103 protein-coding genes and 1 pseudogene (2 of these 104 running past the window's edge) are annotated in these 114,953 nt (G+C 67.7%); 41 read left to right on the top strand and 63 right to left on the bottom strand.

What is annotated here, in order from left to right; translation table 11 throughout:
* A protein-coding gene (locus J8I33_RS12700) for an SDR family oxidoreductase (RefSeq protein WP_209924502.1) crosses the window boundary here: on the top strand, positions 1–396 show its 3' end. It extends 459 nt beyond the left edge of the window; only the last 396 of its 855 coding nucleotides appear in the window; its start codon lies beyond the left edge, outside the window; its stop codon occupies positions 394–396.
* Between the two features lie 128 nt (positions 397–524).
* Here J8I33_RS12700 and J8I33_RS12695 read toward each other — a convergent pair whose 3' ends face one another.
* The 10 genes from J8I33_RS12695 to J8I33_RS12650 all read right to left on the bottom strand — a co-directional run bounded on the left by J8I33_RS12695 (position 525) and on the right by J8I33_RS12650 (position 9,202).
* Entirely contained in the window at positions 525–1,421 is an 897-nt protein-coding gene (locus J8I33_RS12695) for an amidohydrolase family protein (RefSeq protein ID WP_124653412.1), read from the bottom strand.
* 88 nt (positions 1,422–1,509) lie between these two features.
* A complete protein-coding gene (rhaM, locus tag J8I33_RS12690) occupies positions 1,510–1,824 on the bottom strand; it encodes an L-rhamnose mutarotase (RefSeq protein ID WP_069620467.1) in 315 nt (104 codons plus the stop codon).
* Positions 1,825–1,841: 17 nt separating this feature from the next.
* A complete protein-coding gene (locus tag J8I33_RS12685; RefSeq protein ID WP_209936170.1) occupies positions 1,842–2,630 on the bottom strand; it encodes an SDR family NAD(P)-dependent oxidoreductase in 789 nt (262 codons plus the stop codon).
* Positions 2,631–2,647: 17 nt separating this feature from the next.
* Positions 2,648–3,826 (bottom strand): L-rhamnonate dehydratase, encoded by a 1,179-nt coding sequence (gene rhmD / locus J8I33_RS12680; RefSeq protein ID WP_209936164.1) that lies wholly within the window; start codon positions 3,824–3,826, stop codon positions 2,648–2,650.
* A 104-nt stretch (positions 3,827–3,930) separates the two neighbouring features.
* Positions 3,931–4,866: a dihydrodipicolinate synthase family protein gene (locus J8I33_RS12675; RefSeq protein ID WP_209936157.1), complete on the bottom strand. Its 936-nt coding sequence runs from the start codon at positions 4,864–4,866 to the stop codon at positions 3,931–3,933.
* Positions 4,867–4,944: 78 nt separating this feature from the next.
* Entirely contained in the window at positions 4,945–5,829 is an 885-nt protein-coding gene (locus J8I33_RS12670; RefSeq protein ID WP_050016946.1) for a glycosyltransferase family 2 protein, read from the bottom strand.
* A 154-nt stretch (positions 5,830–5,983) separates the two neighbouring features.
* Complete coding sequence (locus tag J8I33_RS12665) at positions 5,984–6,685, bottom strand: GntR family transcriptional regulator (protein WP_050016945.1); 702 nt, start codon at positions 6,683–6,685, stop codon at positions 5,984–5,986.
* A 91-nt stretch (positions 6,686–6,776) separates the two neighbouring features.
* The gene (locus J8I33_RS12660; RefSeq protein ID WP_050016943.1) at positions 6,777–7,592 is read right to left on the bottom strand and encodes an aspartate/glutamate racemase family protein; all 816 of its coding nucleotides are present in this window, start codon (positions 7,590–7,592) and stop codon (positions 6,777–6,779) included.
* Positions 7,589–8,833 (bottom strand): D-amino acid dehydrogenase, encoded by a 1,245-nt coding sequence (locus tag J8I33_RS12655; protein WP_050016941.1) that lies wholly within the window; start codon positions 8,831–8,833, stop codon positions 7,589–7,591. Before J8I33_RS12655 ends, J8I33_RS12660 begins: the two co-directional genes overlap by 4 nt.
* Before the next feature lie 18 nt (positions 8,834–8,851).
* Positions 8,852–9,202, bottom strand: coding sequence for a RidA family protein (locus tag J8I33_RS12650; protein ID WP_176015987.1), 351 nt, complete (start codon positions 9,200–9,202; stop codon positions 8,852–8,854).
* A 318-nt stretch (positions 9,203–9,520) separates the two neighbouring features.
* Here J8I33_RS12650 and J8I33_RS12645 point away from each other — a divergent pair, with 318 nt between their 5' ends.
* From J8I33_RS12645 to J8I33_RS12580, 14 genes are all read left to right on the top strand, one after another.
* Positions 9,521–10,621 carry an ABC transporter substrate-binding protein gene (locus J8I33_RS12645; protein ID WP_089490393.1) on the top strand — a complete coding sequence of 367 codons (1,101 nt, stop codon included), beginning with the start codon at positions 9,521–9,523 and terminating at the stop codon, positions 10,619–10,621.
* Between the two features lie 32 nt (positions 10,622–10,653).
* A complete protein-coding gene (locus tag J8I33_RS12640) occupies positions 10,654–11,547 on the top strand; it encodes a branched-chain amino acid ABC transporter permease (RefSeq protein WP_050016938.1) in 894 nt (297 codons plus the stop codon).
* The gene (locus J8I33_RS12635; RefSeq protein ID WP_080334364.1) at positions 11,540–12,427 is read left to right on the top strand and encodes a branched-chain amino acid ABC transporter permease; all 888 of its coding nucleotides are present in this window, start codon (positions 11,540–11,542) and stop codon (positions 12,425–12,427) included. Before J8I33_RS12640 ends, J8I33_RS12635 begins: the two co-directional genes overlap by 8 nt.
* Entirely contained in the window at positions 12,424–13,209 is a 786-nt protein-coding gene (locus tag J8I33_RS12630; protein ID WP_209936150.1) for an ABC transporter ATP-binding protein, read from the top strand. The genes J8I33_RS12635 and J8I33_RS12630 overlap by 4 nt, the downstream gene beginning before the upstream one ends.
* Positions 13,206–13,925 carry an ABC transporter ATP-binding protein gene (locus J8I33_RS12625; RefSeq protein WP_050016935.1) on the top strand — a complete coding sequence of 240 codons (720 nt, stop codon included), beginning with the start codon at positions 13,206–13,208 and terminating at the stop codon, positions 13,923–13,925. The genes J8I33_RS12630 and J8I33_RS12625 overlap by 4 nt, the downstream gene beginning before the upstream one ends.
* A complete protein-coding gene (locus J8I33_RS12620; RefSeq protein ID WP_209924383.1) occupies positions 13,922–15,319 on the top strand; it encodes an MFS transporter in 1,398 nt (465 codons plus the stop codon). The genes J8I33_RS12625 and J8I33_RS12620 overlap by 4 nt, the downstream gene beginning before the upstream one ends.
* Before the next feature lie 90 nt (positions 15,320–15,409).
* The gene (rfbA, locus tag J8I33_RS12615; protein WP_050016931.1) at positions 15,410–16,306 is read left to right on the top strand and encodes a glucose-1-phosphate thymidylyltransferase RfbA; all 897 of its coding nucleotides are present in this window, start codon (positions 15,410–15,412) and stop codon (positions 16,304–16,306) included.
* Complete coding sequence (gene rfbC, locus J8I33_RS12610; RefSeq protein ID WP_209936143.1) at positions 16,303–16,884, top strand: dTDP-4-dehydrorhamnose 3,5-epimerase; 582 nt, start codon at positions 16,303–16,305, stop codon at positions 16,882–16,884. Before rfbA ends, rfbC begins: the two co-directional genes overlap by 4 nt.
* Complete coding sequence (gene rfbD / locus J8I33_RS12605; RefSeq protein ID WP_124679675.1) at positions 16,881–17,765, top strand: dTDP-4-dehydrorhamnose reductase; 885 nt, start codon at positions 16,881–16,883, stop codon at positions 17,763–17,765. Before rfbC ends, rfbD begins: the two co-directional genes overlap by 4 nt.
* Positions 17,762–18,778, top strand: coding sequence for a dTDP-glucose 4,6-dehydratase (gene rfbB / locus J8I33_RS12600; RefSeq protein WP_209924382.1), 1,017 nt, complete (start codon positions 17,762–17,764; stop codon positions 18,776–18,778). The genes rfbD and rfbB overlap by 4 nt, the downstream gene beginning before the upstream one ends.
* A 172-nt stretch (positions 18,779–18,950) precedes the next feature.
* Positions 18,951–19,142, top strand: coding sequence for a hypothetical protein (locus J8I33_RS12595; RefSeq protein ID WP_209924381.1), 192 nt, complete (start codon positions 18,951–18,953; stop codon positions 19,140–19,142).
* Between the two features lie 364 nt (positions 19,143–19,506).
* Complete coding sequence (locus tag J8I33_RS12590; RefSeq protein WP_209924380.1) at positions 19,507–19,950, top strand: Hsp20/alpha crystallin family protein; 444 nt, start codon at positions 19,507–19,509, stop codon at positions 19,948–19,950.
* Between the two features lie 36 nt (positions 19,951–19,986).
* Complete coding sequence (locus J8I33_RS12585) at positions 19,987–20,412, top strand: Hsp20/alpha crystallin family protein (protein ID WP_209924379.1); 426 nt, start codon at positions 19,987–19,989, stop codon at positions 20,410–20,412.
* A 67-nt stretch (positions 20,413–20,479) separates the two neighbouring features.
* A complete protein-coding gene (locus J8I33_RS12580) occupies positions 20,480–20,671 on the top strand; it encodes a hypothetical protein (RefSeq protein WP_124592782.1) in 192 nt (63 codons plus the stop codon).
* A 15-nt stretch (positions 20,672–20,686) separates the two neighbouring features.
* Here the strand turns inward: J8I33_RS12580 and J8I33_RS12575 are convergent, their stop codons facing one another.
* The 4 genes from J8I33_RS12575 to J8I33_RS12560 form a co-directional block, all read right to left on the bottom strand.
* Positions 20,687–21,118, bottom strand: a complete 432-nt coding sequence (locus tag J8I33_RS12575; protein ID WP_209924378.1) for a hypothetical protein — start codon at positions 21,116–21,118, stop codon at positions 20,687–20,689.
* Entirely contained in the window at positions 21,094–22,377 is a 1,284-nt protein-coding gene (locus J8I33_RS12570; protein WP_245171929.1) for a DUF6402 family protein, read from the bottom strand. Before J8I33_RS12570 ends, J8I33_RS12575 begins: the two co-directional genes overlap by 25 nt.
* An 87-nt stretch (positions 22,378–22,464) precedes the next feature.
* Positions 22,465–23,013 (bottom strand): hypothetical protein, encoded by a 549-nt coding sequence (locus J8I33_RS12565; RefSeq protein ID WP_209924377.1) that lies wholly within the window; start codon positions 23,011–23,013, stop codon positions 22,465–22,467.
* A 51-nt stretch (positions 23,014–23,064) separates the two neighbouring features.
* Entirely contained in the window at positions 23,065–24,132 is a 1,068-nt protein-coding gene (locus J8I33_RS12560) for a hypothetical protein (RefSeq protein WP_209936136.1), read from the bottom strand.
* 264 nt (positions 24,133–24,396) lie between these two features.
* Here J8I33_RS12560 and J8I33_RS12555 point away from each other — a divergent pair, with 264 nt between their 5' ends.
* On the top strand, positions 24,397–24,696 hold the full coding sequence (locus J8I33_RS12555) for an H-NS histone family protein (RefSeq protein WP_209924375.1): 300 nt from the start codon (positions 24,397–24,399) through the stop codon (positions 24,694–24,696).
* A gap of 415 nt (positions 24,697–25,111) precedes the next feature.
* On the top strand, positions 25,112–25,537 hold the full coding sequence (locus J8I33_RS12550; protein WP_209924374.1) for an Hsp20/alpha crystallin family protein: 426 nt from the start codon (positions 25,112–25,114) through the stop codon (positions 25,535–25,537).
* Between the two features lie 144 nt (positions 25,538–25,681).
* Here the strand turns inward: J8I33_RS12550 and J8I33_RS12545 are convergent, their stop codons facing one another.
* The 5 genes from J8I33_RS12545 to J8I33_RS12525 form a co-directional block, all read right to left on the bottom strand.
* The gene (locus tag J8I33_RS12545) at positions 25,682–26,680 is read right to left on the bottom strand and encodes a transketolase family protein (RefSeq protein WP_089490399.1); all 999 of its coding nucleotides are present in this window, start codon (positions 26,678–26,680) and stop codon (positions 25,682–25,684) included.
* Entirely contained in the window at positions 26,677–27,522 is an 846-nt protein-coding gene (locus J8I33_RS12540; protein WP_209924372.1) for a transketolase, read from the bottom strand. The genes J8I33_RS12545 and J8I33_RS12540 overlap by 4 nt, the downstream gene beginning before the upstream one ends.
* A gap of 49 nt (positions 27,523–27,571) precedes the next feature.
* A complete protein-coding gene (locus J8I33_RS12535) occupies positions 27,572–28,897 on the bottom strand; it encodes an MFS transporter (RefSeq protein ID WP_209924371.1) in 1,326 nt (441 codons plus the stop codon).
* 74 nt (positions 28,898–28,971) lie between these two features.
* Positions 28,972–29,721 (bottom strand): glucose 1-dehydrogenase, encoded by a 750-nt coding sequence (locus tag J8I33_RS12530; protein ID WP_124557460.1) that lies wholly within the window; start codon positions 29,719–29,721, stop codon positions 28,972–28,974.
* A gap of 148 nt (positions 29,722–29,869) precedes the next feature.
* On the bottom strand, positions 29,870–30,769 hold the full coding sequence (locus tag J8I33_RS12525) for a LysR substrate-binding domain-containing protein (protein WP_089490401.1): 900 nt from the start codon (positions 30,767–30,769) through the stop codon (positions 29,870–29,872).
* Between J8I33_RS12525 and J8I33_RS12520 the strand changes: the two genes are divergently transcribed.
* The 3 genes from J8I33_RS12520 to dctA are packed head-to-tail and all read left to right on the top strand — an operon-like array spanning position 30,768 to position 33,299.
* Positions 30,768–30,995: a hypothetical protein gene (locus tag J8I33_RS12520; protein WP_209924369.1), complete on the top strand. Its 228-nt coding sequence runs from the start codon at positions 30,768–30,770 to the stop codon at positions 30,993–30,995. The genes J8I33_RS12525 and J8I33_RS12520 overlap by 2 nt on opposite strands.
* 17 nt (positions 30,996–31,012) lie before the next feature.
* Positions 31,013–31,933, top strand: coding sequence for a LysR family transcriptional regulator (locus J8I33_RS12515; RefSeq protein WP_050016900.1), 921 nt, complete (start codon positions 31,013–31,015; stop codon positions 31,931–31,933).
* 34 nt (positions 31,934–31,967) lie between these two features.
* Complete coding sequence (dctA, locus tag J8I33_RS12510; protein ID WP_209936130.1) at positions 31,968–33,299, top strand: C4-dicarboxylate transporter DctA; 1,332 nt, start codon at positions 31,968–31,970, stop codon at positions 33,297–33,299.
* A gap of 24 nt (positions 33,300–33,323) precedes the next feature.
* Here dctA and J8I33_RS12505 read toward each other — a convergent pair whose 3' ends face one another.
* On the bottom strand, positions 33,324–34,106 hold the full coding sequence (locus J8I33_RS12505) for a substrate-binding domain-containing protein (RefSeq protein WP_209936124.1): 783 nt from the start codon (positions 34,104–34,106) through the stop codon (positions 33,324–33,326).
* Between the two features lie 61 nt (positions 34,107–34,167).
* Positions 34,168–35,463, bottom strand: a complete 1,296-nt coding sequence (locus tag J8I33_RS12500) for an MFS transporter (RefSeq protein ID WP_089490404.1) — start codon at positions 35,461–35,463, stop codon at positions 34,168–34,170.
* 345 nt (positions 35,464–35,808) lie between these two features.
* On the opposite strand from J8I33_RS12500, the gene J8I33_RS12495 reads away from it, so the two are divergent.
* The gene (locus tag J8I33_RS12495) at positions 35,809–37,317 is read left to right on the top strand and encodes a GGDEF domain-containing protein (protein WP_209924366.1); all 1,509 of its coding nucleotides are present in this window, start codon (positions 35,809–35,811) and stop codon (positions 37,315–37,317) included.
* A gap of 110 nt (positions 37,318–37,427) precedes the next feature.
* On the opposite strand, the gene J8I33_RS12490 is transcribed toward J8I33_RS12495, so the two are convergent.
* A complete protein-coding gene (locus J8I33_RS12490) occupies positions 37,428–38,333 on the bottom strand; it encodes a LysR family transcriptional regulator (protein ID WP_209936117.1) in 906 nt (301 codons plus the stop codon).
* A 110-nt stretch (positions 38,334–38,443) separates the two neighbouring features.
* On the opposite strand from J8I33_RS12490, the gene J8I33_RS12485 reads away from it, so the two are divergent.
* Together J8I33_RS12485 and J8I33_RS12480 are read left to right on the top strand one after the other, a co-directional pair.
* Positions 38,444–39,307 carry an NmrA/HSCARG family protein gene (locus J8I33_RS12485; protein WP_089490487.1) on the top strand — a complete coding sequence of 288 codons (864 nt, stop codon included), beginning with the start codon at positions 38,444–38,446 and terminating at the stop codon, positions 39,305–39,307.
* A 43-nt stretch (positions 39,308–39,350) separates the two neighbouring features.
* A pseudogene (locus J8I33_RS12480) lies at positions 39,351–39,503 on the top strand (cupin domain-containing protein); the annotation flags it as partial.
* Between the two features lie 43 nt (positions 39,504–39,546).
* On the opposite strand, the gene J8I33_RS12475 reads toward J8I33_RS12480, so the two are convergent.
* The 14 genes from J8I33_RS12475 to J8I33_RS12410 form a co-directional block, all read right to left on the bottom strand.
* Positions 39,547–40,431, bottom strand: coding sequence for a GNAT family N-acetyltransferase (locus J8I33_RS12475; RefSeq protein ID WP_209936111.1), 885 nt, complete (start codon positions 40,429–40,431; stop codon positions 39,547–39,549).
* 81 nt (positions 40,432–40,512) lie between these two features.
* Complete coding sequence (locus J8I33_RS12470; protein ID WP_124637581.1) at positions 40,513–41,700, bottom strand: M20 aminoacylase family protein; 1,188 nt, start codon at positions 41,698–41,700, stop codon at positions 40,513–40,515.
* Between the two features lie 69 nt (positions 41,701–41,769).
* Positions 41,770–43,227 (bottom strand): aldehyde dehydrogenase family protein, encoded by a 1,458-nt coding sequence (locus J8I33_RS12465; protein WP_209936108.1) that lies wholly within the window; start codon positions 43,225–43,227, stop codon positions 41,770–41,772.
* A complete protein-coding gene (locus J8I33_RS12460; protein ID WP_124637579.1) occupies positions 43,224–44,501 on the bottom strand; it encodes an FAD-binding oxidoreductase in 1,278 nt (425 codons plus the stop codon). Before J8I33_RS12460 ends, J8I33_RS12465 begins: the two co-directional genes overlap by 4 nt.
* Before the next feature lie 133 nt (positions 44,502–44,634).
* Positions 44,635–45,960, bottom strand: coding sequence for an FAD-binding oxidoreductase (locus J8I33_RS12455; RefSeq protein WP_050016878.1), 1,326 nt, complete (start codon positions 45,958–45,960; stop codon positions 44,635–44,637).
* Positions 45,961–45,962: 2 nt separating this feature from the next.
* Positions 45,963–46,697, bottom strand: coding sequence for a cupin domain-containing protein (locus J8I33_RS12450; protein ID WP_089490408.1), 735 nt, complete (start codon positions 46,695–46,697; stop codon positions 45,963–45,965).
* A 121-nt stretch (positions 46,698–46,818) separates the two neighbouring features.
* Positions 46,819–47,250 (bottom strand): AraC family transcriptional regulator, encoded by a 432-nt coding sequence (locus J8I33_RS12445; protein WP_050016963.1) that lies wholly within the window; start codon positions 47,248–47,250, stop codon positions 46,819–46,821.
* 23 nt (positions 47,251–47,273) lie between these two features.
* Complete coding sequence (locus J8I33_RS12440; RefSeq protein WP_089490409.1) at positions 47,274–48,608, bottom strand: FAD-binding oxidoreductase; 1,335 nt, start codon at positions 48,606–48,608, stop codon at positions 47,274–47,276.
* Positions 48,609–48,747: 139 nt separating this feature from the next.
* Positions 48,748–50,616, bottom strand: a complete 1,869-nt coding sequence (locus J8I33_RS12435) for an ABC transporter ATP-binding protein (protein ID WP_209936102.1) — start codon at positions 50,614–50,616, stop codon at positions 48,748–48,750.
* Entirely contained in the window at positions 50,616–51,572 is a 957-nt protein-coding gene (locus J8I33_RS12430; RefSeq protein WP_209936095.1) for an ABC transporter permease, read from the bottom strand. The genes J8I33_RS12435 and J8I33_RS12430 overlap by 1 nt, the downstream gene beginning before the upstream one ends.
* 30 nt (positions 51,573–51,602) lie before the next feature.
* Positions 51,603–52,556, bottom strand: coding sequence for an ABC transporter permease (locus J8I33_RS12425; RefSeq protein ID WP_089490411.1), 954 nt, complete (start codon positions 52,554–52,556; stop codon positions 51,603–51,605).
* 79 nt (positions 52,557–52,635) lie between these two features.
* Complete coding sequence (locus tag J8I33_RS12420) at positions 52,636–54,219, bottom strand: ABC transporter substrate-binding protein (protein ID WP_050016869.1); 1,584 nt, start codon at positions 54,217–54,219, stop codon at positions 52,636–52,638.
* 692 nt (positions 54,220–54,911) lie between these two features.
* Complete coding sequence (locus tag J8I33_RS12415; RefSeq protein WP_050016867.1) at positions 54,912–56,450, bottom strand: methyl-accepting chemotaxis protein; 1,539 nt, start codon at positions 56,448–56,450, stop codon at positions 54,912–54,914.
* Between the two features lie 178 nt (positions 56,451–56,628).
* The gene (locus tag J8I33_RS12410; protein ID WP_050016866.1) at positions 56,629–57,297 is read right to left on the bottom strand and encodes a haloacid dehalogenase type II; all 669 of its coding nucleotides are present in this window, start codon (positions 57,295–57,297) and stop codon (positions 56,629–56,631) included.
* Between the two features lie 463 nt (positions 57,298–57,760).
* On the opposite strand from J8I33_RS12410, the gene J8I33_RS12405 reads away from it, so the two are divergent.
* From J8I33_RS12405 to J8I33_RS12375, 7 genes are all read left to right on the top strand, one after another.
* Positions 57,761–58,621, top strand: a complete 861-nt coding sequence (locus J8I33_RS12405; RefSeq protein ID WP_050016861.1) for a GNAT family N-acetyltransferase — start codon at positions 57,761–57,763, stop codon at positions 58,619–58,621.
* A gap of 12 nt (positions 58,622–58,633) precedes the next feature.
* Entirely contained in the window at positions 58,634–59,614 is a 981-nt protein-coding gene (locus J8I33_RS12400; RefSeq protein WP_245171911.1) for a glyoxylate/hydroxypyruvate reductase A, read from the top strand.
* A gap of 70 nt (positions 59,615–59,684) precedes the next feature.
* The gene (locus J8I33_RS12395) at positions 59,685–61,085 is read left to right on the top strand and encodes an aspartate aminotransferase family protein (protein ID WP_050016857.1); all 1,401 of its coding nucleotides are present in this window, start codon (positions 59,685–59,687) and stop codon (positions 61,083–61,085) included.
* A gap of 85 nt (positions 61,086–61,170) precedes the next feature.
* Positions 61,171–61,662 (top strand): winged helix-turn-helix transcriptional regulator, encoded by a 492-nt coding sequence (locus tag J8I33_RS12390; RefSeq protein ID WP_006749694.1) that lies wholly within the window; start codon positions 61,171–61,173, stop codon positions 61,660–61,662.
* Between the two features lie 111 nt (positions 61,663–61,773).
* Positions 61,774–63,246, top strand: a complete 1,473-nt coding sequence (locus J8I33_RS12385) for an NAD-dependent succinate-semialdehyde dehydrogenase (RefSeq protein WP_209936090.1) — start codon at positions 61,774–61,776, stop codon at positions 63,244–63,246.
* Positions 63,247–63,376: 130 nt separating this feature from the next.
* Complete coding sequence (locus J8I33_RS12380) at positions 63,377–63,973, top strand: TetR family transcriptional regulator (RefSeq protein WP_209924355.1); 597 nt, start codon at positions 63,377–63,379, stop codon at positions 63,971–63,973.
* Between the two features lie 50 nt (positions 63,974–64,023).
* Positions 64,024–65,505 carry an MFS transporter gene (locus J8I33_RS12375; protein WP_209936085.1) on the top strand — a complete coding sequence of 494 codons (1,482 nt, stop codon included), beginning with the start codon at positions 64,024–64,026 and terminating at the stop codon, positions 65,503–65,505.
* 43 nt (positions 65,506–65,548) lie between these two features.
* Here J8I33_RS12375 and J8I33_RS12370 read toward each other — a convergent pair whose 3' ends face one another.
* The gene (locus J8I33_RS12370) at positions 65,549–67,024 is read right to left on the bottom strand and encodes an HD domain-containing phosphohydrolase (RefSeq protein ID WP_209936077.1); all 1,476 of its coding nucleotides are present in this window, start codon (positions 67,022–67,024) and stop codon (positions 65,549–65,551) included.
* Between the two features lie 289 nt (positions 67,025–67,313).
* Here J8I33_RS12370 and J8I33_RS12365 point away from each other — a divergent pair, with 289 nt between their 5' ends.
* Positions 67,314–67,889: a DUF308 domain-containing protein gene (locus J8I33_RS12365; protein WP_209924352.1), complete on the top strand. Its 576-nt coding sequence runs from the start codon at positions 67,314–67,316 to the stop codon at positions 67,887–67,889.
* Positions 67,890–68,059: 170 nt separating this feature from the next.
* On the opposite strand, the gene J8I33_RS12360 is transcribed toward J8I33_RS12365, so the two are convergent.
* Both J8I33_RS12360 and J8I33_RS12355 read right to left on the bottom strand, forming a co-directional pair.
* Positions 68,060–69,034 carry a LysR family transcriptional regulator gene (locus tag J8I33_RS12360; RefSeq protein WP_209936203.1) on the bottom strand — a complete coding sequence of 325 codons (975 nt, stop codon included), beginning with the start codon at positions 69,032–69,034 and terminating at the stop codon, positions 68,060–68,062.
* A gap of 596 nt (positions 69,035–69,630) precedes the next feature.
* Positions 69,631–70,281: a GntR family transcriptional regulator gene (locus J8I33_RS12355; protein ID WP_245170048.1), complete on the bottom strand. Its 651-nt coding sequence runs from the start codon at positions 70,279–70,281 to the stop codon at positions 69,631–69,633.
* 53 nt (positions 70,282–70,334) lie between these two features.
* Between J8I33_RS12355 and J8I33_RS12350 the strand changes: the two genes are divergently transcribed.
* Complete coding sequence (locus J8I33_RS12350) at positions 70,335–71,501, top strand: pyridoxal phosphate-dependent aminotransferase (RefSeq protein ID WP_209936071.1); 1,167 nt, start codon at positions 70,335–70,337, stop codon at positions 71,499–71,501.
* A 178-nt stretch (positions 71,502–71,679) separates the two neighbouring features.
* Here J8I33_RS12350 and J8I33_RS12345 read toward each other — a convergent pair whose 3' ends face one another.
* Positions 71,680–73,026, bottom strand: coding sequence for an MFS transporter (locus J8I33_RS12345; RefSeq protein ID WP_209924345.1), 1,347 nt, complete (start codon positions 73,024–73,026; stop codon positions 71,680–71,682).
* Between the two features lie 298 nt (positions 73,027–73,324).
* On the opposite strand from J8I33_RS12345, the gene J8I33_RS12340 reads away from it, so the two are divergent.
* The 3 genes from J8I33_RS12340 (at position 73,325) to J8I33_RS12330 (ending at position 77,544) form a co-directional block, all read left to right on the top strand.
* Positions 73,325–74,362, top strand: coding sequence for a LacI family DNA-binding transcriptional regulator (locus J8I33_RS12340; protein ID WP_209936065.1), 1,038 nt, complete (start codon positions 73,325–73,327; stop codon positions 74,360–74,362).
* 189 nt (positions 74,363–74,551) lie between these two features.
* Positions 74,552–76,333: an IlvD/Edd family dehydratase gene (locus J8I33_RS12335; RefSeq protein WP_209936060.1), complete on the top strand. Its 1,782-nt coding sequence runs from the start codon at positions 74,552–74,554 to the stop codon at positions 76,331–76,333.
* Positions 76,334–76,365: 32 nt separating this feature from the next.
* Positions 76,366–77,544 carry a fumarylacetoacetate hydrolase family protein gene (locus tag J8I33_RS12330; protein ID WP_209936054.1) on the top strand — a complete coding sequence of 393 codons (1,179 nt, stop codon included), beginning with the start codon at positions 76,366–76,368 and terminating at the stop codon, positions 77,542–77,544.
* Positions 77,545–77,730: 186 nt separating this feature from the next.
* Here the strand turns inward: J8I33_RS12330 and J8I33_RS12325 are convergent, their stop codons facing one another.
* Positions 77,731–79,548 (bottom strand): methyl-accepting chemotaxis protein, encoded by a 1,818-nt coding sequence (locus J8I33_RS12325; RefSeq protein ID WP_209936048.1) that lies wholly within the window; start codon positions 79,546–79,548, stop codon positions 77,731–77,733.
* Positions 79,549–79,576: 28 nt separating this feature from the next.
* Between J8I33_RS12325 and J8I33_RS12320 the strand changes: the two genes are divergently transcribed.
* From J8I33_RS12320 to J8I33_RS12310, 3 genes are all read left to right on the top strand, one after another.
* Positions 79,577–79,873, top strand: a complete 297-nt coding sequence (locus J8I33_RS12320; protein ID WP_209936034.1) for a hypothetical protein — start codon at positions 79,577–79,579, stop codon at positions 79,871–79,873.
* Complete coding sequence (locus J8I33_RS12315) at positions 79,870–81,456, top strand: methyl-accepting chemotaxis protein (protein ID WP_209936028.1); 1,587 nt, start codon at positions 79,870–79,872, stop codon at positions 81,454–81,456. The genes J8I33_RS12320 and J8I33_RS12315 overlap by 4 nt, the downstream gene beginning before the upstream one ends.
* A gap of 184 nt (positions 81,457–81,640) precedes the next feature.
* A complete protein-coding gene (locus tag J8I33_RS12310) occupies positions 81,641–83,602 on the top strand; it encodes a phosphatase PAP2 family protein (RefSeq protein WP_209936020.1) in 1,962 nt (653 codons plus the stop codon).
* A gap of 34 nt (positions 83,603–83,636) precedes the next feature.
* Here J8I33_RS12310 and J8I33_RS12305 read toward each other — a convergent pair whose 3' ends face one another.
* The 9 genes from J8I33_RS12305 to J8I33_RS12265 are packed head-to-tail and all read right to left on the bottom strand — an operon-like array spanning position 83,637 to position 93,157.
* Positions 83,637–83,879: a hypothetical protein gene (locus J8I33_RS12305; RefSeq protein ID WP_089490489.1), complete on the bottom strand. Its 243-nt coding sequence runs from the start codon at positions 83,877–83,879 to the stop codon at positions 83,637–83,639.
* A 53-nt stretch (positions 83,880–83,932) separates the two neighbouring features.
* Complete coding sequence (locus tag J8I33_RS12300) at positions 83,933–85,456, bottom strand: altronate dehydratase family protein (RefSeq protein WP_209936000.1); 1,524 nt, start codon at positions 85,454–85,456, stop codon at positions 83,933–83,935.
* Complete coding sequence (locus J8I33_RS12295; protein ID WP_089490425.1) at positions 85,453–86,616, bottom strand: D-mannonate oxidoreductase; 1,164 nt, start codon at positions 86,614–86,616, stop codon at positions 85,453–85,455. The genes J8I33_RS12300 and J8I33_RS12295 overlap by 4 nt, the downstream gene beginning before the upstream one ends.
* A 31-nt stretch (positions 86,617–86,647) precedes the next feature.
* Complete coding sequence (locus J8I33_RS12290) at positions 86,648–87,658, bottom strand: zinc-binding alcohol dehydrogenase family protein (protein ID WP_089490426.1); 1,011 nt, start codon at positions 87,656–87,658, stop codon at positions 86,648–86,650.
* A 22-nt stretch (positions 87,659–87,680) separates the two neighbouring features.
* Entirely contained in the window at positions 87,681–88,556 is an 876-nt protein-coding gene (locus J8I33_RS12285) for an amidohydrolase family protein (protein ID WP_209935993.1), read from the bottom strand.
* The gene (locus tag J8I33_RS12280; protein WP_124555364.1) at positions 88,553–89,569 is read right to left on the bottom strand and encodes an aldo/keto reductase; all 1,017 of its coding nucleotides are present in this window, start codon (positions 89,567–89,569) and stop codon (positions 88,553–88,555) included. Before J8I33_RS12280 ends, J8I33_RS12285 begins: the two co-directional genes overlap by 4 nt.
* Before the next feature lie 29 nt (positions 89,570–89,598).
* Positions 89,599–90,546: an ABC transporter substrate-binding protein gene (locus J8I33_RS12275; protein ID WP_050016802.1), complete on the bottom strand. Its 948-nt coding sequence runs from the start codon at positions 90,544–90,546 to the stop codon at positions 89,599–89,601.
* A 42-nt stretch (positions 90,547–90,588) separates the two neighbouring features.
* Positions 90,589–91,620: an ABC transporter permease gene (locus tag J8I33_RS12270; RefSeq protein WP_050016800.1), complete on the bottom strand. Its 1,032-nt coding sequence runs from the start codon at positions 91,618–91,620 to the stop codon at positions 90,589–90,591.
* Positions 91,613–93,157: a sugar ABC transporter ATP-binding protein gene (locus tag J8I33_RS12265; protein WP_209935987.1), complete on the bottom strand. Its 1,545-nt coding sequence runs from the start codon at positions 93,155–93,157 to the stop codon at positions 91,613–91,615. Before J8I33_RS12265 ends, J8I33_RS12270 begins: the two co-directional genes overlap by 8 nt.
* A 233-nt stretch (positions 93,158–93,390) precedes the next feature.
* Here J8I33_RS12265 and J8I33_RS12260 point away from each other — a divergent pair, with 233 nt between their 5' ends.
* Both J8I33_RS12260 and J8I33_RS12255 read left to right on the top strand, forming a co-directional pair.
* Positions 93,391–94,092 (top strand): FadR/GntR family transcriptional regulator, encoded by a 702-nt coding sequence (locus J8I33_RS12260; RefSeq protein ID WP_050016796.1) that lies wholly within the window; start codon positions 93,391–93,393, stop codon positions 94,090–94,092.
* Positions 94,093–94,356: 264 nt separating this feature from the next.
* Positions 94,357–96,462, top strand: coding sequence for a TonB-dependent receptor (locus tag J8I33_RS12255; protein WP_209935980.1), 2,106 nt, complete (start codon positions 94,357–94,359; stop codon positions 96,460–96,462).
* Positions 96,463–96,503: 41 nt separating this feature from the next.
* On the opposite strand, the gene J8I33_RS12250 is transcribed toward J8I33_RS12255, so the two are convergent.
* The 13 genes from J8I33_RS12250 to xylA form a co-directional block, all read right to left on the bottom strand.
* Complete coding sequence (locus tag J8I33_RS12250; RefSeq protein WP_124630160.1) at positions 96,504–97,757, bottom strand: arsenic transporter; 1,254 nt, start codon at positions 97,755–97,757, stop codon at positions 96,504–96,506.
* Positions 97,758–97,794: 37 nt separating this feature from the next.
* Complete coding sequence (locus J8I33_RS12245) at positions 97,795–99,060, bottom strand: MFS transporter (protein ID WP_209935973.1); 1,266 nt, start codon at positions 99,058–99,060, stop codon at positions 97,795–97,797.
* 21 nt (positions 99,061–99,081) lie between these two features.
* Positions 99,082–99,627: a hypothetical protein gene (locus tag J8I33_RS12240; protein WP_089490443.1), complete on the bottom strand. Its 546-nt coding sequence runs from the start codon at positions 99,625–99,627 to the stop codon at positions 99,082–99,084.
* Positions 99,628–99,669: 42 nt separating this feature from the next.
* Positions 99,670–100,251 carry a hypothetical protein gene (locus tag J8I33_RS12235; RefSeq protein WP_348636011.1) on the bottom strand — a complete coding sequence of 194 codons (582 nt, stop codon included), beginning with the start codon at positions 100,249–100,251 and terminating at the stop codon, positions 99,670–99,672.
* A gap of 369 nt (positions 100,252–100,620) precedes the next feature.
* Positions 100,621–101,997: a sigma-54 dependent transcriptional regulator gene (locus J8I33_RS12230; RefSeq protein ID WP_209935960.1), complete on the bottom strand. Its 1,377-nt coding sequence runs from the start codon at positions 101,995–101,997 to the stop codon at positions 100,621–100,623.
* Positions 101,979–103,469, bottom strand: coding sequence for a HAMP domain-containing sensor histidine kinase (locus J8I33_RS12225; RefSeq protein ID WP_209935954.1), 1,491 nt, complete (start codon positions 103,467–103,469; stop codon positions 101,979–101,981). Before J8I33_RS12225 ends, J8I33_RS12230 begins: the two co-directional genes overlap by 19 nt.
* Before the next feature lie 371 nt (positions 103,470–103,840).
* Positions 103,841–105,979 (bottom strand): LamG-like jellyroll fold domain-containing protein, encoded by a 2,139-nt coding sequence (locus tag J8I33_RS12220; protein ID WP_209924498.1) that lies wholly within the window; start codon positions 105,977–105,979, stop codon positions 103,841–103,843.
* A gap of 491 nt (positions 105,980–106,470) precedes the next feature.
* Complete coding sequence (locus tag J8I33_RS12215) at positions 106,471–106,788, bottom strand: hypothetical protein (protein WP_209935948.1); 318 nt, start codon at positions 106,786–106,788, stop codon at positions 106,471–106,473.
* Between the two features lie 47 nt (positions 106,789–106,835).
* Positions 106,836–108,035 (bottom strand): sugar ABC transporter permease, encoded by a 1,200-nt coding sequence (locus J8I33_RS12210; protein ID WP_089490446.1) that lies wholly within the window; start codon positions 108,033–108,035, stop codon positions 106,836–106,838.
* The gene (gene xylG, locus J8I33_RS12205; protein WP_050016753.1) at positions 108,032–109,591 is read right to left on the bottom strand and encodes a D-xylose ABC transporter ATP-binding protein; all 1,560 of its coding nucleotides are present in this window, start codon (positions 109,589–109,591) and stop codon (positions 108,032–108,034) included. Before xylG ends, J8I33_RS12210 begins: the two co-directional genes overlap by 4 nt.
* A 64-nt stretch (positions 109,592–109,655) precedes the next feature.
* Positions 109,656–110,684, bottom strand: a complete 1,029-nt coding sequence (gene xylF, locus J8I33_RS12200; protein WP_050016752.1) for a D-xylose ABC transporter substrate-binding protein — start codon at positions 110,682–110,684, stop codon at positions 109,656–109,658.
* An 87-nt stretch (positions 110,685–110,771) separates the two neighbouring features.
* The gene (gene xylB, locus J8I33_RS12195; protein WP_209935942.1) at positions 110,772–112,250 is read right to left on the bottom strand and encodes a xylulokinase; all 1,479 of its coding nucleotides are present in this window, start codon (positions 112,248–112,250) and stop codon (positions 110,772–110,774) included.
* A 4-nt stretch (positions 112,251–112,254) separates the two neighbouring features.
* On the bottom strand, positions 112,255–113,577 hold the full coding sequence (xylA, locus tag J8I33_RS12190; RefSeq protein ID WP_124555388.1) for a xylose isomerase: 1,323 nt from the start codon (positions 113,575–113,577) through the stop codon (positions 112,255–112,257).
* 263 nt (positions 113,578–113,840) lie between these two features.
* Here xylA and J8I33_RS12185 point away from each other — a divergent pair, with 263 nt between their 5' ends.
* Positions 113,841–114,953 carry the 5' portion of a DNA-binding transcriptional regulator gene (locus J8I33_RS12185; RefSeq protein ID WP_124652464.1) on the top strand. 81 nt of this gene lie beyond the right edge of the window, so only the first 1,113 of its 1,194 coding nucleotides appear in the window; its start codon is at positions 113,841–113,843; its stop codon lies off the right edge, out of view.

The raw sequence follows: 114,953 nt of genomic DNA, 5'->3' as shown, positions 1-114,953 counted from the left end.
CATGGCGCGTTCATCGGGGCCGCGAAGGACGGGCGCTTCTCTGCCGCCGCGCGGAAGGACTATGCGGCGGCCGCGGCCGTGGTATTGACGACGGACGGCCACGCAGGAAAAACCTATGAACTGGCGGCAGACGATGCGTACACGCTGACGCAGCTAGCCGCGGAGGTTTCGCGGCAGTCCGGCAAGACCGTCGTCTACAACGATCTCGCCGAGGACGCTTATGCCGACGTGCTGACGAGCGCCGGGTTGCCGCCCGAGTTTGCCAGCGTCCTCGCGGATGCCGACGTGGCCGCGTCGCGCGGTGCGCTGTTCGACGACGGCGGCGTCCTCGCGCGACTGATCGGTCGGCCCACGACGCCGTTGGCGAGCGTCGTCGCGACCGCGTTGCGCGATTAGGGCGAACAAGCCCCGATGAAGCATCAGCCAGCGCCGCTGCAGCGTGCGGGTTCGGCTGATGCTGCCGGGGCGCCCGCCCGGCACGTGCTTCGGTGACAACGCTCGCCACCCGATGGCGGGCACGTGGCTCACAGTCGGTAAGTTCGCAGCGCATTGTGGACGAACAGCGCCTCGCGCTCATCGTCGCGGGCGCCCGCGACGATCGCCGCATAAGCGTGCCAGAGCGCCTGATAGCCGGCATGGAGCCGATCGACCGGGAAGTTCGACGCGAACATGCAGCGCGCCGCGCCGAACGCGTCGATCGCCTCCAGCACGTACGGGCGGAAACTTTCGACCGTCCAGCGATGGTCGAACATCGCGAGCCCGGACAGCTTCATCGTCACGTTCGCCCGCCGCGCGAGCCCGCGCAATCCGTCGCGCCACTCGCGCCAGCCGTGCACGCTGGTCCGGTCGACGAACATGCCCGTGTGATTGACGATCACGGACGTGTCGGGATGCGCATCGAGGACGGCGAGCGCGGCGCCGACCTGGGCCGGGTACAACTGCAGGTCGAACGACAAACCGAACTCGCTCAGCATCCCGAAGTTCTCTCGCCAGCGCGGTTCGGTCAGATAGTCCACGTCGACGTAGTTGTACCAGGGGTCCGGATGCCGGTTCAACACCTGCCGGATACCGCGCACGTTCGGATGCGCCGCCGCGCCGGCGAGCCGGATGCGTGCGTCCGGCGCGAACAGGTCGACGCCCGCGACGATGCCGTCCGGCATCCCGCCGCTCGCCGGCGCATCGGCCAGCGCCTGCAGCCAGTCGACTTCGCTCGGCGTCGTCCACGCATCGTGGATCGCCTCGACATGCACGACCTTCAGCACGTCGATATCCGCGCCGGCGTCCGCGCGCAGGTCCGCGGGCAGGTAGCGGCGCGGCAAGTCCGCCACCGCGCCCGAGAACGCCGGCTGAGCGCGATCGAGCCAGCTGTAGCTCAACGCGTCGGCGTCCCAGAAATGGACATGGGGATCGACAACCTGCATGTGGGCTCCGTGAGTTCATGCGACACGATGATCCGCTGCAATGGTTCGGCACACGCCGAGCGCTGCCGATCCGTTGAACGGGCCGGCGTCATTCCAGATGGAACATCGGCTCCAGCGATTTCTCGACCGGACGTCCGTCCGGCCCGGTCGCCATCAGGTCGGCCATGTACGCCCACCAGCGACGCATCACGTCCGTTTCGGCGAGTTGCGCGATCCGGTGATCGGCCGGCCGTTTGAGCACGGCGAACAGGTGATGGGTGTCGTCGTCGAGAAAGATCCAGTAGTCCGAAATGCCCGCTGCACGAAGCGCGTCGGCGAGTTCCGGCCAGATCGCATCGTGCCGGCGCCGGTATTCGTCCCGCTTGCCGGGGTGCAGGCGCATCCTGAAGGCGATCGTTTCCATGGTCATGCCTCGCGGTTTCATTGCAGGTTCACGTACATGCCGCCGTCGACGAGCAGCGCGGCGCCGTTCACGTAGCGCGCCATGTCGGACGCGAGAAACACGACGCAGTCGGCGACGTCGTCCGGCTCGCCGAGGCGGCCGAGCGGAATCCGGCGCTCGAAGTACTCGGTCTTGCCGGGCGCGGCGAGATCGTCGTCGTTGATTTCGGTGCGGATCGTGCCCGGCAGCACCGAATTGCAGCGAATCCGATGCGGCGCGAGCGCGACCGCGCACGACTGCATCAGCGCATGGACGCCGGCCTTGGTCGGCGTGTAGTGCGTCTGCATGCCGCCGCCGACCAGCGCGCTGATCGAGCTGGTCGCGACGATCGCGCCGCCGTGCCCTTGCGCGGCCATTTGCCGGGCGACGGCCTGGGTCGTGTAGAACGCACCGTGCAGGTTCACTTCCATCGTCCGTTGCAGCAGCTCGGGCGGCAAGTCCAGGAAGCCGTGGAACGGGCAAATTCCGGCATTGCTCGCCAGTACGTCGATCCGGCCGAATCGTTCGAGCGCGGCCGCGACGAGTGCGCGGGCCGTGTCCGGCTGCGCGACGTCGCCCGGCACGGCCAGCGCGTCGCGCCCCGTCGCGCGGATCGCGTCGACGAGCGCGTCGATCTCGTGATCGGCCTGCGTGGGCAGCAGCGGGTTCGCCCAGTAGTTGACGACGACGTCGGCGCCATGCCGCGCACACGCCAGCGCGATCGCGCGGCCGATCCCGCGCGATCCGCCCGTCACGACGACGATCCTGTCTTCAAGCAATTTCGTCATTGCGCCCCTCCGTACGCTCAGTGTTCATACGGGCGCTGCATGCGCACGTCCGGATTCAGGCGCACGCCGAAACCGGGCGTGTCGGGCACCTTCATCCGCCCGCCGACCGGCACCGGCTCGTCGAGCAGCAGCGGATCGAACATCGGCACGACACGATCGGCCTGCGGCGCCATCATCAGGAATTCGGCGAACGGGCTGTTGTGCCGCGTCGCGACGAAGTGATAGCTGTAGACCGACGAGCCGTGCGGAATCACCAGCACGCCACGCGCATCGGCGAGCGCCGAGATCCGCAGCAACTCGGTGAGCCCGCCGCACCAGCCTACGTCCGGCTGAATGATGTCGCAGCACTCCATCTCCAGCAGCATGCGAAAGCCCCAGCGGGTCGCCTCGTGCTCGCCGGTCGTGACGAGCATGCCGCGCGGCACGTCGCGGCGCAGCTTCGCATAGCCCCAATAGTCGTCGGGCGGCAGGCATTCCTCGATCCATTTCAGGCCGAGCGCATGCGCTTCGTGCGCGAGCCGCGTCGCATACGGCACGTCGAGACTCATCCAGCAGTCGAGCATCAGCCAGAAATCGGCGCCGACGCGCGAACGCATCTCGGCGAGCGCATCGAGATTGCGACGCAGGCCGACCTCGCCCTCGGCCGGGCCGTGATGCAACGGCAGCTTGCCGCCGATGAAACCCATCTCCTTCGCGAGATCGGGTCGCGCACCGGTCGCGTAGAACTCCAGCTCGTCGCGCACCTTGCCGCCGAGCAACTGGTGCACGGGCTCCCGCCTGACCTTCGCGAGCAGGTCCCACAGCGCGAGATCGACGCCGGAAATCGCATTGAGCACGACGCCCTTGCGCCCGTAGTACAGCGTTGCATGGAACATCTGATCCCACATCTTCTCGATGTCGGTCACGCGCTGCCCTTCGATGAAACGCGCGAGATGCCGCTCGACGATGAACGCGCCGATCTCGCCGCCGGTCGTCACCGCAAAGCCGACCGTTCCATCGCTGGCCTCGACTTCGATCACGAGCGTGCCGAGCACGTTGATGCCGAACGACTGGCGGCTCTGCCGGTATTCGGGGTAGCGCGACATCGGCGTCGCAATGTGGTCGTCGATCCAGTGACCGGCATCCTGATCGTGGTAATCGGCACCGCCACCACGCACCGTCAGCGCGCGGACCGCGCGTATCGTCGGCATGCTCATTCTTCGGGTTCCTTGGTTGGGTCATCGAGTGCGGAAGCCGCCCGTACGCGTCGGGCGCACGGATGGCGGCGGAATTCGCAACGTCATGCTGCCAGGCGGTCGCGTCAGCGTGCCCAGCGCAGCACCAGCGCGTCGAGCCGTCGCGCAATTTCGATCAGGCCCGCGCGCGTCGCCGGATGCAGCGGCGCTAGCGGACGGCGCGGCGCGTCCGATGCGATCACGCCGCCCTCCTTCATCAGCGCCTTCGCCGCCAGCAGGCCGGCCTGACGGTTCTCGTAATTGATCAACGGTAGCCATTGCTGGTACTGGGCGACCGCCTCGTCGCGCTGCCCGGCGAGATACGCGGCGAGAATCGGCCGCAGCCCGTCCGGATAGCCGCCGCCGAGGATGCTGCCGGTCGCGCCCGCATCGAGATCGGCAAGCAGCGTGATCGCCTCCTCGCCGTCGAACGGCCCTTCGATCGCGTCGCCGCCAAGCGCGATCAGTTCGCGCAGCTTCGCGGCCGACTGCGGCACCTCGATCTTGAAATAGCGCAGATTCGGAATCGTGTGCGCGAGGCGCGCCAGAAACGCGGCCGATACCTGCGTGCCGCTCATCGGCGCATCCTGGTACATGATCGGAATCGCGATCGCGTTGGAGAGTTCCGCATAGAACTGTTCGATCGCGGCCTCGCCGCAACGAATCGTCGCGCCGTGGTACGGCGGCATCACCATCACCATCGCCGCACCGGCCGCCTGCGCGGCGCGGCTGCGCGCCGCGCAGATCGTCGGATTGAAATGCGTGGTCGTCACGATCACCGGCACGCGTCCCGCCACGTGTTCGAGGATCGCCGCGATGAGCCGCTCGCGCTCGTCGTCGGTCAACGAAAACTGCTCCGAGTAGTTCGCGAGGATGCACAGGCCGTCCGCTCCCGCGTCGATGATGAAGTCGACACAGCGCTTCTGGCCCGGCATATCGATCTCGCCCGACTCCGTGAAGATCGTCGGCGCGACGGAAAACGCGCCCGTATAGCGGCGGTGAATCGGCGTAGACAAGCTCATCTGAAACCCTCTCTTATAATCAGTGATCCGAATTGTATGGCGCGTTTGTCGTGCGCCCATACCGCGATAAATCACGCGTCATACACGCCCGTACCGCCCTCGCAACCCGTCCGTCACGCCGCAATAGATCGCCTTCAGCTTCAGGCGCTTGTTGCGCGCATGCAGCAGCACGAACGCGACGTGCTTGAGCGTGATGAGATTGATCAGCAGCATCGCCGGATAGCGCCGCCAGTAGTCGCGCGCGACGAGGATACAGTTGCGCGCCGCATAGTAGTGGCGCAGCGCGCTCTGATCGAATATCTCGACGCGCGGCCAGTGCTGCTGCGCGGACGGGCTGCCGAGTTCATGGGGCAGCGACACGTCGGCGTTGACGCGCACCGGCACGCCGTGCGCCTGCGCGCGCATGCAGTATTCCGCGTCGACGTGGTCGATGAAGAAGTCCTCGCGGAAGCGGCCGAGCGCGCGATACGCGTCGAGCGAGATTGCGGTGCCCGACGAGATGATGACCGAGCACGACAGCAGGCCGTGCGCGCCGCCGTGGATCGGCGTGATCTGCGCGGACCAGCGGCGCACCGTGAACAACGGCAGGTCGCGCTGGAAATTGCGGTTGAAGATCCGCGGGCCGACCAGGAAGCGGCTGTCGCCCACCCGCGCGCAGCCGGCCAGCATGCGATCGAAATAGTCGTCCGGAACGTGCGAATCCTGATCGAAGATGAAGAAGACGTCGCAGCCGCGGCCGATCAGGAATTCGACGCCGGCGTTGAACGCACCGGCGATGCCGCCGCGATTGTGATTCGCGATCACGTCGACGCCGCCTGCGGCGAGCCGTGCGTACAGCGCACGATCGGCGACGGGCGAATTGTCGACCGCGACGACGACGGGGCTTTTCGCGGGCAAGGTCAGCAAATGCTCGATCTGCGCCGCGGAGGGTTTATACAGCGTGACCAACGTACCGTGTGTCATGACGGCACCTCGTGACGATCAAGTAGCGATGCGCCGCGCCGGTCGATCCGGGCGGCCCGTCCTCCTTTGCACGACTGCTTGTCTCGTCGACCGGCCTGCCCTGCCCGTTCGCGTGCTGTACGCGATCGTCGCAGGCGCCGCGGCCGGTCTTGCTTTATCTTGCGTACAGCTTGACGACGCTCGCCTGGACGACGCGCGTGATCTCTTCCATCCGCCAGCGGATATGCGTGTCGGTCAGCGTCGCGCAACGTTCCGCATCGCGTTCGGCAAGCGCGTCGAGAATCTCGAGATGCTCGGTAAACGCCTCGTTGCGTCGCTGATCGACATCGACCCAGCGCACGTAGTGAATACGCGCGTTGATCCCTTGCAGCACCCGGCCGATCTCGGCATTGCCCGACAACGCGGCCAGCTCCAGGTGAAACTGCTCGTCCTTGACGACCAGCTCGGCCGACGACATCCGCGCCGCATTCTTCATCACCTGCTTCCAGAAGCGACGCAACGCCTTGATGTCGTTGTCCGACCCGCGCTCGCATGCGAGCATCACCGCGGTCGTTTCGATCGAGCGACGCAATTCGAACAGATCGAACACATCCTTCCCCTCCAGTTCCCGAATGAAGAAACCGCGGTTCGGCACGAACACCAGCAGGTTTTCGGCAACGAGCCGATTCAGCGCCTCGCGAATCGGCGTGCGACTCACGTTGAAGCGCTCGGCAAGCTCCAGCTCGTTGAACCGCTCGCCCGGCCGGATCTCGTACAGCACGGCCATCTGTTTCAACTGCTCGTAAATCTCGTTGACCGTGAGGCCCGTGCGCGTCGGCGCCGCGGTCTCCCGGCCAGCCATAACGGAAGTCGACATCTCGTCTCCTGGTTCCACCTGTTGTCACCGCGCGTCATTATCCATCGGCAATTTGCCCGCGCGCGTTCTTTTTACATGCACGAGCCATGCGTCAGCGCATCAGCAAGCTGCCGAAGCCCGGCACGGGATCGTCGATGCCCGCGAGCCGCAGCGCGTGCCAGGCGAGCGCGTGATTGCTCGACAGTACGGGTTTGCCCGCGCGCGCTTCGATATCGGCCAGCGCATCGACGATGCGCAGGCTCGTGCACGACACGAATACGGCATCGACGGCCGGATCGGCGGCGAGCGTCAGCACCGCGTGCTCGATCGACGCGCGCTCGATGCGGGCGACCTCGTTGTCGTCGCGGTGCTCGAACGATCCGACCCGCACGATATCGACGCCGCGCGCGCGCAGGTACGCGGCCATCGCATCGTTGATCGTGCGCTCGTACGGCGTCAGCAGCGCGACCCCGCGCGCGCCGAGCGCCGTCAGCGCGACGCGCGCCGCGGTAATCGGCGTGGTGCACGCGACGCCGGGCCGCGCCTCGCGGATGCGTTCGAACACGCGCTCCTCGCCGAGCACCATCGACGCCGACGTGCAGCCGAACGCGACGACGTCGAGGCGCTCGCCCGGCCGGATCAATTCGACCGCGGCGCAGATCCCGCCGTCCATCCGCGCGAGCGTCTCGGCGGTGATCTCGGCGGAATTCGCGATCCGGCTTTCGTAGAACGCGACGCCATCGATCGCGAGCAGACGTCGCCACTCGTATTCGATCGTATGATCGGTCGCCAGCACGACGAGGCCGATCGCCGCGCGCCGCGCGATGCCGGCGTCGAGCGAGAAATCGAAGCGCGCGTACGCATCGCGCGCCGGGCCGGCGCCGACACCCGGATCGGACGCCTCGGAGGTGGAAAGAAGTTCGCTCATTGCAGGGTCATCCCGGTGATGTCGATGTCGGGCCGCTTGCCGTGGATCAGATCCGCGACGATCTTCGCGGTGCCGCACGACATGGTCCAGCCCATATGGCCGTGGCCGGTATTGAAAAACAGGTTGCGGTGCCGGGATGCGCCGATGATCGGCGTGCCCTCCGGCGTCATCGGCCGCAGCCCGGCCCAGTACGACGGCTTCGCGTAGTCGGCGCCGTTCGGGAACAGCGCCTGCGCGGTCGCGAGCATGTGCGCGAAATCGCCCGGCGAATGCGTGGTGTCGTAGCCGCTGAACTCGGCGGTCGCGGTCAGCCGCAGCCGGTCGCCGAAGCGCGCCCATGCGACGAGCTGGTTCTCCTCGACGCCGCCGAGCGCGGGCGGCTCGTGCGTGTCGTCGATCGGCAGCGTGACCGAGTACCCCTTGACCGGATAGATCGGCAGCCGGTAGCCGAGCGAGCGCGCGACGAACGGCGAGTACGCGCCGAGTGCGAGCACGTATCGATCGCCGGTCACGCGGCCCTGCGACGTCTCGACGTAGTCGATCGCATCGGCGCTCGCGCGCACGCCGTCGATCGACGTGCCGAAGCGGAATTCGACGCCGAGCGCGCGGCAGCGCTCGGCCAGCGCGCGCGTGAACAGATGCGCGTCGCCGCTCTCGTCGCTCGGGCAATGGATCGCGCCCGCGATCCCGGCCGCCGCGTGGCGCAGCGCCGGCTCGCGTTCGACGGTGGCCCGCGCATCGAGGATGTCGAGCGGCAGGCCGTTGTCGGTCAGAATCCGCATGTTCGCGACGCCGCGCTCGAACGATGCAGGGTCGCGATACAGGTACAACAATCCTCCGCTCGTCCGGTCGTACTCGAGCAGTTCATCATTCGTCGCCTGCTGAAGCCGCTGCTGCGCGTAACGACACAGCCTCACCTTGATCGACGTGTTGCGGCGCGAACGCTCGGCCGTGCAGTTCTGCAGGAACAGCGCGCACCAGGCCCACATCCGCCAGTCGGGCGTCCATTTGAGCCGCAGCGCCTGGCCGTCGGCAAACAGGGACTTGAACAGAATCTTCGGCGCGCGCGGCGATGCCCAGGTATACGAATGGCCGGGCGCGATCAACCCCGCATTCGCGAAGCTCGTTTCGAGCGCGACGCCGTCGCGACGTTCGATCACCGTCACCTCGTCGCCGGCCTTCGCGAGAAAATACGCAGTGGTCACGCCGACGATGCCGCCGCCGAGCACGATCGTCTTCATCGTCTGGTTCTCCCTGCGCTAGCTCGCGGCGATCGCCGCGATCTCGACCGTGTACTGCGGAAACGCGAGCTTCGATTCGACGCACGCGCGTGCCGGTGACTCGCCCTGCGGCACCCACGCGTCCCATACGCTGTTCATCTCGGCGAAGCTGCGATAGTCGGCCAGCCAGATGCTCGCGGACACGATCCGGCGCTTGTCGAGCCCCGCGTCTTCGAGCAGCCGGTCGATCTTGTCGAGAATCTGCCGGGTCTGCCCCGCCACGTCGAGCGACGTGTCGTCCGCCACCTGCCCCGCGACGAAGGCCAGCCCGCCCGCGACCACCAGTTGGCTCATCCGTTCACTTACGCCGTATCGCTTGATCTCCACCATCTGACTGCCCTCCGAGGTCGTGTCGAGTTGGGCAGATTTAAGCACTGCAATTCACCTCTGTATACACTTTTTTCAGAAATATTCTCGATTGCGCCGGATTGGCGCGCCCATGCACCATGGCTATCCACGCGCTTTATCCGCGTGCATAAATGCATGAAAACAGGGAAAATTTTCTATCTCAAACAAGACTTTCGCTATTCCTCACAGCGGCTCGAAAATTTATTTGCAAACGATTTTTGTTCTGTGATTCTGTCGACACTTCTGTATATCAAACCATGCCGCCAACCGTGCGGCCGACCATGCGACGGGAGAACGAAGATGAAGGCAAGTCAGTGGAGTGTCGGTGTCTGGATCGCGCTCGGGGCGCTTGCGTCGGGCGCTGCGCACGCCGACGTCAGCGTGGGCGCGGTGCTGCCGCTGACCGGCGCGAGTGCGTCGATCGGCGAAGACCAGCGCCGCGGCATCGAGCTGGCCGTCGCGCAGATCAATGCGAAAGGCGGCGTGCTGGGCCAGAAGCTCGCCGTGCGCATCGAGGATTCGGGCGGCTCGGCCAATACCGCGCTCGACGCCGCGCGCAAGCTCGCGACCGTCGAACACGTGCCGGTCGTGCTCGGCGAATTCTCGTCGTCGGTCACGATACCGGTCGGACAGTTCCTGGTGCGCCAGGGCGACGTGCACATCAACATCGGCTCGTCGAGCCAGCAGGTGCGCAAGATCGGCGCGGGCTCGTTCAGCGTGATCGGGCTGGACGACCTGTCCGCGCGCTTCGCCGCGCAGGACGTGTACGCCCGCAAGCTGCGTCGCATCGCGCTGATCGCGCCGAACAACGGCTACGGCCAGGGGATTGCCGGCGAATTCAGGAAGCGTTTCGAGGCGCTCGGCGGCACGGTGGTGTCGACGGTGCTCTACACGGAAGGACAATCGACCTATCGCCGCGAACTGGAGCAGGCATCGCGTGCGCAGCCCGACGCGTATGTCTACAGCGCCTATGGCCAGGAAGCCGCGACGCTGAACCGGCAGGCATTCGAGATGCGGCTCAACCAGCATCCGTGGTACGGCATCTACCTGACGATGTGCACGAGCGACACGCCCGCGCAGATCGCGCAAGGCCAGATCGGCCTCGAAGTCGCCGCGCTCGGCGCGGGCGCGAAAGCGTATGCGAGCGCCTATCAGGCCGCGTACAACGAGGCCCCGCGCTCGGCGTTCGGCAGCTATGCGTATGACGCGACGCTGTTGTCCGCCGCGGCGATCGGCCGCGCGCAATCCATCGACCCGGCGAAGATTCGCACGGCGCTCGCGGCATTGGGCAAGTCGTATACCGGCGTGACCGGCGCGATCGCGTTCGATGCCGACGGCCAGCGGGAAGTCCAGCCGTACGAGAAGGTGGTCTACCGCCAATCGGTCGTCGCGCAGCAGTAAGCGCCCGCCGGGATGAACCAGAGGATCTCGCCATGCTGTCATTCATTGTCGACGTATTGATCCGCACCGCCGATCTGCTGCTGGTATCGGTCGGTCTGTCGACGCTCTATTCGCTGATCCGCTTTCCCAACATCGCGCATGTCCAGTACGCGATGCTCGGCGCATTCGCGACGCTCTGGCTGGAACGCGCGGGGCTGCCGTTCGCGCTCGCGACGGCCGTGTCCTGCGCGCTGGTCGGCACCGCCGCGACGCTGCTGAACCTGTTCGTGTTCGCGAGACTGCTGCGCTCCGGCAGCGCGGTGGCGATGATCGGCTCGCTTGCGATCTCGATGCTCGCGGTCGCGCTGGTGCTCGGCGTCGCCGGCTCGCGGCCGCAGCAGTATGCGCAGGACGTGCATCCGCCGATGGTGATCGCCGGCGTCGCGCTGTCCGTGCCGCAACTGGGCTCGATCGCATGCGGCGCCGGCGCGCTCGCGATATTCGCGGCGCTGCTGTACCGCACCGGCCTCGGGCGGGCGATGCGTGCGCTCGCGTCGAATCGCGCGCTGGCGCTCGCGACCGGCATCGACGCGACGCGCGTGACCAACGTGATCACGTTCGCGAGCGGCGTGCTGGCGGCGCTCGGCGGCACGATGCTCGGCGCCACCGAGAGCGTGCATGTGAATCTCGGCTATGGACTGCTGATCCCGGTGTTTTCCGCGGCGATCCTGGGCGGCCTCGGCAATCCGCTCGGCGCCGCGGCCGGTGCGCTGCTGATCGCGGTGGCCGAAACCGTCGCGCTGAACGTCGATTTCGGCGGGCTCGTCGATCGGCCGATGCAATTCTTTCCGGTCGAGTACGTCGGCGCGGTGTCGTTCGCGATCCTGCTCGTCGCACTGATCTTCCGGCCTTACGGCATCTTCGATCGGGAGGTACGGCGTGTCTAGCTTCGTCATCCATCTGCTGACCGTCGGCTGCCTGTACGCGACGATGGCGCTCGGGTTGAACCTGCAGGCCGGCTATGCGGGACTCGTCAATTTCGGCTTCATTGCGTTCAGCGGGCTCGGCGCGTACGCGGCCGGCATCGCGTCTCGGCTCGGCTGGCCATTGCCTTCGGCGCTCGCGCTCGCGCTGGCCGCGGCGGGTGCGCTGGCGATCGTCGTCGCGCGGCTCGGGCGGCAGCTCTCCGCCGACTACTGGGGGATCGCGACGCTCGCGATCGCCGAGATCCTGCGCACGATCGCGCTCAACGAAAGCGGGTTGACCGGTGGCGCGCAAGGCATCGGCGGCATCGCGCCGCTATTCCCCGGGCTGCGCGCGCCGTGGGCCGAACTCGCGTTCCTCGCGGTCACGGCCGGCTGCCTCGCGCTCACCTACGCGACGTACCGGCGCCTGACCGCGAGCCGCTTCGGCCGGGCGCTGAAGGTGATGCGCGAAGAACCCGCGCTCGCGGTCTGCTTCGGCTACGATCCGCTCGCGCTGAAAACGCGCGCATGCATCGCGGGCGCGCTGCCCGCCGCGCTCGCCGGGGCGCTCGCCGCGTGGTACATCGGCTATGTCGGGCCGGACGCGATGATCGCGTCCGAGACCTTCGCGCTGTGGACCGTCGTGATGGTCGGCGGCCTCGGCAGCCACCTGGGTGTGCTGGTCGGCACGCTGATCGTGCAGGCCGTCTACGCGCTGGCGCCGTTTCTCAAGGACTGGCTCGATGTCGGCAGCGACCTGACCGGCGCGGTGCGGCTGGGCCTGGTCGGCCTGATGCTGCTCGCGTGCGTGCTCTGGCGTCCGCACGGGCTCGTACCCGAGCGCCTGGAGGTGCGGCCATGAGCACGCTGCTCGATCTCGACGGCGTGACGATCCGCTACGGCGAGAACGTCGTCTTGTCCGGGGTCACGCTGTCGGTCGACGGCGGCGAAATCGTCGGCCTGCTCGGCCCGAACGGCTCCGGCAAGAGCACCGCGCTCAACGCGATCACCGGCTTCGCGCCGCTCGCGGCGGGCGCGATCCGCTTCGACGGTCGGCGGATCGACGCGCTGTCGCCGCACAAGATTGCGCGGCTGGGCGTGCGCCGCACGTTCCAGTTGCCGTCGATGCCCGCACGCATGTCGGTGCTCGAACTCGCGATGGCGGCTTCGTCCGCGCGCCACGGCATCGCCGCCGCCCTCTGGCCCGGCCGTGCGACGCGCGCGCTCGATGCCGATACGCGTGCACGCGCTGCCGCGCTGCTGGACGAGCTGAAACTGTCCGGCGTCGCGCACCTGTCCGCCGCGTCGATTTCCGGCGGCCAGAAGAAGCTGCTGGGCATCGCGTGCGCGATGATGACCGCGCCCAAGCTGCTGCTGCTCGACGAGCCGACCGCCGGCGTGCACCCGAACCTGCGCGGCGAGCTGATCGACGAACTGCGACGGATTCGCAAGCAAGGCGTCACGCTGGTCGTCATCGAGCACGACATGCATTTCATCCGCGAGCTGTGCGACCGCTGCGTCGTGCTGGACCGCGGCGTGACGATCGCGAACTGCCGGCCGGCCGAGCTGGAGCGCAACCGTCGCGTACTCGACGCGTATCTCGGGCGCGCCCATGCCGCCCCTCGTCCGCTGGAGGCGTCATGATCGACGTGCGCGAACTCGTCGCCGGCTACACGCCCGAAGTCGACATCCTGCATGGCGTGTCGCTCACGGTCGGGGCCATCGACATCGTGACGATCCTCGGCCCGAACGGCTGCGGAAAATCGACGCTGCTGAAGGCGATCGCAGGCTTCGTGCTGCCGCGGGCCGGCAGCGTGACGATCCAGGGCACGGACGTGGCGCGCGTGCCGGTTCATCGCAAGATCCGCGAGTACGGGATCGGCTTCGTGCCGCAGACCGACAACGTGTTCGCGTCGCTGACCGTGCGCGAAAACCTGATGCTCGGCGGCCAGTCGATGTCGGCGTTTCCGCGCGAGGCGCGGATCGACGAGCTGTGCGAGCAGTATCCGGTGCTGCGGCGTCGCTACCGGTCGCTGGCGGGCGCATTGTCCGGCGGCGAGCGGCAAATCGTGTCGCTCGCACGCGCACTGATGCCGCGCCCGGTGTTGCTGCTGCTCGACGAGCCGTCGGCCGGCCTGTCGCCGAAGATGGTCGACGAGGTGTTCGACGCGATCGTCCGGATGCGCGACACCGAGCATATCGGCGTGCTGATGGTCGAGCAGAATGCGATCGAGGCGCTGCGCATCGCGGATCGCGGCATCGTGCTGACGATGGGGCGCGTCGCGCTCGAAGGCGCCGCGGCCGAGCTGCTCGACAGCGACGAGATGCGACGCCTGTACCTCGGCGGGAGGGCCGCATGAACGGCGGGCGCGCCACGCCGGTCGCCGGCGCGTACGCCGCCGCGGCCGCGCGTCCCGTGCTCGTGATGGTCGCGCTCGCGTGCGGTTTCGTGATGGCCATGCTCGACGTGACGATCGTCAACGTCGCGCTGAAGGCGATGGAAACCAGCCTGTCGATGTCGCTGACCGCGCTGGTGTGGGTCGTCGATGCGTACACGCTCAGCTTCGCCGCGCTGCTGCTGCTCGGCGGCGCGCTCGCGAACCGCTACGGATCGAAAGCCGTCTACGTCGCGGGGCTCGCGCTGTTCGTCGGCGCGTCGGTGCTGTGCGCGGCCGCGCAGTCCAGCGGCGCACTGGTCGCAGCGCGCCTTGCACAAGGTGTCGGCGCGGCGCTGTTCATGCCGAGTTCGCTGAGCCTGCTCACGCTCGCGTTCCCGCCAGGGCCGATGCGCACGCGGATGATCGGCATCTGGGGCGCGCTGGTGTCGGCCGCGATGGCGCTCGGGCCCTGCGTCGGCGGCGTGCTGGTCGACGCGATCGGCTGGCGCGGCATCTTCTGGGTGAATTTGCCGGTCGGTGCGGCCGGCCTGTGGCTCACGTACCGGCATATCGCGCGGGCGCCGCGTCATCCCGGCCCGTTGAATGCGCTCGGCCATCTGTTCGGCGCGCTCGCGCTCGCCGCGCTGAGCTTCACGCTGATCGAAGGGCCCGGCGCCGGCTGGCGCTCGCCGTCGATCCTCGCCGGCGTCGCCACGACGTTGGCCGCCACCGCGGCATTTGCGTTACGCGAGCGCTACGCGCACTCGCGCATCCTGTCGCCGGCGCTGCTCGCGAATCGGCGTTTCGTCGCGGGCAGCACGCTGGGTCTCGCGATCAACTTCGGCATTCTCGCCGAGATCTTTCTGTTGAGCCTCTATTTGCAGAACGTCCGCGGCGCGAGCGCGCTCGTGGCCGGGTTCGAATTGTTTCCGCTGATGGCGATGTTCGGCATCGGCAATCTCGCGTCCGCGAAAGTCAGCGCCCGGTTCGGCGCGCGCCGCACGCTGCTCTCGGGGCTCGCGCTCGCCGCGCTCGGCAGCGTGGCGCTCGTCGGCGTCGCGGCGATGCCGTATCCGGTGCTGGCCGTCGCGATCGGCTTGGCCAACTTCGGCGCCGGCCAGGCCATTCCGGCGATGAATCTCGTCGTGATGCAGTCGGCCGATGCGGCGGACACGAACCTCGCCGCCGCGTCGCTGAACGCGAGCCGGCAGATCGGTTCGCTGGTCGGCATCGCGATCGCATCGGTGATCCTGCACGTGATCGACGATCCGGACCGCGCGACGGCCGTCGGCTTCGCGGTGATCGCCGCGCTGTACGCGCTCGGCTTCGCGATCGTATTCCGTGCGATTCACGTTGGCGGTGCCGAGCAGCCGTAGCGAGGCGCGCACGGGTATCGACGTTCGTCGACGCATTCGGTGTATTCCGCGTATCACGCACGCACTTTTCCTCTTGCAGCGAGGGACCTCATGCAAACAGCGATTGGCCGTAAAGGACTGATTCTGGCGGGCGGCTCGGGCACCCGGCTCCACCCGCTCACGCATTCGGTATCGAAGCAATTGATGCCGGTGTACGACAAGCCGATGATCTATTACCCGCTCAGCACGATCATGCTGTCCGGCATCCGCGACGTGCTGATCATCTCGACGCCGCGCGATCTCGACGCGTTCCAGCAACTGCTCGGCGACGGCAGCCAGTGGGGCATGAGCTTTTCGTATGCGACGCAGCCAAGCCCCGACGGTCTTGCGCAGGCGTTCGTGATCGGCGCGCCGTTCATCGGTCGCGACGCGGCGACGCTCGTGCTCGGCGACAACATCTATCACGGGCCCGCGCTGTCGTCGCTGCTGCAGCAGGCCGCCGCGCGGACCGCCGGCGCGACCGTGTTCGGCTACTACGTGCGCGATCCGGAGCGCTACGGCGTCGTGTCGTTCGACGCGGACGGCCGCGCGATCGACCTCGAGGAGAAACCGCGCGAGCCGAAGTCGAATTACGCGGTCACCGGCCTCTATTTCTACGACAACGACGTCGTCGAACTGGCGAAGGCCGTGCGCCCGTCCGCGCGCGGCGAACTGGAGATCACCGACCTGAATCTCGCGTATCTCGCGCGCGGCGCGCTGAACGTCGAGATACTCGGGCGCGGCTACGCATGGCTCGACACCGGCACGCACGAATCGCTGCTCGACGCGGCCAATTTCATCCAGGTGATGCAGGCGCGGCAGGGCCTGCAAATCGCGTGTCCCGAGGAAATCGCGTACCGGCTCGGCTGGATCGATGCGGAGCAGCTCGAAACGCTGGCCCACAAACTCGCGAAAAGCGGTTACGGCCGCTATCTGCTCGATCTGCTGAGCAAGGAGGTCGCGGCATGACACGGGTGATCGAAACGCCGTTGCCCGGCGTGCTGCTGATCGAGCCCGGCGTGTTCGGCGATGCGCGCGGCTTTTTCGTCGAAAGCTTCCGGGCAAGCTGGCTGCGCGACGCCGGCGTCGACGCGACCTTCGTCCAGGACAACCAGTCGCGCTCGCGGCGCGGCGTGCTGCGCGGGCTGCACTACCAGCGCGTGAATCCGCAAGGCAAATTGGTGCACGCGGCGCGCGGCGCGGTCTACGACGTCGCCGTCGACATCCGGCGCGGCTCGCCGTGCTTCGGCTGCTGGTTCGGGGCGCAGCTCGACGACGTATCGCACCGGATGCTGTGGATTCCGCCCGGCTTCGCGCACGGCTTTTGCGTGTTGTCCGACGAGGCCGACTTCGCGTACAAGTGCACGCAGTACTACGATCCCGATTCGGACGCCGGCGTGCGTTGGGACGATCCGGATATCGGCATCGACTGGCTGGACGCCGGCGCGCCGTATCAGTTGTCGGACAAGGATCGGCGGCAGCCTCCGCTCGCCGAACTGGCAGCCGGCGCGCCGGCGCTGCTGCCCGCATACGGGAGTGCGCGATGACGATCGTCGTGACCGGCGCGCTCGGCCAGGTCGGCCGCGAACTGGTGTTGCGCGCGGGCGGGCAGCCGCTCGTCGGGCTGTCGCGCGCCGCGCTCGACATCGCCGATGCAGGCGCGGTGCGCCGTGCGTTCGACGAACACCGGGCCGCGCTCGTGATCAATGCCGCCGGATGGACCGCCGTCGACCGCGCGGAGGCCGAGCCCGATGCCGCGTGGCGGGCGAACCGCGACGGGCCGGCCGTGCTGGCCGACGCGTGCGCCGCGCTCGGGATTCCGTTGATTCATCTGTCGACCGACTACGTGTTCGACGGCCGCATGCCCGGCCCGTACGCGGAAACCGCCGCCGTCGCGCCGCTCGGCGTGTACGGCCGGAGCAAACTCGCGGGCGAGGAAGCGGTGCGCGAGCGACTGCCCGACCGTCACCTGATTCTGCGCGTCGCATGGGTGTTCGGCGCGCACGGCGGCAATTTCGTGCGCACCATGCTGCGGCTGGCGCGCGAGCGCGAGGTCGTCGGCGTCGTCGCCGATCAGTACGGCGGCCCGACGCATGCCGGTGCGATCGCCGACGCGCTGCTGACGATCGCGGCGCGATACCGGGCCGGTGAAGCGCTGCGCTGGGGCACCTATCACCTGTGCGGCACGCCCGTGACGACATGGCACGGCTTCGCCGAAACGATCTTCACCGAGGCGCGGCGCGCCGGCCTGATCGACCGTGTGCCGCTGGTCCGGCCGATCCGGACCGACGCCTATCCGTTGCCTGCGCCGAGACCGGCGAATTCCGCGCTCGACTGCAGCCTCCTGCGAGAACACTTCGGGGTCGAATCGCCTTCGTGGATCGCGGGTCTCACCGACGTGTTTGCCACCTGGAAGCGAACCTCATGAGCTATCGACCGAAACATGTTCTCGTGACGGGCGGCGCCGGTTTCATCGGCGCCAATTTTGTCCGGCATCTGCTCGAAAGCGATCCGCAGGTCAGCGTCGTCACGCTGGATCTGCTGACCTATGCGGGCAGCCTCGACAATCTCGGCGACGACCTGCCGGGCGCCGATCGTCATCGCTTCGTCCTCGGCGACATCTGCGACCGACCGCTCGTCGAGTCGCTGCTACGCGACCATGCGATCGACACCGTCGTCCACTTCGCGGCCGAAAGCCACGTCGACCGCTCGATCGACGGCCCCGGCGAATTCGTTCGCACGAACGTGCTCGGCACGTGGACGCTGCTCGACGCGTGCCGCCAGCTGTGGCTGAACGATCAAAAACTGGGCAGGGCCGACGCCCTCGCGCGCCGCCGCTTTCACCATATCGGCACCGACGAGGTGTACGGCTCGCTGGGTCCCGACGACCCGCCTTTTTCCGAAACGACACCGTATGCGCCGAACTCCCCGTACTCCGCCACCAAGGCAAGCTCGGACCATCTCGTCCGCGCCTATTTCCATACGTACGGATTGCCCGTCACCACGACGAACTGCTCGAACAATTACGGGCCGCGCCAGCACGGCGAGAAGTTCATTCCGACCGTGATCCGTCATTGCCTCGAAGGCACCGACATCCCCGTGTACGGCGACGGCGCGAACGTGCGCGACTGGCTGTACGTCGACGACCATTGCCGTGCGATCGACGCGGTCATCCGGCGCGGGACGGTCGGCGAGACGTACACCGTCGGCGGCTGCAACGAATGGCGCAACGTCGACATCGTCGCGCTGATCTGTACGCTGCTCGACGCGCGACGGCCCGAACACGCACCGCATGCTCGCCTCGTCCGGTTCGTCACCGATCGCGCCGGTCACGACCGGCGCTATGCGATCGATGCGGGGAAGCTCGCCCGCGAATTGCAATGGCGGCCGGCGGAGAGCTTCGAAACGGGGATCGTGAAGACGCTGGATTGGTATGTATAGAGCGGTGGCGCTCGGCACGTCGATGTCGCGCCGTGCCGAGGGTCGAGGTCAATCGCCGGGCCATGGTTGCTGACGGTATCGCGCGAACCTTTCTATTTGAAAGCTTGGCGCGGCCCGCGCCTTGCTCACCTGCAACGTGCGCAACATCCCAGGTTGCGACCAGGAGAGCGAGATGACACGTCAACAGCCACAGGCAGACAAGCAGACAGGTAGCGAGAAGCCCGCGGAGAAACGCGACGATGGGCAGCAGACCTTCGAAACCGATATTTCGGAAACCGGCGAGGACGGCACCACGGTGCGTCAGGCCGAGGTTCGCGAGGACGACCTGTCCGAAGTGAAGCCGCCGTCCGGGCCGTCGCGCTGAACAGATGGACGCGACGGCGCAGGTACGCCGCCGCGTCATTTCCAGCGTGCCGTTGCAAATTCCGCCCTCTATCGCCGTGCCCGATCCGCGCAACGTCGGACATATCGGACCCCGTCATCGCGACGCCGATCATGCCGGCGCCCCGACGATGAGTCTCCTGCAGGGCACACGCACGTAGCGACGGAATGCCGTCGCCCTCCCCCTTGAAATTCGCGCGCCGTATCCTATTTTAGGTATCGCTCAAGGCAGTCGCGGTTGACGCGCTGCGTGTTTCGATTTGTTAGTCAGCGACCCTGTCGCGGATGGACGAACTGGAGCGCGTGGTCCGGTTCGTCCCTTCGCACGGGGACAACAGGAGCCAGTCATGAGCGATGTCTTCTTTCCCACCGATCTGCTGGCGGAACTCGACCGCCTGCAACGGCAGATGGCCAGCGTGTTCACGGGTTTTCCGGCCAGTCTGCGCGCCCCGCGGCCCGGTGCGTTTCCACCGGTCAATATCGGCAGCACCGACGACACGATCGAGATCGTCGCGTTCGCGCCGGGTCTCGACCCCGCCGAGATCGACATCTCCGTCGATCGCGGGCTGCTGACGATCAGCGGCGAGCGTACGCCCCCGGACGATGGCGCGACCGACGACGAGCGACGCATCTACGCGAACGAGCGGTTCATGGGCGCGTTCCGCCGCGTGGTCGAACTGCCGCAGCATGCGGACCCCGACAAGATCGAGGCGCGCTATACGAACGGCTGCCTGACGATCAGCGTCGGCAAGTCGGAAGCCTCGAAGCCGCGGGCGATTGCCGTCCAGTAAACAGCACGACGTCACGAACGCATGACGGAGGACATCATGAGTGACACGAACACCACTGAACTGACGACTCATCCGGCCGATACGCGAACGGCCGTGACGAACCGTGAAGCGGCTCAGCGCGACACGCCGCGCACGCGGATTGCGCCAGCCGTCGACATCGTCGAGGATGCGCACGGCATCACGTTGTACGCGGACCTGCCGGGTGTGCCGCGCGACAAGCTCGACGTCCGCGTGCACGACGGCAGCCTGGCCATCGAAGCGGAAGCCGTCGTCCCGACGCCGGCGGGATTGCGTCTGCAGCACGGCGAAGTGCAGCATCCGCACTTCTCGCGCGCATTCACGCTCAGCCCGGATTTCGACGTGTCGCGCATCGACGCGCAACTGCGCGACGGCGTGCTGAAACTGAGCATCCCGCGTCGCGAAGAAGCGAAGCCGCGGCGAATCCAGGTGACGGCGGGGTGAGGAGGTTCGCCGCAAGCGCTACATGAAGCGGCGCAAGCCGCGAGGCTTGCGCCGCTTCATGCGCAGAATGCGAGCGTCCCGCGTCGGCGCAGGCGGCCCGGGCGTTGCGCGTCGACACGCGGCTGTCGAACGGCCGACCGATCATCCGAGCCACGACCGGATGTCGCTCGGCACCACGTCGATCTACGTGTCGCCGGAAGAGGCGCGGATGCGCCGCGAGGCGGCGAAGTACCATGCCCGGCTAACACGCGACGTCTGAGTGCGTCTCCCGATCTTATGAAAAGAACGCGAGCAGTCGTTGCAGCAACGGTATGCGTGCCGTCCACCAGTCCGTTCGGGACGGCGGCATGGCAATGAAGCGCAACGGAGACGACTTCGATTGGTCGTAGTAGAAAATGTTGTCGTCGCTGTACCGCAGTTCCGTGGGTGCTGCATCGTTGAGCGTGCGCACCGCAAAATAACGCTCCGCCAGCACGTCTCCTGCCGGACCCATCACCCGGAGTCGAATTTCGTCACCATCGGCAAAAGAGCGGGGCGCCCCACATAGCTCGATCTTGTACTTCTTGCCACCGAACTCTTTCGTTCCCCCGTTAAGATCCTGCGTATAGCTCTCGCAACCTTCGTATGACTTCCGTAACGCAAGAGACGGAATCGCTAGTACCAAGACAAGCGCGATCGCGATTACATGTTTTCCGGTGATCTGCATATTTCGCCGAGATTGATCTTAATGGGATTGGTCAGCTTGAGATATTGCAGATTTGAATATATCACGAAATCCTCTCCGCGATTATGCTTGTTTCTCCAATCGTTGTACGTTCGGTTGAAAACAGGATAGTGCACGTCGCACGCTCTAAATTTTTTGACGATGCCTTTACGGATATCGATCGGTTTATCTAGAAAGTCATCAATCAGATACTTCCATTTGATCTTGGACTCGACGTCGGGCGAATTTCCGAGGTTCGAGTTCACGCCGCTCCGGTACAGAAGCTCCCGAATTCTCCCACCATTCGTGATCACCATGCCGCTTTTATTCCAGTGTCCCAAATACTGACTACTCGATCCCGGCTTCCCGTCATTGAAGGAGTAGCTGTCTTTTATGTAGGCGTAGATATGGGTTATGGATGCAGTCAGGTCAGCGCAGTACGATTTCGTCTTCTCCTGGTTGTTGTATTTGTAATATCTGTCTCCGGAAAACTCGACGCGCCCGATCGCAGCATAGATGTTGAAGTTGGCCAGGGCAGCGGTCAAATCGGTCGGCGCATAAGGAAGGCCGCCCGTCGTGTCAAAGCTGGACACTTTCACCCACTGGAATTGCCACTTCCTGCAAAACTCGACGAGATTGCCCTTGTCGCCAACCGTCTGGAAATCAAAATCCACCGACGAGCCGAATTTTTCCTTCACCACATCCCGCAGCAGATCTCTCAACAGCACTCTGGCATTCTCGTTGTAGATGCTTTTCGAGATAAGCTCGTCATAACGCTCGCGGACCTTCCCGAACTTTAGCGCCCATTCAAGCGTCACGATCGTGTTATCAAAGGGTTGGTCCGTTTTGAAACTGTTATCCCAAACGTGTTTCGGGCCGCTGAACCATCGCCTGGCAAGCTTGGCTGCAACAGGCCATTTCATCCGCTCCATCGCAGTGGGAACGTCCAGTAAATCGAAGGGTGGGGGATTCTCGCAATCCTCCGCGTCGGCTGGCTCTGTCGGCTTGGGAGGTGGAACCTGCTTGGCGGGTGGCGCCTTTGCCGGCTCCAACGCTTTCGTCGTCTCGGGCTTCGTCGGCATGGGCTCCGGAAGCTTGAACGGCTTGGGTTGGCCAGGAGCAAGCCGATCCATGCAGATGCCTTGCGTTGTATTCAAAGGAACGCATCCATCGGCCCCGGCGTATTCCTTCCACTTCGGCAGTGAAAATGGAATGGACGACGACTTAATTTCATAATACGGCACTTTCTTGACGTCTGGCATAGGGCCTTGGATATCGACTTTTCAAACGGACAGGCATCAGATTAATCGATGCATCTGAAAATCGAACGGCAATAATGAAAACAACTGTCAGATCAAGCCGCGATCGCGCAGGATGAAACGGTAGGGGCAATCCGCCGGCGGCACGATCGACACGGAAGGCTTGGTCGCCAGTCGAGCCAACATTGCGCTTTCGAGTTCGGCCGCCTGGTTGTCCAACCACCCTGGCTGCCAGGTTCGGGCCCACGCGAGCCAGGCCGCTGGCGACAGGCTGGCGGCCGCGGTCGGCCTCGATGGCACGTAAACCGCGTCACGCCACGAGAGGCCCGAATGGAACCGCACGCCAGTGACTCGAAGATGCTTGCGTGTGCAAACGAAGATGAACGCGCGGTGTGGCCGCTCGTCATACAGCACATCCGGCTCATGCACACCTCTCGCCGGCGCAGCGGAAACCGGTCCAGTCCATTCGAATTCCAGGGTAGCGCCGGTTCGCTCGGCCTGGTCGCGGTTGTAGAGGCCACCATCAATGTAAGCGTTCATGCCTGCGTCACCGAGGATCGGGCCGCCGATAAACGAGCCGGATTCTACGATGTCGCGCGCAATGTACGGCGCTGTTTCATGCGTCAATTTGATCGGCATAGCTCGACACTGTGTTAGAAAAGTGGCCGGCCATGCCGGCTTGGTTGTACGTCACCGGATCCCCGCTGCCTTACGCTCGAGCGGCGAGAATTTGCGTAGCGACGCGTAGGGATCGACGAGCCGTCGCGGCGCACGAAGCAGCTTGACGCCAGGTGTTAGCAAGCCGCCAAAGCCCAAGCCGGCGACGACTCCGGCCGCGATGCGAAGATTCGACCAGTCTGCTGGCATGATGCAAATCAACATGATCGCGATGATGCTGACGCCGAACATTACCTTCAGAAAGAACCATGGTGCTGAGAGCGCGTCGATGTCGAGGATCGAGCACGGAATCTCTTCCGATTCGTATTCCTCTTTCTCGCGGATCAACTCCAAGTCGAGCGGTGCCGGCCGACTGGAGACCGGATTGACCAGGCGTTCGGTAAGCGCTGCAGTGACTACTTCGACCGCAGGGAACTCGTGCGGCCACCGATGATGTTCCGCCACACCGTAGGCCCGCAGGATCGGCAGCACCCAGGCAGGATGGTTGATCGGTTCTAGCAGTTGGCCGTCTAGCACGGCCCAATACATGGCCTGCTGCGCGTGCTTCGCCGCGTAGACCGCGAGGCGATCGGCGGCCGGGTAATCGTACGGCGCAACGTGCGCCGGGATCCATTGCGCACCCATATCGCGGAAGAATCCCACGCGATTCTTGCCCTCGTGCGCCAGAAATAGACCGAGCGGTTTGATCCAGATGAACTCGGCTCGATCGTAGCCTTCTGCCGTCGCGCGAGCCGGGTCTTGCAACCTGGCCAGCAGAGCCGGTCGCTCGTTCTCAGGAACAGAGGAGGTAGTCCATCGCCAGCTCGCGCCGATCGTCTGCGAAACAGGCGCAAGCGCGCTAAACGAATCGCCGCACGGTTCGAGATTGCTGAACGGAAAGACGGTTCTGAAAAAAGATGCTCCGATCCGTGGGCCGTAGGCACCGTCGTGGAACGGTTCAATGAGACGCCGACCGGCCGCACTGCGGCATGCGAGCTCGTCGACTTCGTATTTTGCGTCGACGAGCAGCTTGATCTCGTCGCGCAGCTTCGAGGAAATGTTGTCCACGACGGCTTCGAGTGAGGTGGTAGTTGCGCTCATCGCTTGTTCCATTTTCAAGTCGCTCTCAACCGACTGACCGGGTATATGTGCGCCTCGTGCGAGCGTAGCTCTACATTGAAATCAAAATCTAGAGACGTATGAAATGCAACATTTGCACATGGACGTCGCATACCCGTCTTCGAACCTTGTGCCGCGAAAAACGGAAACCGACCGTATTTGTGGTTATGCCGGAACCGTGTCGACGAGACCGAGTTTTCCGACTAGGCTACTCATTCGCTGTTTAACTGATTATCCTCTATCTCCATGGCAACTTATCTTGAATTGAAAGCGCAGGCTGATGCATTGGCACAGCAAGCAGAAGAAGCACGTCTCGCTGAGCTGGACAACGTCATTGCAACGATGCGCGAGCAGATCGCTGAGTACGGCATCACGGCAGAGCAGCTGTTTGGTCGCCGACGTGCCGTAGCGGCAGTAGCGCGCGCGCCGCTGGCACCTAAGTATCGTGATCCGAAAACGGGTGCGACCTGGGGTGGCCGCGGTAAGGCGCCGCGATGGATTGCAGGGAAGAATCGTGCCCGCTTTCGGATTCAGGAAGCCGAATAACTCGAAAGTTTGCCTAACGGAGTTGCGGTGATCGGGTAGACAGACTGGGTTCGGACGTGACGGCTTCGAGCTCGGATCTCGTCACGACACCGGGGAGGACAGTTGCCGCAGCAGGCGAACTCGTTCTGGCTCGATAGCCGGCAACGGACATGGTTGCACCGTTTGCGCGCGGCGTGGGGCGAAGACGTCGTCGTTCAGATATACGGCGGGTGGGTACGATTGCGCGGCGATGACGGCGACTGGCGCTTCGCCAGCAAGGCGGAACTCCATTTCGCGACGCTGCGCAGACGGCGTCAAAGCCAATCAGCAACTCTTTGATTAATAAGTACCTTATTTAAAGGGCGGACCGGAGAGCCTTGTCGCAGCTAGATCGGCCTACACCGGTAAACTGCACCGAAATCCAGGGGACCTCATCATGAGTGACACGAACACCACTGAACTGACGACCCGTTCGACCGATACGCGAACGGCCGTGACGAACCGTGAAGCGGCTCAGCGCGACACGCCGCGCACGCGGATCGCGCCCGCCGTCGACATCGTCGAGGATGCGCACGGCATCACGCTGTACGCGGACCTGCCGGGCGTGCCGCGCGACAAGCTCGACGTCCGCGTGCACGACGGCAGCCTCGCCATCGAAGCGGAGGCCGTCGTCCCGACGCCGCCGGGATTGCGTCTGCAGCACGGCGAAGTGCAGCATCCGCACTTCTCGCGCGCATTCACGCTCAGCCCGGATTTCGACGTGTCGCGCATCGACGCGCAACTGCGCGACGGCGTGCTGAAACTGAGCATCCCGCGGCGCGAAGAAGCGAAGCCGCGGCGGATCCCGGTGACGGCGGGGTAAGCGAATACGCCGCAAGCGTTGCATGAGGCGGCGCAAACCCGAGGCTTGCGCCGCTTCATGCGCAGAATGCGAGCGAGCGTCCCGCGTCCGCGCAGACAGCCTGAGCGTTGCGCGTCGCCCCGCGAGTGTCGAACGATCGACCGATCACCCGAGCCACGACCGGATATTCACGCGCATCGCGCCAGCCGAGATTCCGTAGCGCTCATGCAACGTCGGCAGCGCGCCCGCGGCGAGATACGCATCCGGCAGCGCGATCTGCCGGAACGGCACCGCCACGCCCGCCGCAAGCAACGCGGTCGCGACCGCTTCGCCGAGCCCGCCGATCGTCGTATGGTTCTCCGCGACGATGACCATGCGCCCTTTTCGCGCAGCCTCGCGGACGATGGTCGCCGTGTCGAGCGGCTTGATCGTCGGCACGTGCAGCACGGCGACATCGACGCGATCGGCTTCGAGCGCCTTCGCCACCTCGAGCGCACGCATCGTCATGATCCCGGACGAGATCAGCAGCACGTCGTTGCCGTCGCGCAGCAGCTTGGCCTTGCCGAGTTCGAAGCGGTAATCGTATTCGTCGAGCACGGCCGGCACGTTGCCGCGCAGCAGGCGCGCATACACCGGCCCCTTGTGCGCGGCGATGGCCGGCACCATCTGTTCGATGTCCAGCGCGTCGCACGGATCGATCACGGTCATGTTCGGCATCGCACGCATCAGCGCCAGATCCTCGGCGGCCTGGTGGCTCGGCCCGTAGCCGGTCGTGAGCCCAGGCAACGCGCAGATCAGCTTCACGTCTAGATCGTCTTCGGCGATCGCCTGATGAATGAAGTCGTACGCGCGGCGAGTCGCAAACACCGCATAGGTCGTGACGAACGGCTGCGCGCCTTCGTGCGCGAACCCGGCGGCGGCCCCCATCAGCAACTGCTCGGCCATGCCCATCTGGTAGTACCGCTCGGGGAAGGCCTTCGCGAAGAGGTGCAGGTCGGTGTATTTGCCGAGATCGGCCGTCATGCCGATCACGTTGCCGTTCGTGCGGGCGAGTTCGGTCAGCGCATGGCCGAACGGCGCGGAGCGGGTCGCCTGCCCTTCGGCCGCGATGGAGGCGATCATCGCCGACGTCTTCAGGCGCGGCTTGTTGTCGACGGTGCTCATGCGTGTCTCCCTGCTTCGAGTGCGTCGAGCGCGAGTTGCCATTCGTGCGCATCGACCCGGATGAAATGGCTTTTCTCGCGTGCTTCGAGGAACGGCACGCCGCACCCCATCTTCGTGTCGCAGACGATGATGCGTGGCTGCGGTGCGTCATGCTGGCGCGCGTGGTCGAACGCGCGTTTCACCGCGTCGATGTCGTTGCCGTCCACGCGTTGCACGTACCAGCCAAAGGCCTCGAGCTTGTCGACCAGCGGCTCGAACGCCATGACCTGCGTCGACGGGCCGTCGGCCTGCTGGTTGTTCACGTCGACGATCGCGATCAGGTTGTCGAGCTTCCAGTGCGCGGCCGACATCAGCCCTTCCCAGATCGCACCTTCGTCGAGTTCGCCGTCGGAAAACAGCGTGTAGACGAACGCATCCGAGCCCTTGCGCTTCAGCCCCAGACACCGGCCGACCGCGATCGTCAGGCCCTGCCCGAGCGAGCCGCCGGACATTTCCATGCCGGGCGTGTAGCTCGCCATGCCGGACATCGGCAAGCGGCTGTCGTCGCTGCCGTAGGTGTCGAGTTCCGCGGCCGGCAGGATGCCGGCTTCGAACAGCGCCGCGTACAGCGCGATCGCATAGTGCCCGTTCGACAGCAGGAAGCGGTCGCGCCTTTCCCAGTCGGGATCGTCGGCGCGATAGCGCATCGCGCCGAAATACGCGACGGCCAGCACGTCGGCGATGTCGAGCGCCTGGCCGACATAGCCCTGCCCCTGCACTTCGCCCATCAGCACGGCGTTTCGTCGGATGCGGTACGCGCGCTCGGCGAGCGGGACCGCGTCATGGATGGTTTCGGTAGCCATCGATTACTCCAGTATCAGGTCGGAAGGAATGCAAATGAATCGGCGGTTGTCAGCGGTTCACGGACCGGGGCACGACGAACACCAGCAGCGCACCGGCCGCGATCGCGACCGAGATGAACACGAGCCCCGCGGTGGACTTGCCGGTCAGGTCGTTCAGCCAGCCGACGATCGCCGGCGAGAAGAAACCCGCTAGATTTGCGAAGCAGTTGACCGCGGCGATGCCCGCCGCCGCCGACATCCCGCCCAGCAACGCGGTCGGCAGCGACCAGAACTGCGACGACGACGCGAGGATGCCGGCCGACGCGATGCTCAGGCACACGATCGACGCGCCGACGCTGCCGAGCATCGGCAACGTGGCGAAGCCCGCCGCCGCGACCAGCATCGGCACCGCGAGATGGAAGCGGCGCTCGCGGCGACGATCCGCGCTGATGCCGATCAGCGGCAGCGCGACGATTGCACAGGCATACGGAATCGCGGTGAACAGGCCGACCCACAGCGGATCGGCGACGCCGGCCTTGCGAATGATCGTCGGCAGCCAGAACGTGAGGCCGTACTGCCCGAGCACCACGCAGAAGTAAATCGCGGCCATCACCCACAAGCGGCGATCCGCGACGAACGTTCGAATCGACACATGGGCGGTGGTGTGCGCGGCGTCGGCCGACACGTTGCGCGCGAGCAAGACTTTTTCCGCGTCGGTCAGCCACTTCGCGCCGGCGATGCCGTCGTCGAGATACAGCAGGATCGCGAAGCCCAGCACGAACGAAGGCAGCGCCTCGAGCAGGAACAGCCACTTCCAGCCGGCCATCGACATCGCGCCGTGCAGCGAGTGCATGATCGCGCCCGACAGCGGCCCGCCGATGATCCCGGCGAGCGGAATCGCCATGAAGAACAGCGACAGCGCCTTCGCGCGCCGCGCCGACGGGAACCAGTACGTGAGGTACAGGATCACGCCCGGCGCGAAGCCGGCTTCGGCGACGCCGAGCAGGAACCGCAGCGCGTAGAACGCAGCGGGCGATTTGACGAACACGAAGCTCGCCGAAATCACGGCCCAGGTCAGCATGATGCGCGCGAGCCAGCGGCGCGCGCCGACGCGATGCAGGATCAGATTGCTCGGCACCTCGAACAGGAAATAGCCGAGGAAGAAGATGCCTGCGCCCATCCCGTAGACCGTCTCGCTGAAGCGCAGGTCGTTGAGCATCTGCAGTTTCGCGAAGCCGACGTTGACGCGGTCGAGATACGCGCCGAGGTAGCACAACATCAGAAACGGGATCAGCCGGCGCGCGACCTTCGCGTAGGTCGCCGCTTCGAACGTCTGCGCGTCGTTCCGTTGCAGAGGCTCGCCCTGGACCGGCGATGCGGGGTACTTTGCTCTCATCCTTGTCTCCTGCCATGGCCCCGGGTTGTCCCGGGTGCATGATGGTCGGCGCCGCGCATCGGGCGGCGCCGTTCTCAGTGAATCAGCATCCCGCCGTTGACGTCGAGCGTGATGCCCGTCAGGTAGCTCGACAGGTCGCTCAGCAGGAACAGGCACGCATGGGCGACGTCGGCGGCATCGCCGAGCCGGCCGAGCGGAATGCCCTTGACGATGTCCTCGCGCATGTCGGGCGTCAGCTTGTCGCCGGTGATGTCGGTCTGGATCAGGCCGGGCGTGATCGAATTGACGCGGATGCGGTCGGCGCCGAATTCGCGCGCCATCGCCTTCGCGAGGCCGAGCACGCCGGCCTTGGCGGCGCTGTAGTGCGGGCCGCCGAAGATGCCGCCGCCGCGTTGCGCGGACACCGACGACATGCAGACGATGCTGCCGCCGCGCTGCGTCTGCATCGCGGGCAGCACGGCTTGCGACATGTACAGCGTGCCGCGCAGGTTCACGTCGACGATCGCATCGAAATCACGCGCCGAGATATCGAGCGTGCGCACGGGCTGCGTGATGCCGGCGTTGTTGACGAGACCGTCGATGCGGCCGAAGTGCTCCAGCGTCGCGCGAGCGGCCGCCGCGCACGCGTCGCGGTCGGTCACGTCGCACGCGAGGCCGAGATGGCCGGCGCCGAGTTCGGCGGCGGCCGTTTCCGCATCCTCGCGGCGAAGGTCGAGGATCGCCACGCGTGCGCCCTGCGCGGCCAGCGCGCGGGCCGTGGCCTTGCCGATCCCGCGCGGCGACGCGGCGCCGGTGACGATGATGGTCCGGTTGTCGAGCAACATCGCTTGTCTCCTGTGTTGATGTGTTGTCCGGAGTGTCGGCTCACCGGACACCCGCATCAACGCGGAAACGCTCAGCCATAGTTGAGAAAAATTCAGATGACGGCGCGCGGCCCGCCGATGCTGCAACGCAAAATCACGGATGCGCCGCTCAGCCCGCCCCGCCGTGCGCCGCGACCTCCCGCTCGATCCACGCCAGAAAGCGCTTCACGCGCGGCAGTTCCGCGTTCTGCCGCGGGTAAACGAGATGATGCGCGCCGACTTCGACCGCATGGGCGTCGCCGAACACCGGCACCAGCAGCCCTTCGCGGATCCTCACCGACGCGAGCATCAGGCTTTCGAGCGCGATACCGAGGCCGAGCGCGGCGGTCTCGAGCGACATGTACGAACGGTCGAACGAAAAATCGAAGGTCTTCTGCGCCGCCAACGGCACGCCGGTCCGGCCGAACCACTGCTTCCACTGGACCAGCGGCGTTTCGGAATAGATCAGCCGGTGCGCGAGCAGGTCTTCCGGCGCGTTCACCGGATGCCGTTCGAGATAGCGCGGCGACGCGAGCGGCGCGATGAACTCGCCGCGCACGGTCCGGACCTCGAGGTTGTCCCAGTTGCCGTAGCCGTGCCGGACGTCGATATCGTAGAAGCCGTTCGAGAACGACACGTTTTCGTACGAGCACGCGAGGTTCAGCTGGATATCGCCGTTCGCCTCCTGAAACGACGACAGGCGCGGCAGCAGCCACATCAGCCCGAAGCTCGGGCTCGAATGCACGCGCAGGATATCGACCTCGGTTCGGCTCGACGCGCGCTCGGTCGCGCGGCTCAGATCGGCCAGCGAGCCGGTGACATCGGCCAGGTAGCGTTCGCCGGTCGGCGTGAGGACGAGGCCGCGCCCCGAACGCTGAAACAGCGGCTGCCCGATCTGCGATTCAAGATTGCTGAGCTGATGACTGACGGCGGATGCGGTCAGGCCGAGCTCTTCCGCCGCGCGGTTCACGCTTTTGGTCCGGGCGACGCTTTCGAACGCGATGATGGCCTTGAGCGGCGGAATGCGCATGCTGGAATCCGTTGAAGAGAGCGGCCCGGCGCTGCGCCAGCGCTGGCGCATTACCCGCCCAAAAGCGATACGGTACATCAGGAAGCGGCGTCGGGCGGCCCGATTCGCGGCTCGGCCCGCGCGATTCCGGCCGGCCGTGCCGCACACCGCGCCGCGCCAACGCGGCCGCATCGACGACGCCACACGCCTGACGCCCACGGAATCATGCAAAATGCTGCGCATCTGAGTGGCGGAGTTCGACCGGTGGGCATCAATTTCGATTTGACGGACTTGCAGGCGTTTCGCGCGGTCGTGGAAACCGGCAGTTTCCGCAAGGCCGCCGAAGCGGTCAGCCTGTCCCAGCCTGCGTTGAGCCGCCGGATCGACAAGCTCGAAGACGCGCTCGGCGTGCGGCTCTTCGAGCGCACCACGCGCCGTGTCGCGCTCACCACCGTCGGCCGCGTGTTCGCGCAGAGCGCCGAACAACTGCTCGACGATCTCGACGCCGCGCTGCTCGGCATCCGCGACGTGTCGTCGAGCCGCCTGGGCCATGTGACGATCGCGTGCGTGCCGTCGGTCGCCTACTATTTCCTGCCGCCGATCATCGCCCGCTATCATCAGCGCTTTCCGCGCATCCGGGTGAAGCTGCTCGACGCCAGCGCCAACGAAGTGCTGGGCGCCGTCATCAGCGGCGAGGCGGATTTCGGCGTGAGCTTCATCGGCAGCCAGGAGGCGGAGGTCGAGTTCAAGGTGCTGCTCCAGGAGCGGTTCGTCGCCGCCTGTCGCCGCGACCACCCGCTCGCGCGCAAGAAGCGCGTGACCTGGAACGAGCTTTACGAGCACGATTACGTGTCGGTGGACAAGACGTCCGGTAATCGCCTGCTGCTCGACCAGGCATTGGCGGCGGTCGCGCCGCGCAAGCCGAGCGTCTGCGAGGCGCGCCACGTCACGACCCTGCTCGGGCTGATCGAGGCGGGGCTCGGCGTCGCCGCGGTGCCGTCGATGGCGATGCCGGGGCATGACCATCCTGTCCTCACGAGCGTGCCGCTCGTCGAGCCGGCCGTGAAGCGGCGCGTGGGTATCGTCAAGCGGCGCGGGCGCTCGCTGACGCCGGCCGCCGAGGCGTTCCACCGGATGATCGTCGACGCGAAGCGCGGCGACGCCGGCGGCGGCACATCGGCATGACGACGACGGAACGGAAACGAAGGAAGGCTGCATCGTGAGGTGGACCCGGCTGTTCAAATCGCTGTACGTGCAGGTCCTGCTCGCGATGATGCTCGGCATCGGCATCGGTCACGTGTGGCCGGCGGCGGGCGCGATGCTCAAGCCGCTCAGCGACGCGTTCGTCGCGCTCGTGAAGATGACCATCGCGCCGATCGTCTTTTGCACGATCGTGTCCGGCATCACGTCGCTGTCGAATGGGCGGGCCATCGGCCGCACGATCGTGCGCGCACTGGCGCTTTTCTATCTGTTGACGGCCGCCGCGCTCGCGTTCGGGCTCGCCACCGCCTACGTGCTGCAACCGGGCGCCGGCATGCACATCGACGTCCGTCATCTGGATGCGAGCATCCTCGCGCCGTATGCGAAGCATGCGGAGCCGCGCAGCCTGGTGGCGTTCGCGCTCGGCGTGATTCCGGACACGATGCTCGGCGCATTCGCGACCGGCGAAGTGTTGCCGGTGCTGCTGCTGTCGCTGTTGTTCGGCTTCTCGCTGAATGCGCATCCGCGCGCCGCCCGGCCCGTGCTGGCGCTGATCGACGGCATCGCGCAGGTTGTGTTTCGCGTGCTCGCGATGATCATGCGGCTCGCGCCGCTCGGCGCATTCGGTGCGATGGCGTTCACGGTGGGCCGCTTCGGGATCGGCTCGGTCGGCTCGCTCGCGAAGCTGATGGTGTGCTTCTACGTGGCCTGCGCGCTGTTCGTCGCGCTGGTGCTCGCCCCGCTCGCGCGACTGCACGGATTCGCGCTGTGGCGGCTCCTGCGCTACCTGCGCGAGGAGTTGCTGATCGTCCTCGCGACCTCGTCCACCGAGCCGGTCCTGCCGCGCCTGATCGTCAAGCTGGAAGCGCTCGGCTGCGACAAGGGCGTCGTGGGGCTCGTGCTGCCGGCCGGCTATTCGTTCAATCTGGACGGCACCGCGATCTATCTGACGCTCGCGGCGTTGTTCATCGCGCAAGCTTGCGACGTCCCGCTTTCCGCGCCGCAGGTCGCGACGATGCTCGCGATCATGCTGGTCACGTCGAAAGGGGCGGCCGGCGTGTCCGGCAGCGGGCTTGTCGCGCTGGTCGCGACGCTCGCCGTGATGCCCGACCTGCCGGTCGCCGGGGTCGCGCTGCTGGTCGGCATCGACCGCTTCATGTCGGAGGCGCGCGCGCTGACCAGCGTGATCAGCAACGCGTGCGCGGTGATTTTCGTGTCGGTGTGGGAAGGTGCGTGCGACCGCGCGCGTCTGGTGCAGCGGCTCGCGGCGGCCGGGCCGGCGTTGCCGGACGCGGCCGATGAAGACAGTGCCGCGGCAGACGGCGGCGGGAGTGACGGGAAGACGGTCTGATCGGCGCCTTCCCGTCGATCGGGTTCAATGCGCGGAAACGGAATCCAGGCCGGTCGACTTCACGTCGGCCTGCACGTCGGGCGACGCAAGATAGTCGAGCAGCGCCTTCGCTTCCTTGGGGTGCTGCGCGCCGACCGGGATGCCGGCGGCGAAGCGCGTGACGGACTGCAGCGATTCGGGGATCTTGCCGACGAAGGTCGCGCCCTTGACGGGCAGCAGCTCGCTGACCTGCTGGAAGCCGATTTCGTAGTCGCCGTTCGCGACGACCGACGCCACCGGAATCCGCGGGATCATCTTCGCCTTCGACTTCACCTGTTCCTCGATCCCGAGCTTCTTGAACAGTTCGCGTTCGATATACACGCCGCTCGCGCTGTCCGAATAGGCGATCGATTTCGCGTGCAGCAGCACCTGCTTGAGGCCGTCGGCGGTGCTGATGTCGGGCTTGGCCGCGCCGTCGCGCACGACCATGCCGATGCGCGAGTCGGCCAGATCGACGCGCGAGTCGGGGATGACCTTGCCCTGCTTGATCAGATCGTCGAGCGCGTAGCCGACCATGATCACGGCGTCGGCCGGCTCGCCGCGCGCGAGCCGGTTCGGAATCGCTTCGGGCGACTTGCCCATCGACGGGCCGAGCGCGGTCGCGAGCGTATTGCCCGTCTTGGACGCGAACCGCGGGCCGAGCACCTTGTAGGCGGCGGTGAAGCCGCCCGAGCTCATCACGTGCAGTTCGGCGGCCTGGACGTTGGCCGCGACCGCCGCGGTGGCGACGAGCGCGGTCGCGCAGTATTTCAGGAACAGGTTTCTCATGGTCGTGGTCGTGGTCGTGCGGATGCGTGGGTGTGAATGAACGTTCCGGATCGGCCGGACATCAATGCGCGGGCGTCAACGTCGCCGTGCGGTGACGATACAGCGCGAACGTCGCGAGCAGCGCGCACACGGCGGCGAAGCTCATCCAGTAGCCCGGTGCGGCCTTGTCGCCCGTCGCGTGAATGAGCGCGGTCGAGATGGCCGGCGTGAAGCCGCCGAACACGGCCGTCGCGAGGCTGTACGCGAGCGAGAAGCCCGCGACGCGCACCTGCACCGGCATCACTTCGGTGAGCGCGACGATCATCGCGCCGTTGTAGATCCCGTACATGAACGACAGCCAGAGCAGCACGAGCAGCATGTTGACGAACGATGGCGCGTGAGCGAGGAACGACAGCGCCGGATACGCGGTCACGACGGTGAGCATCGTCATGCCGACCAGCAGCGGCCGCCGGCCGATCCGGTCGGACAGCGCCCCGCCGATCGGCAGCCATACGAAGTTCGACACGCCGACGCACAGCGTCACGAGCAGGCTGTCGGCGGTGCTCAGATGCAGCACGGTCTTGCCGAAGGTCGGCGCGTAGACGGTGATCAGATAGAAGCTCGTGGTGGTCATCGCGACCAGCATCATGCCGGCGATCACGACGCCCCAGTTCTGGACCAGCGTACCGAACACTTCCTTCATGCCCGGACGATGCTTGCGGGCCTTGAACTCCTGGGTTTCCTCCAGGTTGCGGCGCAGCATGAAGATGAACGGCACGATCATGCAGCCGACGAAGAACGGCACGCGCCATCCCCAGGCGCCGATCTGCGATGCGCTCAGCCACTGATTGAGCGCGAAGCCGAGGCCCGCCGCGATGACGATCGCCACCTGCTGGCTGGCCGATTGCCAGCTCGTGAAGAAGCCCTTGCGGCCCGGCGTCGCGAGCTCGGCCAGATAGACCGACACGCCGCCCAGTTCCGCGCCCGCGGAAAAGCCCTGCAGCAGCCGGCCGATCAGCACGAGCACGGGCGCGAGCAGCCCGATCGTCGCGTAGCCCGGCACGAACGCGATCAGGATGGTGCCGCTCGCCATGATCGACAGCGTGACGATCAGCCCCTTGCGGCGGCCGACCTCGTCGATGTACGCACCCAGCACGATCGCGCCCAGCGGGCGCATCAGGAAGCCGGCGCCGAACACGGCGAAGGTCATCATCAACGATGCGAACTCGCTTTGCGCGGGGAAGAAGACGTTGGCGATCTGCGTGGCGTAGAAGCCGAACAGGAAGAAGTCGAACTGCTCGAGAAAGTTGCCGGCCGTGACGCGAAAGATCGCGGCGGCCTTCGAGCGTTCGGCCGGAAGGCTGGACGAGGGGTGCATCTGGGTGTCTCCTGAAAATCCTGGAATACGCGGGAGGGGCTGGTCGATTGTCGTTTTCCGGCATGTTGGCGCGGTATCGATCAAACGATAAGTGCGATTTTTGGAAGGATTGATGCAGTGTGGTTATCAATCGACGTGATTTGCACGGGTCCGGGGCCGCGCCCGGGCCGTCTCGCCGCATGGCCGCGTGGCCGCACACGTTTGCGTCGTCGCGTCGGGCCGTGGTCGTCGACGGGCTGTCGACGGGCAGCCATGCCGGCCTCGATTTTTTGTTAACCGTGCCGTTAACGGGAATTGGACCCGCGCCGGCGCTAGTGCAGCCGGCATCTCAACACGAGCGCGAGCATGCCCGCATTCACTTCGATCGAGAAAATCGCCGACTGGGCCGGACGCCACCCGTTCGTCGTCGGCGCGTTGGGCACGCTGATGTCGCTTGCGGCGCTCGCGATCAGCGCGGTGACGCTGTGGGTCGCGCGCAGCGAAGTCGTCGAGCATGCGCACGAGACGTCGCGCAACGTCGCGGCCGTGCTCGCGAGCCAGATCGCGAGGACGGTCGAAACGTCGAACAACGCGCTGATTGCGCTGGCGGCCGACCTCGGCAAGCCGGCCGTGCAGCGCATGGACGCCGGATTGCGGCACGACCTGCTGTTCGAGCGCACCGCCGCGCAATACGTGACCGGCATGGGCGTGACCGACAGTCGCGGCCGGCTGATCGACGGGTGCTGCAGCACGACCCACCGCTGGGACTTCGCCGATCGCGACTACTTCAAGGTCCATCGCGATGCGGACAACATCGGGCTCTACGTCTCCCAGCCCTATCGCGCACGCTCGCGCGGCGGCAAGGAATCCATCGCGCTGTCGCGACGCATCGAGCGGCCGGATCATGCGTTCGACGGGATCGCGGTCGTCGCCGTCGATCTCGCCTACTTCGAGCAATTGCTGTCCCGCCTCGATGTCGGGCCGAACGGCGTCAGCGCGATCGTGCGCGCGGACGGCACGATCCTCGCGAGAAACCCGTCGTTGAACGAAGGCCAGATGAACCTCCTGCGTCGCTCGACCTCCTTCAAGCGGATGGTAAACAGCGAATCCGGCTTCTATCCCGCGCGTTCGAGCATCGACGGCATCGTGCGGTTGTATACCTACCAGCGGATACCGGGCACCCCGCTGATCGCGGTCGTCGCGCCGGCCGAACACGACGTGCTGGCCGGCATCCGGCGCCTGTCGTGGACGGTCGGCGTGTCGGCATCCGTGATCTGCGCATTGTTCGGTGCGGTGGTCTGGCTGCTGGCCTTCGCGTTGCGCGACAATTTCCGCAAGCAGACGCTGCTGACCGATCTCACGCGTACCGATCCGTTGACCGGATTGCGCAATCGTCGCGCGCTCGATACCGCGCTGGCCGACGAATGGGAGCGGTTGCAGCGCGGCAGCGGCGGCACCCTGTCGGTGCTGTTCATCGACGCCGATCACTTCAAGCAGTACAACGACCGGCACGGGCATGCGCAGGGCGACACCGCGCTGCGCTTTCTCGCCGAATGCATCCGCGCGCATACGCGGCGGCGCGGTGACCTCGCCGCGCGCTACGGCGGCGAGGAATTCGTCGCGGTGTTGCCCGATACGGATGAAAGCGGCGCCGCGCGGGTCGCCGAAGCGATTCGCCGCGAGGTGGAACGCAACCGGCTCGACGGGTTTGCGGAAACCGTTCCGCCTTTCACCGTCAGCATCGGCTGTGCGACCGGCCGGCGCGCGCGGCACGCTTCCATGCACGCGCTGTCGCACCAGGCGGACATGGCGCTCTACCGCGCGAAGCGCGAAGGCCGGAACCGCGTGTGTTGCGCGCAGCCCGAGCCGGCATGAACGCGGCGGTCCGAATCGGGACGGGCGGCGGCACCCGCGCTGCCGATCGCGACGGCATTCCGCTCAGGACGTCGCGGCGACGCGCGTGCGCGGCCTCGACCGTGGCCGTTTCACTGCCCGGGTTCGATATACGCGGCCAGTTCTTCCGGCTCACCTGACGGAAACGCGTCCTTCAGGTGATCGAGAAACGCGGACACGCGCGTGCTCAGTAACCGCCTGGACGGATACAGCGCCCACAGCGCGATATCGGAACCCGGCACGTCGCCCCAACTGACGAGCGTGCCGGCGGCCAGGTCGCGGCTCACCAGTGACGCCGGCAGGCACGCGGCGCCCAGGCCGAGGCGGACCGTATCGCGCACCATGCTCAGCGACGACAGCCGTGCCACGGGGTCGATCGGGATGCGCGCCGTCCCGGCCGGCCCGGCGACCTCCCAGGCAGTGTGCGTGTCGTTCGCGCCGCGCACCACGGCCGGTGCCGGTGCGGGCGCGTCGTCGCCCGGCCGCGGCAATTCGGGCCGCGCGACGACCACCAGCCGGTCGCGCAAGAACACGCGCCCGATCAGGCTCTCGTCGGGGTCCGGGTTCACGCGAATCACGAGGTCGTACCCTTCCTCGATCATGTCGACGGGCCGGTCTTCGGTCGTCACCTCCAGCCGGACGTCCGGGTATTTCAGCGCGAACGTCGCCACCAGCTTGCCCATCGCGAACTGGGAAAACAGCATCGGCGCGCTGATGCGCAGCCGGCCGCGCGGCCGCTCGCTCCCCGCTGCGATCGCCGACGCGCTGTCGGCCAGCTCCGCGAGCAGCGCGCCCGTCCGCTCGTAGAGCGCGCGCCCTTCCTGCGTGAGCTTCACGCCGCGCGAGCCGCGCTCGAACAGACGCAGCGACAGGCTGTTCTCCAGTTCCGCGACGCGGCGCGACAGCGTCGCCTTCGGGCGATCCGCGACCCGCGCAGCCTCCCCGAAGCTGCCATGGCGGGCGACGAGATTGAAATCGGCGAGAGCGAGCAGGTCCATGTGTTCCACCAGTGAGACGACATGTCTATTTATCACATCTTCCGGATCATAGGTGGATCACATAACTTACGTGGGCAGTCAATCCCATCGTTATCTCAGGAGTGAACATCATGACCATTCTCGTTACCGGCGCCACCGGCCGTGTGGGCCGCCAGGTCGTCCGTCAACTCGTCGATCGCGGCGCCGACGTGCGCGTGCTGGTGCGCGATCCGGCCAAGGCCGATTTTCCGGCGGCCGTGACCGTCGTGCAGGGCGACATGCTCGACGTCGACGCGCTGCGGGCGGCCTTCTCCGGCGTGCGCACGCTGTTCCTGCTCAACGGCGTGGCGGGCGACGAATTCACGCAGGCGCTGATCGCGCTGAACCTGGCCCGCGAAGCGGGCATCGAGCGCGTCGTCTATCTGTCGGTCCTGCATGCCGACCGCTTCGTGAACGTGCCACACTTCGCGGTGAAATTCGGCGCCGAGCGGATGATCGAGCAGATGGGCTTCGGCGCGACGATCCTGCGGCCCGCGTATTTCATGGACAACGAATCGATGGTGAAGGACGTGATCGTCGGGCACGGCGTGTACCCGATGCCGATCGGCGGCAAGGGCGTCGCGATGGTCGACGTGCGCGACATCGCGGAAGTCGCGGCGATCGAGTTGATCCGCCGCAACGATGCGCCGGGCAAGCTGCCGGTCGACACCATCAACCTGGTGGGCCCCGACACGCTGACCGGCACGCAACTGGCGTCGATCTGGTCGGACACGCTTGGCCGCCCCGTTGCGTATGGCGGCGACGATCCCACGCCGTTCGAAGACAATCTGGCGACGTTCATGCCGAAATGGATGGCGTACGAAATGCGGCTCATGGCCGAGCGCTACGTCAGCGACGGGATGGTGCCGGAGGCCGGCGACGTCGAGCGGCTGACCGCGATCCTCGGCCGCCCGCTGCGGACGTATCGCGACTTCGTGGCCGCGCTGGCGCGTTGAGCGGCGTCCCGGGCGATGCCGAGCGCTTACACCCGTCTACTGGATGCACGTCGTGCCGCGCGGCACGCGGCACAACCCGGTCGCCGACGATGAATGCTGGATCGTGCTGATCGAGCCCGTGCCGACGCGGCACACCGGAGACGTGCAGTCGCCGTTGACCCGCGCGATCGACGAGCAACTGGGCCGGACGCGCTGACGTCACCGCACGCGCGAGGCAAGCCCGCGCGTGCGGCCGAGGGCTACAGCATCGCCTGACTGACGAGTGCGTACTGTCCGCAGACGGGGTCGGCCGGCCCTTCGTGCGCCGAGGCCGGCGCGTTGCGCACCATCTTCGAACACGTATCGACCCGCGCCAAACCCTGTTCGGCCAGCCAGTCCGGCAAGCCGGTCCCGTCCGGCACGTCGATGCGGACGAATTCGCCTTCCCGTTGCGTCAGCCAATGGCTGACGAGCGCCTTCGCATACGCATCGTCGCTCGCGCGCGGCGCCGCCACCGGACCGATCACGTCGCCGCGACCGAAGCGCCGCAGCACCGAAAACGCGACCACCTCGCCATCGCGTTCGAGCACGACGCTTTCACCGCGCTGGAACAGCGCGGCCATCAGCGCATCACGCTGGAGCCCGGACGCGCGCGCGTCCAGCTCGACGAGGCGCGGCCAGTCGGCCGGCGATCCTGCCCGCAGCCGCACGCCTTCGGGCAGGACCACGTCGGCCGGCTGCACCACGTTCCCCTGATACTGGCTCAACGATCCGCACACGTTGAAGCCGAGCTTTTCATAGAGCGGCCGACCGGCCGGCGTCGCATGCAGAAACGTGATGCGTGGCCCAAGTTCGTCGATGAGTATCTCCATCAGCTTGCGGCCGATGCCGCGCCCTTGGTGCGCGTCGGACACGATCACATGCCCGATCGCCGCGCGGTCGGCACCGTACTCCCAGCACATCGCCGTGCCGATCACCACGCCATTTTCCTCGGCCGCGAACGCGATCGACGTGTCGGCGGAAAACTGCCAGTCTTCCGCCCTGAACGGCCAGCGAAGCGCCACCGAGAGCGCGTGGGCCGCGGGGACGTCTGCGGCGGTGAAGCGCCGGTAGCGAAGCGCCGGCATCGTGTCGGAATCGTTCATCTCGTTTTCCTGTTTCATCAAGCAATCGTTACAAAAGTGTCGTCGTGCGCCACGGCCCGACTTCAATGCCGGCTTCGCGCATCATCGCGATCGCGCGAAGTAATGCTGCGCCAACGCGACCCAGTACCGGACGCCGGCCGGAATGATGTCGTCGTTGAAGTCGTATTTCGGGTGATGCAGCGCCGGTGAGGCCGCGCCGTCCTGCGCATTGCCGATCAGCACGTACGCACCCGGCCGTTCCTCCAGCATGAAGCCGAAGTCCTCGGACGTCATGTTCGGCGGCACGTCGCGCTCGACGCGCGCGTCGCCGAACGTATCGCGAATCACCGCTTCGCACAGCGCCGTCTCGGCCGGCGTGTTGACCGTCGCCGGGTAGTACTGAAAAAACTCCACGTCGACCTGCGCGCCATAGGCCGCCGCGAGCCCTTCGCACGCGAGCCGCACGTCGCGCTGCAGCTTCTGCTGCAACGCCGACGACAGCGTGCGGATCGTGCCGCGCAGCTCGGCGGTGTCCGGAATCACGTTGTCCGTCGTGCCCGCATGGAACATGCAGACGGAAATGACCGCCGGGTCGACAGGGTCCTTGTGCCGCGCGGCGATGGTTTGGCACTGCAGCACCATCGAGCACGCAAGCGGCACCGGATCGATGCCCAGATGCGGCTGCGCCGCGTGCGCGCCCTTGCCCGTCACCGTGATCCTGAAGCGCGAGCCCGCGGCCATGATCGGGCCGGTGCGCAACCCGAAATGCCCGGCCGGCAGACCGGGCCAGTTGTGCATGCCGAATACCGCTTCCGTCGGGTATTGCTCGAACAGCCCGTCGTCGATCATCTTGCGCGCACCCGCGCCGCCCTCTTCACCCGGCTGAAACACGAAATGGACGGTACCAGGCAACTGCGGCAGCGCCTTCAGCACGCGCGCGGCGCCGAGCAACATCACGGTATGGCCGTCATGGCCGCACGCATGCATGATCCCGTGCGTGCACGACGCGTGCGCGAAGTCGTTGGCTTCGTGGATCGGCAACGCGTCCAGATCGGCGCGCAGCACGATGCCGCGGCGCGGATCCGCGCCGGGCAGGCTCGCGACGACGCCCGTGCCGCCGAGCCCGCGCGACACCGCATAGCCGAGCGCCTCGAGCTCGCGGGCGACGACGTCCGCCGTCCGGTGTTCTTCGAATCGCAACTCGGGATGCGCATGCAGATCGCGGCGCAGCTTCGCCCAGTGCGCGTGATGCGTTTGCAGCGATGTGTCGGGAATCACGGGGTTGTCCAATTTCGGCACCTTCGGAATGTAGCGGGCTTCGAACTGTACTGCCGGCGCGAATCGCGCGCAGCGACTGCGTCAGTCGTAAAAGCCGACGATCGACTTGATCTCCATGTACTCCTCCATCCCTTCGATCCCGTACTCGCGGCCGTTGCCCGACTGCTTGTACCCGCCGAACGGCGCCTGAGGGTCCCATGCCGGGTAGTTCAGATGCACCTGCCCCGCGCGGATGCGGGCGGCCACCGCGCGTACGCGGTCCTTGTCGGTGCCCTGCACGTGCGCGCCGAGCCCGTAGACCGTATCGTTCGCGATCGCGATCGCTTCGTCGACGGTGTCGTAAGGCAGGATCGCGAGCACCGGGCCGAAGATTTCCTGCTGCGCGATCGCCATGTCGGTGCGCACCTCGGAGAAAATCGTCGGCCGCGCATAAAAGCCGCGCTCGAGACCCGCGGGCCGGCCGGGGCCGCCGGCGATCAGCTTCGCGCGTTCGTCGATGCCCACGTCGATCATCTGCGCAACCCGCCCGAACTGTGCGCGATTGGCCAGCGGCCCGTGCGTCGTGGCCTCGTCGAACGGATCGCCGACGACGAGCGTTTGCATCGCCGCGACGGCCAGTGCCTCGACCTCGCCGAGCACGGCGCGCGGCACGATCATGCGGGTCGGCGCGCTGCACGACTGCCCCATGTTGCGGAACGCGGCGGCCACGCCGGGCGGGACCGCACGCGACAGGTCCGCGTCCGGCAACACGATATTCGGCGACTTGCCGCCCAGTTCCTGCGCGACGCGCTTGACGGTCGGCGCGGCCGCCTGCGCGACGAGCACGCCGGCGCGCGTCGAGCCGGTGATCGACACCATGTCGACCTCCGGGTGCGACGAAAGCGCCGCGCCCACCGTTTCGCCGCTGCCGCTCACGAGGTTGAATACGCCGGCAGGCACACCCGCATCGGCGATCACTTCCGCGAACAGCAGCGCGCTGAGCGGCGACAGCTCGCTCGGCTTCAGCACGACCGTGCAGCCGGCCGCGAGCGCCGGCCCGACCTTCGCGGTGATCTGGTAGATCGGCCAGTTCCACGGCGTGATCAGCGCGCACACGCCGATCGGCTCGCGCGCGACCGCGGTCGTTCCGCGCCGCTCGATGAACGGGTAGCGCGCGAGGTTGTCGCGTGCGACGCGGATATGTTCGGCCGCGAGCGGCACGTGCGCGGCACGCGCATAGCCGATCGGTGCGCCCATTTCCATCGCGAGCGCGGCGGCGAACAGTTCGGCGCGCTCCAGCATCAGCGCATGCACGCGGTCGAGCAGCGCCGCGCGTTCCTGCGGCGACGTCGCGGACCAGCGTTCGAACGCGCGGCGCGCGGCCTGCACCGCGCGGTCGGCGTCGCGCGCGCTGCCGAGCGGGATCTCGCACAGCGTGTCTTCCGTGGACGGGCTGACGACCGCGAACCGGTCGCCGCCTTCGGGCAGCACCCAGTCGCCGTCGATGAAGAAGCGATCGAGCCTTCCGGCTTGCATCAGGTGAACAACGGGTGAATTCATTGGAGAGTGTCCTTGAGTCGATACCAGGCGCCGACGAACGGCAAAAACCAGGGTTTGCCGAAGTGGCCCGGAATCGCGGGCCAGTCGAATCCTTTCCACGGGTTGAGGTCGGCGCGTCCGTCCATGATCTCGGCCATCAACGTGCCCATCAGCGTGGCCATGTGCGTGCCGTGGCCGCTATAGCCCATCGAGTAGTAAACGCCGTCGCGCTCGCCCGCGCGCGGCAGCCGGTTGGCCGTCATGTCGACCATCCCGCCCCAGCAGTAGTCGATGCGTACGCTGGCCAGCCCGGGAAACACGGCGGCCAGTTGACGCCGCAGGATCGCGCCGCTCTTTTCGTCCGAACGCGGATTCGACGTCGCGAACCGCGCGCGGCCGCCGAACAGCAGACGGCCGTCGGGCGTCGTCCGGAAGAAGTTGACGAAGTTCTTCGTGTCGGTGGCCATCCGGCGTGTCGGCAGCAGGCGATCGAGCAGCTCGCGCGGCAACGGCTCGGTGACGATGATGAAGGCGCCCACGGGCACGACCCTGCGGCGAATCCAGCCGAACGGCCCGACGTGCGAAATGCCGCTCGCGAGCAGCACCTGGCGCGCACGGATTTCACCGAGCGGGGTGCGCGCCGCATAGGTGCCGCGCGTGTCCCGCTTCAATTCCAGCACCGGCGCCTGCTCGACGATGTGCGCGCCGCGCGCCTGCGCAGCGCGCGCCAGGCCGCGTACGTAACGGCCGACATGCATCCCCGCGCTCTTGCCGAACAGCAGCCCGCCGTGATAACGATCCGAGCCGATCTCGTCGCGCAGCTCGGCCTTCGTCACCAGGCGCGTGTCGGGGTCCACGCTCGCCGCGAGCAATGCCTGGCTGCGCGCGAGCTTGTCGTAGTGCTCGGGCTTCGCCGCGAGCTTCAGCTTGCCGGTGCGGGCGAAATGGCAATCGATCGACTCTTCTTTCACGAGCCGCTCGACCGTGTCGACGCCCGCGTCGAACGCCAGATAGAGCCGGTTCGCCAGTTCCGTACCGAGACGTTGCGACAGCGACGCGTAATCCTGCGCGAAGCCGTTGTTGCACATGCCGCCGTTGCGGCCCGACGCCGCCTGGCCGACGGTGCCCGCCTCGCAGACGATCACGCGCGCGCCCTTCTTGGCCAGCGCCAGCGCGGCGGCCGAACCGGTGATCCCGCCGCCCACCACCAGCACGTCGCAGCTGCCGTCGGGCAATTCCGGCGAGTGGCTCACGAATGGCTCCGACGTATCGAGCCAGTACGAACTGAAACGCATCACGCACTCCCAAGCTGTCGCATCGCACTGACGGACCGGCGAACGTTCGCCGCACCGATCCGGCCGCTCGTGGGCGGTCCGGCTCGATGCGCGTCGTACTCAGGCGACCGCTCATCCATGTAACGGCGTTGCATCAAAAATCGGCGACCTTGCCCCATGCGGACTCGCTGAACCGGCCGGGCCGGTACGGCGCCGGGTCCACGAAAGGTTGCGCACCGGATGCGAGATCGGCGATCAGGTGCCCGGCGCCCGGGCCGATCCCGAAGCCGTGACCCGAAAACCCCGCCGCGAGGATGAGCCCCGGCACGCCCGGCACTTCGCCGATGCCCGGCACGCCGTCCGGCGTGCTGTCGACGAACCCGGCCCACGCGTGCGTGATCTTCGCTTCGCGCAGTTCGGGCAGCAGTTCGGACGCGCGTCGGTACGTTTCGGTGATCGTCGGCATGTCGGGCTTCGGATCGAGAATGCGTACGGCTTCCATCGGCGTCGGCGCGTCGAGGCGCCAGCGCTTCAACGTTTCATGGCCGCCACGCACGCCTTCGAGGCCGCCCGGCAGCAGATTGCGCCAGCGTTTCGCGAACATCGGCACGAATTGCGGCGCGAAGCGCAGGAACTGCGGCGTCAGGTCCACGCGCGCGCGGCCGCTGATCGCCAATGCGTAGCGTCCGTCGCTGCGGCGCGTGATGGACACGCCGGACGTGTACATCGCATCCGGCAACGGCGTGTCGACGGGCGACACGCTCAGGATCGACTGACGGATCGACGCTTGCGGAAAGCGAATGCCGAGCTGGCGGCAGAACGACGACGCCCATGCGCCGCCGGCCATCACGGCCGTTCGCGTCTTGATGACGCCCGCCTCGGTGACGACGCCCGCGACACGGCCGCCTTCGAGCTCGATGCCGCGCGCCGCGCAGTGCTGGTGAACACTGCCGCCCAGCTTGATCAGCGCGGCGGCCACGGCCGGCGCGGCCTTGCCCGGATCGGCCGTGCCGTCGGTCGGCGAGAACACGCCGCCCTTCCACTGCTGCCCGGTCGCCCGTCCGCGCTCGGCGGCCTGCTTGCTGTCGAGCATGTATGTGGTCACACCGGCGGTCTTCGCGAATTCGCCCCAGCTGGCCCAGCGGGACAGCTCGGCCTCGTCGTTGCTGAGATACAGCAGCCCGCAGCGATGAAAGCCGGTGTCTTCTCCGGATTCGGCGGCGAATCGTTCCCACAGATCGATGCTCTTGCTCGCCATCGGCAACTCGCGCGCATCGCGGTTCTGCTGGCGGCACCAGCCCCAGTTGCGGCTCGACTGTTCGGCGCCGATGCGCCCTTTCTCGACGAGCGCGACCGATATGCCGCGGCGGGCCAGATAGTAGGCGGTGAAGACGCCGATGATGCCGCCGCCGATCACGACGACGTCGGCCGCGGCCGGCGGCGTGGACAAGGTTTCGATATGGCGCAGCGGAGGGGACATGCTCAGTCTCGTTCGGTGGAGGGTTTGACGTTCTGCATCACGTAGAACTTCGCGACGCGTTCGCTGCTTTCCCACCCGATCGACGCGCCGCGCGGCACGAACAGCGCGTCGCCGGTGCCCAGCGACTGCACGCTGCCGTCGGGCGCCGCGAACCGGACGCCGCCGTCCAGCAGGAACATGAACTCGTTCGCGCGATGCGGCCGGACGATCCGGTGATACGGCGTCGAATCCCACGTGCCCGCGCAGTACCCGGCGCCGTCGTCGGTGAACACGTTGTCGCTGCGGCATTGCGGCGCGGGGCCGAGCAGCACCTCGGCCGGCAGCGTGGCGGACGGTTTGAAGTTCGCGTCGGCGTGCAGCGCGAAGATGCCGCGTTTCGTCGGTGTCTCGCACGTTGCCGCGCAGAACATCAGCAGTACCGGCGATGCCGCGGCGATACGCAGCGCGGTGCCGCAGCCGATCACGGCGCCTTGCCCAGGGCCGACCACCAGCGGTGCGGCCCCGGGCGCTTCGAGCGTCAACTCGCCCTGGACGACGACGAGGGTTTCGATGTGCGGAAAGCTCGGCACATCCAGTTCGCCCACGAAGCCGATGCGCCCCGCGGCCATCGCGTCGGGGCCTTCCCACGCGATCTCGCGATGCGACGCGAACGGATCGCTCGCGCCGAGCGCCTGCTTGCTGAATGCGGTGGAAGACGGTGCGCCGTCGGCCCGGTGCAACACGAAAACTGCGGTCATTTCTGCTCCTGTGCAGTGCGTGACGGATTCGTTCGAAAGCGGTCACGCGATATCGGAAATCGTCGTTCGCCGGCTCGCCTGCCGGAAAATCCTCAGCGGGGCATGTCGTCCATACGTGTGCTTACGCCGCGTGACACGATGCATCGCGGCGTTCGGCGCGCATGCGCGTCGATGGCGCTCGCACCGGTGCGCCGCCCGTACGGGCGACCATGTAATCGCGCGGCGTGATCCCGAGCACGCGCCGGAAATGCCGGCACAGATGGCTCTGATCGAAGAAGCCGACGTCGGTCGCGACGACCGACGGCGCGAGACCGGCGCGCAACAGGTCCTGCGCCCGCCGTATCCGCACGAGACACAGATACCGGTGCGGCGACAGCCCGGTTTCGCTGCGAAAGCGCGCGGTGAAGCGCGACACGCTCAACCCGGCCACCGCCGCGAGCGTGTCGAGGTTCAGCGGCTGCGCGAACGACGCGTCGATCGTGCGCAGCACGTCGCCGATCGCCGGCGACACGGGCCGCGCGACACGCGGCGAGCCAACGAATTGCACTGTCATGTCGAATTCTCCCGGCGCGCGCTTCAATGCAGGAAATCCTGCATCCGGTAATACGCGCCGACGAGCGGCAAAAACCACGCGTGCCCGAAATGGCCGGGTATCGCCGGCCAGTCGAGCTCGCGCCACGGGTTCGACGCGGCCGCGCCATACAGCACGTCGGCCATCACGCGGCCCATGTGCACCGACATCTGCACGCCGTGGCCGCTGTAGCCCATCGAGTAATAGAGCCCGTCGTGCTGGCCCGCGCGCGGCAGCCGGTCGGCGGTGATGTCCACCAGCCCGCCCCAGCAGTAGTCGAGCCGCACGCCGGCCAGTTCCGGGAAGTAGCCGGCCATGCCGGCGCGCAGGACGTCGCCGCTCTTCGCGTCGGAGCGCGGGCTCGACATCGCGAAACGCGCGCGGCCACCGAACAGCAGCCGGTTGTCGGGCGTCACGCGGAAGTAGTTGCCGATCTGGCGCGACGTCACGTAGGCGCGGCGATGCGGAAACAGCCGGTTCAGCTGCGCATCCGGCAGCGGCTCGGTCACGACGATGAAGCTGCCGACCGGCGCGATGCGTCGCCGGAACCACGCGAACGGCCCGTGCTGCGATGCGCCGGTGGCGACCAGAACGCGGTCGGCAACGATCGTGCCGCGGGTGCTGGTGATCCGGTGGCGCTCGCCGTCGAGCCGGTCGATCTGCGTGACGGCCGCGTGCTCGACCACGCGTGCGCCGGCCCGCACGGCCGCTTGCGCGAGGCCGACGCCGAACTTGCCCATGTGCATCTGTGCGCCGTTGCGCTGCAGGAGCCCGCCGTAGAAGCCGTCGGATGCGATTTCGTCGCGGATCCGCGACGGTTCGATCAGTTCGATATCCGGATCGACGTCGCGCCGCAATGCGTTGAAGGTCTTTTCGAGCCCCGCGAAATGCTGTGGCTTCGCGGCGAGCTTCAGCTTGCCGGCGCGCCGGAAATCGCAATCGATCGCCTGTTCGGTCACGATCGTCTCGACGCTCTTCACCGCGCTTTCGTATGCGAGATAAAACTGCTTCGCCTGCGCGGCGCCGATGCGGGCGGCCAGCGACGCGTAGTCCTGCGCGACGCCCGTATTGCACTGGCCGCCGTTGCGGCCAGACGCTTCGCCCGCGACCTGCGCGGCTTCGAGCACGACCACCGAAACGCCGCGCTGCGCGAGCGCGAGCGCCGCCGACAAACCGGTGAACCCGCCGCCGATCACGACGACGTCGGCCCGCCCTTCGACGGGGCCTTCGCTTCCGGCGCGAAACGCGGGGCGGGTATCCAGCCAGTACGATTCCAGTTTCATCGGATCCTTCTCGAGCATTTCCGCAACGACGATCGGCGACCGTTCAATGAGAATCATTTAATCACCGTCAAAAACCGCAGTTGCCGCGTATTCGCGCGCGGCACGCGTGCAAATTGCCGTTTTGCGCGACCGCCGCGGCAGACTATGCGGCGGACCGTTCACCGCCCCGCGCGATGCACGGTTCGCGCGCCACGCACTACAGCTGCAGCGGCGCGACACCGGCGGGAATCGGCTCCGCCTGGAAGCGCGCGAGATCCTCCTCGCTGCGATGGCACAGCACCTGCGCGCCGTTGCCGAGCGTGCGCAGCGACGGGGCCGTCCGGTTGCACACGCCGTCCACGCGCATCGCGCAGCGCGACAGGAACGGACACAGCTCGTCCTCGTTCTCGCGCGCGCCGATCGGCACCAGCGGCCGGTGGCAACGCTCGGCCGCATCGTCGAGCCAGCCCGCGCGCAACTCCGGCGCGGACGACACGAGCAGATGCGAATACGGGTGATAAGGCGGCGCGCACAGCGCGTCGCGGCTGCCCGTCTCCACGCGGCGGCCCGCATACAGCACGACGATGTCGTCGCTGATCGCGCGCACCTTCGCGATGTCGTGCGTGATGAACACGTACGACACGCCGAGCTTCGCCTGCAGGTCGCGCAGCAGCTCGATGATCGCGGCGCCGACGACGGTGTCGAGCGCCGACGTCACCTCGTCGCACAGGATCAGGTCGGGCTCGGCCGCAAGCGCGCGCGCGAGGTTCACGCGCTGCTTCTGTCCGCCCGACAGCTCGCCGGTCCGCCGCGACGCCACCGCCGGCGGCAGCCGCACGAGTTCGAGCAGCTCCGCGACGCGCTGGCGGGCTCGCGCGCCCTTGATCCCGTGGTAGAACGCGAGCGGTCGTGCGAGCGTGCGCTCGACGGTATGCACGGGGTTGAGCGCGGTATCGGCGTTCTGGAACACGATCTGCACGCGGCGATGCTGCTCCTTGGTGCGCTTGACGATATCGCGTGCGAGCGGCACGCCGTCGAGCAGGATCTCGCCACCGGTCGCCGGCACGAGGCCCGCGATCACCTTCGCGAGCGTCGTCTTGCCAGAGCCCGATTCGCCAATCACGCCGACCGTCTGCCCGCGCCCGATGCGCAGGTCGACTTCATGCAGGATCACCTTCGCGGGCCAGCCGTTCGCGGCGCGGCCGCCGTAGCCCGCGATCGCGCCGCGCACGTCGAGCAGCGGTGTGGGCGCGGCCGGTCGTTGCGCTTCCACGTCGCGCTCCGCATCGTTCGGCGTGACCGCCGCGATCAGGCTCTGCGTGTACGGGTGCGTCGGCGCATGCAGGATCTGTTCGGTATCGCCCGCCTCGCGGATCACGCCGTCGCTCAGCACGACGATCCGGTCGGCCATCTGCGCAACCACGGCCAGGTCGTGCGACACGTACACCGCGCTCATCCCGCAGCGCTTGATCACGTTCTTGAACGCCTGCAGCACGTCGATCTGCGTAGTCACGTCGAGCGCGGTGGTCGGCTCGTCGAGGATCACCAGCTCCGGATCGGTGATCAGCGCCATCGCGGCCATCAGCCGCTGCAACTGGCCGCCCGATACCTGGTGCGGATAGCGTTTGCCGATCGTCTCCGGCTCGGGCAGCGCGAGCGCGCGAAACAGCTCGATCGCCTTCGCCTGCGCGTCGCGCTTCGTCATCGTCTTGTGGATCAGCGCGCTCTCGATCACCTGGTCGAGAATCGTGCGCGACGGGTTGAACGCGGCGGCCGCGCTCTGCGCGATATACGCGACCTTGCGGCCGCGCAGCGCGGTCAGCGCCGGTCCGGAAAGCGTGCACACGTCGGTGCCGTCGAGCTTCACCGCGCCGCCGGCGATCCGGCATCCGGCGCGCGCATGGCCCATCAGCGACAGCGCGATCGTCGTCTTGCCGGAGCCCGATTCGCCGATCAGCGCAAGCACCTCGCCGCGCCCGATGTCGAAGTCGACGCCGTGGACGATCGTCGTTTCGTCGCCGCCCGGCCGGCCGCCGACCACGCGCAGCCCGCGCACCTCGACGAGCGGATTCGATTCGTGTCGCATCAGTGTCCTCCGGCGGCGCCGGCCGCGCCCTTGCGGCGGCCGCGATGCGGCAGACCGTCGATCAACAGGTTGACGCCCACCGTCAGGATCGCGATCGCGACCGCGGGCATGATCGCGACGGCCGAGCCGTCGCCGAGGCTCGCGATGTTCTCGCGCACGAGCGAGCCGAGGTCCGCGTACGGCGGCTGCACGCCGAGCCCGAGAAAGCTCAGGCCGCTCAGCAGCAGTACGACGAACGTGAAGCGCAGCCCGGTGTCCGCCAGCATCGGGTGGATCATGTTCGGCAGCATCTCGACGCACGCGATGTACAGCGCGCTTTCGCCACGCGCCTTCGCCACCTGCACGAATTCGAGCGTGCTGATGTTGACCGCCAGCGCGCGCGCGATCCGGTACGAGCCGGGCATGTAGCTGACCGCGGCGGTGAGGACCAGCAGCGGCAGCGACGAGCCGAACGCGGCGACGAACATCAGCGCGAACATCTTCGACGGAATGGACGTGAGCGCGTCGAGCAGCCGGCTCATCGTCTCGTCGACCGCGCGGCCCGACACGGTCGCGAGCAGCCCGAGCGTCGTGCCGGTCACCGCGGCGAGCAGCACCGCGGCCAGCGCGAGCAGCACGGTCAGCCGCGTGCCGTACAGGATCCGGCTCAGCATGTCGCGGCCGAGGAAGTCGGAGCCGAACGGCAGCTTCGCGCTGAACGACGCGAACACGTCGGGCGTGACGATCGCGCCGACGTCATGCGGCGCGATCAGCGGCGCGAACACCGCAACGAACAGCATCAGGCCGACCATCGACAGGCCGACGCGGCCGCCGGTCGTCAAGGCGATGCGCACGGTGCGGCGCTTGGGCGGCTGGTCGGGGGCAGGCGCGGCAGGCGGCATGCTGCCCCGCCCGAGGGGCGGGTCGCCGGAGGGCGGCAGCGCGCTGCTGCGTTGTACGGGTTCGATCGGTTGCATGGGCGGCATCTCGGAAGAAAGACGAAACACTCAGGTGCGCAGTCGCGGGTTCGACACGATCGAGCACAGGTCGGCGAACAGCACGAGCGTCAGGTACGCGACGCAGAAGATCAGCGTGCACGCCTGGACCAACGGGAAATCGCGATTGCTGACGGCGTCGACCATCAGGCTCGCGAGGCCCGGATAGTTGAAGATCGTCTCGACGACGATCACGCCGCCGAGCAGATACGACAGGCTCAGCGCGATCGCATTGGCGATCGGGCCGATCGCGTTCGGCAGCGCATGGCGCAGCACGACGCGCGCCGGGCTCGCGCCCTTCAACGTGGCCATCTCGACGTACGACGCGCTCAGTTGCTCGATCACCGCGGCGCGCGTCATGCGCGCCATCTGCGCGATCACGACCGCGCACAGCGTCAGCACCGGCATCGCATATGCACGCAGGAAATCGTGCAGGCTTTCGATCGGGCCGCTGTACGACAGTGCGGACAGCCAGTGCAGCTTCACCGCGAACACGAGCACGGCGACCGTCGCGATCAGGAATTCCGGCGTCGCGACGAGCGACAGCGTGCCGAGGCTGATCACGCGGTCGATCACCGACTCGCGCTTGACCGCCGCGAGGATCCCGAGCAGCAATGCGATCGGCACCGATACCGCGGTCGTGATCGCCGCCAGTGCGAGCGACTTCGGCAGGCGCCCGCCGATCAGTTCCGACACCGGCATGTCGCCGGAAAACGACCGGCCGAAATCGCCGTGCAGCAGCCCGCCGAGCCAGTGCAGGTAACGCACGTGCGCCGGCATGTCGAGACCGAACTGCTGGCGCAGCGCGGCGACCGTCTCCGGCGTCGCCGACTGGCCGAGCGCGGCCTGCGCGGCGTCGCCCGGCAGCAGGTTCGTGATCGTGAAAATGATCGCGGACACGATCAGCAGCGTCAGCGCGGTGACCGCGATGCGCCGGCCGATCAGCCCGATGAGAACTCGGTTCATGGAGCGACACTCCCGAAAAGCCCCCGCGTGGCCGGCGCGGTCGCCCGCACCGGCCACGCAACGGCGGCCAGCAACAACATCATGCGTTCCACCACACGTTCTCGGCGAACGTGAAGCCCATCATCGGCCCGGTGGGGATCGAGCCGAGGCCCGCGAGCCGCTTGTCGTAGCCGTCGAGGAAGCTGATGAACGCCGGAATGCCGACCCGCCCCTGCTGCGACACGATCACCTGCATGTCGCCGTACATCTGCTTGCGCTTCGCGTCGTCGGTTTCCGAACGCGCGGCGAGCAGCAACTGGTCGAACTTCGCGTTCTTCCAGCCCGACTCGTTCCACGGCGCATCCGACTTGAAGAACTGCGTGAACAGCACGTCGGCGCTCGAACGCGGGTTGATGTTGCCGAACGTGAGCGGGTGCTTCATCCAGTGGTTCGACCAGTAACCGTCGGGCGATGCGCGGTTGACCTGCAGGTTCAGCCCGATCTTCTGGCCGGCCTGCTGCAGCAGCACGGCCATTTCGATCGACCCGTTCGCGTCGGACGTCGCATAGATCGGCGGCAGCGCGGCGCCGAGCGCCCCCGCCTTCTGGAGCAGGAATTTCGCCTTGTCCGGATCGTGCGCGCGCTGCGGCAGCGACGCGTTGAAGTAGCGATGCCCCGGCGGAATCGGCTGGTCGTTGCCGATCACCGAATAGCCGCGGAACACCGCCGTGCGAAGCTGCTCGCGATCGAACAGGTACTTCATCCCTTCGACGAAATCGGGGTTCGCGACGATCGGGTTGTCGCTGCGCATGATCAGGTCGGTATAGAGGCCGGACTTGGTTTCCTTCAGTGCGTAGCCCGGCGTCGACGAGACCCGCTGCGTCGAGCGCGGATCGATCGCGTTGATCAGGTGCACGTCGCCCGACAGCAGCGCGTTCAGGCGCGCGGCGCTGTCGCTGATGCCGATCAGCTCGATCTCGTCGAGATACGGCTTGCCCGGCTTGAAGTAGCTGTCGTTGCGCACGCCGATGGTCGACACGCCCGGCTTGAACGACTTCAGCTTGTACGGGCCGCAGCCGACGCCGGTCGAGAAGTCGGTCGTGCCGTCCTTGACGATCACGAGCTGCGGCGTCGCGAGGATCACCGGCAGATCGGCGTTCGCGCTCGCGAGCGTCAGCGTGACTTCGTCGGGGCCGGTCGCCTTCGCATCCGAGAACTGTTCGGCAAGCGTCTTGACCTTCGACGCGGTGGCCGGGTTCTTGTGGCGCATCAGCGAAAACACCACGTCGGCCGGGCCGACGGGCTTGCCGTCGTGGAACGTGACGCCCTTGCGCAGCTTGATGATCCAGGTCTTCGCGTCGGTCGTCTGCAGCGACTCGGCGAGGTTCATCTGCGGCGTCAGGCTCGCATCGAGCTGCGTGAGACCGCTGTAGAACATGAAGAAGCGCGTGTAGTCCGCGCCCGTCGAGCCCTTGGCCGGGTCGAGCGTATCGGCCGTCGAGCCGGCTTCGTTCGCAACCCGGATCTTGCCGCCGCGCTTCGGCGCGGGCGCGGCGAATGCCGAATCGGGGGTCATCAGCAGTCCGCCGGCGCCGGCGGCCATCATGCCGCCCGCCGCCATGACCTTCATCATGTCGCGGCGCGTGAAGCCGCCCTTGCCGCCGTTGTCGATATCGTCGCTCATCCGAACTGCTCCTGACTGTGGGAAGTGGGTCCAAGGGTCCAGCGTGGTTGTTCAATCGCGCCGCGCCCGCTTGCTGGTGGCGGGCGCGACGTCGTACACATGCAATTCATTTAAGCATCGCCAAAATGCGGTTTGTCGCGATTCGGGCGCCCCGCACGATACGAATCGACCGTTTTAGGCCGCCCGCGCAGCATGAATTGCTGCGTGCGCGCACGTGTCGCCGTTGGCCCGGTGGCGTGTCGCGGTGGTTGCCGAATCCGTGTCGATGCAGGAAATCGTAAGGCCGCAGCCGCCGCAGATTGCGCCGACAAAATTGCCCGTTCGGCATCCGGCGCGCGTTTGGCTCACGCAAACCGCACGTTTGTGTCGAATGCGTGTGCGCATGCCGACGACGGCTGAAATGAGCGGCGCATTGCGGCAGATCGCCGCATGCACGGGCGTCGACGGTGGGGATCGCGACGGGACGTCGCACAGGAAAGTTCAGAGGAATGCCGCTCGATCGGAGCGGCTTGGCGGGAAGACGGGAAGATCACGGGACTACCGGGAAACCGGGACCGTGCAGCCGTCAGGCGCCGCGCCCGCGTGCGGCGACGCGTGCGTCACCGGCATGTCGACGCGCACGCCGGGCGGCCGCCAGCGCGGCGCCCGAGAAGCAGAGGATGCGCCGGCCGCGAACGGACGGCGCGAAGCCGTCACGCAGCGAGCCGGAATACCGATACGGCGGCCCGCAGGCGCGCCGCCTGCTCGTCCAGCGACGAGGCGGCCGCAGCCGCCTGCTCGACGAGCGCGGCGTTCTGCTGGGTGACTTCGTCCATTTGCGCGACCGCCAGCCCGATCTGTTCGATGCCGGTGCTTTGCTCGGCCGATGCCGCCGAAATCTCGCCCATGATGTCGGCCACCCGGTCGATCGACCGGACGATCTCCGTCATCCGCTCGCCGGCCGTCTCGACGAGCCGGCTGCCGCTGCCGGCCCGCTCGACCGACGCGTCGATCAATCCCTTGATGTCCTTCGCGGCCGCGGCGCTGCGTTGCGCGAGCGAACGCACTTCCGACGCGACGACGGCGAACCCGCGCCCCTCCTCGCCGGCCCGCGCGGCTTCCACCGCGGCGTTGAGCGCGAGAATGTTGGTCTGGAATGCGATGCTTTCGATGACGACGGTAATGTCCGCGATCCGCACCGATCCATCCGAAATCTGCCGCATCGTTTCGACGACGGCCTGCACAGCGGCGCCGCCGAGTTCGGTCGCATCCTTCGCCTGGGCCACGAGCGCATTCGCCTGACGTGCGTTGTCGGCGTTCTGTTTGACCGTGGACGTGATCTGCTCCATGCTCGCCGCCGTTTCCTGCAACGACGCGGCCTGCTGCTCGGTGCGCTGCGACAGATCCAGGTTGCCTTGCGCGATCTCGCCGGTGCCGGTGGCGATCGAGTGGGTCGTGGTCTGGATCTCGGCGATGGTGTCGGTCAGCCGCGCCTTCATGTCGCCCAGCGCGACGAGCAGGCTGCCGGGCGCGGCGTGCGCCGTATCGAACTGCACGTCCAGTTCGCCGGCGGCGATGCGGGCGGCGATCTGCGTCGCATGCGCGGGCTCGCCGCCGAGCGTGCGCCTGACGCTGCGCAGCACGCCCCATGCGATGGCCGCGAGCGCCGCGGCGATGACGAGCGCGACGGCGCCGAGCACCATCGCGAGTCGGGCAAACGCCGCGTTGATGTCGTCGTAGAAAAATCCGGTGCCGATCCACCAGTTCCAGTCCGGAATCGCGACCACGCCCTGCAGCTTCGGCTCCAGGTCCGCGTCGGGGCTGCGCTTGATCAGCACGTCGACGAGCGCGAAATGCGCCTGCGCCATCCCCGCGCGGTACGCCTCGCTGTCGGTCATGCCGCTGGTCGTGCGGTTGCCTTTCGCGCGCGTGCCGATGAACTTCGCGTTCGGGTGCACGAGGTTGACGCCGTCGGACGTCGTGACCCAGAAGTAGCTCTTCGAATTCGCGTTGAGCGCCGCCAGCGCGGCCTTGGCCTGCTGCTGCGCCTGCTCCTGCGTGAGCGTGCCGCTCGTCTGCAGCGCGCGATACGAATCGACCAGATGCTCGGCCTTGGTCAGCAGAATGACGATCTCTTCGCGGCGGCTGTCGATCAGCGCGTCGCGCAGCGTGTGCAGCGACAACGCGGCGAGCAGGACGACGCCGAGCAGCGCCGCGGCGACGAGCATCAGCAGTTTGGTGGACAACTTCATGCGGGGGCCTCGAAATATTAACCGTTCGGTACATATATCGGCCCGGGCGGCCCCGCCTTGAACGACTCGATATCGGTAATTACCCTCGTTTCGTACGCTGATCGAACGCGTGACGGGACGCGCCGGCATCACGGCTGCGTCCCGTCGCGCGTTCGATGGATCTGCCGGCGCAGCCGGCTTACAGCCCGAGCTGCGTCGCGAGCTGGCCGATGTCCGACACTTCGTAATAGTTGTAGAACGGCGTGCCCGGCTCGTGGCCGCGGTTCACGAACGCCTTGTGCTTGATCCCGAGATCCTCGGCCGTCATCAGGTCGTAGCGCAGGCTCGACGACACGTGCAGCACGTCCTCCGGCTTGCAGCCGAGCTTGTCGAACATGTATTCGAAGCCCTGCATCCGCGGCTTGTACGATTGCGCCTGCTGCGCGGTGAACACCGCGTGGAACGGCGCGCCGAGCTTGTCGACGTTGCTCATGATCTGCTCGTCCATCGCATTCGACAGGATCACCAGCTTGTACTTCGACGCCAGCCGCGACAGCCCGGCCGGCACGTCCGGGTGCGGGCCCCACGTCGGCACCGCATGATAGAAAAGCTCGGCCTCGGCTTCGTCGAACTTCACGCCGAGCCGCGCGCAGGTGCGGCGGACCGAGTTGACGACGACGTCGCGGTACGGCTTCCACGCACCGAGCACCTCGTCGAGCCGATAGGCGGCGAACGCGCGCACGAAGGCCTCCATCGCGGCCGGCGACAGCCGGTCCGCATAGATTTCGCGCGCCGTCTCGGCCATCCGGAAATGGGTCAGCGTGCCGTAGCAGTCGAAGGTGATGTACTTCGGTTCAAACTGGATCATGGTGACGTCCTGTCGGTGTGAAGCCCCGGCAGGGCCGGGGGTGGGCTGGGTTTAACGAAATTGAATCAGGGCAAAAAGTCGTTCGCGCATCGTTCGGCGTCGCTCAAAACGCAGAATCGCCGCGTGTTGCCCGGCACATGCAGCACGATCTGCGGCGCGATCGGGCGCGGCGCGGCCGGCCGGTGGGCGGCGTGCTGCCGCAGCGGGCTCGCCTGCCGGCGCGGCCCTCCGGGCAGGCGGCAGCGCGGCCGTGCATTTATCGTAGCGGCGTTCCCACAGCAGGAGTGGTGGGATTGACCGGCCGCGCCGGCACGATCAGCGCGTTCGTCCGCATCGATCGAACGGGTTTGCGTCGATCTCGCGGGCGCGTCCGTCACCGCCGGAAAACAGGCGAATCGTCCTATCCGCGCCCGTGGGTCGCTGGCAGAGTCGATAGGTCATTTCTACCCATCCGGAGTCCGGCGTGTCCGACCTCAATTCTTCCCGCACGCTCACCTATCGCCCGTTCGCCGAAACCGACCTGCCCGCCGCCCATCGGCTGTCGGAGGCGGTCAAGTGGCCGCACCGGCTCGACGACTGGCGCTTCGCGTTCCAGCTCGGCAGCGGCATCGTGGCCGAAGACGAGACCGGCGTCGTGGGGACCGCACTCGGCTGGCGCCTCGGCGAATCGCACGCGGCGCTCGGCATGGTGATCGTGTCGCCCGAGCGGGCGGGCGGCGGCATCGAGCGCGAGCTCCTGGCCCGCGCGCTCGACGGCTTCGGCACACGAACCGTCTTTCTGCATGCGATGCCGGGGCGCGAGCCGCTGTACGCCGCGTTCGGCTTCGAGCCGATCGATACAATCGACCAGCATCAGGGCGCGGCGTTCCGGCCGCCGCTGATCTCGCTGCCGCCCGGCGAGCGCCTGCGCCCGCTCGGCACCAACGACGGGCCGCGCCTCGCCGCGCTCGCGTCGCGTGCGGCCGGCTACGAACGCGGCGCGGTGACCGATGCGCTGCTCGACGTCGCGAACGGCATCGCGCTCGATCGCGACGGCGAGTTGCTCGGCTTCGCGCTGTTCCGCCGTTTCGGCCCGGGCCACGTGATCGGTCCGGTGATCGCGCCGGATGCGCTGCGCGCGCAGGCGCTGATCAGCCACTGGCTCGCGTTGAACGAGGGGATGTTCGTGCGGCTCGACTTGCCCAGCGACAGCGGGCTGTCCGACTGGCTGGAAGGGCTCGGGCTGCCGCGCGTCGATACCGTCGTCGCGATGGCGCGCGGCACGACGCCGGCGCGCGACCCGGCGCTGCGTGCGTTCGCGATCGTGAGCCAGGCACTCGGCTGAAGGACACCGACGATGAGCTTCCTGTACAAGGCCGACCCGGTGCGCGGCGCGCAGTGGGCGGCACGCTTCGCGCAACAGGCGCCCGACCTGCCGTTCCGGATCTGGCCGGACCTCGGCGACGCCGCGGCCGTCCGCTATCTCGCCGCCTGGCAGCCGCCGGACGATCCGGTCGGGCTGCTGCCGAATCTCGAAGTCGTGTTCTCGGTCGGCGCCGGCATCGACCAGTTCGACCTGTCGCGCGTGCCTTCGCACATCCCCGTCGTGCGGATGATCGAGCCGGGCATCGTCGAAGGGATGGTCGAATACGTGACGCAGGCCGTGCTGACGATCCATCGCGACCTGTTCGACTATGCGACGCAGCAGCGCGACCAGGTGTGGCGCGAGCATCCCGTACGCGCGGCCGCGTCGCGGCGCGTCGGCGTGCTCGGGCTCGGCACGCTCGGCCAGGCCGTGCTCGACACGCTGCGGCGCTTCGGTTTCCCGTGCGCCGGCTGGAGCCGCACGCCGCGCACGCTCGACGGCGTCGATTGTTATGCCGGCGATGCGGCGCTCGACGCGTTCCTCGCCCGCACCGACATCCTGATCTGCCTGCTGCCGCTCACCGACAGCACGCGCGGGCTGCTCGGCGCACGCGTGTTCGACGCGCTACCGGCCGGCGCGTCGCTCGTGCAGGTCGGGCGCGGCCCGCAACTCGATGAAGCCGCGCTGCTCGCGGCGCTCGCGAGCGGCCGCGTCGACAGCGCGATCCTCGACGTGACGGACCCCGAACCGCTGCCGGCCGGCCATCCGTTCTGGACGCATCCGCGCATTCGCATCACGCCGCACATCGCCAGCGCGACGCGGCCCGACACCGCGGTCGACGCGGTGCTCGCGAACCTCGCGCGCCATCGCGCGGGGCAGCCGATGATCGGCGTCGTCGATCGTACGCGCAGCAGAAAATGCCGAAGCGCCCCGCACAAACGCCGCGCGCATACGTTTCAGGCCGCAAATTGAAGACGCACGCGGAATTCTCGCCCGTTAGCATGAACTCACCGCTGACACCTGACGAGAGTCCCGCCTTCCCATGAACCAAGCCGCGCTGATCGAAGCCGATCGTCAACATCTGATCCACCCCGTCGTCAACTACCGTGCGCACGAGGCGCGCGGCGTCACCGTGCTGGAATCCGCGGACGGCGTGTTCCTGCGCGACGCCGCGGGCCACACGCTGCTCGACGCGTTCTCGGGCCTGTGGTGCGTGAACGTCGGCTACGGCCGCGACAGCATCGTGAAGGCCGCCGCCGACCAGATGGCGAAGCTGCCCTACGCGACCGGTTATTTCCACTTCGGCTCGCAGCCGGCGATCGAACTCGCCGAACGGCTCGCCGCGCTCGCGCCGCCGTCGCTGAACCGCGTGTACTTCACGCTCGGCGGTTCGGACGCGGTCGATTCCGCGATCCGTTTCATCACGCATTATTTCAACGCGACCGGCCGCCCGTCGAAGAAGCAGATGATCGCGCTGGAACGCGGCTATCACGGTTCGTCGTCGGTCGGCGCCGGCCTCACCGCACTGCCCGCGTTCCACCGTCATTTCGACCTGCCGCGCGCGGACCAGCACCATATTCCGTCGCCCTACCCGTACCGCCATCCGCTCGGCGACGATCCGCAGGCGCTGATCGCCGCGTCGGTCGCCGCGCTCGAAGCGAAGGTCGCCGAACTCGGCGCGGACAACGTCGCCGCGTTCTTCTGCGAGCCGGTGCAGGGTTCCGGCGGCGTGATCGTGCCGCCGGCCGGCTGGCTGAAGGCGATGCGCAACGCGTGCCGGCGTCTCGGCATCCTGTTCGTCGCCGACGAGGTGATCACCGGCTTCGGCCGCACCGGCCCGCTGTTCGCCTGCGAGGCCGAGCAGGTCGATCCGGACCTGATGACGGTCGCGAAGGGCCTGACCGCCGGCTATGCGCCGATGGGCGCGGTGCTGATGTCCGACGAAATCTACGAGGGGATCGCGGGCGACCGCGCCGATGCGCCGGTGGTCGGCCACGGCCATACGTATTCCGCGCATCCGGTCAGCGCGGCGATCGGCCTCGAAGTGCTGAAGCTCTATCACGAAGGCGGGCTGCTCGCGAACGGCCAGGCGCTGGCGCCGCGCTTCGCCGCGGGGCTCGACGCGCTGCGCGCGCATCCGCTCGTCGGCGACGCCCGTTCGGTCGGCCTGCTCGGCGCGCTCGAACTGGTGGCCGACAAGGTGCACAAGACGCGCTTCGACCCGGCGCTGAACGTGCCCGACAAGATCGCGGCCGCCGCGTACGCGAACGGCGTGGTGTTCCGCGCGTTCGGCGACGGCGTGCTCGGCTTCGCGCCGGCGCTGAGCTTCACCGCGGGCGAGTTCGACCTGCTGTTCGAACGCGTGCGCAAGACGCTCGACGACGTGCTGGCCGATGCGGGCGTGCAGCGCGCGCTCGACGCCGCGCACGCGCAGCCGGCCTGACCGGACAAGGGAAAGCCGGGCTTGTGGCCGCCATCGTTCGACTCTAAAGTAACCGGACATTCCATTTTTGCCTTCTCACGTGAACATGACGGACAGCAAGCTGGATCGCATCGACCTGCGCATCCTCTCCCAGTTGCAGAAGCGCGGCCGCATGACCAACGTCGAGCTGGCCGATGCGGTCGGGCTGTCGCCCAGTCCATGCCTGATCCGCGTGAAGCGGCTCGAGAAGGCCGGCTACATCGGCGGCTACGGCGCGCACATCCAGCTCGAGAAACTCGGCGACGTGCAGGTCGTGTTTACCGAGGTCACGCTGGCCGACCACCGGCGCGAGGATTTCGACCGCTTCGTCGCGGCGATCCGCAACGTCGACGAGATCGTCGAATGCCACCTCGCGAGCGGCGGCTACGACTATCTGCTGAAGTTCATCACGCGCAGCGTGAGCCATTACCAGACGATCGTCGAAGGGCTGCTCGAGCAGAACATCGGCATCGAGAAGTATTTCAGTTACGTGATCATCAAATCGCCGTTCGTCAAACGGCACTACCCGCTCGAATCGCTGTTCGGCGAACGTCACTGACGTACGCGCGACACCCCTGAACGCGGCAGCCCACTGTCCGCGTGGGGTCGTCGCGCGCCCGCTCCGCCGTCGTTGTCGTTGCCGCCGAACCGCTTCATTCAAGGAACTGTCATGCCGCTTACGCTGTCCCGAACCGAACTCGTCCGCACCGCCAACCTGATCGACGGCGCCTGGCGCGATGCGCTCGACGGCCGCCGCTTCGCCGTCACCGATCCGGCCACGCTCGATACCGTTGCCCACGCACCCGACAGCGGCGCCGCCGACGCCCGCGCGGCGACCGACGCGGCGGCCCGCGCGCTGCCCGCGTGGCGCGCGACGCCCGCGCGCGAACGCGCCGCGATCCTGCGTGCCTGGCATGCGGCGATCGTCGCGCACACCGACGATCTCGCGAAGCTGATGTCGCGCGAACAGGGCAAGCCGCTTGCCGAAGCGCGCGGCGAAGTCGCGTACGGTGCGTCGTACGTGCTGTGGTTCGCCGAGGAAGCGACGCGCACGTACGGCGACCTGATCCCGCAGCAGCAGCGCGGCAAGCGGCTGAGCGCGGTGAAGGAGCCGATCGGCGTCGTCGCGGCGATCACGCCGTGGAATTTCCCGCTCGCGATGATCGCGCGCAAGATCGCACCCGCGCTCGCGGCCGGCTGCACGGTCGTCGCGAAGCCGGCGGAGGACACGCCGCTGACCGCGCTCGCGCTCGCGTTTCTCGCGCAGGAAGCCGGCGTGCCGGCCGGCGTGCTGAACCTGATTACCGCGTCGCGCGAACGCGGCGTGGAAGCCGCGGCCGACTGGCTCGCCGACGGCCGCGTGCGCAAGATCACGTTCACCGGCTCGACGGCCGTCGGCAAGCTGCTCGCGCGCGACTCGGCGGCGACGTTGAAGAAGCTGTCGCTGGAGTTGGGCGGCAATGCACCGTTCATCGTGTTCGACGATGCCGAGCTCGATGCCGCGGTCGACGGGCTGATGGCCGCCAAGTTCCGCAACGGCGGGCAGACGTGCGTGTCGCCGAATCGCGTGTACGTGCAGGCCGGCGTCTACGATGCATTCGCCGCGAAGCTCGCCGCGCGCGTCGCCGCGCTGAAGGTTGCGCCGGCGACGGACCCGGCCGCGCAGATCGGCCCGATGATCAACGCGCGCGCGGTCGACAAGATCGCGCGGCACGTCGGCGATGCAGTGGAGCGCGGTGCGCGCGTGCTGACGGGCGGCAAGCGCCTGACCGAGCTCGGTGCGAACTATTACGCGCCGACCGTGCTCGCCGACGCCACCGCCGACATGCAGCTGACCTGCGAGGAAACCTTCGGCCCGGTCGCCGCGCTGTTCCGGTTCGATGCGGAGGACGAAGCGGTCGATGCCGCGAACGACACGCCGTTCGGGCTCGCCGCGTATTTCTACACGCAGGACGTGCGGCGCATCGCGCGCGTGTCGGCGCGGCTCGAAACCGGCATCGTCGGGATCAACGAAGGCGCGCTCGCGAGCGAGGCCGCGCCGTTCGGCGGCGTGAAGGAATCGGGCTATGGTCGCGAAGGCTCGCGTTATGGCCTCGACGACTATCTGTCGATCAAGTATCTGTGCCAGGGCGGGCTCGACTGACCGAATGAACCCGGGCCGTCCGCGAGGACGGCCATCGCCGCGCCCGGTCGACACACACGTTGACATCGGAACCGATCGGTCCATATAATCACTCCAACTTCAGGCACCGCATCGTTTGCGAAACCGATCAATGGCAAATCCGGCTGGCGTGGGCCGTCCGCGCGAATTCGAACTTGGCGATGCCGCGCGCGACGCGATGGACGTTTTCTGGGACCGCGGATACGAGGGCGCGTCCCTGCCCGACCTGATGGCCGGCACCGGCCTGTCGCGCGGCAGCCTGTACAAGGCGTTCGGCGACAAGAAGGCGCTGCTGCTGGCGGCGCTCGACCTGTACATGGCCGATGGGCTCAAGGCAACCGCGGACATCCTGTCGCAACCCGGCGCCGTGAAGGATGCGATTCGCGATTCGCTGCTGCGCTATGCGCGCCTGTCCGTCGGCGACGCGGGCCGGCGCGGATGTCTCGCGGTCGCGATGACCACCGAACTGGCCGCGCGCGACGCCGATGTCGCGGAACGCACCGGGCGCCTGTTCCGACGGCTGCAGCAGCTCTATGCCGGTGCAATCGTCCGTGGCCAGGCAAGCGGCGAGATCGCGGAGCAGGACGAACAGGTGCTGGCGCGTTTGCTCGTCTGCCAGATCGAAGGGATGCGCGTGCTGGGGAAAACCGGCGTGTCCGAGCCCGACATGCTCGCGCTGGTCGACCGCACGATGCGCATCCTCGACTGATATTTTTTTACCCAATTTGGAACCAAATGGTTCCGTATGGAGAGCCGTCCATGTCACGGAATGACCCCGTCTCACCCGACCCGCGCCGCTGGGCGATGTTTGCGGTCCTGCTCGTCGGCGCGTTTCTGCCGCCGCTGGATTTCTTCATCGTCAATGTCGCGCTGCCGTCGATCCGCGCGGAACTGGGCGCGTCGTCATCCGCCGAGCAACTCGTCATTTCATCGTATGCGGGGCTGTACGCGGTGACGCTGATCACCGGCGGGCGACTGGGCGACCTGTTCGGCCGCGGCCGCGTATTTTTCCTCGGGTTAATCGGCTTTGCGATCGCCTCGACGTTATGCGGTCTCGCGAGTTCGCCGTGGACGCTCATCGTCGGCCGTGCGTTGCAGGGCGTGACGGCCGCGATCATGGCGCCGCAGGCGCTCGCCTCGATCCAGGCGATCTTCCCCGAATCGGAAAAGCCGCTCGCGCTCAGCTTGTACGGCGCGGTATTCGGCCTCGCCGCCGTGATCGGGCAGGCGCTGGGCGGAATCCTGATCTCGCTGAATCTGTTGAATCTGGGTTGGCGCACGATCTTCCTCGTCAACCTGCCGCTGGCGATTCTGGTCGTCCTGTTCGGGATTCCACTGTTGAAGGAAACGCGTGCACAGCATGCGCGCAAGCTCGACCTCGGCGGCACCGCGCTGTCGATGCTGACGCTGGGCGCGCTGATCGTGCCGCTGATCGAGGGGCGCGAAGCAGGCTGGCCCGTTTGGGCATGGGTGTCGCTGCTCGCGGTGCCGGCCCTCGCCGCGTTCTTCTGGCGCTACGAGCGCCGGCTCGGCCGCCGCGACGGCGCACCGCTGCTCGATCCGGCCGCGCTGCGCGCACCGGGGCTGGGCCGCGCGTTGCTGATCGCGCTGCTGCTGTACTCGATCGGCGCGTTCTTCCTGCTGTTCTCGGTGTATCTGCAGAATGCGTTGCACGTCGACGCGCTGAGCGCGGGCCTCGTGTTCTTGCCGTTCGGCGTCGGGTTCCTGCTCGGCCCGTTGTCGACGCCCTTCTGCTCGCGTGTCATCGGCGCTTACGTCAATCCGTTCGGCATGAGCCTGGAGATCGTCGGGCTCGTCGGCCTCGCGTGGTTGATCGATGCCACGCCGCTCGGGATGCCGCTCGCTGCCGTGCCGCTCGCGGTCGTGCTCTTCGTCATCGGTTTCGGACAAGGGCTCGCGCTGCCGACGCTGATGCGCATGGTGACGGGGCGCGTCGCACCGGCGCTGTCCGGCATGATCGCCGGCATCGCCAGTTCGACGCTGCAGGTCAGCACGTCGCTGAGCGTGGCGATCATCGGCGGCATTTTCTATACGACGCTCGGCACGCGCCAGGATCCGGCGGCCATCGCGCACGCGTTCATCGTCGCACTCCTGTCGATCTCGGTGTTCCTCGCTGTCGGCGCCGTGCTGGGTATCTCGCTGGCGCGCGCGCCCGCCGCGCACACGTCGATGCGTGCTGCCGTCCGTCCGGGCTTCGGCCCGGAACGCGAACGGCCGTGAGCGTCGGCGTACACACGAAAGCGAATCCGCGTCGCGGAGCGCATCAGAGCAGCCCGAGCGCCGATGCCTTGAGGGTCGCCGCGGCGCGTGTCGAACATTCGAGCTTGCGGAACGCCTTCTCGACATGGGTGCGCACCGTGCTCGGACTCATCGCGAGCGCCTGCGCGACCTGCTTGTTGCTCGCACCGCGGGAAATCGCCCGCAGCACGTCGATTTCCCGCGCGGACAGGCGCGGGCCAGCGGCCGACGCGCCCGTCGCGATGCGCCGGACCACGGGCGGCCCGCCCGTCACGAGCGCCGCCACCACTTCGCCGCACAGCCGGCCGCCGGCCACTTCTTCCTGCAACTGGCCGGCGGCGGCCGCATCGCTCAGGGCCGCTCGCCACGGACGCGCCGAGCGCAACGCGACCCACGCCAGCGACGCCGCCAGCACACGCGCTTCCAGCGTCAGCGCCGTATCGCGCACGCCGCGGAAATAGCCCGAGCCGTCCTGCCGCTCGTACGCATACGACGCAAGCACCGCGGCTTCGCCGAGCGCGCCGGTCTGCCTGCCGGCGCGCTCGGTCCAGTACGGCACGAGTCGCACCTTTTCCCACGCGCTCGCAGGCAGCCGCGTCGGCAGATTCCACACGTCGTTCGGCACCGCGGCCCTGCCGATGCCGTGAATCAGCCCGGCGCGGTACACGCGTTCGCGCGCGGCCTCGTCCGGCGACAGACGGCCGTAACACGCGGCGGCCGTCGCGGCGACCGAACGCGAAAAACCCGTCATCCACGGCAGTTTCAGATCGATGACGTCCGCAATCAATTCGGCGGACGTCGCGCCCTGCATGTCCGGCGTGGCCAATGCGGCGTCCAGGTCGGCGGGGGCCATGTGTTCGAGCGCCGCCAGCCAGCGCGGTGCGTCGCGCGCAGCCGTCTCGACGAGCACGGCCGGATAGCGCGACCCCGCGCGTTGGCCGATCAATTCGAGGGCCCGTTCGATGCCGTACGTGCGGCTGAACACGTCGAGATCGCCTGCCAGCGCGACGATCGACACGGCGGGCGGCACCTGTTCGCGCACGAGCCGCGCAGGCAGCCCGTTGCCGTCCCAGGTTTCGAAAATGTGCCGCAGCGCGGTTTCCGTCGCGCGGGACAGGCCGAGTATTCGCGCAACTTCGCCCGAGACTTCGCAATGGATTTGCGCGAGCGGGATCAGCGCGGCACCCGCGCCGCCGATCGCTTCGGCCATGCCGGGCTGGCTCGCGAGCATTGCGGCGCGGATCGCGACGTCGTCGCCGAATATCTGCGCGAAGCCCGCCGCGTTCGCCGTGCAGCCCGACCAGCGCAACAGCGCCACCTCGCGGGCCGTGTCGCAGACCGATGCATCGAATCGTGCCGCGTGCGCGAGCTGCGCCGCCAACCAACTGGTGCGCGGCGAATGGTCCGTCGGCTGGCCCATGCTGAGATCGCCGATGAAGGCCAGCGCGCGGACGGCGTCGACTATGCGCAGCGGGGCGTGACGGGCTTCGGCGTCGGGCATCGGGTGGGAGGAGACATTCGCGAGGATGGGAAAAAGATCATACGCGACGGCGTCGCGGCGTGCAGGGGCATGCGCGTTGGCGGCGCGTCGGGGGCCGGCCGGGCGCGATGTCTGCCGGCATCGGCGCAGGCAACCGGCAGCGGACTTCGCCATCGGACATCTGACCGATGGCGGCAGGTGCGGACGATTGCGATACTCGGCGCACTGGAGATCCGGTTGGAACCGCATTCGCGTGGTGGAGACCGTGCATGCGGGCCGGAACGACGATTCAATGTAACAAGGAGTGCAAATGACTGATCGCTACCCCGAATTCCACGCCCCTGCCGACGAACACTGGCTGAAACGGTACTACTTTTCCCGGGCGATATTCTCGCTGATCTGGGTCGCGCTGGCGTTTTCCGTCGGCCGGCAAAGCGCGGCCGGCGCGGCGGTCCTGCTGGTCGTTTATCCGGCCTGGGATGCGCTCGCCAATTTCGTCGACCTCGCCCGCAGCGGCGGGATGGCGGCAAACCGCACGCAAGCGGTCAACGTCGCGATCAGCGCCGTCACGACACTGGCGGTATTTCCGGCGTTGAGTGCGGGCCTGCCCGCGGTGCTCACGGTGTTCGGCGTCTGGGCGATTCTGTCTGGCGCGCTGCAGCTCGGCACTGCCGTGCGGCGGTGGAAGCATGCCGGTGCGCAGTGGGTGATGGTGCTGAGCGGCGCGCAATCGGCACTGGCCGGGTTGTTCTTCATTTTGCAAAGCCACGCGCCGATGCCGCCCGCGATCGTGAAGATCGCCGGCTATGCGGGAGTGGGGGCGCTTTATTTCCTGATATCCGCCATTTGGCTGCAGGTGCGGGGGATGCGGCGTAGCGTGTCGTGAGCCGTCGGTCGGAATGAAGACCTGCACGCGGTCGCGAATGGCGCTGAACGACCCGTCGCAGCCATTGGGTGCCTCGGCAACTCAACGGCAAGGTTCGGTGCCAAGCTGACCTTCGAATGTCCAACTGCATGCACCGGCGAAGGTGCTCGGACAGTAGCACTGATGGCCTGTTACTCCGCGATTTGGTAACGGACTGCGCAAGCGGGCGCCCCGGGCTGCCCTTTACTCTCTTGACGCGGCGTCAGGAGCCGTTCAAGCAGATCGGCGCTGTCTAGTTGCGCAATCCACCAGTTCAAAGCGTTCCCTACCTTGTCCTCGCGCCAAGCGAGGTAGCCATTCGTGAACTCGCGCACACCCACAATGCGACGCGCGACCAGCCTGCCTTCGTGTATCGGTTCTTTCGCTACGAAATCGGGCAGCATCCCGACAGCAATACCTTCGCACAGTGCTTGCAGTTTGGCTGCGAGCGTCGGCACGATGATCAGCGGCTGTCCGTCACGGGTGGCCACAGATTGCGGTTGCAGTTCGCGGGAAGTGTCACTGATGACCACACCTCGATATCTTGCGATCGTTTCGCTCTCCAACGGCTCGGGCATGCGGGCGAGTGGATGGTCCGGTGCCACGACAAAAACGTGCCGGAGGGTTCCGATTGGCCGGGCCGCAATATTGGCGGCATGCGGCGGCTCGCCGAACGCCCCTATCGCGAGATCGGCACGCCGCGTAACCAGGGCATCCCACACGCCCCCAAGCACCTCGGTGGAAAGACTTAGCTGGGTATTCATCTCCAGGTCGTAGAAGGCATGGACATACGGCCATAAGGACTGGATTGGCAAGATTGCATCGACGCATAGTCGAAGCTCCGATTCCCAACTGTCTCGAATGCCTTTTGCTTTGGCCTCCAGGTGTCGAGCCGCGTCTAAAAGTCGACGCCCATCTTCCACAACAGCACGACCCGCTTCCGTGAGTCTCGTCCGTCTGCCGCTGCGGTCGAACAGCTCGACCTCCATGTCACTTTCCAGCTTTTGCACAAGGTAAGTGAGCGTGGACGGAACTCTATGCAACAACTCGGCCGCCTCGGCAAATGTACCGGTCCGGTCAATTGCATCCAACACTTCGAGAACTTCGAATGACAGCTTGGTCGCCATATAGCAGATACTTCTATCGTTCACAGGATTCACCGCGACGGCTGAGCGGCTTTGCCGCAGCAACGCTTCCATGCGGTTGCCCAAACCTTTCGGGACTCGCTCGGATGCTGATCAGATGGACAAAGGCGATGTCGTCCCTGAACCGGATGCATCTCCCGGATGCTCTCGTTGACGAAGCCTCCGGCCACTCAATGGTCATTGCGGCAGGAGTCTAAGGTACACGCTGCCGTTTGTCTGCTCGCGTCAATTTAGTCGTCGCCCCGCCAGTGCAGCCACGGGCTGTTTATCGGTAGCGGCGACCGAGTCGCATTCCGGGTCAAGCGCCACGGCATCGGTCGGTGTCCGGTGCGCGTGTTCCAAGACGATCGGACGCGCCCACATTCGCGCCTTCGCGTACAGGGCGTGACATGCCGCGACGGATACGATTGGCACGCGTGTGTCCCTGGGCAAGGTACAGCCGACGTTCGAATGGCTGCTTGAGAGCGATTGCCTACGACTGTCGATGTCCGGATGCCGCCCGACGCGTTTAGAAGACACTAGCCGTTCCCAAAGCCGGTCCTATGAACCGCTTGATAACTGTGGCTCGGCCCGCATTCCTACCGCCTACGCAACGCCTGAGCCAGCGCATCCCCCGCAGCCAGAATATGCGCGGACAGGGCCGCACAGGCTGCGTCCACATCACCCTCGCGTATCGCCCGAACGATGTTCCGATGCTCATCATTCGAGCGATCCTGCCAGTCGAGCTGCTGCCACGTCGCATACAAATGCCGCGCACTGGCCCGATGCATGTCGCCAATCGCAGCGACGAGCCGCGGCATCCCGCACCGCACTGTCAATGCGCGATGAAACCTCAGGTTCAGCGTGCCAAGCACGGCTATGCCACGCGCCGCCGCTTCCTGATCGAGGATCGCATCGAGCTCCTCCAGCGCATGTGCATCGAGAACGGGAATCGCCTCCCGCAACGCCAGCGCCTCGAAAGCAGCACGCATCTTCGCCATTTCAAGCACGTCCGCCGGCTCGAGCGGCGCCGCCCGCACGCCTCGTCGCGGCTCCACCACGGCCAATCCCTGCGCTTCCAGCCGTCTGAACGCCTCGCGTACCGGCACATGACTCGCACCGAACTCTGCCGCGATATGGTCCTGACGCAGCCATTCCCCCGGCGCGATGGCGCCCGAGATGATGCGGTCCGCCAATGCGCCAGCGATCCGATCGGCCAGCGAGCGATCCTCCTTGACTTCCAAATTCATCCCGACCACCATGCATAGATTATCTATTAAATTGTAACAAACCCGGAGGCTCGATGCGCCACCACCGCCCTGTCCGTCTGCAGCACATCGCCGGCATCGGCGTCGATCGCATGGGTTCGATCGCCGATCATGCCGACGTCGACCTTTTGCGACTCGAAAATCTCGATACCGACATCCCGCCTACCGCGGAAGCGCTCGCCTTCACCCGAGCGGCCATCCAGCGAGATTCGGCCAACTCCTATCTCCCATTCGTCGGTCAGGATCGGCTACGCGCGAGCGCTGCCGCCCACGTGTCGGCGCTTTCGGGGCAGCGCTTCACGGCCGATCAGGTGGTGGTGTCGGCGGGCGGGCTCTCCGGCATTCTGAATACGTTGTTCGCTACCGTCGAGACCGGCGACGAAGTCATCGTCACCGATCCGACGTACGCAGGTCTGCTGAACCGCGTCCGCCTGGCGGGCGGCGTGCCGCGGCAAGTCCCGTTCGCCTTCACGCCGGGCGGCGAATGGAAGCTGGACCAGGCCGCGCTGCGGGCTGCAATCGGTCCGAAAACGCGGGCCATGCTGCTGATGTCTCCTTCGATGCCTTCGGGCGGCTTCTTCGATGCGTCCGACTGGCAACTGATCGCGAGCCTGTGTGTGCAGAACGATCTGCTGCTGATCCTCGACAGCGCGATGGAACGGCTGCTCTTCGATGGACGCACGGTCATCCATCCCGCCGGCCTGCCCGGCATGGCCGAGCGTACGGTGACGGTCGGCGCAGCGTCGAAGGAGCTGCGCATGATCGGCTGGCGGGTCGGCTGGATCGTCGCGCCGGAATGGCTGATTCCCGATCTTGTGGCCGTGTCGCTCGCCAATGTCGTGGTGCCGGTCGGCATTGCCCAGGAGGCTGCGGCGATTGCGCTCGAACATTCCGCATCCGAGCTGCCTGGCTACGTGAGCGAACTCGAGAGACGGCGGGACACGGTCGCCGCCGAACTATCCGGGCTGCCGTTCGGCATGCCGGCGGGCGGCTGGTCGATGCTGCTGCGCGTGTCCGACTTCGGCCTGACCGGATCGCAGATGTCGGAGCGCTTGCTGCGCCGCGGCGTATGTGCGACGGCGATGACCGGATGGGGCGTCGCACACGGCGAGCAGTACGTCCGTTTCGTGTTCTCGAACGAACCGGTTGAACGGTTGCGCACGCTCGGGGACAAGGTGCGCTTCGCACTGGAGGACGCATGACGGCCGCTCACGAGAAAAGCGAGCAGCGAGCAGGGCGTCGCTGGTTGGAGAGATCTGGAATTCCGCGTGCGATCGTCGAGCGAACTCACACGAGATCAATCCACATGACCTGATGCATCCGGCGCCGGGGGCGACGCGATATCGCGGCCCCCAGCGGACGTAACGTTGAACGAACGCCCTACCGCCCCGCCGGCGGCCGCAAAATATCGCGTGGAATCGACGCGATCAGCACGCAGCTGACCAACAGGCAAGCACCGAGCGCATAGGTGCCGTTGTTGATGTTGCCGGTCATTTGCTTGGCGACGCCGGTGATCATCGAGCCCGTGAAGCCGGACAGGTTGCCCACCGAGTTGATCAGCGCGATGCCGGCGGCCGCGGCCGTGCCGGACAGGATCTGCCCCGGAAAGGTCCAGTAGATCGGCATCAGTGCGAGGATGCCGCAGGTGGCGATAGTCAGGAATACGATCGACAGCGCCACGTTCTGCGCGAACGCCGCGCTCAGGATCAGGAAAACGCCGCCGATCAGCGCGGGAATCGCCGCGTGCAGGCGGCGTTCGCCGGTTTTGCGCGAGTGCGATGCGTTCCACACCATCGCGAAGATCGCCGTCAGGTACGGAATGGCCGTCAGCACGCCGATGTGCAGCGGGCTGTGCACGCCCGACGCGCGGATGATCGACGGCAGCCAGAAGGCCAGCCCGTAGAAGCCGGTATTGAACGTCAGCAGGATGAAGGTGAGCAGCCAGACGCGCGGGCTGCGCAGCGCGGCGCCGATGCTGTGCGACTTGTGCGCGGCCTCGGATTCGAGATTGCGCGACAGCACCGCCTTTTCGTCGGCGGACAGCCATTTCGCCGACTGCGGGCCGTCGCCGAGGCAGGCCAGCACGATGAACGCCACCACGATCGACGGCAGCCCTTCGAGCAGCAGCATCCATTGCCAGCCGCTCATGCCCGACAGGCCGTGCGTCTGCTGCATCAGCCAGCCGGACACCACGCTGCCCAGCGTCAGGCTCAGCGGGATCGCGACCAAAAAGCCCGACATCGCCACGCTCTGGCGGCGCGCCGGGAACCAGTAGTTCATGTACAGGATGACGCCCGGGAAAAAACCCGCTTCGCACAGCCCCAGCAGGAAGCGCAGCGTGTAGAACATCGTGGTCGTCTGCACGTGGAAGAACTGCGCGAGCGGCACGATGAACGCCATCGACGACGACACGATGCCCCACGTGATCATGATTCGTGCGATCCAGAAGCGCGCGCCGTAGCGATGCAGCAGCAGGTTGCTGGGCATCTCGAACAGGAAATAGCCCCAGAAGAAGATGCTGGCGCCGAGCGCATAGACGCCGTCGCTCAGGTTCAGGTCGTCGAGCATCTGCAGCTTCGCGAAGCCCACGTTGACGCGGTCCAGGTAGGCCACGACGTAGCACAGCAGCAGCAACGGCAGGATGCGCCGCATGACCTTGCGGTAAAGGGCGTCTTCGGACGAGTCGGCCGCGGCCGGTGCGGCAGCGGCCTGCGTTAGGGATGGCATCGGTCTGTCTCCTGATTGTGTAGGTCTTCTTCGTACCGTCGCGTGCGCTTCGCGCATCGATGTTACCGATAACATCCGGTGGCAAAAAAAAGCCGACGAGGCGACGGGAAGCGATCGGCACGCTGATACCGGTAACACCTTTGAAGGTAGCATGCTGCGATACGCACATACAAGTGCCGCCGAACGCGTGGTTTCCCTAGTACGGCCCTGATCGCGACGGCCACGCCACCGCCCGCCTGCGCGGTATGCCGCACCGGTATGATGTAGCCTTTCCGGCTTTCTCCCGATCGCGATTCCGATGCCCAGTCCCACCGCCGTCCGGCCCGCCGGGCCGCCCCGCATGTCCGACGTAGCGCGCCTCGCCGGCGTATCGAAGATGACGGTGTCGCGCGTGCTCGCCGGCCACAGCGTGGCCGCCGAGACGCGCGCACGGGTCTGCGAGGCCATCGACCAGCTCGGCTACGTGGCGGATGCCGCCGCCGGTGCGCTGTCGTCGGGGCGATCGGAATTCGTCGCGGTGCTGGTGCCGTCGCTGTCGAGCTCCAACTTCTCGGACACCGTGCGCGGCCTGACCGATGCGCTTGAGCCGCATGGTCTGCAATTGCTGCTCGGCGATACCGATTACGACCTGGAACGGGAAGAACGGCTCGTCCGCTCGATGCTGCGACACCAGCCGCGCTGCATCGCGCTGACGGGGTCGCAGCACACCGAAGCGACGCGCAAGGTGCTGGAGCGCTCGGCGATTCCGGTGGTCGAGATGTGGGACCTGCCCACGCGCCCGATCGACACCGCCGTCGGCTTCTCGAACGTGCGCGCCGCCCGTGCGATGGTGCGCCACCTGGCCGAGCGCGGTTACCGGCGCATCGGCTTTCTGGTCGGCGCGAGCGAACTGGATCGCCGCGGCCTGGACCGGCTCAAGGGCTACCAGGCGGAGATCAAGGCGCAGGGGCTGGGCGAACCGCGCGTCGTGCGGCTGGGCGAATCGCCGATCACGATGAGCCACGGCGGGCCCGCGATGGCCGCGCTGCTGGAGCGCTGGCCGGATACCGACGCGGTGATGTGCGTGAGCGACATGTCGGCATTCGGCGCGATCATGGAATGCCACCGGCGCGGCCTCACCGTGCCCGCCGACATCGCCGTGGCCGGCTTCGGGAACTTCGAAGTGGCCGAGTGCTGCCACCCGACCATCACCACCGTGTCGGTCGATGCGTACGGCATCGGGCTGCGCACCGGCGAAGCGTTGCTGGCGGCGCTGCAAGCGCGCGACGGCGGCGAGCCGACCGGCTCGAAAAGCATCCGTATCGACTACACGATCATCGCGCGGGAAAGCGCGTGACAAGCCGACGGCCGCGCGCGTCCCAAGACGCGATGCGCGCGGCTTCGCACCGGCCCCCTGCCCCATTCCTTCGCCACGCGCGCACGAAATCCCTTCCGCTACGCAAAAAAGCCGTGCTAACATCCAATCGATGTTACCGGTACCATCCGGCACGCAAAATGAAGAAGGCCCCTCAGGAGACAGCCTGCCATGTCACACACCCCTCGCCGTCTGCGCAGCCAGGAATGGTTCGACGACCCCGCGCACGCAGACATGACCGCGCTCTATGTCGAGCGCTTCATGAACTACGGGTTGACGCGCGAGGAACTGCAGTCGGGCCGTCCTGTCATCGGCATCGCACAGACGGGCAGCGATTTGGCGCCGTGCAACCGCCACCACATCGAGCTGGCCGAACGCACCAAGGCCGGTATCCGCGACGCGGGCGGCATTCCGATGGAGTTCCCCGTGCATCCGCTGGCCGAGCAAAGCCGCCGGCCCACCGCCGCGCTCGACCGCAATCTCGCGTACCTCGGGCTGGTGGAAGTGCTGCACGGCTTTCCGCTGGACGGCGTGGTGCTGACGACCGGCTGCGACAAGACCACGCCCGCGTGCCTGATGGCCGCGGCCACCGTCGACATGCCCGCGATCGTGCTGTCGGGCGGACCGATGCTCGACGGCTGGCACGACGGCAAGCGGGTCGGCTCGGGCACGGTGATCTGGCATGCGCGCAACCTGCTCGCGGCCGGCGAGATCGATTACGAAGGCTTCATGCAGCTGACCACGGCGTCGTCGCCGTCGATCGGCCACTGCAACACCATGGGCACCGCGCTGTCGATGAACAGCCTCGCCGAGGCACTGGGCATGTCGCTGCCCGGCTGCGCGAGCATTCCCGCCGCCTATCGCGAGCGCGGCCAGATGGCTTACGCGACCGGCAAGCGCGCGGTCGAGCTCGTTCGCGAAGACCTGCGCCCGTCGACAATCATGACGCGCGCGGCATTCGAGAATGCGATCGTCGTGGCCTCCGCGCTGGGTGCATCGACCAACTGCCCGCCGCACCTGATCGCGATTGCACGCCACATGGGCGTCGAACTGAGCCTGGACGACTGGCAGCGCCTGGGTGAAGCCGTGCCGCTGCTCGTCAACTGCATGCCGGCCGGCGAATACCTCGGCGAGAGCTTCCACCGCGCCGGCGGCGTGCCCGCGGTGCTGCGCCAGCTCGATGCGGCCGGCCTGCTGCGGCGCGACTGCCTGACCGTATCGGGCCGTGCGATCGGCGAGATCGCCGACGCCGCGCAGAACGCCGACCGCGACGTGATCCGCACGCCCGACGCACCGCTCAAGCACGGCGCCGGCTTCATGGTGCTGTCGGGCAACTTCTTCGACAGCGCGATCATGAAGATGTCGGTGGTGGGCGACGCGTTCCGCCAGACTTACCTTTCCGAGCCGGGCGCGGAGAATACGTTCGAGGCGCGCGCGATCGTGTTCGACGGCCCCGAGGATTACCACGCGCGCATCAACGATCCCGCGCTGAACATCGACGAGCGCTGCATCCTCGTGATCCGCGGCTGCGGCACGGTCGGCTATCCGGGCAGCTCCGAAGTCGTGAACATGGCGCCGCCGGCCGAGCTGGTGAAGCGCGGCGTGACGTCGCTGCCGTGCATGGGCGACGGACGCCAGAGCGGCACGTCGGCCAGTCCGTCGATCCTGAACATGTCGCCGGAAGCCGCGGTAGGCGGCGGCCTCGCGCTGCTGCGCACGAACGACCGTATTCGCGTGGACCTGAATCGCCGCAGCGTCGACGTGCTCGTCGACGAGGACGAACTCGCGCGCCGCCGCGAAACCGCCAGCTTCACCGTGCCGCAGGCGCAAACGCCGTGGCAGGAACTCTATCGCCGGTTCGTCGGACAGCTGTCCACCGGCGGCTGCCTCGAACCGGCCACGCTGTACCTGAAGGTGATCGAGCAGCGCGGCAACCCGCGCCATTCGCACTGACCCCACCGCCCCCGACTCTTGCCGAGCTGACCATGCGTACTCCTTCCGTTTCCGACTGCCTGCCGCACGACCTTGCCCACGCGCTGCTGATCGGCCGCGTCTGGCGGCACGACGGCGCCCACGCGGGGCCGAGCGTCGTCGCCGTGCGCGGCGGCGAAGTGTTCGACATCACGCGCACCGTGCCGACCACCGCGGACCTGTTCGACCGCCCCGATGCGGTCGCCATCGCGCGCACGGCCCCCGGCGAATCGCTCGGCCGCGTCGAGCCGTTGTTGCAGGCCGCGCTCGACGGCACGCCGGGCGCGACGCACCTGCTCGCGCCGTGCGACGTGCAGGCGATCAAGGCGTGCGGCGTGACCTTTGCGGTCAGCCTGATCGAGCGCGTGATCGAGGAACAGGCCGGCGGCGATCCGGCCAAAGCGCGGGAGGTGCGCGACACCATCGCCGCGACCATCGGCACCGACCTGTCGAAGATCGTGCCGGGCTCGGAAGCCGCGTTGCGCCTGAAGGCGGAACTCGAGCGCCGCGGCGCGTGGTCGCAATACATGGAAGTCGGTATCGGCCCGGACGCCGAGGTGTTCTCCAAGGCGCAGCCGATGTCCGCGGTGGGCTTCGGCGCGGACGTGGGGCTGCTGCCCATATCGGTGTGGAACAACCCCGAGCCGGAGATCGTGCTGGCGGTCGCCAGCGACGGCAGGCCGGTCGGCGCGACGCTCGGCAACGACGTGAACCTGCGCGACGTCGAAGGCCGCTCGGCGCTGCTGCTCGGCAAATGCAAGGACAACAACGGCTCGTGCGCGATCGGCCCGTTCGTGCGGCTGTTCGACGATGGCTTCACGCTCGATGGCGTGCGGGCATGCAGCGTGTCGCTGCGCGTCGAAGGCGCGGACGACGGCTTTGTCCTCGACGGCATCAGCCGCATGCGCGAGATCAGCCGCGACCCGGCCGACCTCGTCGCGCAGACCTGCGGCGCGCATCACCAGTATCCGGACGGCTTCATGCTGTTCCTCGGCACGATGTTCTCGCCGATCCAGGATCGCGACGCGCCCGGCGGCGGGTTCACGCATCACCTCGGCGACCGCGTGACGATCTCCACGCCCGCGCTGGGCGCGCTCGTCAACACCGTGCGGCTTTGCACGGAGATCGCGCCGTGGACCTTCGGCGTGCGCGCGCTGTATGCGAATCTGGCCGCGCGCGGGGTGCTTGCCTGAACGGAACGAAGGCGATACCGCCTCCCCGCTTGCGATCGATCGCAGTCAGCCACGGCGTGGGCGACGCACCAGCGGACCGGCGCAGGATACGAACGAAATCCCGCCCGTCGTCGGCGGGTACGCCAGCCGGACCGACTTAGCCGCGCCGCATGAAACAGGGGCCCGCGGGCCCCGTCAATCAAACCATCACACCGCCACCGGCCGCTCCGCCAGCTTGAACTCGCCGACCGTCTGCGCGAGCCGGGCCGCCTGCTCGCGCAGCGACGTCGCCGCGGCCGCCGATTGCTCGACGAGCGCCGCGTTCTGCTGCGTCGTGTCGTCGAGCTGCGACACCGCCTGATTCACCTGCTCGAGCCCCGTGCTCTGCTCCTTCGCGGCGACGCTGATTTCGGCGATCACGCTCGTGATGTTGCGCACGCCGTCGACGATTTCGTCCATCGTCGCGCCGGCCGTCTGGACGAGCCCGGAGCCGCCCTCGATCTTCTCGACCGACGAGTGGATCAACTGCTTGATTTCCCGCGCGGCCTGCGCGCTGCGCTGTGCGAGCGCACGCACCTCGCCGGCGACGACCGCGAAGCCGCGGCCGTGCTCGTTCGCGCGTGCGGCCTCGACGGCGGCGTTCAGCGCGAGAATGTTGGTCTGGAACGCGATGCCGTCGATCACGCCCACGATGTTGGCGATCTCTGCCGACGCCTGCGTGATGTCGTTCATCGTCGACACGACGTCGCGCACGACCGTGCCGCCCCGCAGCGCGACATCCGACGCCGATTCCGCCAGCCGGTTCACCTGGCTCGCCGCATCGGCCGAATTGCGGGCCGTGCCGGCGATCTCCTCGAGCGCGGCCGCCGTTTCCTGCAGGCTCGACGCCGCGTGTTCGGTGCGGGCCGACAGATCCTGGTTGCCCTGGGCGATCTCGGCGCTCGCGAGATTGACCGACGCGCTGAACGCGCGGATCTGCAGCAGGATCGCACTGATCTTCTCGGCGAACGCGTTGAACGCGCGCGCGATCTGCGCGGCTTCGTCCGCGCCGTCGGCCGGCAGGCGCTTCGTCAGGTCGCCGCTGCCGCTCGAGACGTCCGTGAGCGCGTCGCGCACCATCAGGATGCGCTTGAAGGCCGCGTTCGTCATCGCGCCGACGAGCGCGGCCGCGATGATGGCGACGATCACGATCGCCAGCAGCGTGGTCGTCGCGACCGCGCGCATGCCGGCCGTCACGTCGCCCTTGTCGAGCGCGAGCACCAGCGACCAGTCGGTGCCGACGATCGGTTGTGCGCGCATCAGCTTGGCGGCGCCGTCGATGTCGACCGCGACGGGCGCGGACGCCGTCTGCAGTGCGCCGAGGTGATCGGCATCGAGTTCCGGCGACAGGCCGGTGGCCGGTTTCATGATCAGGTCGGTCTTGGCCGACGCGATCACGCGCGCGCCCTTGTCCACCAGGAACGCGAAGCTCGCCGGCGTCGGGTGAACGGATGTCACGATCGAGCTCACGTTCTCCATGAACAGGCTGGCGGCCAGCACGCCCTTCACCGCGCCGTCGCGCACCACGGGCACCGCGAACGCGACGGCCGGCTTGCCGCTCGTCGCGTCGCGGTAAAGCGCCGTCACGACCAGATGGCCCGCGCCGACGGCCTGCTTGTACCAGGGCCGCGCGGTCGGATCGTAGCCGGGCGCGAGCGGCACGTTCGAGAACGCCGTCTTGTCCGGCAGGCCGAGCGTCAGCACCTCGAAGCCGCCCGACTTGCCGAGCAGCTTCAACGCCGGCACCGGGTCGCCGTCGCCGATCGCGATCGTATCCGCGAGCGCCTGGGTTTCGCGCGACCGGCTGGCCACCCATTCGTCGATCGCCAGCGCGTGGCCGGCGAGGATCGATTTGTGATTCTGGTCGATGGCCTCGTCGTTGTGGGTCTTGACGACGTAATAGACGAGCCCGCCGGTGACGGCCAGCGCCGTCACGACGATGGCGACACACGTCGCAAGTATCCGTGCGCGAATTGATGACAGCATGATGACTTCGGTCTCCGTTACCGCGTGATTGAAATGGATCGCTGAACAGGGCGACCCTGATCCGTTTAACGGCACCGTCGGCGGGAAGTTGAGCGATGCCGGACGGACGGCGACCGGCACGGGTACGCCGAGGCAGAAACCGGTTGTGGTACGCGAAAACGGAGCCGTTCGTCCGTTCGGCGTGACGAATGCGGAGCGCTGCCGGATTTTTTTGACGACAGGCAACCCGCAAACGATTGCCTCGGGCGACGGTCCTAAACTGTTCACTCTCCGTTCCGTTAATCAGGAAATCTATTTAATACCCACAACTGGATTCCTCCTATGAATGATCGACGATTAACGGTTCGCACGAAGCTGATCATGGCTTTCGGACTTCTTACCTGCACGGTCGTACTCGTCTCCGTCGTCGGCATCGTCTCGCTCGGCAACGCGAACGCGGCATTCGAGGACTACGTCAACGGCATCAACGCCCGCGCGACCCTGGCGGACAAGGTTCTCGCCGCGGTCGACCGGCGCGCGATCGCGGCGCGCAACCAGGTCCTGGCGGCCGGGACGCGCGATGCGGACGTCGAGAAGGAAGCGGCGCTGCGGGCCGACCGCGAAGTCGGCGCGCTGATGGGCGAACTGACGAATGCAGTGCGCGAGGGCAGCGGCGCGACCGACAAGGCCCGCGAACTGGTTCGGCAAATCGCGGCGATCGAGGCGCAGTACGGCCCCGTGGCGCGCGCCATCGTCGACGCGGCGGCGAACAACCGGCGCGATCAGGCGATCACGATGATCAATGAACAGTGCCGACCGCTGCTCGCCCAGCTCGTCGCGGCCACCGATGCGTATGCGACGTTCTCGCGCACAATCGCCGCCCAGCGGGTGCAGGAATCGGACGACCGTTATACGTCGCGACGACTGATGCTGATCGCGATCTGCATCGCCGCCGCCGCCGCGGCCGCGATCTCGGGCCTCTTCATCACCCGCGGCCTGCTGCGCGCGCTGGGCACGGAGCCTGCCGTGCTCAGCGATATCGCCGGCCATATCGCCGCCGGCAATCTCGGCGCCGAAGCCGCAACCGGCGCCGCGCCCGCCGGCAGCGTGCTGGCTTCGATGCGCGACATGCAGGCAAACCTCATCCGCCTGATCTCGGAGGTTCGTACCGCATCGGGCAACGTCGCGACCGGCGCCGGCGAAATCGCGTCCGGCAACCAGGACCTGTCGTCCCGCACCGAACAGCAGGCCGCGTCGCTGCAGGAAACCGCGTCGAGCATGGAGCAATTGACGTCCACCGTGCGCCTGAACGCCGACAACGCGCAGCAGGCAAGCGGCCTGGCCAACAACGCATCGGAGGTCGCGCAGCGCGGCAGCTCGGCCGTCGGCCTGATGGTCGACACGATGACGGACATCAGCGCGAGCTCCGCCAAGATCGCCGAGATCACCGCGATCATCGAAGGGATCGCGTTCCAGACCAACATTCTCGCGCTCAACGCGGCCGTGGAGGCCGCCCGCGCCGGCGAACAGGGCCGCGGCTTCGCGGTGGTGGCGAGCGAAGTCCGAAGTCTTGCGCAGCGTTCGTCGAGCGCCGCGAAGGAAATTCGCGAGCTGATCTCGCAATCGGTCCGGAAAATCCAGGACGGCTCGCATATCGCGAACAACGCGGGCGACACGATGAGCGAGGTCACGCACGCGATTTCGCGCGTGACCGACATCATGGGCGAGATCGCCGCGGCATCGAGCGAGCAGAGCCGCGGCATCGAGCAGGTCAATCTCGCCATTACGCAAATGGACGAGGTCACCCAGCAGAATGCGGCGCTCGTCGAGCAGGCGGCCGCCGCCTCGAAGTCGCTCGAGGAACAGGGAAACCGGCTTGCCGAGGCCGTCTCGCTGTTCCGGCTGGACACGCGCGCGGTGGGCGCGTAGGCCGGCGCCCTCTATCGATGACGGACGGCACATGAATTCCGCCGTCCGTCATGTTCAGCACCGGAAATTAACCAGATAGTGGGAATTTTCGCCGTCGGCGTACGACGCGAAACAATTCCGTAACGACCGCGTAACGATCGCTGACCACAATCCTCCGTCTTCTACCCTCAGGATGGAGTCTTGCATGTTTGCGTCACGAAGCCGTTTCCCGCTGCACGTCGCGGCATTGTCGAGTGCGATCGTACTGGCCGCGTGCGGCGGCGGCGACGACGTCGCGTCGACCGCCACGATCGCCGCGGCCGTTCCGGCGCCGCCCGCCGACCCCGGCTTCGTCGACAGCGCGCCGATCCCGAGCGCGCCCGCTTTCGTCGACAACGTCGCGACCAACCAGCGCGGCGATGCGCGCTATGCGACGCTGTCGACCAACGCCGCGGTGCGCGTGTTGAGCCGATTTCTCGATCTGTGGCAACCGGCGACGATGCTGGTCGACGCGGGCGTGACCGCGCCGGCGAACGGCGCGTTCCCGGCCATCTCGCCGTCGACCTGCTCCGGGCTGCCGAACAGCGGCGTGCCGTGCGGCACGATCCTGAACGATGCGGTGCTGTCGGCCAACGTGCAGTACGTGGTCAACGCGACGACCGCCCGCACGCCGCAGCAGGCCGATGCCGCGTACTACGACGACCGGCGCGGCAAGGGCTACAGCGTGACCGACGGCATGGGCCCGCTCACCGCCGCATGGCGCACCGCGGCCCAGCAGACCACCAGCATCACCAGCGTGCCCGCCGATGCGACGACCGTGCTGTACAACGATTCCGGCAACAACGTCGGCGTCGGCAGCAGCGGCGGCAACGCCAGCTTCGGGAAGGTCGTCGACCTGCTCAACGAAATGGGCAACAACGCGTCGACCGAACCGTCGAAGCGCTTCTTCAAATATGCGCGCCCGTACCGCTGGAGCAGCAGCGTGGTCGTCGCGCCGACGCTCGTGCCGGCCGAGAGCACGACGCCCGCGACCGACGGCGGCTTCATCAGCGGCCACACGGCCGAGGCGATGCGCGATGCGACGACGATGGCGTGGCTCGTGCCGGAACGCTTCCAGGAAATGGTCAGCCGCGGCCTCGAACTCGGCGAGAACCGGATTCTCGCCGGCATGCATTCGCCGCTCGACGTGATCGGCGGACGCATGCTCGCGCTGGCCGTCAGCGCGGCGAACCTGACCGCATACGCCGGCGACGCACAGGCCGCGTACACGCAAGCCCATCAGACGCTGCAACAACTGACGGGCACGAGCGCGACGACCTTCTCCGCATTCGCGCGCTCCGGCACGACGGCCACCGACCGGTTCGCCGACTACACGACGAACAAGACCGCATTCCTGCGCCGCATGACGTTCGGCTTCGGCGCGATCGAATCGACGAACGCACCGCCGGTCGTGCCGAAGGGCGCGGAGATCCTGCTGCAGACGCGCTTTCCGTACCTGAGCGCCGACCAGCGGCGCGTCGTGCTGAAGACGACCGAGCTGCCGTCCGGCTATCCGGTGATGGACGACGCGGAAGGCTGGGGCCGCCTGAACCTGTTCGCGGCGGCCGACGGCTACGGCGCGTTCAACGGCAACGTGATCGTGTCGATGGACGCATCGCAAGGCGGGCTCAGTGCTGCCGACCTGTGGCGCAACGACGTCGCGGGCGCCGGCAAGCTGACGCTGCAAGGCAGCGGCACGCTGACGCTGGCGGGCAACAACGCGTACACGGGCGGCACGCAGGTGAGCGGCGGCACGCTGGCGGCCGCGTCGCCGACGGCGTTCGGCAAAGGCGACGTGTACGTCGGCCCGGGCGGCAGCGTGCGGATCGCGGCCGCCGCGCCGGTGACGATCGCGACCCGCTACACGCAGCTCGACAACACGACGCTCGAACTCGATATCGACGGCAACGGCGGTGGGCGTCTGCGCGTGGGCGGGCCGCTCACCGTCACGGGCGGCACGCTGCACGTGACATTCGTGAACGGCTACGCACCGAAGGCCGGCGACACGATCGCGCTGATCGACGGCGCGGCGGCGGCCGCGAAGTTCGCGGCGGTGACGGTCGACGGGTTCAAGGCCACGCCGGTCTACACCGCGACGGGCGTGTCGATCACGCTGTCGGCGGCGTAACCGGCAGCGAAGCTCGATCCTGCAACGGCGCCGCTCACGGGCAAGGCCGCGTACCGAAGCGCCGTTGCAGTTCGATGATCGTCGGCAGGTTGAAATCGTGGACGTCCGGCGCGGCGCCGCCCTGCCGCCGGCTGACCTCGACACTAAGTTCCAGCGCACGCGCGCGCGTCTCGGCGAGCAACCTCAGCGCCTCGCCGAGCAAGCCCTTCTCGAGTTCCGACAGCGAGCCGTCCTGATCGATTTCGCCGATCGTCGGCTCGCGCATGCGGGTTTCCATCGCGGCTTCTCCTTCGCTGTCCGATTGCGCGCGGTCGCACGTCGCGTCGCGCATTACATGACCGCGCCGCGCAGCCACGGCACGAATTCGCGTTCGCCGATGCCGTTGTCCTCGCTGCGGGATCTGCGTCCGGACGCGACGTCGAGCATCAGCCGGAACAGCCGTTCGCCCGCTTCATCGACCGTCAGCGAACCGGCGACGATCCCGCCGCTGTCGAAATCCATGTCCGATTGCATCCGCTCGAACAGGCCGGTCGTCGTCGCGACCTTGATCGTCGGCACCGGCTTCGAGCCGAACACCGAACCGCGGCCCGTCGTGAAGCACACGAGATTCGCGCCGCCGGCGATCTGCCCGGTGGCCGACACCGGGTCGTAACCGGGCGTATCCATGAACACGAGCCCGGCCTGCCGCACCGGCTCCGCATAGTCGTAGACCGCGCGCAGCGGCGAGCGGCCGCCCTTCGACACCGCGCCGAGCGACTTCTCGAGAATCGTCGTGATGCCGCCGGCGAGGTTGCCGGGCGACGGGTTGTTGTTCATTTCGCCGCCGTCGTCGGCGACGTAGCGCTCCCACCACTGCAACCGGCCGAGCAGACGCTCGGCCACGTCGCGCGACGCCGCGCGCGCGATCAGCAGATGCTCGGCGCCGTAGATCTCGGGCGTCTCGGACAGAATCGCGGTGCCGCCGTTGCGGACCAGCAAATCGACGGCCGCGCCGAGCGCCGGATTCGCGGTGATGCCCGAGTAGCCGTCGGAGCCGCCGCATTGCAGGCCGACCGTCAGCCGCGAGGCCGGCACGGCGCTGCGACGCGCACCGTCGGCCGCCTCCACCAGTTCGCGCACGATCGACACGCCTTTGGCCACGGTGTCGCGTACGCCGCCCTCGTCCTGGATCACCAGCGTGCGCACGGTGCCGGGCGCGGCCGCGTCGAGCCGTTGCGCGAGCGCGCCGACCTGGTTGACTTCGCAACCAAGGCCGACGAGCAGCACGCCCGCGAAATTCGGATTCCGTGCATAGCCGACGAGCGTGCGCCGCAGCAGTTCGATGCCGTCCCCGGTCGCGGACATCCCGCAGCCGCTCTGATGGGTGATCGCGACGACGCCGTCGACGTGACCGAACGCATCGAGCGCGCCGTGCCGGTAGGCATCGGCGATCGCATGACAGACGCTTGCCGAACAATTGACGCTCGCGATCACGCCGACGTAGTTGCGGGTCCCCACGCTGCCGTCGGGCCGCACGAATCCGTCGAAGGTATCGCGGCGATCCGTCGCCACGTCGTGCGCGTCGCCGACGAGCCCGTCGTCGTGCGCATGCCGCTCGGGCATCCCGACGTTGTGCACGTGCACGTGCTCGCCCGCGGCGATGTCGCGCAGCGCGACGCCGATCGGCTGCCCGCATTTGACGATCGCGCTGCCGCGCGCGATCGGCGCGGTGGCGACCTTGTGGCCGGCCGGTACCGCGTCCGCCAGCCGCAACGGTGCGCCGTGCACGTCGATCGGCACGTCCGGCGCCAGCGCGTCGAGTACGACGGCGACGTTGTCGTTGCCGTGAAGGATCACGACTGCCGGTTGCTTCACGATGTATTTCTCCCAGTGGTTGCGATGCCGGCCGGCTCATAGCGGGCGACGAGTTGCCGCAAGCGCGGTTGGTCGGCCGGCACCGCCAGCGAATCGGCGAGCGCGAGCAACGGCTCGATCCGCCGCGCCACCTTCTCGCGATGGTTGACCGCGATATCGGCGATGCGATGCGCGAGAAACGGATTCAGAAAGCGCTCGCGCACGCTGTCGACGTAGCGTTCGGCCGTTTCGCGCAGGCCGAGCGCGACGAACACCGGCTCGACTTCGTCCCGCCACACGGCCTCGAGACCGTCGCGCAGCCGCGCGTCGTTCATCGCGTTCAGCACCGTTTCCGATGCGTCGCGCCCGGCCGCGAGCCACTGTTCCGCGAGCCAGCTGTGCCCGAGATTGAGGAAGAACAGCTTCAGCCGCTCGTGGCTGCGCAAATCGTCGGTGACGACGATCTGTGCATGCCGGCACGGCAGCGCCATGCCCGCACGTCGTTCGATCGCCCATAGCGCATACGGCTCCGCGATCGCGCCGACCGGATGAAGCGGCTCGGACACGATGCGGTCGACGAGCGAGTTGACCCACACGCAGCGGTTGCCCAGATAGTCGGCGAACGCGTCGGGCAGCCGCCACCGGCGTGCGAGGCCCAGCACGATGTCGCGCAGCGTGTCGCCGTTGTTCGTCACCAGTTCGCAAGGCAGGATGGACACGCCGTCATCGGGCCGCACCTGCCAGCGCGCATGCAGCAGCGCGAGCAGCTTCGCCGGAAAGCCGTGCGGCGCTTGCCCGGGTTGGGCCAGCAGGTCCACGGTGTCGCGCGGATCGGCACGATAGCCTGCGTCGCCGGTGTTCGACACGATGGCGCGCACCGTCTCGATCGCGGCGCCGCGTATCTCCGCCCAGTCGCGCTCGGCGTCCCACGCGCGATGCACGGCGCGGCACTCGACGACTTCGTCGACCACGCCGCCGCGCTCGCGCCCGCGAATCCGCACCGGATACCGGCCGGTGGCACGCAGCGCGTCGATGCGGGCGCGGCTGGCCGGATTGCCGGTCGTCTGCACGATACCGATGCCGCCCATCGCGTGGGCATCGTCCAGCGCCTGCGAGACGAACAGGTCGACGTGCGCGAGCAGGAAGCGGCTCGTGCCGAATTGCAGGATCGGCGGCGTCATCGCGTGCGCTCCGCGTGCCGGATTCGCTGGATCAGCATTCGACGAGCGCCTTCACGACGGTCTGCCCTGCATCCAGCAGACGCGGCAGCGCGTCCGGCACCTCGTCGAGCCGCATCCGGTGCGTGTTCAGCGCGCGGTCGGGAATCCTCCCTGCCCGCATCGCGTCGAGCACCGTCGCGAAATCCTCGGCCGTCGCGTTGCGGCTCGCGAGCAGCGTCGTTTCCCGTTTGTGGAATTCGGGATCCGAAAACGCGACGTGCCCGCGCACGATCGAGATCAACGTGTATTTGCCGCCATGCGCGACGAATTCGAAACCGCGATTCATCGCATCGAGGTTGCCGGTCGCGTCGAACACCGCATCGAAATACTCGCCGTTCGTCAGCGCGGCGAGACGCGCCGCGTCGCCTTCCCCCACCTCAACCGCCGCATCGACCGCCAGATGCTGGCGGCAAAACGCGAGCCGGTCGGCCCGCGTGTCGAGGCACGTGACGTCGGCGCCGCGCAGCTTCGCGAAGATCATCGCAGCCATGCCGATCGGCCCGGCGCCGACGACCAGCGCGCGCTGCCCGGCACGGACGTCCGCGCGCCGCACCGCATGCGCGCCGATCGCGAGAAATTCCAGCATCGCCGCCTGGTCGAGCGAAATGCCGTCGGCCTTGTGGACGAACTGCGCGGGCACGCTCAGGTATTCGGCCAACGCCCCGTCGCGATGCACGCCGAGCACCTTGATGTTCACGCAACAGTTCGTGTTGCCGTGACGGCATGCGACGCAGTGTCCGCACGACAGATACGGCATCACGTATACCGCATCGCCGGCGCCGAGCCCCGACGCCGGCTCCGCGTCGACGACGACCGCCGAAAGCTCGTGGCCCATCACGCGCGGATAGTCGAGGTACGGCTGGTTGCCGGTAAAGATGTGCAGGTCGGTGCCGCAGATGCCGACCCGTTGCACGCGCAACAGCACTTCGCCGCTGCCGCGCACGGGCGGTTCGCGATGCTGCACGCGCAGCACGCCGGGGGATTCGCAAATCACGCTGAGCATGTCGGGTTCCTTTCGTTCTGGTTCATTCGTCGTGGCGTGCGGTGTCGATCCGGTAGAAGCGGCGCGCGTTGCCGCCGAAGAGGCCGTCCAGCGCCGCGGCGCCGAGCAACCGCGCGCAATCGTCCTCGCACGCGGCCAGCCATTCGCCGTAGCCGCCGCATGCCGACGCGAGCCGCAGCACCGGCCAGTCGCTGCCCCACATCAGGCGCGTCGGCCCGAACAGATCGGCCAGCGCATCGACATACGGCCGCGTGCGCGCGCGCACCGCATCCGGGCCGGCCGACGGCCCCGCTTCGGTCCAGAGGCCGGACAGCTTGCAGTGAAGGTTCGGCAGGCGCGCGAGCCGGCTCATCGCGGACAGCCACGGCTGCAATTCGCCGCGCTCGATGAACGGCTTCGCGCCGTGGTCGATCACGATCGGCAGATCCGGATGGCGTCGCGCGAACGCATGCAGCGCATCGAGATGACGCGGCATCACCAGCGCATCGAAACCCAGCGCATGCTTGCGCATCGCGGCGACCGCGCGATCCAGCCGCGGATCGTCGATCCACGCGTCGTCCGGCAGATCCTGCAGCATCGGTCGCAAGCCGCGCGCCTTCGGCGCGAATGCAAACGCCGCGATTCGCGCCGGTGCGTCGTCGGCCTTCAGGTCGACCCAGCCGACCACCGCGCCGACGCTCGGCGTTTCAGCCGCGAGATCGAGCAGAAAGCGCGTATCGGCTTCGCTCGGCAGCGACTGCACGAGGACGGTGGTATCGATGCGCGCCGCGTCGAGCAGCGGCGCGAGATCGGCCGGGCCGAAGTCCCGGTGAATCGCATCGAGTTCGGCCGGCGGCCAGCAACCGGCTCGCGCGCCGATGCGCCAGTAATGCTGATGGGCGTCGATCCGTGCGGTCATGCGCGTGCTCCCGGCACCGGCGCGTGCGCATCGATCAGACCTTCGTCGCGCAGCGCATCCCACAGCTCGGCCGGCGCGGGGCGCTCGAACCAGTCGATGTTCTGCTTCAACTGGGCCACGCTGCGCGCGCCGACCACGCACGACACGACGGCCGGATGGCCGAACGGAAACTGCAACGCAGCGGCGGGAAGCGGCACGTCGAAGCGGTTGCACAGCGCGCCGAGCCGCGTGGCCTTGTCGATCACGTCGGCGCTCGCGTCCGCATAGTCGAACTTGCCGTTGCCGGCGAGCAGGCCGGAATTGAACACGCCGCCGATCACGATCGCCGTCCCGTCACGCGCGCACGCGTCGAGCAGCGGTTCGAGCGCCGTCTGTTCGAGCAGCGTATAGCGGCCGGCCAGCAGCACCGCATCGAGTTCCGCTTCGTTCCGCGCGTCGGCCGCGACTTCCCATTCGTTCACGCCGAGACCGAACGCGCCGATCTCGCCGCCCGCGCGCAGCGCGTCGAGCGCGCGAAACCCGCCGCCACGCGTCAACTGTTCCCAGTAGTGCGCGTGACGATCGCCGTGCGTCATCGCGCCGATGTCGTGCACGTACAGCATGTCGACGCGCGCGAGCCCGAGCCGCTGCCGGCTGTCGTCGTGCGAGCGCATGATCCCGTCGTAGCTGTAGTCGTAGACCGGCCGGAACGGCAGCGGCTCGGCCCAGCCGTCGTCGCCCGGCTGCACGCTGGCGTCGGCGCGCATCAGCCGCCCGACCTTCGTGCTGAGCGTGAACGCGCGGCGCTCGCGCGGGGCGAGGCCGGCCCCCACGCGCCGCTCGGACAGCGTGTAGCCGTAATACGGCGCGGTGTCGAAATAGCGCAGGCCGGCCGCCCACGCGGCGTCGACGAGCGCGGCGGCATCGGCCGCCGACATCGGCCGATAAAGGCCGCCGAGCTGCGAGCAGCCGAGGCCGAGCGCGGACACCGTCAGCCCGCTGCGCGGCAAGGTGCGCGTATCGTTTGCGTTCATGAGGCGTGACTGGATGCGGGGTAAAGGAATCAGTACAGGACGTTCTTCGCGGCTTGCGAATCGAGATTCTGCTTGTCGACCATCACGACGCCGGTATCGATCAGCTTCGGCGCGGGCTTGCGCTCGATCACGTCGAGCGCGGTACGCACGCCCTGGTTCCCCATCTGCCACGAGCCCTGCACGGCGATCGCCTGCACGGTGCCGTCGCGCACGAAGCCCTGCAAGTCCTCGTTGCCGTCGAAGCCGATCGCCACCACCTTGCCCGCCTTGCCGGACTGCTTCAGCGCCCGGCCCATGCCGACCGCGGTCGGCTCGTTCGCGCCGAAGATGCCCTTCAGGTCCGGGTTCGCCGACAGCACGTCGGTCGTCTGGTTCAGCGCGGTCGCCATTTGCGATTGCGAGTAGTAGGGGCCTACGACCTGCAGCTTCGAATGGCTCTCGAGGTACTTGCGGAACCCGCCGACGCGGCTGACCTCGGACCCCGCGCCCGGCACGTACGACATGATCGCGATCTTGCCGGACTGCCCGACGCGCTCGATCAGCGCCTTCGCGCACAGCGCGCCCGCCTTTTCGTTGTCGGTCGACAGGAACGCCTGGTAGTACGGCTTGCCGGCGTCCGCGATCGCCGAGTCGATCAGCACGACGGGAATGTGCGCTTCCCACGCCTTCTTGATCGCGGGCACGAGCGCATCGGGATCGGACGGCGCGAGCACGATGCCCGCCACGTGACGCGTGACCGCGTTGTCGACCATGTTGACCTGCCCGCTGATATCGGACTCGGCCGCCGGGCCCTGGAACGTCATCGTGTAGCCCTTGGCGCCGTCGAGCGCCGCCTTCGCGCCCTTCTGCACGTTCTGCCAGTAGTTCGAATTGACCGTCTTGACGATCACCGCGATCTCGCCGCCCGCCGCATGCGCGCCGCTGCTGCATACCGCGAATACGCACGCCGATGCCGCCAGCAGGATGGATTTGTTCATGTCTCGCTCCGCTTCTCGTTGGTAGGGACTGCTTGCTGCCGGTCAGGGCCGGCGATTGCGCAACTGGTCGATCCACACCGTGCCGAGGATCACGACGCCGATGATGATCTGCTGGATGAAGCTCGACACGCCGTTCATGTTCAGGCCGTTGCGCAGCACGCCGATCACGAACGCGCCGATCGCCGTGCCGGAAATCGTGCCGACGCCGCCCATCAGCGACGTGCCGCCGATGACCGAACTGGCGATCGCGTCGAGCTCGTACATCACGCCTTCGTTCGGCTGCCCGGTGACGAGCCGCGACATCAGCACGCAGCCGGTCACGCCCGCGAGTGCGCCGGACAGCACGTAGGTGAACAGCTTCACGCCCTGCACGTTCACGCCCGACAGCCGCGCGGCTTCCGCGTTCGACCCGACCGCGTAGATATGCCGGCCGAGCGACGTTCTCGACAGCAGCACGGACACCACGACGAACAGCACGACCATGATCACGACCGGATACGGGATGCCGGGAAAGGTCGTGTCGGGGAACCCGTCCGCGCCGATGTGCGAGATCCGCAGCAGCGCGCCGTTGCCGAGCGCGCCGAACGCGTCGCCGAGATCCGAGACCGGCCGCGCGCCGGTGATCTGCAGCGCGATGCCGCGCGCGACGAGCATCATGCCGAGCGTCGCGATGAACGGCGGCAGGCCCATCTGCGTCACGCAGATGCCGTTGACGAGCCCGCACAGCGCGCCGACCAGGATGCCGGCCGCCATCGCGGCGGGCACCGGCACGCCGGCCTTGACGAGCAGCGCCGCGCACACGCCGGCCAGCGCGAGCACCGAGCCGACCGACAGGTCGATGCCGCCGGTGATGATCACGCAGGTGGCGGCCACGCCCAGATAGGCGATCGACGTGACCTGCAGGCCGACCGTCATCAGGTTGTCGACCGAGAAGAACGCCGCGCTCGATATCGAGAACGCGAACACGAGCACGACGAGACTGCCCAGCGCCGCGAACTTCTGGATCAGGTCGCGCCGCCGCTGTCGCGCCGCCCGTTCGTCGGCCTGGCTTCGATCGGATGTCATTTCAAGCATGGGAACGCCCCGACGCGTAGTGCATGATCTCCTCCTGACTGGTGTGTTGAGTGTCGAGCAACGCGGTCAATCGACCTTCGTGAAACACGGCGATCCGGTCGGTCATGCCAAGCAGTTCGGGCAATTCCGAACTGATCAGCACCACGCCGACGCCGTCGGCGGCGAGCCGGTCCATCAACCCGTAGATCGCGAATTTCGCGCCGACGTCGATGCCGCGCGTCGGCTCGTCGAAGAACAGGATCTTCGAGCCGCGGTACAGCCATTTGCCGATGACGACCTTCTGCTGGTTGCCGCCGGACAGGTTGCGCACGCGCTGGTGCACCGACGGCGTGCGAATCGCGAGGTCCTGCACGTAGCGGCGCGCGACGTCGAGCTCGTCGTCGAAGCGCAGGAATCCGAAGCGTGACGTGATGCCGCGCACGTTCGCGAGCGTGAGGTTCGCCGCGACGGGCATCGGCAGCGCGAGCCCCTCCTTCTTGCGGTCCTCCGACAGATACGCGATGCCGTGCCGGATCGCCTCGCGCGGCGAGCGGATCGTCACGGGCCGGCCGTGCAGCGCGATCGTGCCGCCGTCAATGCGATCCGCGCCGAAGATCGCGCGGGCGATCTCGGTGCGCCCGGCGCCCATCAATCCCGCGAAACCGAGGATCTCGCCGCGGCGCAGCGCGAACGACACCGGCCCGAACACGCCGTCGCGGCGCAGGTCGCGCACGTCGAGCAGCACGTCGTCCGTCGGCACCGATTGCCGCGACGGATACGCGTCGTCGAGCGTGCGTCCAACCATGCGCGCGACGATGTCGTCGATGCTCACGTCGGCGAAATCGTCCGTCGAGATGTGACGCCCGTCGCGCAGCACCGTCACGCGATCGACGATCTGCGCCATTTCGTCGAGCCGGTGCGAGATATACAGAATCGCCACGCCGTCGGTGCGCAGTTCCTCGATGATCCGAAACAGCTGCACCGTCTCCGCTTCCGTCAGCGACGACGTGGGCTCGTCCATGATCAGCACGCGCGCATCGTGCGACAGCGCCTTCGCGATCTCGACCATCTGCTGCTGCGCGATGGACAGCACGCCGACCTTCGTCGTCGGGGCCACGTTCAGCCCGATGCGCGCGATGCAGCGCGTCGCATCCGCGTTCATCCGTTTCGTATCGACGAACGGCCCGCGCCGCGGCTCGCGTGCGAGGAACAGGTTCTCCGCCACGCTCAGGTGCGGGACGAGATTGAGTTCCTGGTGAATGATCGAGATGCCGGCCGCCTGCGCTTCGGAAGCCGAACGAAATCGCACCGGCGCGCCGCGATAGTGAACGACGCCGTCGTCGGGCAGGTACTGGCCGCTGATGATCTTCATCAGCGTGGATTTGCCCGCGCCGTTCTCGCCGCACACCGCATGCACCTCGCCGCGGCGCAGGTCGAGGCGAATCCCGTCGAGCGCGAGGACGCCCGGGAAGCGCTTGCGAATCCCGTCCAGGCGCAGGATCTCCCGGTCGGCTTCGTCGTGCGCGGCCTGACCGGGCAGATTGCGAGGCATTGCCATTGCGTCTCCTTGGGGTGGATCGACCGCGGCACTATCTGGTCAGTCCAATTTGGATGAATTACAGCAATCAAACCAACTTTGGTCAAGCCAATTTAACTATCTACATCCGATCTTACCAATAGTGAAAACCCCGACATCCGGATGAACCCGCTGCCACACGGGGCAAAGCGGCAGGCGTGATAGACTCCGCGACACGCGCTTGCGCCGAAAGCGCATTGATCCCTATCACTCGTATGAAATCGACAGAACCCAAGCGGCTTTACCAATCGGTCGCGGCCCAGATCGTCGCGTTGATTCGCCAGGGCGAATTCGCGATCGGCGAGCGGCTGCCGCCGGAGCGGGAGCTGGCGCTGACGCTCGGCGTATCGCGCCCGTCGCTGCGCGAAGCGCTGATCGCGCTGGAAATCGGCGGGCAGATCGAGATCCGGATGGGCTCCGGCGTGTATGTGCGCGACACGGCGGCCGACGCGGTCGGCCCGATGGCCACGCTCGGCGACAGTCCGTCGGAATTGATGCAGGCGCGCGCGGCCGTCGAGGGCAGCGTCGCCGCGCTGGCCGCCGCGCGGATGACGGCCGCGATGCTCGAGCGCCTGCGCCGCACGGTGCAGCGCATGAAGCGGCTCGCGGAGGCCGGCAAATCCCCGGTCGAAGCCGACCGGCAGTTCCACATGCTGATCGCGGAAGCCGCCGGCAATTCGGTGCTCACCCGCTTCGTCGGCGAGCTGTTCGACAGCCGCCACGACCCGATCGCGACCGCGATGCGCGGCCATGCGGAGAATCCGCAGACGTGGACGGCCGCCGTGCGCGAGCACGAGGACGTGCTCGTCGCGTTGCAGGCCGGCGATCCGATCGCGGCCCAGACGGCCATTCGCGCGCACCTTCGCGCGTCCGAAGCGCGGTGGATCGAGGGTGGGCTGAAAGCCGATCCGGATTAAATCGCGCGCGTGCTCCGGCACGCGTGTCGCCGCACACCCCAACCCACCGACTCCCCGCCTCGACGCGCTGGAAATCGCGTTTCCGCACGCGCCACGACTGCCGTCGCGCCGCCCGTGGCCGTGCACATCACCCCATCTCAAAATTACGATTGCAAATGCCTCTCATTTGCATTAAATTGCCGCGCAAATGTACTGTTTGGAACACAGATGTCGGCGCAAGGCCGCCCGCCGTGCCCGAACGCGAACGACACGAAAAGGAGAGGTATGAGCAGGAGGAACTGGGCGGCCGCGCCGATGGCCATCGTCGTCGGCACGACCGGCATGGGCGCCGCCGACGCGCAGGAAACGTCGCTGCCCACCATCGAAATCTCCGCGCAACGCGCGACGGCGCCGTTCCGCACGCGCGAATCGACGAGCGCGACGCGCAGCGAGGCCGACGTGATGGAGATTCCGTTCGCGGTCAGCAGCGTCGACACGAAGCTGATCCAGACCGTGGCCGCCACGCGCGGCGACGAGCTTTACGACTGGGTCGCGGGCGTGTCGCGCCAGAACAACTTCGGCGGCCTGTGGGACAACTACGCGGTGCGCGGCTTCGCCGGCGACGGCAACACGTCCGGCACCGACTACCTGGTCAACGGCTTTTCGTGGAATCGCGGGATGAGCGTGCCGCGCGACACCGTCAACCTCGAGCGCATGGAAGTGCTCAAGGGGCCGGCATCCGCGCTGTATGGCCGCGGCGATCCGGGCGGGATCATCAGCTATACGACGAAGCAGCCGCAGTTTGCACGCGCGAACACCATCGGCGTATCGGCCGGCAGCTACGGCGCACTGCGCCAGACCCTCGATTCGACCGGCCCCGTCACGAAATCGCTCGCGTACCGCTTCGTCGCGATGAACGAAAACAACGGCAGCTTTCGCGACACGGTGTCGAGCAAACGCTACCTGTTCTCGCCGTCGTTCACGTGGGACATCGGCGCGGACACGACGCTGCACTACGAATTCGAGAGCGCGCGTCAGCGCGCGCCGCTCGATCGCGGCGTGCTGGCGGTCAACGGCCAGCTCGGCGTGATCCCCGCGTCGCGCTTTCTCGGCGAGCCGCGCGACGGCGACTACGACGTGCGCAACACGGGCCACCAGTTCACGCTCGAGCATCGCATCGATTCCAGCTGGTCGGTCAATGCGGGCGTCGCGCAACGCAACACCGACCTGTCGGGGCGCTCGTCCGAGGCATTCGCATTGCAGCCGGACGGCCGCACGCTGTGGCGCCGCTACCGGCAAGTCGCGTTTCACTCGAACGACCTGCAGGGCCGCGTCGAAACCACCGGCTCGTTCCGCACGGGCGGTATCGGCCATACGCTCGTGATGGGTGTCGATGCGTATCGCTTCAACTACGACCAGTTCGTCGCGCGCTCCACGCCGAGCGCCGCGGCGCCGTATGCGATCGACATCTTCGATCCGGTGTACGGCCAGCCCGCGCCGACGCCGCGCACCGCGACCAACCTGCTCGAACGCGATAACGGACAAGGCGTCTACGCGCAGGACACGCTCGCGTTCGGGCCGCACTGGAAGATCCTGGCCGGGCTGCGTTGGGATCGCTTCCACCAGTCGATCGACAACCGCCTGAAGGGCGTGACGACGAGCCAGTTGCAGACCGCGGTGAGCCCGCGTATCGGCGTCGTGTATGAAATGAGCCCCGCGTGGTCGTTCTATGCGAACACCGCGTATTCGTTCCGGCCGAACAACGGCGCCGACGTCGGCGGCAACGCGTTCGATCCCGAAAAGGGCCACGGCTACGAAGCCGGCGCGAAATGGGCGGGCGCGCGCTCGCTCACGACCGTCTCCGCGTTCTACGTGACCAAGCGCAACGTGCTCACCGCCGATCCGGCGAACGCCGGCTTCTCGCGCGCGGCCGGCGAAGTACGCAGCCGCGGCGTCGAATTCGAATGGAGCGGCGATCTCGGCCACGGCCTGCGCGGCATCGCCAATTTCGCGTACGTCGACGCCGAAGTCACGCGCGATACCGTGCTGGCGCCCGGCTCACGCCTCGTCGACGTGCCGCGTCTGAGCGGCAGCGCGCTGCTGATGTACGAGACGACCCTGCCGTTCGCGGACAAGGCCGGCGCCGGCGCCGGCGTGATCTACGTCGGGCGCCGCGCCGGCAACACGGCCAACACGCAGGACGGCTTCGAGCTGCCGGCCTACGCGACCGTGCAGCTCAACGGCTACGTTCAGGTCAACAAGCACCTGCGCGCGTCGGTCGTGCTGAACAACCTGTTCAATCGCACCACCTACGTCAGCTCGTACAACAGCCTGTGGGTCGCGCCGGGCGCGCCGCGCAGCCTGTTCGCGTCGCTCGCTTACTCGTTCTAAGCCGGCCGGGACGGCTGACGCGACGCGCATCGCGCGTCGCGTCAGCCGCCGACCACGAACCGCGCGCCCAGCGCGAGCAGCAACGCCGGCGGCATCACGCACGCGCCGACCGCGAGGAATGCGCGGAAACCGACCTGCAGCCCTTCGCGCCGGATCGCCGTCAGCCACAGAATCGTCGCGAGCGATCCGGTGATCGACAGGTTCGGGCCGAGATCCACGCCGATCAGCATTGCATCGACCACCGTTCGCGGGCTGTGCGCGACGTGGATCGTCGAACTCGCGATCAGCCCGGCGGGCAGATTGTTGACCCCGTTCGACACCAGCGCGACCGCGACGCCGGCTACGGCCGCCGCAACGTGCTCGCCGCTTTGCATGAGCGCGTGTAGCAGCCCCGCCAGCGCGCGCACCGCGCCGGTCCGGTCGAGCGTCTCGACGACGACGAACAGCCCCGCGACGAGCGGCAACACGCTCCATGAAATCGCGCGAACGATCGGCACGCCCGCCGCGCGATCCCGCATCACCACGCACGCGACCGTGACGACACCCGCCAGCGCGGTCGGCAACCCGAGCGGGCGATCGGCGATCGATACCGCCATCAGCGCGACGGCCGTTGCGGCGATGCCTGCCAGCGCGATGCGGCCGCCGCTGGTCAGCGGCTGCACCGGCAGCGCGGACTCACAACGGCCGGAAAGCGCACGTCGCTGCACGATCCGCAGCATGACGAACGTGCACGCGATCGACGCGACGGACGGCGCCGCGAAGTGCGCGAGCCAGACGCCGAGGGCCGGCATGTGCGCGCCGTACAGCACCAGGTTCGCGGGATTCGAAATCGGCAACACGAAACTCGCGGCATTGGCGACGAGCGCACAGCTGTACAGCAGCGGCATCGGATCGGCCTTCGCGCGGCGCGCAGCGGCCAGGACCGCGGGCGTCAGCACGACGGCGGTCGCATCGTTCGACAGGAACACCGTGGTGACGACGCCGACCGCGTAGATCAGCGCGAACAACCGCCGCGGCGATCCCTGTGCGAGATTGACGACGTGCGTCGCGACCCAGTCGAACAGCCCCTCGCGACGGGCCGCCTCGGACAGCAGCATCATGCCCGTCAAGAACAGGTACACGTCGCCGCCTTTCGCGACGGCGTCCAGCGCCTGCGCGACGGGCAACAGGTTCAACCCGACCAGCAGCAGCGCGCCGCTCACGGCCCACGTGGCCTCGGGCCAGCCGAACGGGCGCGTGATGACGCCCGCGGTGGCGAGCGCGGAAATCAGCCAGGCAAGCGAAACAGGATTCATGGGCAAGTGGACGGAGGCAGGGGAATCGACATCGCTGTCACGACGATGTCGCCGATAAATCGGCGGGCTTGCCGCACGCGCTGCTCAGCGATCGCGCATGGCCGAGCCACAGCGCGAGCGAGCCCGTCGACACGGCGCCCAGCACGACGAACGCGGCCGGATAGCCGAAGTGCTGCGCGAGCATGCCGCCCAGCACCGGACTGAGCGCCGCGCCGATGCCCTGCGCGGTCGCGACGGCGCCCTGCCCGGCATTCACGCGCCCGGAGCCATGCAGCAGGCGCACCACGAGCGCGGGCACGACCACGCTTTGCAGACCGGCGCCGATACCGTCGAGCACCTGCACCGGCCACACGCCCGCTTCGCTCATCCATGTCGCGGCGACCAGCCCGCGCACCGGCAGCACGAGATACGAGCACAGCAGCACCCGCCAGTAACCGTGCGCGCGGATCAGCCGGGGCGCGAGCCACGCCGCCGCAATCATCACGCACTGCGCGATGACGATCGTCTGCGCGGTGAACGCGCTCGCGTTGCTGCGATGCGTGACGACGACGCCCATCCCGTAGAGCGGCAGCATCGCGGCGTTGCCGAGATGAAACAGCGCGAGCGACGCGCCGAGCAGCACCAGCGGCCGGTTCTCGGCGAGCGTGCGCAGGCCGCCGACGCGCGACGTCGACGCCGCGTCGAACGCATCGGGATGCGTCGCGTCCGTTGCCGGCGCAGCACCGGCAGGATCGAGGCCACGTGCGGACGCATGATCGATCGCGTACCTGGGAATCGCCAACGTGCTCGCGATCGCGAGGACCGTAAACACGCCGACGAGCGCGAACACCGCATCGAACCCGACATGCCAGCCGAGCCACCCGGCGAGCGCCGCCCCGGCGACGTTGCCGGCGTGGTTCGCCATCTGGTTGCGCCCGAACTGCCGGTCGAAACCCTGCCGGCGCACGATGCCGAGCGTCACGCCCGCGGCGGCCGGCGCCAGCATCGCGCCGCTGACCGCCGCGAGGATCTGCGACGCCGCCACCGCCGGATAGCTGTGGACGAACAGCATCGCCAGCGACGCAAGCGCCGTCGCCGCGGTCGCCACGACGATCAGCGCCCGCTTCGCGCGCACCGCATCGACGAGCGCGCCGGCCAACGGCGTCGCGGCCATCGCGGCGAGCCCGGCCAGCGTCATCACCGAGCCGATCGCATCGGCGCCCCAGCCGCGCGACAGCAGGATGACGCCGATGAACGGGCCGATGCCGGCCTGCACGTCGGCCAGGAAGAAGTTGAGCGCCTCGAGCGCGCGTGCCGGTCTCATGGGCGTCTCACCGTCACACGATCATTCGGCGTCCGCATCGACGAGCTCGGCGATCTCGCTCACGTCGAGCGTCGTGCCGTGCGGCGTGACGACGCCGTGGCCCCACGCCTGCACATGGACGCCGGGAAGCAGATAGTCGCGCAGGGCTTCAGCCGCATGCGGCGGCACCCGCAGCGCGACGCCGCTCGTCAGCAACGCACCGTTCAACTCGCCTTTCGGGCCATGCAGCCCGAACGCGACTTCGCCGCTCGATTCCATCGGCTGTCGAGGCGGTCGCGGCGGCTTCGGGACGGCGTGCTCCGGCCCGGCGTCGATGATGTCGATGCCGCCGCGACCGGTCAGTTGCACGGCCGCGATCATCGCCGCGCGACGCGGCTTGACGCCCCGCACGCGGATGCGGTCGCCGACCGCGACATGACGCACCAGTTCGCGGCCCAGATGCGGTGGTACGTGCACCTGGAGGTCGCCGTTCAGGATCAGGCCGTCGATTTCTCCGTGCGGATTGAGCAGGAACTGCGTGACGCGGCCGCGCGTTTCGGGCAGGCACGCGGGATCGATCCAGTGCATGACAGGACTCCTTTCGATGGATGGGGGAATAGCGTCGCGCGATCAGCGCGCGACATCGTCGTAGAGGTTCACGACATGGCCCGGCGCGCCGAACGCCGTCGCCTGCAACGCTTCGCCGTACGCATTGCGCGTGCCGTAACCGACCGCGGCCACGCGCTCGCCGGGAACGAGCAGCGCGCCGAATTGCTGCGCGGCCGGAACGGTCAGCTTGACGATCGTCCCGCTGTCGAGCATCACGCCGTCCGGCTCGCCGCGCGGCGCGTGCGTCACGCGGCGCACGACGCCGGACACGCTCAGGCGGGCGAGATTGACGCCGCGCAGCATCGGCGGCACGGGTGCGACGGGCGCGGGCGGCTGATCGGACAGCGACGCGCCGGTGCCGTCGTTGCGGACGACGCGTGCGCGGATTTCATCGTCGACGTGTCGTTCGCCGGCTATCGTGACACGCTGGCCCGACCGCACGAGCGCCGTCAATTGCGAACCGAGATGCGGCGGCAGGCGGACGAGCGTGCCGTCGGTCAGCACGAAGCCGTCGACGGCGCCTTCCGGATTGATCGTCAGCCGCGACAGCGTGCCGGAAACCAGCGCATCCGACGCGGTGTCGTTTCCGGGCGCGGCAGGCACAAGCGCACGAGGCCGGGGAGGAGCAGGCGGCGGCATGGCGCCGGCCGGGTCTTCCGCACGCGGCGCCGGCGGCACCTGCGCCAGGCTGACTGTTGCGACAGCAACGAGTGCGGCAGCGCAGAGCATGCGATGCGACCGGTGAACGGCGGCGCGGCGCCACGATCGCGATCGCGATCGAACGACAGGCTGGTACGACTTCATGACGGGCTCCGGCGACGGGTTGCGATGCATCGATATCCGCAATACCCGTGCCAACCTGAGAGGCACCGTGTGGCCGTGCGCCGAATGGCGAAGCACGTCTGACGTGTCGGATTTCCCGACACGTCGCTTCACCGGATGTCGGCATTCCCGACGGTCGAAACGGCGCGACTAGTCGTCCCGCTCGATCCCGAGATTCGCCATGCGCGCATAGAGCGACTGGCGGCCGATCCCGAGCTGCCTCGCGGCCTCCGCGCGATTGCCGTTCGCGCGCTCGAGCGCGTGCAGGATCGCCGCGCGCTCGACCGTCGCCAGCGCATCGGGCAGCGGCATGTCGAGCAGGTGCGCCGGCACCGCCTCGGCGCCCGACTCGCGCGCCGGCACGGCGGCCAGGCCGAGATCGGCCGCGCTGACGGCCGGCCCGGGGGCAAGCGCGGCCGCCCGCTCCATCACGTTGCGCAGTTCGCGCACGTTGCCCGGCCAGCGGTGATCGAGCAGCGCGCGCTGCGCGTCGTTCGTCAGATGCAGCGCGCGCATGCCTGCCGCGCTGCCGAGGAAATGCGCGGCGAGCGGCAGGATGTCGGCGACGCGCTCCGCGAGCGGCGGCAGGTGCAGCGGAATGACGTTCAGCCGATAGAACAGGTCTTCGCGGAACGTGCCGTTCGCGACGGCCGCGGCGAGGTCGCGGTGCGTCGCGGCCACGACGCGAATGTTGATCGCGGTCGGGCGATCCGCGCCGAGCGGCATCACCTGGCGCTCCTGCAACGCGCGCAGCAGCTTCGCCTGCATCGCGGCGGGCATGTCGCCGATCTCGTCGAGAAAAAGCGTCCCGCCGTCGGCCTCGACGAGCCGCCCCGCGCGATCGGCGTGCGCCCCCGTGAACGCGCCGCGACGATGCCCGAACAACTCGCTTTCGAGCAGATCGGCCGGGATGGCCGCGCAGTTCACGGCGACGAACGGCCCCGCATGTCGGGCCGATGCGGCATGCAGCACGCGGGCCGCCACCTCCTTGCCCGTGCCCGTCTCGCCGGTCACGAGCACGGTCGCGTCGCTCATCGCGGCGCGGCCGACCTGCTTTTGCACGTCGCGCATCGCGGCGCTCACGCCCAGCAGTTGCGGTCGATCCGCCGACGGTTCGCCCGCGAAACCGCTGTCAGGCGGCGCGAGCGCGGGCGGCTGATTCGCCGACACGATGCGTTCGAGCAGTTGCGCGATGTCGCGACGCCCGATCGGCTTCGTCAGGTGATCGAATGCGCCGAGCCGCATCGCTTCGATCGTGTTGTCGCTGGTCGCATGGGCCGTCAGCATGACGACCGGAATCGCGGCCAGCGCAGGATCGTCGCGCAGTTGCGCGAGCACGGCCAGCCCGTCCAGATCCGGCAGGCGGAAATCCAGAAAGATGCATTCGATGCCGCCGCCGTCGCGCAACGCGCTGAGCGCGGCGCGACCGGTTGCGGCCTCGACGGCCCGATGACCGAGATCGGCGAGCGTTTCGGCGAGGCTGTCGCGGAAGGCCGCGTCGTCGTCGACTATGAGGATGTTTGCCATGGAATTTCAATCACGAATGCGGCGCCCCCGTCGAGGCGCGCGTGCCCGCCATGCGCCGCCGCCACTTCGCGGACGACGGCGAGGCCGAGGCCCGTGCCATCCGCGCGGCCCGTCACGAACGGCTCGAAAATCCGCTCGCGCTGCGCGGCCGGCACGCCGGGGCCGCTGTCCGACACGGTGATGCACAGCCAGTCGCGCCCGGCGAACGCGCGCCGCTCGGCGGCGAGCGTGACCGCGCCGCCGTCGCCCGCGTGGTGCAGCGCGTTGAGCAGCAGATTGTCGAGCGCCCGCCGCATCTGGTCGGGATCGAAGGCGGGACGATCCGACGGCCACGCGAGCCGCTCGCCCTGCCCCGCGAGCGACAGCGTCAGGTCGATCGCTTGCCGCTGCGCGAACTCGCGGTGCGCATCGACGACCTGCGCGAGCCACGCGTCGACGTCGACCCGTGTCGCATGCGGGCGCACCGGCTGCGTCAGCGCGAGCAGGCTCGACAATTGCGCATCGATGCGCTCGATCTGCGCGAGGATCACGCGCAACGCGTCCTGCTGCCGCCGGCCATCGCCGGCCAGTGCGTTTTCCGCCTTCAGCCGCATCGCGCCCATCGGATTGCGAATCTCGTGCGCGACCTGTGCGGCAAGCTTCCCCAGCATGCCGAAGCGCTCGGCCTGCGCGAGGCGCGTGCGCAGTTCGTCGGCCTGCTGTTGCAGCAGGTCGGCGCGCCGCGCCCGCTCGTTGAACGCATCGATGACGCGGTCGAGATCGGGTTCGCCGACGTACGGCAGCTGATGCTCGCGACCGTCGGGCCCGAGCCCGCTCTCGATCCGCGCGAGATTGCGCTTCCATCGGCGCAGCGCCACGGCCAGCGCCGCCGCGATCGCCAGAATCACCGCGAGCACGGCCGCGAGGCCCGTGGCCAGCAATTCCCCGTGCCGGCCCAGCGGCGGGCGCGCACGCGTCAGCATCCACACGTACAGCCCCGATCCGCCGCGTACCGGACAGGCCGCCGCGATCACCGCATCCTGCGCGCCTTCGACGACGTTCGCCGTCGCGGCATGCGTCGCGGCCGCGGCGCGCAGCGTGCGGAGGATCAGCGGCGTTTCCGCTTCCGGAACGTCGTGTTTGACGCCGCTGCCCTGATAAGTCGGAAAGGAATACGCGAGAAAGCCGCTCGCCGCCGGGGCGGCGTCGGGCATCCAGAACCCGCCCTCCATGTCCGGCGCGCGGGACAGCACGATGTCGAGGATCGCGTGCATCAGGTCCGGGGCGGGCCCGGCGCCCGCCGACGCGGAAGACGCGCCGTAACGCGACGCGACCGCTTCGCAGGCCGACGCGCCGGCGGCCTTCGCGCTGGCCACCTGCTGACTCTCGGCGGAAGTCGCCGTAACCCAGACGACCGCGACCAGCGTCGCGCACAGCGCCGCGACGAGTGCCCAGAGCATGACGAGTTGGGTGGAAAACGACGGACGCTTCATCGGATCGGGCTGGCGGTTGAGGACGACAGAATAGCGTATTGCATGTCATGCGAAGCGGTCACGACCGGCATGCATTGCGCCGACTGCCGGCCCGATCGGATCGGAACGGCAACGGCGCGCGCCAGTGCCGTCACGCTCGCCACTTGCATTTCGGTATCGGCGACGAATCCCGCCGATCGCACGCGCCTGGGCCGCCTTGCCGCCATCGACATACGTGTCCGCAATCACCGCCTTCGCCGAGCCCGCGCCGTTGCGCCGACCGTACTCAGGCTTGAAGGTACCTGCCCGGAAAATCGAACGGGAATCGAAAACGCCCGCCGCCGGAAATCCGGCGTCGGGCGTCTCGACCCCTCTTGGCGTGCGGCGCGCCCCTACCGCGCAAGCGCGGCGACTTGCCCCGCCGTCAGCGCACCGTGGTACACGCGGAAATCGCTCACCAAGCCGTCGAAGGCCGGATCGGCCGCGAACTGCGACCGCCCGATCCAGTTGTTCGCGGTCGGACCGAGCCGCCACGGCGCGAGAAACGCGTCGGCCGCGCTGCCGACTGCTGCGCCGTCGACGTAGAGCGTGGCCGTCGTCCCCGCCAGCGTGACGGCCACGTGCGTCCACTGCGCGGCTCGCAGCGGCGCTTTCGCATCGATACGCCGCTCGCCGTGCGCCCCGTTGACCGTGATCGCGAAGCGCAGCGCGCCGGTGTCGGCGAGCGGCGTGAGCATCATGTAGCGCCCGACACCGGAGCCGAAGTCGAACACCCGCGACCACTTCCGCACGGTGCGCGCACACACCCATGCCGCGACCGTGAAATCCGACACGTCGGCGAGCACGCCCGCCGCAAGCGCGACGTAGCTGCCCGCACCGTCGAGCGACAGCGCATTGCCGCTGCGCCCCGGCGCGAACGCCGCCCCGCCGACCAGCGTACCGGGGTGCCCGTTGCCGCTGCGATCGGCGGCGGTGACGCCGCGCGATTCGTCGAACGGCAGCCAGATCTGCAGCTGCTGGCCGGTCACCACGCGCGCCTCCGCGGAATGCTGCGTTTCGCCGGTCGGCGTGGTTGCGCTCACAACGTAATACCAGGTGCCCGCGGCCGGGCTGTCCGTCCACGTCAGCGGATCGACGATGCCGGTCGCGACGGTCGCGTACGGGCCGCCCGACGCCGCGCCGCGCTTCACCGTATAGTGCGTGCCGTTCGCGACACCCCACCACGACAGCACCGCGCGCCCGGCGCTCGCGTGCGCGGTGAGCCCGCTCGGTGCGGGCGCCGGGCCGGCCGGATCGCGCGTATACATCAGCGTGCCGTAGCCGAGCTGATCGTAGCCGCCGCTGTTCGGCCCGTAGTTGCCGCCGCCACCCTCGGGCTGTGCGGCGAGCGCGAAGCGCTTCGACCACGGCGCCGCGAGCCCCTTGCGGTTCACGTAGTGGTTGTACACGAGCGCCCAGCACGGCCGGACCCCGCCCTGACCGCCGGTCGCGAACTGCGTTTGCGTGACGTTCACGTTCGAGTAGGTGACGTACGGCACGTCGAAGAACGGGCCGTCGGGCGATTGGCGCAAATTGGCTTTCGCGACGTATTCGGCGCCGGCAAGAAAACGGTTGTTGTCGTACCCGTACAGATCGACGCCCTGATTCCACGCCATCTCGCAAATCGCGCCGGCCAGCGCGATGCCGAGCGTGTTGTGCCCCTGGTCGCGGCCGCTCTCCTGCCACTGGCCGAGATGGCCCGGATGCAGGTAATACACCGCCTGCGGTATCGCGCCGTTGCCGGGCCCCGCGCGGAAATAGTCGATCGCCTCGTCGAACAGCACGCGGTCGTCGCACAGCACGCCGATCGCGAGGATCGACGCGATATTGCACAGGTCCCAGTTCGCCCAGTAGTGCGTGATCTCGGTATTGTTGTGACGATGCAGGAAATCGGTGTTGATCGGGTAGAACACGGTGCGCATCATCCGCTGGAACGCGGCGAAATCCGCGGCCGCCCAGCCCGGATAGCCGCGCATGATCTCGCCGGCATTCGCGAACTCGTAGCCGTACAGGCCGGCCGCGAGGTCGACGTTCGAATCGCCGCCCAGGCGCTTCAGCGTCGCCGCCCATGCGTTCATGATCCGCACGGCCGTGTCCGCATACAGCTTGTCGCCGGTCACCTTCCAGCGCAGCGCGCACGCATAGGCGGCGGCGACGTCGTTGTACAGGATTCCGTAGTTCTGCGGCCCGCTGCCGCCGCGATCGATCTCGACCTGCGGTCGCGGCTGCCACGACTGGCTCGCGTGGCCGTTCGCGATCAGCACCGACCAGCCGTCGAACCACGGCTGCGCGTGCGTCATCACCTTTTGCGCGACGCGATCGAAATCCGCCTGCGTATGCAGCAGGCCCGGATGGACGAAGGCCGCCGTCGAGCCCTGCGATACCGCGGCGAATGCGGCGCTCGCACCGCCGAACGTCCCGCCGCAGGCGAGCATCGCCCATGCGCCCAGACTGTGGAGAAACGTGCGCCGCGACATCGCGTCGTCCGACATCCATTCGGGTTGCGAAGCGTCGCCCGTGCGATGCGCGACCGCTTCGCGCATCGCGTTGTCCTTCGTCCAGTCCTTGCCGCTCATGCGTCTCCCTTGGTCGTTGCGGCCGCGCCCGCGCGCGGCCCTGGGTTCGAACTTCGTCGAAAGTGTGCCGCTGTCGCCGGAAGTCCCGGCACGGCGAAGCAGACGGCGGTTGGTCAGGCATCTGCGGAAGCGCCCCGCTTCGCCTGCACCGGCTCCGGCCGCCACACGTCATGCGATCCTGAACGCAAACGATGACAGTGGCGGGAAGCGGCGGCAACCGCGCATGGTGCGCGTCGGGATCGGGCGGGTCAATTACGCGTTGTAAGGAAACGGCCGCGTCAGCCCGCGACTCGGGGAATCGTCGTCCGCTGATCGGCGTGCGATTCGATTCGCCGCGTTGAGCGTCGACCGCGCGGCATGCGCGGCGCATTCGGTCCGCGGCCCGCGCGTCGGAGCCGCCTCGCCTTTCAACGCGCGTCCGCGGCAACGGCAGCGCGCTTCGACGCACCGTCCCGCTCGACTCGCTCGACGATGCGTGCCAGCCGAATGATGTCGGTCAGCGCGAAATCGGCTGCATCGGGCCGGGGCCGGCCGCACTGGTCAGCCATGCGCATCGCGAACGCGAGCGCTTCGGAACGCTCGCGCAGCAGCGCGCGCAGTGCATCCGCGATCACCTGCCGGTCGCGCGGGTCATCCAGGCCCAGCACGGAACCGGCATCCGGCATCGCGAACGGTCCGGCCACCCGCACGGAAACATCCGCCGCGCGCATCGTGTTTCGTTCCATGGTCGTCCTCTTCGTCGACTCGCGACCGACCGGCGCCGACCCGCACGTCAGCGCCGGTTCGACCGCGACACCACGTCGATCCACACCGCCAGCACCAGCACCGCGCCCTTGACGATCATCTGCCAGTACGCGTCGACGTCGAGCATCGACATCCCGTTGTCGAGGCTCGCCATCACGAGCGCGCCGATCAGCGCGCCGTAGACGGTGCCCGACCCGCCGCGCATCGACGTGCCGCCGATGAAGCACGCGGCGATCGCATCGAGTTCGCCCATCGAGCCGGCCGACGGCGACCCGGCCGCGAGCCGCGCCGTGTTGACGAGGCCGGCGAACGCGCACATCAGCCCCATCAGCGCGAAGATCACGAGCTTCACGCGATCGGTGTCCACGCCCGACAGCCGCGTCGCCTCCAGGTTCGACCCCACCGCATAGATGCGCCGGCCGAACACGGTCTGCGTCGCGATCCACGAGAACACGCCGAGCAGCACGAGCAGCAGCAGCACGGGCACCGGAATGCCGCCGTAACGGTCGAGCGTCGCGACGAACGCGAACAGCACGGCGCCCGCGCCGACGATCTTCGCGACGTCCTGCCACAACGGCGCGACCGAGAGCCGGTAGCGCCGCCGCGTGCCGCGCTGCCGCACCACCAGCAGCGTCGCGACCACGAACAGCAGCACCGCGAGGCCGTCCCCGGCGAGACGCGGCAGATAACCCTGCCCGATGAACACGAAGCCGTCCGACACGGGCGCGATCGTCGAGCCGCCCGTCACGCCGAGCAGGATGCCGCGAAACGCGAGCATCCCGCCGAGCCCCACGATGAACGACGGCACGCGCCGATAGGTCGACCACCAGCCGTTGAAGAGTCCGATCAGCACGCCGAGCGCGAGCACGGCCGGGACCGTCGCCGCAACCGGCCAGTGGCGGTTGACGTCGAGGATCGCGGCGACGCCGCCGAGCAGCCCGAGCAGCGAGCCGACCGACAGGTCGATCTCGCCCGCGATGATGACGAACACCATCCCGCACGCGAGCATGCCGGTGATCGACATCTGCCGCAGCAGGTTCGATACGTTGCGCGGCGTGACGAACGCGCCGTCCGTCAGCACCGAGAAGAACGCCCAGATCGCGACGACCGCGAACAGCAGCGCGAGCACCTTGTAGCGCGTGAAGACGTGGCGCAATGGCAGCCGCGGCGCGCGGCCGGCGTCTGCATCCGGCGTCGCCGGGGTCGAGGAAGAAAGTTCGGAATTCATGTCGCACTCGCTGCGGTGGGTTCGGCCGGCAGCCGCGCGGGCTTCAGCGCGGCGCCGAGAATCTGTTCCTGCGTGAGGCCCTGGTTGACGAAATCGCCGCGCAATTCGCCTTCGCCGATCACCAGCACGCGATCGGCGAGGCCGAGCACTTCCGGCAGTTCCGACGACACGACGATCAGCGCGACGCCGCGCTTGGCCAGCGCGAAGATCAGCCGGTAGATCTCGGCCTTCGCGCCCACGTCGACGCCGCGCGTCGGTTCGTCGAGGATCAGCACCTGCGGCTCGGTCAGCAGCATCTTCGCGAGCACCGCCTTCTGCTGGTTGCCGCCCGACAGGCTCGCGATCGACAGGAACGGGTGGGCGGCACGCACCGACAGCCGCTGCATCTCGGTGCGGATCGCGTCGAGCTCGGCGGCCGCGTCGATCCGCCCGCGCGCCGCGAAGCGCTGCAGCACCGCGAGCGTGATGTTGTGGCCGACGCCGAGCTGCGGCACGATGCCGTGGCGCTTGCGGTCCTCGGGCACCATCGCGATGCCGGCGCGGATCGCGTCGGCCGGCGAGCGGATCGACAGCGGCCGGCCGTTCATCGTCACGGTCGCCGTGCACGCGCCCGGATACGCGCCGAAGATCGCCTGCATCAACTCGGTGCGCCCCGCGCCGACGAGCCCGGCCACGCCGACGATCTCGCCGCGCCGCACGCTGAACGACACGTCGTCCACGCGCTTGCGGCGCGCGTTCGTCACGTCGCGGCACGTCACGTGGCGTACGTCGAGCACGACGTCGCCGATCTCGTGCGGCTCGCGCGGATACAGGTCGCGGATCTCGCGGCCGACCATCATCGCGATGATCCGGTCGGTGGTCAACGCGGCCATCGGCTCGGTCGCGACATGGCGGCCGTCGCGGATCACGGTGACCGTGTCGCACACGGCCGCCACCTCGTCGAGCTTGTGCGAGATGTACACGCACGCCACGCCGCGCCGCTTCAGGTCGCGCACGATGTCGAGCAGGATCCGCGTTTCCGACGCGCTCAGCGACGACGACGGTTCGTCGAGGATCAGCAGCTTCGCGCGCTTGTTCAGCGCCTTCGCGATCTCGATCAGCTGCTGGTGGCCGCCGCCGTAGTTCATCACCGGCTGCGCGACGTTGATCGAGTCGATCCGTAATTCCTGCAGCAGTTCCTCCGCGCGCTGGACCATCGCCGCGAAGTGCATGCGCCCGCCCGGCAGCGTGATCTCGTTGCCGAGGAAGATGTTCTCGGCCACCGACAGTTCGGGCACGAGCATCAGTTCCTGATGGATGATCGCGATGCCCGCGCGCTCGGTGTCGCGCACGCCGGACGCCACGAGCGGCGCGCCTTCCCAGCGGATCTCGCCGTCCCACGTGCCGTGCGGGTACACGCCCGACAGCACCTTCATCAGCGTCGACTTGCCGGCGCCGTTCTCGCCGCACAGCCCGACGCATTCGCCGGGGCGCACGGTCAGGTCGATACCGTCGAGCGCCTTCACGCCGTCGAATGCCTTGACGATGCCACGCATCGTCAGCAAGGGTTCCGTCATTCGTTCATTGCCTCGCAGTAAGCGGCCGCCGTCGCGGCGGCCGCGCGTCGCGTCCGTCGTACGCTTACTGGCTCGCCAGCTGGGCCTGGGTATAGAAGCCGTCCTTCACGACGACGTCGACGTTGCGCTTGGTCAGCAGCGTCGGCTGCAGCAGCACCGTGTCGACCTTCTTCTTGCCGTTGTCGTACTGCGCGTTGAACGCAGGCTTCGTGCCCTTCGCGAGATCGACCGCCAGCTTCGCGGCTTCGCTCGCGATCAGCTTCAGCGGCTTGTAGACGGTCATCGTCTGCGTGCCGGCGATCACCCGCTTGACCGCGGCCAGATCCGCATCCTGCCCGGACACCGGCACCTTGCCGGCCAGATGCTGCGCGGCGAGCGCCTGGATCGCGCCGCCGGCCGTGCCGTCGTTCGACGCGACGATCGCGTCGATCTTGTTATTGTTCGCGGTCAGCGCGTCCTCGACGATCCGCAGCGCGGTCGACGCGCTCCATTCGGGCACCCACTGCTGGCCGACGACCTTGATGTCGCCGCGGTCGATCGCGGGCTTCAGCACCTTCAGTTGTCCTTCGCGCAGCATCTTCGCGTTGTTGTCGGTCGGCGCACCGCCCAACAGGAAGTAGTTGCCCTTCGGCTTCGCGTCGAACACGCCCTGCGCCTGCAGCTCGCCGACCTTCTCGTTGTCGAACGAGATATACGCGTCGACGTCCGCGTCGAGAATCAGGCGGTCGTACGACACGACCTTGATGCCGGCCTTGCGCGCTTCGGCGACGACGTTGCCGAGCGTCTTCGAGTTGAACGGCACGATGACGATCACGTCGACGCCGCGCGAGATCAGGTTCTCGATCTGCGAAATCTGCCGCGCCTCGCTTGCGTCGGCCGACTGCACCGACACCTTCGCGCCGAGTTTGGTTGCGGCTGCAACGAAATAGTCGCGATCGCGCGACCAGCGCTCGACGCGCAGGTCGTCGATGCAGAAACCGATCTCGGGCTTGTCCTTGCTCGCATGGGCGAGCGGCGAGCCCAGTGCGAGGATCGCCAGCGCGGCGGCGCCGGCAAGCGAACTCAATACGGTACGACGCGTCACGGATTTCATGTCTCCACTCCTTGTTATGGAACCACTCACGAACCGCGGGCGGCCGCCGGATTGCACCGCCCGCATCGATTCACTGCAACGTGCGTGTCAAGCGCCCGTCGCAAACACCGGTTCGAGCGCCCGATACAGCGCGCGAAACGTCGGCCGGCGCACGTCGCGATACCACGCGTGCCGCTCGGGATCGGGCTCGCGCACCGCGACGACGGGCGGTTGCGGGCACACGTCGTCCAGCCGCGCACGCGGTTCGACCGCGAGGTGCGCGAGGCGCGCGGCGCCGAGCGCCGGCCCCACTTCGCCGCCTTCGCGCAGCGTCAGCGCGCGGCCGCTCAGGTCGGCGAGCATCTGCGTCCAGTACGCGCTGCGCGAGCCGCCGCCGATCACGGTGATGCTGTCGGGGGCGAGCCCGGCCGCATGCAGCGCATCGATGCCGTCGAGCAGCGCGAAGCCGACGCCTTCGAGCGTCGCGTTCGCGAGATCCGCGCGCCGCGTGTCCGGCGTGAGCCCGTAGAACACGCCCTTCGCGTTCACGTCGTTGTGCGGCGTGCGCTCGCCGCTCAGGTACGGCAGGAACCACGGGCGGCTCGCGCGTGCGTTCGTCTCCGCATCGTCGAGCAGCGCCGCGACGCCGTCGTAGCCGGCCAGTTGCGCGGTGAAGTCGATGCAGCCGGCCGCGTTCAGCATCACGGACATCAGGTGCCACGTATCGGGCAGCGCATGACAGAAGCTGTGCACCGCCGATTCGGGATTCGCGCGAAACCCGTCCGACACCGCGAAATACACGCCCGACGTGCCGAGCGACAGCAGCGCATCGCCGGGCCGCACGATCCCGACGCCCACCGCGCCGGCCGCGTTGTCGCCGCCGCCCGCCACCACCGGGATCTCGCGCAGGCCCAGCGCCCGTGCGACAGCCGGCAGCAGCGTGCCGGTGATTTGGTTGCCCTCGAAGACGGCCGGCATCTGCGTGCGCGACAGCCCGCAGGCGGCGAGCAGCGTGTCGTCGTAATCGCGCTTCGCGACGTCGAGCCACAGCGTGCCGGCGGCATCCGACGAATCGGTCGCGAACGCGCCGGTCAGCCGGTAGCGCAGATAATCCTTCGGCAGCAGCACGTAGGCGATGCGCGCGAACACGTCGGGCTCGTGACGCCGCACCCACAGCAGCTTCGGCGCGGTGAAGCCCGGCATCGCGATGTTGCCGGCCACCGTGCGCAGCGCGGGCGCGAGCCGTTCGAGTTCGTCGCACTCCGCGTCGGCCCGGCCGTCGTTCCACAAAATCGCGGGGCGCAGCACGTCGCCGTGCGCATCGAGCAGCGTCGCGCCGTGCATCTGGCCGGTCAACCCGAGCGCGTCGATGTCGCGCGGATCGATGCCGGCCGTACGCGCCTCCGCCACGAGTGCGGCGAGCGCGTCGCAGGCGGCCTCCCACCAGTCGCGCGGCGCCTGCTCGGACCAGCGCGGCTGCGGCCGGCTCACGGTGAGCGGACGGCTCGCGCTCGCGCGCACCGCGCCGTCACGGTCGAGCAGCACCGCCTTCACGCCCGACGTGCCGAGATCGAGTCCGATGTACATGGCGTCAGCGCAGCCCGTAGATCGCCTGGTTCACGATGTTCTCCAGCCGCTCCTGCGCGCCGCTCGCATGCCGCGGGTCCACACCGCGCGCGAGCGCATCGGCCGCCAGCGACTCCAGCGTGTAGCCACCCGACAGGATCTTGCGGCCGAATTCATCGTCCCACTGCGCATAACGCTGCCGGCGCAGCGCGTCGAGCCGGTCGTTCTCGACCAGCACCGCCGCGCGTTCGAGCGCGAGCGCGAGCACGTCGATCGCGCCGACGTGGCCGTAGAACAGGTCTTCCGGATCGATGCTCTGGCGACGCACCTTCGCGTCGAAGTTCATCCCGCCGGTCGTGAAGCCGCCGTGGCGCAGGATCTCGTAGAACGCGAGCGTCAGCTCCTCGACGCTGTTCGGGAACTGGTCGGTGTCCCAGCCGTTCTGCGGATCGCCGCGGTTCGCGTCGACGCTGCCGAACACGCCGAGCGCGAACGCGTTCGCGATCTCGTGATGGAACGAATGGCCGGCGAGCGTCGCGTGGTTCGCCTCGATGTTCACGCGGATCTCGTCCTGCAGCCCGTACTGCACGAGAAAGCCGTGCACGGTCGCGACGTCGTAGTCGTACTGGTGCTTGGTCGGCTCCTGCGGCTTCGGCTCGATCAGCAGCGCGCCCTTGAAGCCGATCCGGTGCTTGTGCTCGACGACCATCGACAGGAAGCGGGCGAACTGGTCGCGCTCGCGCTTCAGGTCGGTATTGAGCAGCGTCTCGTAGCCTTCGCGTCCGCCCCACAGCACGTAGTTTTCGCCGCCGAGCCGGTGGGTCGCGTCGAGCGCATGGCACACCTGGGTCGCGGCCCAGGCGAACACGTCGGGGTTCGGGTTCGTCGCGGCGCCGGCCGCGAAGCGCGGGTGCGAGAACAGGTTCGCGGTGCCCCACAACAGCCGTACGCCGCTGGCCTGCTGGCGCTCGCCGAGATAGTCGACCATCCGCGCGAAATTGGCCGCGTATTCGCGCAGGCTGTCGCCTTCCGGCGCGACGTCGGTGTCATGGAACGTGTAGAACGGCGTGCCGAGCTTCGTGAAGAATTCGAATGCGGCATCGGCCTTCATCCGCGCGCGTTCGAGCGCGTCGCCGGGCTGGTGCCACGGCCGCTGGAATGCGGCCTGGCCGAAGATGTCGTTGCCCGGCCACACGAACGTGTGCCAATAGCAGACCGCGATCCGCAGATGCTCGGCAAGCGTCTTGCCGAGCACGCGCTTCTCGGGGTCGTAATGGTGATACGCGAGCGGATTGTCCGACTGCGGGCCTTCGTAGCGAATGGCGGGAATGTGTTCGAAATACGACATGGCGTCTCCGTGCAGGTTCTTGTTGCAGCGCAACGCGCGTCGCGGCGACGCACGCGGCCGAATTCGGTTGGCTGGATCGTGCCCCCGCGCCTGCCGGCCGGCAATTGCGAAATTGCGCAGCGCGCTTGATGTTTCTTGCCAGTCGTACGCGTGCGGCCTGCGTTCCGTCCTACAATCGCCGTACACCAGACAACCGCGCGCCGCCGTCGAGCGCGCCCCGGAGACAACGGCACGGCGCCCCGACGCGCTCACCCGACACCGAGATGACACGCGCCCCATCCGCCCAGACACCGCACCGCATCGCGCTGCTGTTCAACGCGAACAAGGTCTACGACCGCGAGATCATCAGCGGCATCGGCCAGTACCTGCACACGACGCGCGTCGTGTGGGACCTGTTCCTCGAAGACGATTTCCGCTGCCGGCTCACCGGAATCGAGCGTTTCGACGGCGACGGCATCATCGCGGACTTCGACGACCCGGCCGTCGCCGACGCGCTCGCCGGCTCGCCGCTGCCGATCGTCGCGATCGGATCGTCGTACGAGGACCCGGCGCAGTACCCGGACGATGTCCCATATATTGCGACGGACAACCCGAAGCTCGTGTCGCTCGCCTATACGCACCTGATCGGGGCCGGCCTCGCGCATTTCGCGATGTACAGCCTGCCGGTCGCGCAGGAAAACCGCTGGGCGCAGCAGCGCGAGCTGGCGTTCGACCGGCTCGCGCGCGCGGACGGGCTCGACGCGCCGATCTATCGTGGGCTGTCGACCAGCGCGTCGGGCTGGAATCACGCGATCGAGCAACTGATCGACTGGCTGCATGCGCTGCCGAAGCCGGTCGGCGTGATCGCGGTGACCGATGCGCGCGCGCGGCATCTGCTGCAGGCGTGCCTGATCGCCGGCATCGCGGTGCCGGAACAGGTCGCGATCATCGGCATCGACAACGATCCGCTCACGCGCACGCTGACGCGCATTCCGCTGTCGTCGGTGATCCAGGGCACCGAGGAAATGGGCCGCACCGCCGCGCACCTGCTGCACCGGATGCTGCGCGGCGCACGCTTTCCCGGGCAGCGCATTCTCGTGCCGCCGGTCGGCATCAACGTGCTCGAATCGACGCGCCACCAGCCGCTGGCGAGCCCGCACGTGATGCGCGCCCGGCATTTCATCCGCCAGTACGCGTGCCAGGGGATCAAGACCGAACAGGTCGCCGACTATGTCGGCGTGTCGCGCTCGCTGCTCGAGGAGCACTTCCGGCGCGAACTGCAGCGCACCGTGCATCAGGAAATCCTGCGTCACAAACTCGAAGCCGCGCAGGCGCTGCTCGCCGGCCGGCAGGCGTCGAGCGCGGAAGTCGCGATCCGTTGCGGGTTCACGTCGCTT

The organism is Burkholderia sp. AcTa6-5 (assembly GCF_017815075.1).
GTDB lineage: Bacteria > Pseudomonadota > Gammaproteobacteria > Burkholderiales > Burkholderiaceae > Burkholderia > Burkholderia sola.
The sequence above is the reverse complement of the archived record's forward strand: the minus strand, read 5'-3'. Positions and strand labels throughout refer to the sequence as shown.

Coding starts and splice junctions, on each gene's coding strand:
- J8I33_RS12695 (WP_124653412.1), bottom strand. CDS start 1,421: ATGCAGGTTGTCGATCCCCATGTCCATTTCTGGGACGCCGACGCGTTG.
- rhaM (WP_069620467.1), bottom strand. CDS start 1,824: ATGGAAACGATCGCCTTCAGGATGCGCCTGCACCCCGGCAAGCGGGAC.
- J8I33_RS12685 (WP_209936170.1), bottom strand. CDS start 2,630: ATGACGAAATTGCTTGAAGACAGGATCGTCGTCGTGACGGGCGGATCG.
- rhmD (WP_209936164.1), bottom strand. CDS start 3,826: ATGAGCATGCCGACGATACGCGCGGTCCGCGCGCTGACGGTGCGTGGT.
- J8I33_RS12675 (WP_209936157.1), bottom strand. CDS start 4,866: ATGAGCTTGTCTACGCCGATTCACCGCCGCTATACGGGCGCGTTTTCC.
- J8I33_RS12670 (WP_050016946.1), bottom strand. CDS start 5,829: ATGACACACGGTACGTTGGTCACGCTGTATAAACCCTCCGCGGCGCAG.
- J8I33_RS12665 (WP_050016945.1), bottom strand. CDS start 6,685: ATGTCGACTTCCGTTATGGCTGGCCGGGAGACCGCGGCGCCGACGCGC.
- J8I33_RS12660 (WP_050016943.1), bottom strand. CDS start 7,592: ATGAGCGAACTTCTTTCCACCTCCGAGGCGTCCGATCCGGGTGTCGGC.
- J8I33_RS12655 (WP_050016941.1), bottom strand. CDS start 8,833: ATGAAGACGATCGTGCTCGGCGGCGGCATCGTCGGCGTGACCACTGCG.
- J8I33_RS12650 (WP_176015987.1), bottom strand. CDS start 9,202: ATGGTGGAGATCAAGCGATACGGCGTAAGTGAACGGATGAGCCAACTG.
- J8I33_RS12645 (WP_089490393.1), top strand. CDS start 9,521: ATGAAGGCAAGTCAGTGGAGTGTCGGTGTCTGGATCGCGCTCGGGGCG.
- J8I33_RS12640 (WP_050016938.1), top strand. CDS start 10,654: ATGCTGTCATTCATTGTCGACGTATTGATCCGCACCGCCGATCTGCTG.
- J8I33_RS12630 (WP_209936150.1), top strand. CDS start 12,424: ATGAGCACGCTGCTCGATCTCGACGGCGTGACGATCCGCTACGGCGAG.
- J8I33_RS12625 (WP_050016935.1), top strand. CDS start 13,206: ATGATCGACGTGCGCGAACTCGTCGCCGGCTACACGCCCGAAGTCGAC.
- J8I33_RS12620 (WP_209924383.1), top strand. CDS start 13,922: ATGAACGGCGGGCGCGCCACGCCGGTCGCCGGCGCGTACGCCGCCGCG.
- rfbA (WP_050016931.1), top strand. CDS start 15,410: ATGCAAACAGCGATTGGCCGTAAAGGACTGATTCTGGCGGGCGGCTCG.
- rfbC (WP_209936143.1), top strand. CDS start 16,303: ATGACACGGGTGATCGAAACGCCGTTGCCCGGCGTGCTGCTGATCGAG.
- rfbD (WP_124679675.1), top strand. CDS start 16,881: ATGACGATCGTCGTGACCGGCGCGCTCGGCCAGGTCGGCCGCGAACTG.
- rfbB (WP_209924382.1), top strand. CDS start 17,762: ATGAGCTATCGACCGAAACATGTTCTCGTGACGGGCGGCGCCGGTTTC.
- J8I33_RS12595 (WP_209924381.1), top strand. CDS start 18,951: ATGACACGTCAACAGCCACAGGCAGACAAGCAGACAGGTAGCGAGAAG.
- J8I33_RS12590 (WP_209924380.1), top strand. CDS start 19,507: ATGAGCGATGTCTTCTTTCCCACCGATCTGCTGGCGGAACTCGACCGC.
- J8I33_RS12585 (WP_209924379.1), top strand. CDS start 19,987: ATGAGTGACACGAACACCACTGAACTGACGACTCATCCGGCCGATACG.
- J8I33_RS12580 (WP_124592782.1), top strand. CDS start 20,480: ATGCGAGCGTCCCGCGTCGGCGCAGGCGGCCCGGGCGTTGCGCGTCGA.
- J8I33_RS12575 (WP_209924378.1), bottom strand. CDS start 21,118: ATGCAGATCACCGGAAAACATGTAATCGCGATCGCGCTTGTCTTGGTA.
- J8I33_RS12570 (WP_245171929.1), bottom strand. CDS start 22,377: ATGCCAGACGTCAAGAAAGTGCCGTATTATGAAATTAAGTCGTCGTCC.
- J8I33_RS12565 (WP_209924377.1), bottom strand. CDS start 23,013: ATGCCGATCAAATTGACGCATGAAACAGCGCCGTACATTGCGCGCGAC.
- J8I33_RS12560 (WP_209936136.1), bottom strand. CDS start 24,132: ATGAGCGCAACTACCACCTCACTCGAAGCCGTCGTGGACAACATTTCC.
- J8I33_RS12555 (WP_209924375.1), top strand. CDS start 24,397: ATGGCAACTTATCTTGAATTGAAAGCGCAGGCTGATGCATTGGCACAG.
- J8I33_RS12550 (WP_209924374.1), top strand. CDS start 25,112: ATGAGTGACACGAACACCACTGAACTGACGACCCGTTCGACCGATACG.
- J8I33_RS12545 (WP_089490399.1), bottom strand. CDS start 26,680: ATGAGCACCGTCGACAACAAGCCGCGCCTGAAGACGTCGGCGATGATC.
- J8I33_RS12540 (WP_209924372.1), bottom strand. CDS start 27,522: ATGGCTACCGAAACCATCCATGACGCGGTCCCGCTCGCCGAGCGCGCG.
- J8I33_RS12535 (WP_209924371.1), bottom strand. CDS start 28,897: ATGAGAGCAAAGTACCCCGCATCGCCGGTCCAGGGCGAGCCTCTGCAA.
- J8I33_RS12530 (WP_124557460.1), bottom strand. CDS start 29,721: ATGTTGCTCGACAACCGGACCATCATCGTCACCGGCGCCGCGTCGCCG.
- J8I33_RS12520 (WP_209924369.1), top strand. CDS start 30,768: ATGCTGGAATCCGTTGAAGAGAGCGGCCCGGCGCTGCGCCAGCGCTGG.
- J8I33_RS12525 (WP_089490401.1), bottom strand. CDS start 30,769: ATGCGCATTCCGCCGCTCAAGGCCATCATCGCGTTCGAAAGCGTCGCC.
- J8I33_RS12505 (WP_209936124.1), bottom strand. CDS start 34,106: ATGAGAAACCTGTTCCTGAAATACTGCGCGACCGCGCTCGTCGCCACC.
- J8I33_RS12500 (WP_089490404.1), bottom strand. CDS start 35,463: ATGCACCCCTCGTCCAGCCTTCCGGCCGAACGCTCGAAGGCCGCCGCG.
- J8I33_RS12495 (WP_209924366.1), top strand. CDS start 35,809: ATGCCCGCATTCACTTCGATCGAGAAAATCGCCGACTGGGCCGGACGC.
- J8I33_RS12490 (WP_209936117.1), bottom strand. CDS start 38,333: ATGGACCTGCTCGCTCTCGCCGATTTCAATCTCGTCGCCCGCCATGGC.
- J8I33_RS12485 (WP_089490487.1), top strand. CDS start 38,444: ATGACCATTCTCGTTACCGGCGCCACCGGCCGTGTGGGCCGCCAGGTC.
- J8I33_RS12475 (WP_209936111.1), bottom strand. CDS start 40,431: ATGAACGATTCCGACACGATGCCGGCGCTTCGCTACCGGCGCTTCACC.
- J8I33_RS12465 (WP_209936108.1), bottom strand. CDS start 43,227: ATGAATTCACCCGTTGTTCACCTGATGCAAGCCGGAAGGCTCGATCGC.
- J8I33_RS12460 (WP_124637579.1), bottom strand. CDS start 44,501: ATGCGTTTCAGTTCGTACTGGCTCGATACGTCGGAGCCATTCGTGAGC.
- J8I33_RS12455 (WP_050016878.1), bottom strand. CDS start 45,960: ATGTCCCCTCCGCTGCGCCATATCGAAACCTTGTCCACGCCGCCGGCC.
- J8I33_RS12450 (WP_089490408.1), bottom strand. CDS start 46,697: ATGACCGCAGTTTTCGTGTTGCACCGGGCCGACGGCGCACCGTCTTCC.
- J8I33_RS12445 (WP_050016963.1), bottom strand. CDS start 47,250: ATGACAGTGCAATTCGTTGGCTCGCCGCGTGTCGCGCGGCCCGTGTCG.
- J8I33_RS12440 (WP_089490409.1), bottom strand. CDS start 48,608: ATGATTCTCATTGAACGGTCGCCGATCGTCGTTGCGGAAATGCTCGAG.
- J8I33_RS12435 (WP_209936102.1), bottom strand. CDS start 50,616: ATGCGACACGAATCGAATCCGCTCGTCGAGGTGCGCGGGCTGCGCGTG.
- J8I33_RS12430 (WP_209936095.1), bottom strand. CDS start 51,572: ATGCAACCGATCGAACCCGTACAACGCAGCAGCGCGCTGCCGCCCTCC.
- J8I33_RS12425 (WP_089490411.1), bottom strand. CDS start 52,556: ATGAACCGAGTTCTCATCGGGCTGATCGGCCGGCGCATCGCGGTCACC.
- J8I33_RS12420 (WP_050016869.1), bottom strand. CDS start 54,219: ATGAGCGACGATATCGACAACGGCGGCAAGGGCGGCTTCACGCGCCGC.
- J8I33_RS12415 (WP_050016867.1), bottom strand. CDS start 56,450: ATGAAGTTGTCCACCAAACTGCTGATGCTCGTCGCCGCGGCGCTGCTC.
- J8I33_RS12410 (WP_050016866.1), bottom strand. CDS start 57,297: ATGATCCAGTTTGAACCGAAGTACATCACCTTCGACTGCTACGGCACG.
- J8I33_RS12400 (WP_245171911.1), top strand. CDS start 58,634: ATGAGCTTCCTGTACAAGGCCGACCCGGTGCGCGGCGCGCAGTGGGCG.
- J8I33_RS12395 (WP_050016857.1), top strand. CDS start 59,685: ATGAACCAAGCCGCGCTGATCGAAGCCGATCGTCAACATCTGATCCAC.
- J8I33_RS12390 (WP_006749694.1), top strand. CDS start 61,171: ATGACGGACAGCAAGCTGGATCGCATCGACCTGCGCATCCTCTCCCAG.
- J8I33_RS12385 (WP_209936090.1), top strand. CDS start 61,774: ATGCCGCTTACGCTGTCCCGAACCGAACTCGTCCGCACCGCCAACCTG.
- J8I33_RS12380 (WP_209924355.1), top strand. CDS start 63,377: ATGGCAAATCCGGCTGGCGTGGGCCGTCCGCGCGAATTCGAACTTGGC.
- J8I33_RS12375 (WP_209936085.1), top strand. CDS start 64,024: ATGTCACGGAATGACCCCGTCTCACCCGACCCGCGCCGCTGGGCGATG.
- J8I33_RS12370 (WP_209936077.1), bottom strand. CDS start 67,024: ATGCCCGACGCCGAAGCCCGTCACGCCCCGCTGCGCATAGTCGACGCC.
- J8I33_RS12365 (WP_209924352.1), top strand. CDS start 67,314: ATGACTGATCGCTACCCCGAATTCCACGCCCCTGCCGACGAACACTGG.
- J8I33_RS12360 (WP_209936203.1), bottom strand. CDS start 69,034: ATGGCGACCAAGCTGTCATTCGAAGTTCTCGAAGTGTTGGATGCAATT.
- J8I33_RS12355 (WP_245170048.1), bottom strand. CDS start 70,281: ATGAATTTGGAAGTCAAGGAGGATCGCTCGCTGGCCGATCGGATCGCT.
- J8I33_RS12350 (WP_209936071.1), top strand. CDS start 70,335: ATGCGCCACCACCGCCCTGTCCGTCTGCAGCACATCGCCGGCATCGGC.
- J8I33_RS12345 (WP_209924345.1), bottom strand. CDS start 73,026: ATGCCATCCCTAACGCAGGCCGCTGCCGCACCGGCCGCGGCCGACTCG.
- J8I33_RS12340 (WP_209936065.1), top strand. CDS start 73,325: ATGCCCAGTCCCACCGCCGTCCGGCCCGCCGGGCCGCCCCGCATGTCC.
- J8I33_RS12335 (WP_209936060.1), top strand. CDS start 74,552: ATGTCACACACCCCTCGCCGTCTGCGCAGCCAGGAATGGTTCGACGAC.
- J8I33_RS12330 (WP_209936054.1), top strand. CDS start 76,366: ATGCGTACTCCTTCCGTTTCCGACTGCCTGCCGCACGACCTTGCCCAC.
- J8I33_RS12325 (WP_209936048.1), bottom strand. CDS start 79,548: ATGCTGTCATCAATTCGCGCACGGATACTTGCGACGTGTGTCGCCATC.
- J8I33_RS12315 (WP_209936028.1), top strand. CDS start 79,870: ATGAATGATCGACGATTAACGGTTCGCACGAAGCTGATCATGGCTTTC.
- J8I33_RS12310 (WP_209936020.1), top strand. CDS start 81,641: ATGTTTGCGTCACGAAGCCGTTTCCCGCTGCACGTCGCGGCATTGTCG.
- J8I33_RS12305 (WP_089490489.1), bottom strand. CDS start 83,879: ATGGAAACCCGCATGCGCGAGCCGACGATCGGCGAAATCGATCAGGAC.
- J8I33_RS12295 (WP_089490425.1), bottom strand. CDS start 86,616: ATGACGCCGCCGATCCTGCAATTCGGCACGAGCCGCTTCCTGCTCGCG.
- J8I33_RS12290 (WP_089490426.1), bottom strand. CDS start 87,658: ATGCTCAGCGTGATTTGCGAATCCCCCGGCGTGCTGCGCGTGCAGCAT.
- J8I33_RS12285 (WP_209935993.1), bottom strand. CDS start 88,556: ATGACCGCACGGATCGACGCCCATCAGCATTACTGGCGCATCGGCGCG.
- J8I33_RS12280 (WP_124555364.1), bottom strand. CDS start 89,569: ATGAACGCAAACGATACGCGCACCTTGCCGCGCAGCGGGCTGACGGTG.
- J8I33_RS12275 (WP_050016802.1), bottom strand. CDS start 90,546: ATGAACAAATCCATCCTGCTGGCGGCATCGGCGTGCGTATTCGCGGTA.
- J8I33_RS12270 (WP_050016800.1), bottom strand. CDS start 91,620: ATGCTTGAAATGACATCCGATCGAAGCCAGGCCGACGAACGGGCGGCG.
- J8I33_RS12265 (WP_209935987.1), bottom strand. CDS start 93,157: ATGGCAATGCCTCGCAATCTGCCCGGTCAGGCCGCGCACGACGAAGCC.
- J8I33_RS12260 (WP_050016796.1), top strand. CDS start 93,391: ATGAAATCGACAGAACCCAAGCGGCTTTACCAATCGGTCGCGGCCCAG.
- J8I33_RS12255 (WP_209935980.1), top strand. CDS start 94,357: ATGAGCAGGAGGAACTGGGCGGCCGCGCCGATGGCCATCGTCGTCGGC.
- J8I33_RS12250 (WP_124630160.1), bottom strand. CDS start 97,757: ATGAATCCTGTTTCGCTTGCCTGGCTGATTTCCGCGCTCGCCACCGCG.
- J8I33_RS12245 (WP_209935973.1), bottom strand. CDS start 99,060: ATGAGACCGGCACGCGCGCTCGAGGCGCTCAACTTCTTCCTGGCCGAC.
- J8I33_RS12240 (WP_089490443.1), bottom strand. CDS start 99,627: ATGCACTGGATCGATCCCGCGTGCCTGCCCGAAACGCGCGGCCGCGTC.
- J8I33_RS12230 (WP_209935960.1), bottom strand. CDS start 101,997: ATGGCAAACATCCTCATAGTCGACGACGACGCGGCCTTCCGCGACAGC.
- J8I33_RS12225 (WP_209935954.1), bottom strand. CDS start 103,469: ATGAAGCGTCCGTCGTTTTCCACCCAACTCGTCATGCTCTGGGCACTC.
- J8I33_RS12220 (WP_209924498.1), bottom strand. CDS start 105,979: ATGTCGGACGACGCGATGTCGCGGCGCACGTTTCTCCACAGTCTGGGC.
- J8I33_RS12215 (WP_209935948.1), bottom strand. CDS start 106,788: ATGGAACGAAACACGATGCGCGCGGCGGATGTTTCCGTGCGGGTGGCC.
- J8I33_RS12210 (WP_089490446.1), bottom strand. CDS start 108,035: ATGAATTCCGAACTTTCTTCCTCGACCCCGGCGACGCCGGATGCAGAC.
- xylG (WP_050016753.1), bottom strand. CDS start 109,591: ATGACGGAACCCTTGCTGACGATGCGTGGCATCGTCAAGGCATTCGAC.
- xylF (WP_050016752.1), bottom strand. CDS start 110,684: ATGAAATCCGTGACGCGTCGTACCGTATTGAGTTCGCTTGCCGGCGCC.
- xylB (WP_209935942.1), bottom strand. CDS start 112,250: ATGTACATCGGACTCGATCTCGGCACGTCGGGCGTGAAGGCGGTGCTG.
- xylA (WP_124555388.1), bottom strand. CDS start 113,577: ATGTCGTATTTCGAACACATTCCCGCCATTCGCTACGAAGGCCCGCAG.